Origin of the sequence: Rhizobium azibense (assembly GCF_004342325.1) — a bacterium.
GTDB lineage: Bacteria > Pseudomonadota > Alphaproteobacteria > Rhizobiales > Rhizobiaceae > Rhizobium > Rhizobium etli_B.
Genome location: NZ_SMBJ01000011.1, coordinates 57672 through 173014, shown reverse-complemented (window position 1 = coordinate 173014; position 115343 = coordinate 57672). Strand labels below are relative to the sequence as shown.

95 protein-coding genes and 2 pseudogenes (2 of these 97 cut by a window edge) are annotated in these 115343 nt (G+C 58.6%); 67 read left to right on the top strand and 30 right to left on the bottom strand.

Annotated features, from left to right (window positions below; all coding sequences use genetic code 11):
* The 13 genes and pseudogenes from EV130_RS25660 to EV130_RS25600 all read left to right on the top strand — a co-directional run.
* Positions 1-1208, top strand: the 3' portion of a protein-coding gene (locus tag EV130_RS25660; RefSeq protein WP_132662056.1) for a VirB4 family type IV secretion/conjugal transfer ATPase. It extends 1159 nt beyond the left edge of the window; 1208 of the gene's 2367 nt are visible here — the last part of the coding sequence; the start codon falls outside the window, past its left edge; it ends in the stop codon at positions 1206-1208.
* Positions 1208-1906, top strand: a complete 699-nt coding sequence (gene virB5 / locus EV130_RS25655) for a P-type DNA transfer protein VirB5 (protein ID WP_074062221.1) — start codon at positions 1208-1210, stop codon at positions 1904-1906. The genes EV130_RS25660 and virB5 overlap by 1 nt, the downstream gene beginning before the upstream one ends.
* A 188-nt stretch (positions 1907-2094) precedes the next feature.
* On the top strand, positions 2095-3027 hold the full coding sequence (locus EV130_RS25650; protein WP_132662054.1) for a TrbL/VirB6 family protein: 933 nt from the start codon (positions 2095-2097) through the stop codon (positions 3025-3027).
* 38 nt (positions 3028-3065) lie between these two features.
* Positions 3066-3335 carry a hypothetical protein gene (locus EV130_RS25645; RefSeq protein WP_074062218.1) on the top strand — a complete coding sequence of 90 codons (270 nt, stop codon included), beginning with the start codon at positions 3066-3068 and terminating at the stop codon, positions 3333-3335.
* A gap of 1 nt (position 3336) precedes the next feature.
* Positions 3337-4008, top strand: coding sequence for a VirB8 family type IV secretion system protein (locus EV130_RS25640; protein WP_132662178.1), 672 nt, complete (start codon positions 3337-3339; stop codon positions 4006-4008).
* A complete protein-coding gene (virB9, locus tag EV130_RS25635) occupies positions 4005-4862 on the top strand; it encodes a P-type conjugative transfer protein VirB9 (RefSeq protein ID WP_132662052.1) in 858 nt (285 codons plus the stop codon). The genes EV130_RS25640 and virB9 overlap by 4 nt, the downstream gene beginning before the upstream one ends.
* A 9-nt stretch (positions 4863-4871) precedes the next feature.
* The gene (gene virB10 / locus EV130_RS25630) at positions 4872-6056 is read left to right on the top strand and encodes a type IV secretion system protein VirB10 (protein WP_132662050.1); all 1185 of its coding nucleotides are present in this window, start codon (positions 4872-4874) and stop codon (positions 6054-6056) included.
* Positions 6053-7102 carry a P-type DNA transfer ATPase VirB11 gene (gene virB11 / locus EV130_RS25625; protein WP_132662048.1) on the top strand — a complete coding sequence of 350 codons (1050 nt, stop codon included), beginning with the start codon at positions 6053-6055 and terminating at the stop codon, positions 7100-7102. Before virB10 ends, virB11 begins: the two co-directional genes overlap by 4 nt.
* A gap of 675 nt (positions 7103-7777) precedes the next feature.
* Positions 7778-8639: pseudogene (locus tag EV130_RS25620) on the top strand (ParB/RepB/Spo0J family partition protein); the annotation flags it as partial.
* Between the two features lie 441 nt (positions 8640-9080).
* Complete coding sequence (locus EV130_RS25615; RefSeq protein WP_132662046.1) at positions 9081-10271, top strand: DUF932 domain-containing protein; 1191 nt, start codon at positions 9081-9083, stop codon at positions 10269-10271.
* A 293-nt stretch (positions 10272-10564) separates the two neighbouring features.
* Positions 10565-11023: a (2Fe-2S)-binding protein gene (locus EV130_RS25610; RefSeq protein WP_132553522.1), complete on the top strand. Its 459-nt coding sequence runs from the start codon at positions 10565-10567 to the stop codon at positions 11021-11023.
* Positions 11024-11027: 4 nt separating this feature from the next.
* Positions 11028-13181 (top strand): xanthine dehydrogenase family protein molybdopterin-binding subunit, encoded by a 2154-nt coding sequence (locus EV130_RS25605; RefSeq protein WP_132553520.1) that lies wholly within the window; start codon positions 11028-11030, stop codon positions 13179-13181.
* A gap of 2 nt (positions 13182-13183) precedes the next feature.
* Complete coding sequence (locus EV130_RS25600; protein ID WP_245520111.1) at positions 13184-13822, top strand: Isoquinoline 1-oxidoreductase subunit; 639 nt, start codon at positions 13184-13186, stop codon at positions 13820-13822.
* Positions 13823-13902: 80 nt separating this feature from the next.
* Here the strand turns inward: EV130_RS25600 and EV130_RS25595 are convergent, their stop codons facing one another.
* Positions 13903-15126: a DUF1173 domain-containing protein gene (locus EV130_RS25595; RefSeq protein ID WP_132662044.1), complete on the bottom strand. Its 1224-nt coding sequence runs from the start codon at positions 15124-15126 to the stop codon at positions 13903-13905.
* Positions 15127-15618: 492 nt separating this feature from the next.
* Here EV130_RS25595 and EV130_RS25590 point away from each other — a divergent pair, with 492 nt between their 5' ends.
* From EV130_RS25590 to EV130_RS32715, 7 genes are all read left to right on the top strand, one after another.
* A complete protein-coding gene (locus tag EV130_RS25590) occupies positions 15619-16656 on the top strand; it encodes a DUF7146 domain-containing protein (protein ID WP_132662042.1) in 1038 nt (345 codons plus the stop codon).
* Between the two features lie 315 nt (positions 16657-16971).
* Positions 16972-17913, top strand: a complete 942-nt coding sequence (locus EV130_RS25580; protein WP_132553514.1) for a DUF2493 domain-containing protein — start codon at positions 16972-16974, stop codon at positions 17911-17913.
* A gap of 108 nt (positions 17914-18021) precedes the next feature.
* Positions 18022-18651: a plasmid pRiA4b ORF-3 family protein gene (locus tag EV130_RS25575; RefSeq protein ID WP_132662174.1), complete on the top strand. Its 630-nt coding sequence runs from the start codon at positions 18022-18024 to the stop codon at positions 18649-18651.
* 276 nt (positions 18652-18927) lie between these two features.
* Positions 18928-19137, top strand: coding sequence for a dodecin (locus EV130_RS25570; RefSeq protein ID WP_132553512.1), 210 nt, complete (start codon positions 18928-18930; stop codon positions 19135-19137).
* 559 nt (positions 19138-19696) lie between these two features.
* The gene (locus EV130_RS25565) at positions 19697-20020 is read left to right on the top strand and encodes a DUF736 domain-containing protein (protein ID WP_132553510.1); all 324 of its coding nucleotides are present in this window, start codon (positions 19697-19699) and stop codon (positions 20018-20020) included.
* A gap of 74 nt (positions 20021-20094) precedes the next feature.
* Positions 20095-20391, top strand: coding sequence for a hypothetical protein (locus tag EV130_RS25560; RefSeq protein ID WP_132662040.1), 297 nt, complete (start codon positions 20095-20097; stop codon positions 20389-20391).
* A 345-nt stretch (positions 20392-20736) separates the two neighbouring features.
* Complete coding sequence (locus tag EV130_RS32715) at positions 20737-20910, top strand: hypothetical protein (protein WP_165918574.1); 174 nt, start codon at positions 20737-20739, stop codon at positions 20908-20910.
* Positions 20911-21448: 538 nt separating this feature from the next.
* On the opposite strand, the gene traG is transcribed toward EV130_RS32715, so the two are convergent.
* Genes traG through EV130_RS25540 form a run of 3 tightly spaced genes read right to left on the bottom strand, consistent with a single transcriptional unit; the run spans position 21449 to position 23863 of the window.
* Positions 21449-23368, bottom strand: coding sequence for a Ti-type conjugative transfer system protein TraG (traG, locus tag EV130_RS25550; RefSeq protein WP_132662038.1), 1920 nt, complete (start codon positions 23366-23368; stop codon positions 21449-21451).
* Complete coding sequence (locus tag EV130_RS25545; protein WP_132553504.1) at positions 23359-23586, bottom strand: conjugal transfer protein TraD; 228 nt, start codon at positions 23584-23586, stop codon at positions 23359-23361. The genes traG and EV130_RS25545 overlap by 10 nt, the downstream gene beginning before the upstream one ends.
* A complete protein-coding gene (locus EV130_RS25540; protein ID WP_132662172.1) occupies positions 23576-23863 on the bottom strand; it encodes a TraC family protein in 288 nt (95 codons plus the stop codon). Before EV130_RS25540 ends, EV130_RS25545 begins: the two co-directional genes overlap by 11 nt.
* A gap of 219 nt (positions 23864-24082) precedes the next feature.
* Between EV130_RS25540 and traA the strand changes: the two genes are divergently transcribed.
* Positions 24083-28693, top strand: a complete 4611-nt coding sequence (traA, locus tag EV130_RS25535) for a Ti-type conjugative transfer relaxase TraA (protein ID WP_132662036.1) — start codon at positions 24083-24085, stop codon at positions 28691-28693.
* A 1118-nt stretch (positions 28694-29811) separates the two neighbouring features.
* Here traA and rctB read toward each other — a convergent pair.
* From rctB to EV130_RS25510, 5 genes are all read right to left on the bottom strand, one after another.
* The gene (gene rctB, locus EV130_RS25530) at positions 29812-30213 is read right to left on the bottom strand and encodes an SMa0974 family conjugal transfer regulator (protein ID WP_074062199.1); all 402 of its coding nucleotides are present in this window, start codon (positions 30211-30213) and stop codon (positions 29812-29814) included.
* Positions 30214-30634: 421 nt separating this feature from the next.
* Positions 30635-31087 (bottom strand): helix-turn-helix domain-containing protein, encoded by a 453-nt coding sequence (locus EV130_RS25525; protein WP_132662034.1) that lies wholly within the window; start codon positions 31085-31087, stop codon positions 30635-30637.
* 312 nt (positions 31088-31399) lie between these two features.
* Entirely contained in the window at positions 31400-31585 is a 186-nt protein-coding gene (locus EV130_RS25520) for a hypothetical protein (RefSeq protein ID WP_132662032.1), read from the bottom strand.
* Entirely contained in the window at positions 31572-32276 is a 705-nt protein-coding gene (locus EV130_RS25515) for an acyl-homoserine-lactone synthase (protein ID WP_132662030.1), read from the bottom strand. Before EV130_RS25515 ends, EV130_RS25520 begins: the two co-directional genes overlap by 14 nt.
* A gap of 76 nt (positions 32277-32352) precedes the next feature.
* Entirely contained in the window at positions 32353-33081 is a 729-nt protein-coding gene (locus tag EV130_RS25510; RefSeq protein WP_245520110.1) for a helix-turn-helix transcriptional regulator, read from the bottom strand.
* 45 nt (positions 33082-33126) lie between these two features.
* Between EV130_RS25510 and EV130_RS25505 the strand changes: the two genes are divergently transcribed.
* The gene (locus EV130_RS25505) at positions 33127-34344 is read left to right on the top strand and encodes a C45 family autoproteolytic acyltransferase/hydrolase (RefSeq protein ID WP_165918573.1); all 1218 of its coding nucleotides are present in this window, start codon (positions 33127-33129) and stop codon (positions 34342-34344) included.
* Here EV130_RS25505 and EV130_RS25500 read toward each other — a convergent pair.
* On the bottom strand, positions 34320-35483 hold the full coding sequence (locus EV130_RS25500) for a hypothetical protein (protein ID WP_132662026.1): 1164 nt from the start codon (positions 35481-35483) through the stop codon (positions 34320-34322). The two genes, EV130_RS25505 and EV130_RS25500, sit on opposite strands and share 25 nt — an antisense overlap.
* A 138-nt stretch (positions 35484-35621) precedes the next feature.
* On the opposite strand from EV130_RS25500, the gene alr reads away from it, so the two are divergent.
* The 4 genes from alr to EV130_RS34020 all read left to right on the top strand — a co-directional run bounded on the left by alr (position 35622) and on the right by EV130_RS34020 (position 42198).
* Positions 35622-36716 carry an alanine racemase gene (gene alr, locus EV130_RS25495; RefSeq protein ID WP_132662024.1) on the top strand — a complete coding sequence of 365 codons (1095 nt, stop codon included), beginning with the start codon at positions 35622-35624 and terminating at the stop codon, positions 36714-36716.
* Entirely contained in the window at positions 36713-37621 is a 909-nt protein-coding gene (locus EV130_RS25490) for a DMT family transporter (protein ID WP_132662022.1), read from the top strand. The genes alr and EV130_RS25490 overlap by 4 nt, the downstream gene beginning before the upstream one ends.
* Positions 37608-38483: a TIGR01459 family HAD-type hydrolase gene (locus tag EV130_RS25485; protein WP_165918572.1), complete on the top strand. Its 876-nt coding sequence runs from the start codon at positions 37608-37610 to the stop codon at positions 38481-38483. Before EV130_RS25490 ends, EV130_RS25485 begins: the two co-directional genes overlap by 14 nt.
* 907 nt (positions 38484-39390) lie before the next feature.
* The gene (locus tag EV130_RS34020) at positions 39391-42198 is read left to right on the top strand and encodes a M10 family metallopeptidase (protein ID WP_132662018.1); all 2808 of its coding nucleotides are present in this window, start codon (positions 39391-39393) and stop codon (positions 42196-42198) included.
* Between the two features lie 368 nt (positions 42199-42566).
* Here EV130_RS34020 and EV130_RS25475 read toward each other — a convergent pair whose 3' ends face one another.
* The 3 genes from EV130_RS25475 to EV130_RS25465 all read right to left on the bottom strand — a co-directional run bounded on the left by EV130_RS25475 (position 42567) and on the right by EV130_RS25465 (position 45838).
* Positions 42567-43502, bottom strand: a complete 936-nt coding sequence (locus tag EV130_RS25475) for a HEPN domain-containing protein (protein WP_132662016.1) — start codon at positions 43500-43502, stop codon at positions 42567-42569.
* Between the two features lie 137 nt (positions 43503-43639).
* A complete protein-coding gene (locus EV130_RS25470) occupies positions 43640-44464 on the bottom strand; it encodes an IclR family transcriptional regulator (RefSeq protein ID WP_132662014.1) in 825 nt (274 codons plus the stop codon).
* A gap of 60 nt (positions 44465-44524) precedes the next feature.
* Positions 44525-45838 carry an MmgE/PrpD family protein gene (locus EV130_RS25465; RefSeq protein ID WP_132662167.1) on the bottom strand — a complete coding sequence of 438 codons (1314 nt, stop codon included), beginning with the start codon at positions 45836-45838 and terminating at the stop codon, positions 44525-44527.
* Between the two features lie 177 nt (positions 45839-46015).
* Here EV130_RS25465 and EV130_RS25460 point away from each other — a divergent pair, with 177 nt between their 5' ends.
* The 12 genes from EV130_RS25460 (at position 46016) to EV130_RS25405 (ending at position 56611) form a co-directional block, all read left to right on the top strand.
* Positions 46016-46303, top strand: coding sequence for a (2Fe-2S)-binding protein (locus EV130_RS25460; protein ID WP_132662012.1), 288 nt, complete (start codon positions 46016-46018; stop codon positions 46301-46303).
* A complete protein-coding gene (locus EV130_RS25455) occupies positions 46300-47676 on the top strand; it encodes an NAD(P)/FAD-dependent oxidoreductase (protein WP_132662010.1) in 1377 nt (458 codons plus the stop codon). The genes EV130_RS25460 and EV130_RS25455 overlap by 4 nt, the downstream gene beginning before the upstream one ends.
* On the top strand, positions 47673-48812 hold the full coding sequence (locus tag EV130_RS25450; RefSeq protein WP_132662008.1) for an NAD(P)/FAD-dependent oxidoreductase: 1140 nt from the start codon (positions 47673-47675) through the stop codon (positions 48810-48812). Before EV130_RS25455 ends, EV130_RS25450 begins: the two co-directional genes overlap by 4 nt.
* 34 nt (positions 48813-48846) lie before the next feature.
* Positions 48847-49728: a substrate-binding periplasmic protein gene (locus EV130_RS25445; protein WP_132662006.1), complete on the top strand. Its 882-nt coding sequence runs from the start codon at positions 48847-48849 to the stop codon at positions 49726-49728.
* Positions 49729-49791: 63 nt separating this feature from the next.
* Positions 49792-50565 (top strand): amino acid ABC transporter ATP-binding protein, encoded by a 774-nt coding sequence (locus EV130_RS25440; RefSeq protein WP_132662004.1) that lies wholly within the window; start codon positions 49792-49794, stop codon positions 50563-50565.
* Positions 50565-51212, top strand: coding sequence for an amino acid ABC transporter permease (locus EV130_RS25435; protein ID WP_132662002.1), 648 nt, complete (start codon positions 50565-50567; stop codon positions 51210-51212). The genes EV130_RS25440 and EV130_RS25435 overlap by 1 nt, the downstream gene beginning before the upstream one ends.
* Before the next feature lies 1 nt (position 51213).
* Positions 51214-51933 carry an amino acid ABC transporter permease gene (locus EV130_RS25430; RefSeq protein WP_165918571.1) on the top strand — a complete coding sequence of 240 codons (720 nt, stop codon included), beginning with the start codon at positions 51214-51216 and terminating at the stop codon, positions 51931-51933.
* 53 nt (positions 51934-51986) lie between these two features.
* On the top strand, positions 51987-52982 hold the full coding sequence (locus tag EV130_RS25425; protein WP_132662000.1) for a dihydroxyacetone kinase subunit DhaK: 996 nt from the start codon (positions 51987-51989) through the stop codon (positions 52980-52982).
* Positions 52979-53647, top strand: a complete 669-nt coding sequence (locus EV130_RS25420) for a DAK2 domain-containing protein (RefSeq protein WP_132661998.1) — start codon at positions 52979-52981, stop codon at positions 53645-53647. Before EV130_RS25425 ends, EV130_RS25420 begins: the two co-directional genes overlap by 4 nt.
* A gap of 251 nt (positions 53648-53898) precedes the next feature.
* Complete coding sequence (locus EV130_RS25415) at positions 53899-54669, top strand: ABC transporter permease (RefSeq protein ID WP_132661996.1); 771 nt, start codon at positions 53899-53901, stop codon at positions 54667-54669.
* Positions 54666-55325, top strand: a complete 660-nt coding sequence (locus EV130_RS25410; protein ID WP_074062176.1) for an ABC transporter ATP-binding protein — start codon at positions 54666-54668, stop codon at positions 55323-55325. Before EV130_RS25415 ends, EV130_RS25410 begins: the two co-directional genes overlap by 4 nt.
* Positions 55325-56611 (top strand): KpsE/RkpR family capsule polysaccharide export protein, encoded by a 1287-nt coding sequence (locus tag EV130_RS25405; RefSeq protein ID WP_132661994.1) that lies wholly within the window; start codon positions 55325-55327, stop codon positions 56609-56611. The genes EV130_RS25410 and EV130_RS25405 overlap by 1 nt, the downstream gene beginning before the upstream one ends.
* Positions 56612-56743: 132 nt before the next feature.
* Here EV130_RS25405 and EV130_RS25400 read toward each other — a convergent pair whose 3' ends face one another.
* The 3 genes from EV130_RS25400 to EV130_RS25390 all read right to left on the bottom strand — a co-directional run bounded on the left by EV130_RS25400 (position 56744) and on the right by EV130_RS25390 (position 60384).
* Positions 56744-58636: a capsular polysaccharide export protein, LipB/KpsS family gene (locus EV130_RS25400; protein WP_132661992.1), complete on the bottom strand. Its 1893-nt coding sequence runs from the start codon at positions 58634-58636 to the stop codon at positions 56744-56746.
* A 127-nt stretch (positions 58637-58763) separates the two neighbouring features.
* Positions 58764-59801 carry a phytanoyl-CoA dioxygenase family protein gene (locus EV130_RS25395; RefSeq protein ID WP_132661990.1) on the bottom strand — a complete coding sequence of 346 codons (1038 nt, stop codon included), beginning with the start codon at positions 59799-59801 and terminating at the stop codon, positions 58764-58766.
* Between the two features lie 208 nt (positions 59802-60009).
* The gene (locus tag EV130_RS25390; protein ID WP_132661988.1) at positions 60010-60384 is read right to left on the bottom strand and encodes a hypothetical protein; all 375 of its coding nucleotides are present in this window, start codon (positions 60382-60384) and stop codon (positions 60010-60012) included.
* Here EV130_RS25390 and EV130_RS25385 point away from each other — a divergent pair.
* The 13 genes and pseudogenes from EV130_RS25385 to EV130_RS25325 all read left to right on the top strand — a co-directional run bounded on the left by EV130_RS25385 (position 60383) and on the right by EV130_RS25325 (position 82905).
* Positions 60383-61450, top strand: coding sequence for a capsular polysaccharide export protein, LipB/KpsS family (locus EV130_RS25385; RefSeq protein ID WP_132661986.1), 1068 nt, complete (start codon positions 60383-60385; stop codon positions 61448-61450). The genes EV130_RS25390 and EV130_RS25385 overlap by 2 nt on opposite strands.
* Before the next feature lie 106 nt (positions 61451-61556).
* Positions 61557-61829 carry a hypothetical protein gene (locus EV130_RS25380; protein WP_132661984.1) on the top strand — a complete coding sequence of 91 codons (273 nt, stop codon included), beginning with the start codon at positions 61557-61559 and terminating at the stop codon, positions 61827-61829.
* Positions 61830-62515: 686 nt separating this feature from the next.
* A pseudogene (locus EV130_RS34280) lies at positions 62516-62657 on the top strand (acetyltransferase); the annotation flags it as partial.
* A 311-nt stretch (positions 62658-62968) separates the two neighbouring features.
* Positions 62969-65185, top strand: a complete 2217-nt coding sequence (locus tag EV130_RS25370; protein ID WP_132661982.1) for a glycosyltransferase — start codon at positions 62969-62971, stop codon at positions 65183-65185.
* A 6-nt stretch (positions 65186-65191) separates the two neighbouring features.
* Complete coding sequence (locus tag EV130_RS25365) at positions 65192-65887, top strand: class I SAM-dependent methyltransferase (protein ID WP_132661980.1); 696 nt, start codon at positions 65192-65194, stop codon at positions 65885-65887.
* A 710-nt stretch (positions 65888-66597) separates the two neighbouring features.
* The gene (locus EV130_RS25360; RefSeq protein WP_132661978.1) at positions 66598-67776 is read left to right on the top strand and encodes a polysaccharide biosynthesis/export family protein; all 1179 of its coding nucleotides are present in this window, start codon (positions 66598-66600) and stop codon (positions 67774-67776) included.
* Positions 67777-67999: 223 nt separating this feature from the next.
* The gene (locus EV130_RS25355; RefSeq protein WP_132661976.1) at positions 68000-75442 is read left to right on the top strand and encodes a type I polyketide synthase; all 7443 of its coding nucleotides are present in this window, start codon (positions 68000-68002) and stop codon (positions 75440-75442) included.
* Between the two features lies 1 nt (position 75443).
* Entirely contained in the window at positions 75444-76856 is a 1413-nt protein-coding gene (locus tag EV130_RS25350) for an aminotransferase class I/II-fold pyridoxal phosphate-dependent enzyme (protein ID WP_132661974.1), read from the top strand.
* A 13-nt stretch (positions 76857-76869) separates the two neighbouring features.
* Positions 76870-77733 carry an SDR family NAD(P)-dependent oxidoreductase gene (locus EV130_RS25345; protein WP_074062165.1) on the top strand — a complete coding sequence of 288 codons (864 nt, stop codon included), beginning with the start codon at positions 76870-76872 and terminating at the stop codon, positions 77731-77733.
* Between the two features lie 6 nt (positions 77734-77739).
* Positions 77740-79365 (top strand): LTA synthase family protein, encoded by a 1626-nt coding sequence (locus tag EV130_RS25340; RefSeq protein ID WP_074062164.1) that lies wholly within the window; start codon positions 77740-77742, stop codon positions 79363-79365.
* Positions 79362-80663, top strand: coding sequence for a capsule biosynthesis protein (locus EV130_RS25335; protein WP_132662161.1), 1302 nt, complete (start codon positions 79362-79364; stop codon positions 80661-80663). Before EV130_RS25340 ends, EV130_RS25335 begins: the two co-directional genes overlap by 4 nt.
* Before the next feature lie 58 nt (positions 80664-80721).
* Complete coding sequence (locus tag EV130_RS25330) at positions 80722-81945, top strand: right-handed parallel beta-helix repeat-containing protein (protein WP_245520106.1); 1224 nt, start codon at positions 80722-80724, stop codon at positions 81943-81945.
* A 102-nt stretch (positions 81946-82047) separates the two neighbouring features.
* A complete protein-coding gene (locus EV130_RS25325; RefSeq protein WP_245520105.1) occupies positions 82048-82905 on the top strand; it encodes a glycosyl transferase in 858 nt (285 codons plus the stop codon).
* Positions 82906-82950: 45 nt separating this feature from the next.
* Here EV130_RS25325 and EV130_RS25320 read toward each other — a convergent pair whose 3' ends face one another.
* Positions 82951-83772, bottom strand: coding sequence for a polysaccharide pyruvyl transferase family protein (locus EV130_RS25320; RefSeq protein ID WP_132553848.1), 822 nt, complete (start codon positions 83770-83772; stop codon positions 82951-82953).
* Between the two features lie 582 nt (positions 83773-84354).
* Here EV130_RS25320 and EV130_RS25315 point away from each other — a divergent pair.
* Entirely contained in the window at positions 84355-85350 is a 996-nt protein-coding gene (locus tag EV130_RS25315; protein WP_132661970.1) for a glycosyltransferase, read from the top strand.
* On the opposite strand, the gene EV130_RS25310 is transcribed toward EV130_RS25315, so the two are convergent.
* On the bottom strand, positions 85334-86284 hold the full coding sequence (locus EV130_RS25310) for a stealth family protein (RefSeq protein WP_132661968.1): 951 nt from the start codon (positions 86282-86284) through the stop codon (positions 85334-85336). The genes EV130_RS25315 and EV130_RS25310 overlap by 17 nt on opposite strands.
* An 89-nt stretch (positions 86285-86373) precedes the next feature.
* Here EV130_RS25310 and EV130_RS25305 point away from each other — a divergent pair, with 89 nt between their 5' ends.
* Both EV130_RS25305 and EV130_RS25300 read left to right on the top strand, forming a co-directional pair.
* A complete protein-coding gene (locus EV130_RS25305) occupies positions 86374-87519 on the top strand; it encodes a polysaccharide pyruvyl transferase family protein (RefSeq protein ID WP_132661966.1) in 1146 nt (381 codons plus the stop codon).
* A gap of 65 nt (positions 87520-87584) precedes the next feature.
* Positions 87585-88319: a glycosyltransferase family 29 protein gene (locus EV130_RS25300; RefSeq protein WP_165918570.1), complete on the top strand. Its 735-nt coding sequence runs from the start codon at positions 87585-87587 to the stop codon at positions 88317-88319.
* Positions 88320-88367: 48 nt separating this feature from the next.
* Here the strand turns inward: EV130_RS25300 and EV130_RS25295 are convergent, their stop codons facing one another.
* Entirely contained in the window at positions 88368-88649 is a 282-nt protein-coding gene (locus EV130_RS25295) for a hypothetical protein (protein ID WP_074062157.1), read from the bottom strand.
* Between the two features lie 679 nt (positions 88650-89328).
* Here EV130_RS25295 and EV130_RS25290 point away from each other — a divergent pair.
* Positions 89329-91083 carry an ABC transporter ATP-binding protein gene (locus EV130_RS25290; protein WP_132661962.1) on the top strand — a complete coding sequence of 585 codons (1755 nt, stop codon included), beginning with the start codon at positions 89329-89331 and terminating at the stop codon, positions 91081-91083.
* Positions 91084-91205: 122 nt separating this feature from the next.
* Positions 91206-92201 (top strand): GSCFA domain-containing protein, encoded by a 996-nt coding sequence (locus EV130_RS25285; protein ID WP_132661960.1) that lies wholly within the window; start codon positions 91206-91208, stop codon positions 92199-92201.
* A gap of 228 nt (positions 92202-92429) precedes the next feature.
* Here EV130_RS25285 and EV130_RS25280 read toward each other — a convergent pair whose 3' ends face one another.
* From EV130_RS25280 to EV130_RS25265, 4 genes are all read right to left on the bottom strand, one after another.
* Entirely contained in the window at positions 92430-92912 is a 483-nt protein-coding gene (locus EV130_RS25280) for a DUF302 domain-containing protein (RefSeq protein ID WP_132661958.1), read from the bottom strand.
* Positions 92913-93013: 101 nt separating this feature from the next.
* Complete coding sequence (locus EV130_RS25275; protein WP_132661956.1) at positions 93014-94231, bottom strand: MFS transporter; 1218 nt, start codon at positions 94229-94231, stop codon at positions 93014-93016.
* 81 nt (positions 94232-94312) lie between these two features.
* Positions 94313-94804 carry a cupin domain-containing protein gene (locus EV130_RS25270; RefSeq protein ID WP_132661954.1) on the bottom strand — a complete coding sequence of 164 codons (492 nt, stop codon included), beginning with the start codon at positions 94802-94804 and terminating at the stop codon, positions 94313-94315.
* 182 nt (positions 94805-94986) lie between these two features.
* Positions 94987-95898 (bottom strand): LysR family transcriptional regulator, encoded by a 912-nt coding sequence (locus tag EV130_RS25265; protein ID WP_132661952.1) that lies wholly within the window; start codon positions 95896-95898, stop codon positions 94987-94989.
* 182 nt (positions 95899-96080) lie between these two features.
* On the opposite strand from EV130_RS25265, the gene EV130_RS25260 reads away from it, so the two are divergent.
* The 9 genes from EV130_RS25260 (at position 96081) to EV130_RS25220 (ending at position 104406) form a co-directional block, all read left to right on the top strand.
* Positions 96081-96911, top strand: a complete 831-nt coding sequence (locus EV130_RS25260; protein WP_132661950.1) for a 3-hydroxybutyrate dehydrogenase — start codon at positions 96081-96083, stop codon at positions 96909-96911.
* Positions 96912-96946: 35 nt separating this feature from the next.
* Entirely contained in the window at positions 96947-98026 is a 1080-nt protein-coding gene (locus EV130_RS25255) for a patatin-like phospholipase family protein (RefSeq protein ID WP_074062150.1), read from the top strand.
* Positions 98027-98248: 222 nt separating this feature from the next.
* Complete coding sequence (locus EV130_RS25250; protein WP_074062149.1) at positions 98249-98518, top strand: BufA1 family periplasmic bufferin-type metallophore; 270 nt, start codon at positions 98249-98251, stop codon at positions 98516-98518.
* 41 nt (positions 98519-98559) lie between these two features.
* Positions 98560-99585, top strand: a complete 1026-nt coding sequence (gene bufB / locus EV130_RS25245) for an MNIO family bufferin maturase (RefSeq protein ID WP_132661948.1) — start codon at positions 98560-98562, stop codon at positions 99583-99585.
* A complete protein-coding gene (locus EV130_RS25240) occupies positions 99575-100360 on the top strand; it encodes an HvfC/BufC family peptide modification chaperone (RefSeq protein ID WP_132661946.1) in 786 nt (261 codons plus the stop codon). Before bufB ends, EV130_RS25240 begins: the two co-directional genes overlap by 11 nt.
* Before the next feature lie 12 nt (positions 100361-100372).
* Complete coding sequence (locus EV130_RS25235) at positions 100373-100846, top strand: DoxX family protein (RefSeq protein ID WP_132661944.1); 474 nt, start codon at positions 100373-100375, stop codon at positions 100844-100846.
* Positions 100847-100849: 3 nt separating this feature from the next.
* A complete protein-coding gene (locus EV130_RS25230) occupies positions 100850-102166 on the top strand; it encodes an NAD(P)/FAD-dependent oxidoreductase (RefSeq protein WP_132661941.1) in 1317 nt (438 codons plus the stop codon).
* Positions 102156-104018 (top strand): adenylate/guanylate cyclase domain-containing protein, encoded by a 1863-nt coding sequence (locus EV130_RS25225; RefSeq protein WP_132661939.1) that lies wholly within the window; start codon positions 102156-102158, stop codon positions 104016-104018. The genes EV130_RS25230 and EV130_RS25225 overlap by 11 nt, the downstream gene beginning before the upstream one ends.
* A gap of 13 nt (positions 104019-104031) precedes the next feature.
* Positions 104032-104406, top strand: a complete 375-nt coding sequence (locus EV130_RS25220) for a DUF3307 domain-containing protein (protein ID WP_132661937.1) — start codon at positions 104032-104034, stop codon at positions 104404-104406.
* 256 nt (positions 104407-104662) lie between these two features.
* Here EV130_RS25220 and EV130_RS25215 read toward each other — a convergent pair whose 3' ends face one another.
* From EV130_RS25215 to EV130_RS25190, 6 genes are all read right to left on the bottom strand, one after another.
* Positions 104663-104935, bottom strand: a complete 273-nt coding sequence (locus EV130_RS25215) for a DUF982 domain-containing protein (protein ID WP_074062142.1) — start codon at positions 104933-104935, stop codon at positions 104663-104665.
* Between the two features lie 132 nt (positions 104936-105067).
* Positions 105068-106978: an adenylate/guanylate cyclase domain-containing protein gene (locus EV130_RS25210; RefSeq protein ID WP_132661935.1), complete on the bottom strand. Its 1911-nt coding sequence runs from the start codon at positions 106976-106978 to the stop codon at positions 105068-105070.
* 163 nt (positions 106979-107141) lie between these two features.
* The gene (locus EV130_RS25205) at positions 107142-107915 is read right to left on the bottom strand and encodes a FadR/GntR family transcriptional regulator (protein ID WP_074062140.1); all 774 of its coding nucleotides are present in this window, start codon (positions 107913-107915) and stop codon (positions 107142-107144) included.
* A gap of 10 nt (positions 107916-107925) precedes the next feature.
* Entirely contained in the window at positions 107926-109206 is a 1281-nt protein-coding gene (locus EV130_RS25200) for a TRAP transporter large permease (protein WP_074062139.1), read from the bottom strand.
* A gap of 4 nt (positions 109207-109210) precedes the next feature.
* On the bottom strand, positions 109211-109789 hold the full coding sequence (locus EV130_RS25195; protein ID WP_074062138.1) for a TRAP transporter small permease: 579 nt from the start codon (positions 109787-109789) through the stop codon (positions 109211-109213).
* Positions 109790-109936: 147 nt separating this feature from the next.
* Complete coding sequence (locus EV130_RS25190) at positions 109937-110911, bottom strand: TRAP transporter substrate-binding protein (protein ID WP_132662155.1); 975 nt, start codon at positions 110909-110911, stop codon at positions 109937-109939.
* A 493-nt stretch (positions 110912-111404) separates the two neighbouring features.
* On the opposite strand from EV130_RS25190, the gene EV130_RS25185 reads away from it, so the two are divergent.
* On the top strand, positions 111405-112424 hold the full coding sequence (locus EV130_RS25185; RefSeq protein ID WP_132553826.1) for a Gfo/Idh/MocA family protein: 1020 nt from the start codon (positions 111405-111407) through the stop codon (positions 112422-112424).
* 114 nt (positions 112425-112538) lie between these two features.
* A complete protein-coding gene (locus tag EV130_RS25180; protein WP_074062135.1) occupies positions 112539-112730 on the top strand; it encodes a DUF3008 family protein in 192 nt (63 codons plus the stop codon).
* A 107-nt stretch (positions 112731-112837) separates the two neighbouring features.
* Here EV130_RS25180 and EV130_RS25175 read toward each other — a convergent pair whose 3' ends face one another.
* On the bottom strand, positions 112838-115343 hold the 3' portion of the coding sequence (locus tag EV130_RS25175; protein ID WP_132661933.1) for an AAA family ATPase. 737 nt of this gene lie beyond the right edge of the window; the window shows 2506 of its 3243 coding nt (coding positions 738-3243); its start codon lies beyond the right edge, outside the window; its stop codon occupies positions 112838-112840.

Below are 115343 nucleotides of genomic sequence, written 5' to 3'. Positions count from 1 at the left end.
GGAATTTTGCGGCACTTTCGCCTTTTCATTCCTATCCAACCGGCCAGAAGGACGGAAATCAATGGGGTCCAGCCGTTGCCCTGCTGAAGACCGCGTCCGGTTCGCCTTTCTACTTCAACTTCCACCACCGCGACCTTGGCAATACCTTCATCTGCGGTCCCTCCGGTACCGGCAAGACCGTATTGTTGAACTTCATGCTTTCCCAACTCGAAAAGCACGATCCCCATATGGTCTTTTTCGACAAGGACCGTGGGTCGGACCTTTTCGTTCGGGCGGCCGGTGGCGCTTACCTGCCGGTGAGGAATGGCCTTGCCACCGGCTGCGCGCCGCTGAAGGCGCTCGCGCTGACTGCGGAAAACAAGGTGTTTCTCACACGATGGATCGGCAAGCTCGTCGGGTCGGCGACACGTGAGCTGACGGTCGCCGAGCTCAGCGACATCGCCTTGGCGGTCGACGGCCTTGCGGACTTGCCGGTCGAACGGCGTTCCATCGGCGCCTTGCGGACTTTCCTCAATAACACCGACCCGGAGGGCATCGCCTCGCGGCTGCGGCGGTGGGAAAGGGGAGGGCCGCTTGGCTGGGTATTCGACAACGAGGCCGACGAGATCGGCATCGGCGCCAAATTCATCGGATACGACATGACGGATTTCCTCGACAACGAGGAAATCCGCACGCCGTTGATGACCTATCTCTTCTTCCGCATCGAGCAGCTGATCGACGGGCGGCGCATCATCATCGTGATCGATGAATTCTGGAAGGCCTTGCAGGACGAGGGTTTTCGCGATCTGGCCGAAAACAAGCTCAAGACGATCCGCAAGCAGAACGGGCTCATGCTGTTTGCAACCCAAAGCCCGCGCGATGCCATTGTCTCGCCGATCGCCCACACGATCATCGAGCAGTGCCCGACGCAGATCTTCCTTCCCAATCCGCGCGGCGATCGTGCCGACTACGTCGATGGTTTCAAACTCACCGAACGGGAGTTCGAGCTTGTCGCACGCGAACTGTCGGCAGAAAGCCGCCGCTTCATCGTCAAGCAAGGACATAACAGCGTCGTGGCAGAACTGGACCTCAAGGGCTTCGATGACGAGCTCGACATATTGTCCGGCCGCACGGCCAGCGTGGAACTCGTCGAGGCGATCAGGGCCGAAGTCGGCGACAGGCATGAGGACTGGATGGCGGTATTCCGGCAAAGAAGGAGAGCAGGTTGATGCAAAGGAAGCGGGCAAGGTTTGCTCTTATGGCGGCAGCTGTTTTGCTGCCGGCGGCAACGGCATCCGCACAGGGCATTCCGGTCATCGACCGGATGGCGATCGTAAAGCAGATCGAGAGCATTGCGCAGCTGAAGTCCCAGCTCGACACGCTGAACCAGCAGCTCCAGCAAGCCGAGCAGCTTTATGGATCGTTGAACAAGATCACCAACATGGCAGATGTCGCAAGCATCTTGAACGATCCTTCGGTCCGCAAGGCGCTGCCAGGCGACTTCAATGCCATCGAAGGCCTGTTCAAGGGTTCGGGCAACGGCGCCTTCGGCAGTTCCGCTTCGAAATTCCTGGAGAGCAACTCGACCTATCGCACCGGCGCCGACGACTTCTACGCCCAGGAATTGTCGCGCCTCCAGAAGCAGAATGCAGGGCAGATGAGCCTTGGCCAGCAGATCTATGATGCAGCCACCAAGCGCATCGAGGGCATCGATCAGCTGCGCCAGCAGATTTCCCGCGCCGCCGATGCCAAGGACGTTGCCGATCTTCAGGCACGCCTGCATGCCGAAACGGCCTTTGTTCAAACCGACGTGCTGCGCATGCAGGCTTTGCAGATGGTCCAGCAGGCGCAGGTGCAGGTCGATGATCAGCGAAAGGCGGAAGACTGGCGAAAGCGCATGGACGCAATGGGAGCGGCGCTCAGATGAAACAGGCCCCTGCTCAAGCGATCGCGCCTGCCCAGTCCGTTTGCTGCGGCCAGACCGATGAGGCTTTGCTCGCCGTTTTCGGAGCCAAGTGCCGGAACGGTCCTGTCAGAGATGCTGACACGCACTGCAAGGGAGCGACGGCGGATGCGATGCTGCAGTTTTTTTGCAAGTGGTCCGGGGGCTAAGGGATGTATCAGGTCTTCAGCTTCGTGGACGGGCAATTCAAGTCGCCCCTGGAGACGTTCATCACGTCGGGTACCGCAAACATCGCCGCCTGGGTGAGCGGGCCGCTCACTGCGGCGCTGACGCTCTACGTCGTGCTTTACGGCTATCTTGTGCTGCGCGGTTCCGTCCAGGAGCCCATTCTCGAATTTGCGTTTCGGGCAATAAAGCTTGCAATCATCGTCATGCTGGTAAGCAATGCAAGCGAGTATCAGACCTATGTCACCGGTCTGTTCTTCGAGACGCTGCCCAGGGAGATTTCCGAGGCGCTGAACTCGGGGACCGCGCCCAGCGCCTCCACGTTCGACAGCCTGCTCGACAAGGGCCAGAAGGGCGCCCAGGAAATCTGGGCACGTGCGTCCTGGCCCGTCGACATCGTCACCGGCATCGGCGGGATGATGGTGATTGGCGCGAGCTTCATCGTCGCGGCGATCGGTTACATCGTTTCCCTCTATGCGCGGCTGGCCCTTGCCATCGTGCTTGCGATCGGCCCGATCTTCATAGCACTTGCAATGTTCCGGCCCACTCGCCGCTTCACCGAGTCCTGGATTGCCCAGCTTGCCAATTTCGTCATCCTCCAGGTCCTGGTCGTGGCGATCGGTTCGTTGTTGATCACCTGCGTCGACACGACCTTCACGGCGATCGAAAGCTATTCCGACGTGCTGATGCGCCCGATCGCGCTTTGCGTCATCTGCCTTGCAGCGCTTTACGTCTTCTACCAGCTGCCCGGTATTGCCTCGGCACTCGCGGCAGGCGGAGCAACCTTGACCTACGGCTACGGCGCTGCCCGCGACGCGCACGAAAGCCTGATTGTCAGGGCGACCACGTATTCGGCAAGAGCGGTCGGGCAAGGGGCCCGCCCGGTCTCGCGCCGTCTCGAAGCGGGAACAGTAAAATGACGGAAAGGTCGCTCACGAAACGGGCAGGTAGTTCGGGCATGCTTCGCATCGTTTCATTGTCGCTCTTTGCCGGGGCACTTTTCGCCTGCAGCTCGATGACACACACGCTTCCCAGATGTGACGGCTATTTCCGCCGGCCGCTGAACCGGTCCATGTGGCAAGCGGAAGACGACGGCAAGCTGAAGCAGCCTGCCTCCGGTCAGCAAAGCCATGCCGCCTCCTACGCGCAGCAACCGGTCGCGGCCACGCCAGCCGCCTTTGCGCATTTCGATGTCGAAGGTTCTTACCGTCCGTGCAAGGGCAAATGACATGGTGACGCCGGACAATCTGAAGAGCTATTTCGACAAGGCGCGCCGGTTCGATCAGGACCGCTTGATCCAGGTGGAGCGTTCCGCCCGCATCGCCTGGTTCGTCGCTGGTTCTGCCGGCATCGTGGCCGCCGTCTCCGTCTTCGCCATCGCCGGGCTCACGCCGTTGAAAACGGTCGAGCCCTTTGTGGTCCGCGTCGACAACTCCACCGGCATCGTCGACGTCGTCTCCGCCTTGACGTCGAGCGCCGGCAGCTATGATGAAGCCGTCACCAAGTATTTCGCCGCCAAGTATGTGCGCGCGAGAGAAGGCTATGTCTGGAGCGAGGCCGAGGAGAACTTTCGCATCGCTGCCTTGCTCTCAACGCAGCCGGAGCAGACGCGTTTTGCAACCGTCTACCGGGGAAGCAATCCGCAATCTCCGCAAAACGTCTACGGCCGCAGCGCGACGGCGCGCATCGGCATTGTTTCCATCTCCCTGATCAATACCAACGTCGCCTCCGTGCGCTACATGCGCACGATCACCCGCGCCGAGGACGTGCGCACCACGCACTGGGTAGCGACGCTCACCTTTTCCTATGTCAACGCGCCGATGTCCTCCACCGACCGGCTGGTCAATCCCCTGGGCTTTGCCGTCAGCGAATATCGCGCCGATCCGGAGGCCATCGATTGAAACAGATAGTCCTGATCGCCTCTGCTCTCAGCCTTGGTCTTGCATCGACAGCCGTTAGCCTTGAAATTCCCCGCGGCGCATCGAAGGACAGCCGTATCCGCTTCGTCGAGTATCAGCCCTACGACATTACGCGGATCGTCGGGACGTTGCGTACGTCCGTCCAGATCGAGTTTGCCGCCGACGAGGAAATTGCCCATGTCGCACTTGGCAACAGCGTTGCATGGGAGGTAGCGCCGGCCGGCAATATCCTGTTCCTGAAGCCGCGGGAACATCAGCCGGTAACCAATATCTCGATCGTGACGGCCAGACGCGATGGATCGACCCGCAGCTATCAGATGGAACTGACGGTGCGGGACGGAACGGTGGAAGCCGGTCAGAACACCTATTTTTACGTGAAGTATCGATACCCGGCCGATGAGGCGGAACGCCGCCGTCTGCAGGCGGCCGCCCGCGCCCAGGTTGCCGAAGCCGGTCGGGCGGATCGGGTGCTCGCGCTCCATGAGGCCTATGGGCCGCGAAACTGGCGCTACTCGGCGCAAGGTTCCGTATCGCTTGAACCGCAGGCCGTCTATGACAACGGCAAGCTCACCACCTTCGTCTTTGCCGGCAATCAGGAAATGCCGGCAATCTACATGGAAAACTCCGACGGAACCGAAAGCCTGATTCCCAAGACCGTCGACGGCAATCTGGTGCTGGTTCATGCCATCAGCCGCAAGTTCATTCTGCGCCGCGGAGGTGATGTGCTGTGCGTGTTCAACGGCGCCTATGATCGTGTCGGCATCGACCCCGAGACCCACACCACGTCACCGTCCGTCGAGCGTGTCCTCAAGATGCAACCCGCTGCCGCGCAATAGGAAAGTGCCATGGCCGAGGAAGACACCACACCGATCCCTGGAGAGCGCGCGCAAACGTCGGTCGGGCGGAGCCGGCTCGACAACAGCCCGATCCTGAAACGCGGCGTGGTTGGAGTTGCAATCCTTGCCTTCGTCGTTTTTGCGCTCTGGTCGATGCGCGCTCAGAACAAGCCACCGCAAGGAACCCACCCCGAGCGCGTCGTCATCCGCCAGACGTCGGAGTTCGAGCCTGCCAGGGAACCGGTCCAGCCGGTCGCGATGCCGGCGGAGGTGCAGCTGCCAACGCCTGTGGTGAGCGAGGAGGCGCCGGCCGAGGAGGATAAGCTGCTGGACGCTGCCCGCCGCGCGCCGGTGATCGCTTATGGCGGCGAAAAGGCGCCGGCGACCCACCGGCAGAACAATAGCCCGGATGCTCCTTCGGACGACTTTCCGCTCGACGCCGGTCCCGGCCCAGTCGGTTCGCAGGCAGAAAACGAAGACCAGCGGTTCAACAGGATGCTGACGCCGACGCAATTGCAGGGCTCGCGCGCCGGCACGCTTGGAAATCGCGATTTCATAGTCGCCATGGGAACCTCCATCCCCTGTGTGCTCGAAACAGCGCTTTCCTCGGACCAGCCGGGTTTTGCAAGCTGCCTCGTCAACCGCGACGTTCTGTCGGACAATGGCCGCGTCGTGCTGATGGAGAAGGGCACCCAGATCGTTGGCGAATATCGCGGCAGTCTACGCCGCGGTCAAAAACGGCTCTTTGTTCTGTGGAGCCGTGCCAAGACGCCGAAGGGCGTGATCATTGCGCTCGCGTCGCCTGCGACCGATACTCTCGGGCGGGCAGGCATGGACGGCTATGTCGACACCCACTGGTGGGAGCGCTTCGGCAGCGCGATCCTGCTGTCGATCGTCGGCGATGCGACGTCCTATGCGAGCGGCCGGTTTGAGCAAGGCGATGTCGAGGCCGAAAATACCACGGGCGCCGGCCGGCAGGCTGCGGCGATCGCCGTGGAACAGTCGATCAATATTGCGCCGACGCTTCTGAAACACCAGGGCGACCCGGTCTTGATCTTCGTGGCACGCGACCTCGATTTTTCCGGCGTTTACCGGCTTCGCGTGACCGAGCCTCGCAACAGGATCTATGATCGCGCCGTCCTCGGGGATTTCAGCCCGGCTTCAACTTTCGCCACCAAGTCGGCAGGCCGATGACGGAAGGAGCAGATCGCGGTGTCGTGCGCGAGCTTCTGGCACCAATCTCAGCCTTTCTGCGCGACAGGTCGCTTTACGAGATCATCGTCAACCGGCCAGGTCAGGTGGTGACCGAGGGGTCGGCCGGATGGCAGACCCACGATCTGCCGGATCTGTCCTTCGACAAACTGATGCGTCTCGCACGCGCTGTCGCAAGCTATTCCAATCAATCGATCGACGAGACACGGCCGATCCTGTCGGCCACCTTGCCGGACGATGAGCGAATCCAGATCGTGATCCCACCGGCAACGACGAAGGGTACGGTCAGCGTTACCATCCGAAAGCCGTCGTCCGTTTCGCTAAGCCTCGACGATCTCGATGACGGCGGCCTGTTCGACGATGATCCAAAAGCCGAAAGAGACGGTATCGCGTCGGGCCGCAAACTTCTGGAGTACTACAGGAAGCGGGCTTACAAGGCTTTTCTGCGCGAAGCCGTCAAGGCCAGAAAGAACATCGTCATTTCCGGCGCAACGGGCTCTGGCAAAACGACTTTGTCGAAGGCATTGATCCGTCACATCCCGTCAAGCGAAAGGATCATCTCCATCGAGGACACACCCGAGCTGGTCATTCCGCAACTAAACCACGTTCGACTCTTCTATTCCAAGGGCGGTCAGGGCCTGGCGAAGATCGGCGCCAGGGACCTGCTGGAATCTTGCCTGCGCATGCGACCGGACCGAATCCTGCTGCAGGAACTGCGAGACGGAACGGCATTCTACTACATCCGCAATGTCAATTCGGGGCATCCAGGGTCGATCACGACAGTCCATGCCGACTCCGCGCAACTCGCCTTCGAACAGCTGACATTGCTGGTCAAGGAATCGGAGGGCGGCAGGGACCTCGACAGGCACGATATCCGTGCGCTGTTGATGATCGCTATCGACGTCATCGTCCAGTGCAAACGCATCGACGGGCGGTTTCGGGTGAGCGAGGTCTATTACCGCGACGCGCAAGAGACCACCGTCGGCATGTCCGATGGCAGCAGTGGCGATTTTCGTGAATGCCGGTAAGATTCGCGGGGGATTTGCTGTTTGGCATGGTCTGCGCCCGCCGCGAGCTCGGCTCCCATTTTGGCGGATCATGGGCCACCGGGTCGAGCGACGGCTGGTCGTCCAGTCAGAATCGGCGAGGTTTGAGATCGCAGGCTTCAGAGGGAGAGGAGGAAGGGAGTTCGTGACTGGTTGAGGTGGTGAGAGAGAGAGAGAGAGAGAGAGAGAGAGAGAGAGAGAGAGTGTGTGTGTGTGTGTGTGTGTGTGTGTGTGCCGGTCCGTCATGGAGAAAATTCCGCTATTGAGCAGGCTCGACGACCAGACTCCGATCGCGTGAGACCGCAAGCAAAAGCTATCCTTCAGAGAGCTTTACGCGTGCTGATCATTGGCGAACTCAAGAGAAGCGGGGGAGTGAGCGGACGGACCGACGTGCGCTAGAAAGCGAAATCGCATCCCCTTAAATATCAGCGTGCCGGCCCCATCGCAGGAACGCGATCCGTTCGAGGGGTCCCAGGGGGCTCGACATCCGCGAGCCGGCGGCCACGACTATTGAAGCCGTTGCAGGTGGCGCTTAGAGGGTGAGGGGAGAGGGGGATTCCGTGACGGATTGGCAAAGGTCGGAGAGAGGCTCCGGCCGGTCCGTCGTGGAGAAATGACATGGCTAAAGCCATTCGCGACGGCGACATATCCGCCGAAGACGATTCCCTGGCCGAGAACGTCCAGCGTGCCGATCGCCATCCTCTGGACCAGTTCCAGGCCTTCCGGACGCTCCGCGAACAAGGTCTCGGTGAGGATGAGATCGCCGCCCGCTTCTTCGTCTCCATCGCAACCGTGAAGCAGCGCCTGCGGCTTGCCTCCGTCTCTCCGCGCCTTCTTCATCTATATGCTGCCGGCGAGATGACGCTTGAACAGATCAGCGCGTTGTCGATCACATCCGATCATGTTCGCCAGGAACAGGTCTGGGAGACGGCATCGCGGTCCCGTGCGCAGGAGGCCTATTACATTCGCCGCCTGCTGACCGAAACGGCCATCCGTGCCAGCGACCGCCGGGCCGTCTACGTCGGGCTCGAGGCTTACGAGGCCGCCGGCGGCATCGTGATGCGCGATCTGTTCGAGCAGGACCAAGGTGGTTGGCTCCAGGAGCCGGCACTGCTGGAAAAGCTCGCGGTCGACAAGCTCAAGGCCGACGCCGAAACACTCAAAAGCACCGAGGGATGGAAATGGGTCGAGGCCGCCTTCGATTTTCCATATGGCCATGCCTGCGGGCTTCGCCGCCTCCATGGAAAGCGGGCCGGCATGACGGGCGACGAGCTTGCCCGGTACGACGCCCTCAAGGCCGAATACGACAAGCTCGACGCTGATGCTGCCGATCAGGTCTGCTCCGGGGAGAAGAAAAAGCGGCTCGCAGAGCTTTGCGCAGAGCTCGACCGCCTCAGGGACCGTCCCTTTGTCTTCGATGCCAAGGAGGTTGCCCGCGGTGGTGTCTTCATCTCGCTTAGTGCCGGTGGAGTGTTGAAGATCGATCGTGGCTTCGTCCGGCCAGAGGATGAACCGAGGGCAAAAGCCGAAGCAAGCGGCAACAGCCTCGACGGCGACATAGAGGCCGCGACCAGCGGTGCGGCTTCGACGAACAGCCCTGCACCCGCTGGCGACCACAAGCAAGATGACGGCCCTCCGGCCGCTTCCTGAGCGGCTGGCGCTTGATCTTTCCGCGGCGCGCACCTTCGCCCGGCGCAATGCGCTGCTTGCGGCATCCTCATCCGCAGCTGCAGGGGACGCAATGATGACCGTGGTCCCAAAACCATTTCTTCGCCTTGACCATGCTCGACGACATGGGCGCCCCTGCCGCCACTGTCCGTTCGGTCACCGGTCTCACGAGCAGGCACCGGTCCGCCCGCCGCAAGGCCGCAGGGCCTGATCGTCTTCTGCGCCTTTTATCAACCTCGCCCGGCATCGGCAGAACGCGATGACCGGCCTCATTCGTTCAAGGAGCTTCATCATGAATCTGCCAGCAGCCTCTTCTCGCCCCGTTACCTCCGGCTACGGTGTCGATATCTCACGTGGCGACCGCATCGACCGGGTGTCGTCGGAATGGTTTTTCCGTCCCGACGACGAACGCTATCTCTCGCTCGGTGACCTCTACGAAGCGGTGAAGTCCCGCAGTGAGCGGGCGCAGGCCCGCACCGTCGAAAGCTCTGCAATCCGCCTCGAGGCCACACACGGCAATGCCGAACGTCTCGAACTCATGGTTCCCGGCCAGCGCCAACCGATCGCGCCGACGCACTGGAGCTATGGTCAGCTCTGCAGCCTGGTCGGCGCTCCCGCCAGCTATATGCGCCAGCTTCCCGCCCCGCTTGCCGCGATCAATCTTCAGCATGGTCTGCTCAGCCACCGCGCCGAGCTGGTAAAGACCCTCGAAATGGACGACGGCCGCCTCGAGCTTCGGGCCGTAACGGGTCCCGAATACGGGCGGATCTGGGACCACGAGCTCGTCGCGGCTGTGATGAATATCGCCGGCAATGGAACCGGCGACACGATCTGGAAAGTGCCGGGCGTTCTCGACTGGGCGACGATGACGCACAATCCGTTTGTGGACGTGACCAAGGATACCACCACGCTCTACGCCAGCGACCGCGATGTCTTTCTGTTTCTGGTCGACGATACCCGTCCGATCGAAGCCGGCCGGTTGCCGAATGGCGAACCGGACCTTTATTTCCGCGGCTTCTATGCCTGGAACTCCGAAGTCGGATCGAAGACGCTCGGTATTGCTTCCTTCTATCTTCGCGCGGTCTGCGCCAACAGAAATCTCTGGGGCACGGAAAATTTCCAGGAGATCAATATCCGACACTCCAAGTTTGCCGGTTACCGTTTCGCGCACGAGGCGGCGCCCGCACTGGCAAACTTTACGAATTCCTCCCCCACACCCTTCGTCGCCGGCATTCGTGCCGCCCGCGAGCGGATCGTAGCCAGCACCGATGAAGATCGAAAGACCTTCCTGCGCCGGCGCGGCTTCTCGAAGGGCGAAACCGGCAAGATCATAGAGAAGGTGCTGTCGGAAGAAGGCAGGCCGCCGGAATCGATCTTCGATTTCGTCCAGGGCATCACCGCCCTGGCGCGGCATAAGACCCATCAGGACACCCGCCTCGAATTGGAAGGCAAGGCCGGCAAACTGCTCGAGCAGGCGTCTTGACCATCGGCAGTCTGGCAGGCTCACCGAAAACGTCAGATATCTTACGAAGAGAACTCGTTGCCCGGCGATCTGCCGGGCTTTTTCCGCCCTCGGCCGACATTGGCGCTGGCCCCAATTCGAACTTCCGGCGAGATAAAGGTGCTTTCGGAGAGGCTCCCCGGCAGGAGCGGCCAATGGTCACCGGTTTCTGGCGGGCTGGTATCACAAGATTACAACTTGCGACTATATCCGCTTTCAGCTAATTTAGCGGCCGCTGTATGTTCGTTGAGGGGCGGCTTTCAGCCGACGTTCATATGTCCTACGACCTTTCAGTCAATGGTAAGCATTACGCCGTCGATGTGGATGGCGATATTCCGCTTTTATGGGTGCTGCGCGACACCATAGGTCTCACTGGCACGAAATTCGGCTGCGGCATCGCCATGTGCGGAGCATGCACGGTGCATGTCGATGGTGTGCCCGTCAGGTCGTGTGTGATGCCGGTCGCCGACGCGGCCGCCAAGCCGATCACCACGATCGAGGCGATTGGCGAGACTGACGAAGGCGCCCGGGTACAGAAGGCCTGGCTGGACATCGATGTCGTCCAATGTGGATACTGTCAGTCCGGACAGATCATGTCCGCCACCGCGCTACTTGCTGCCAATCCGTCGCCCACCGACGACGATATCGATGCCGTCATGGCCGGAAATATCTGTCGATGCGGCACCTATCCGCGCATTCGGGCGGCGATCAAACTGGCTGCCAAGGCGAGGTGATGTGATGTCCGTCCACGACAAAGTCAACCTTGCTGTTTCGCGTCGGCATTTTCTGATCGGCGCATCGCTAACCGCAGCGGGCCTTCTCATCGGCCTTCGGCCGTCGCCGTCTTGGGCTGCCACAGAGGCGTTTGAAGCAAACGCCTTCATTCGCATCCCTGCGCAAGGCAAGATCGTTTTTATCATGCCCTCCGTCGAGATGGGCCAAGGCATCTACACCTCGGTGGCGATGCTGCTGGCCGAAGAGCTCGAAGTCGGCCTCGATCAGATCACGGTGGAGCACGCACCTGCGGATCCTCCACGCTACGCAAACCCCTTGCTGGGTGACCAGATCACCGGCGGTTCGCTTGCCATTCGCGGCGTTTACGAGCAGATGCGCAAGGCAGGTGCCACGGCCCGGATCATGCTGGTAAACGCGGCGGCGCGCGGCTGGAACGTCGCAGCCGATACGTGCAAGGCCGAGGCCGGGCATGTCGTTCACCCCGCAAGCGGCCGCCGCTCAGACTACGGCAGCCTGATCGAGGCGGCAGCCTCAGAGGCCGTTCCGCAGGAAGTACCGCTCAAACCCGCGTCCAGCTTCAAGGTGATCGGCCAGTCCATCCGCCGTCTCGACAGTCCCGATAAGGTCAATGGCACGGCAAAGTTCGGTATCGACGCCCGCCCGGAAGGGGTGTCCTATGCGGCGATTGCGATCTGTCCCCACTTCGGCGGAAAACTGCGATCGGTCAAGGATGAACCGGCAATGGCGGTCAAGGGGGTCCGGCAGGTCGTCCGGATCGAGGACGCAGTCGCGGTCGTTGCCGACAATACCGGTGCTGCGCGCAAGGGGCTTGCGGCACTTTCCATCGAATGGGACCAGGGTGCCGATGGTGCTCTGTCGCTGGCAGATCTCGAGAAGCGCGCGGAGGATGCGATCGGGGGCAATGCCTTGCCCCACATAAACGAAGGCGATGTCAAAAGAGCCGAATCCGAACACAAGCCGCTCCTTGAATTCGTCTACCGCCTGCCGATCCTCACGCATTCGGCGATGGAGCCGATGAATTGCACGGTTCACGTCCGCAGCGAAAGCTGCGACGTATGGCTCGGCACCCAGGTGATGGGTCGGGCAAGACAAGCGGTTGCCGACGTCACAGGCCTCCCGTTGGATAAGGTCGTCGTGCACAACCATCTTCTCGGCGGCGGTTTCGGCCGCAGGCTCGATGTCGACGGCGTCATTGTGGCGGCAAAGATCGCAAAGCAGGTGGATGGCCCGGTGAAGGTCACATGGAGCCGCGAGGAAGACATTCGCCACGACTGCTATCGCTATCTGAACTACAGCAAGATCACCGCGACGCTAGGTGCCGATGGCATGCCCGTATCCTGGAGGCATCGCGTCATCGGCCCTTCCGTGATGGCGCGTTGGCTGCCCGCCTTCACGCGCGACGGCGTAGACCTCGACATCATGACTGGTGCGGAGACACCGTATGCGATCCCGAACAAATTTACGGACTTCGTGCGCCACGAGGCTCCAGACGGGATGTTGACGGGCAACTGGCGCGGTGTCGGTGCCACGCGCAACGTGCCCGCAGTCGAAGGCGGCATCGACGAACTGGCTCACGCGGCAGGCATCGACCCCCTCGATTACCGCAGGCGGCTGCTCCAGCATAAGCCGCGCCTTCTGGGTGCGCTTGACCTGGCGGCGCAGAAGGCGGACTGGACGACCACTCTGCCTGAAGGCAAGGGAAGGGGTATCGCCCTCTTGGAGGATTTCGGCAGCTTCGCCGCGATGATCTCCGAGGTAAGCGTTGGCGAAGATGGCAAGCTCAAGACCGATCGCATCATCTGCGCTGTCGACTGTGGCCAGGTCATCAATCCCGACACGGTGGAAGCCCAGGTACTAAGCGGCATCATCTACGGGCTCAGCGCTGCACTCTATGGACGCATTACCGTCCACAACGGTGCCGTGGTCGAGGGCAACTTCGACGATTCTCCGGTTCTGCGAATAAACGAGACGCCGAAAATCGAAGTCCATATCGTGCCGAGTTCCGAGGCGCCGGGCGGCATAGGGGAGGTTGGCACACCCGGTGTCGCGCCCTCGCTCTTCAATGCGATCTTTGCGGCAACCGGCAAGCGGCTGCGGTCGCTGCCGATCGACCAGAACGACTTGCGGAGAGTGTGATCATGGCCAGGCGGCTTTTTGCAATTCCGCTCGCTGCTGTTTTCGCTGCGATCGGCAGCGTTGCCGGCATCGGCCTCCCGGGCCATGCCGAAACTTCCGATGGTGGAGCGCTGAAGACCGTCTCCGATTTCGACGCGATCACGGAGACCGGCGCGCGCTCGAAAGCCATCTTCGAAGAAGCCAGTCGTGTCATGACGCATCCGCGCTGCATTAACTGCCATCCGGCAACGCGCAGCCCGACGCAGGGAGAAGATCTGCATCCGCATGTGCCGTTGATGAATGCCAGCCAAAGCTCGCTGGGTCCGGCCGGGCTCGTCTGCAGCACTTGCCATGGGGCGGAGAACCGTCCGATCTTGGGCAGCCGCATGAAATCCATTCCCGGCAACGCACACTGGTCTTTGGCCCCGGCCAGCATGGCCTGGCAAGGGCTGACGGTGGGTGACATATGCCGGCAGGTAAAAGATGAAAGCCGCAACGGCAATCGTTCGCATGCCGACCTCGTACGGCATATGGGCGAAGACCATCTGGTCGGCTGGGCCTGGCATCCGGGGGCAGGACGCAGCGCCCCTCCAGGCTCTCAGGAGACCTTTGCCGCCCTCGTCGCCGCCTGGGTCGAGACTGGTGCCGAATGTCCAGATTGATGGCACTCTGCTGAAAAGCCGGTGCCTGCCGCCACCCTTGCGGCATTTGCCGACATTACGCCTGGAAATTTTACGGCAGTTCACCGAGGCTTTTCAGTCGCGCTGTCCTGACGAACCGGCAGCGGCGGCATTTCTCCATCGGCAATGCGCCAGATCCACGGCGTCATCTCCGGTCTCGCAGCCAACATCTCGGCAAGCATGCGTTCATACTCCTCATCAGCGCCGGCTGGCACGACACACATCGCCACCGGCACCGGGCTTTGTTCCGGCAGCGTGACGCAAACGACCGGCTGGTCGCGAGACAGGTTGAATCGCAGACTTTTGACACTCTTGCGTCGCAGATCCGCCAGCCGCTCAAGCAACCGCTGTTCATCTACGGTCTCGAAGGGGATCCAATTCTGGTTGACGACCATCAGGTCAATTTCCTCGACCGAGGCAATGCCGGTCTTTGAAATGCCGAAGGTGGCGATAGCAACCAGATGAAACGCTTCGTTCGACCGCCAGATCTCCAGCTCGCTCGCGTAGCGGGTATTTAGGCGTCGCCAAGCTCCATCGTCAATCATGAACGCAAAGGGCATGTGTCGGATAGCGATCTTCCAGCCGTCGCGCGCTGGCGTAAACTCCTTCACCTCTCCGACCAGAAGCATGAGCGTCCTTAGCCCCGAACCCGCCGCTTGCAGGCCGCCGAGAGCGGCTGCCCGCCTGGCGGCGATCCCCTCCCTGTCTTCCGCATGGAATACCTCCGGCACGAAGAGCATGTCGCTCAAAGGCTTGCCGCGCGCCGTCATCTGCTTTGCGGCATTGATGAGGCTTGCGCGGACCCGCCCCCAGCCGCGCCTTCCCGACCACAGTGAGGTCCATTCCGTCAGTTCCCCGACTTCCCAGAGATAATGCAGCACGGCCCGTAGCGAGAGCTTCTTTGTTTCGTTCCGGATCGTATCGGACGGTTCGCCGGATGGGATCGCGGCGGCCCGCGATCCTCGTTTCGACAGCGAAAAGTCTAATGCAAGCGCCGCTGTCCCGGTCGTTTCGTCAAGACGGATTGCATTGCCAACCAGGGGGCCAAGGCCGGAAAGCTCGTAAGGCGGTTCGCATGAGGGGCAGGCGGGGTCGTGATCGCGCCCGGAAAGAGGCATGCGTTTGACGAGGTACTGCCCGTCGAACCTCGCAATATACATCGGGACCGCTGGCTCCCGGCACAGGCAGAGGGGCCGGAGCTTCTGCTCGTAAGCACGAGCAAGCAGTGCCTGCAGCTCGCAAGAGCCCTCATCAAGTGAACGGTCGCCGATCAAGAATTGCCGCACGTCGTTCCGTTTCTCTGCCCGCAAAGGGTGATCGAGCCGAATTGGTTTCGGCAGTTGTAGCACGAAGCGAGCGCATTATACTATCCCAAATAAGGCAGTATATGGGGGCGCGATCTGAAATAGTGGGCGGTCATGGCCCGTCCATGTCGCCAATTTGCCCTGGAAACCGTGCCTCACATTCGATGAGGCGGCGGACGCGGCCGGTCGCGCGTCGGAGGCAGAGACGGGCCGGGTAAGGGTTGGCCTTGCCGGACTTGGAGAGCGCCTGGGTAGGCCGGTCGGTTCCTGCTCTCGAAAGGTTTCCCATGAAGGCGATCTCTTCCCCGGCCGCGGCCGCTCCAGCCCCTGTTCCGTCGCGGTTTTTGAAGATGTTCAGTTGGACGACCCGGCCCTTCACTCTGGTGACGGAGGTCGGATCGGGGATTCACGCGCCTCCGATGCAGCGGCATCGCATGATCGACGTAACGAGACAGTCGTGAGAAAGGCTCGATCATGTCGTCCGCCTCCGAACTGGCCGACCGTCTCGCGCGCATTGCCGAAGCCGTCTGTCGCCATTACCTCTCGGCCGGCCGGCGCGCCGGCAATTACTGGATCGTCGGCGACCTCGCCAACAGCAAGGGCCGCTCGCTCTATGTTCATCTCACCGGCCCGCGGGCCGGCAAATGGACGGACGCGGCCACCGGCCAGCATGGCAACCTGCTCGACCTCATCCGCGAGACATGCGGACTGGTGAATTTCCGCGACGTGGCCGATGAGGCAAGGCATTTTCTGAGCTTGCCCAAGCCCGATCCAGTGGCATCGAAAGAGGATGGACATACCGGTTCTGCCCCGCCCAACCGGCCGGCCGCGGAACGGGCCCGGCGTCTCTTTCACATGTCGCAGCCGTTGGCAGGCACGCTTGCGGATCGCTATCTGCGTCAGCGCGGCATCGTGAATGCATCCGCACAGGCTGCGCTGCGCTTCCATCCGTCCTGCTATTACCGGGATCTGCTGACCGGCAGCAGAGCCAGTCATCCCGCCCTGATTGCTGCTGTCACCGACGCTGCCGGAACGATCACCGGCGTGCATCGCACATGGCTCGACCAGAATGGCGACGGAAAGGCCAGGGTCAAAGATCCCCGCCGCGCGCTTGGTATCCTCCTTGGCAATGCCGTTCGCTTCGGTTTTCCGGTCCATGGACCTGTGCCGGTGCTTGCGGCAGGCGAGGGGCTCGAATCCACTCTGTCATTGTTCCAGGTGATGCCCGCCATGCCGATGGCAGCGGCGCTCACCGTCACTCACCTTGCCGCCTTCGTGCCGCCACCAGGCTGCCAACGCCTCTATATAGCGGCCGACGCCGATGCAGCCGGCCGGCGCGGGATCGAAGGACTGAGCCGCCGGCTTCAGGCTCTCGGGATCCTGCCGCTCGTCATTGCTTCAGAGCTCGGCGACTTCAACGAGGATCTGCGGCGGCTCGGGCCGGATCGGCTGACGGAAGCCCTGCGCCAGCAGCTCGCGCCGCCTGATGCGATGACCTTTCTGGGCGCCTGATTGGCGGGCCGCGGCAGGCGAGCAATTCACGTGTCAGCTCGGCCGCCCCGCAAGTCTCTCCCGGGCGGGCGCGCCCGCGGGCCTGCCGTGAGCCGACCCTTGCCACGCGGAGCCGGGCCTCCAGCGGGTCAGTCAGGTTTCTTCCCCGCGCTGGCGAGGCCAGCGCTCCTCGCGGGACAGGAAACCTTCCTTCCGCCGCCCGGCGCTCACGCTTTGCCGCGGCGTGAGACACGCCGCGGTTCCGGCCAGTCTCCCGCGTGGACGGGATCGCCGTCAGGCCGCGAGAGGCGCGGCCGCAACCCGATGGAGACCACAATGGACCTTACCCCCGAACTCGACGACGGCTTCGAGCCCGTTCACGCATCCTCGCCCACCGATCGCTTCATCTACGAAATGCAGATCTATGGCCATCGCCCTTTTGAGGACGAGCCCGATCCGCGGCCGCTTCCCGAAGAGCCGGTCGTCCAGTCGGCCCTGACCGCGATTTTCGACGCCATGTCCGAGATGCTCGGCGACACGCGGCTCGAACCCGATCTCGAAAGCCTGCTCTGGTCGACAGTCAATCTCTTCCATCGCGCCGGCGAGCGCATCGAGCGCGAACTCGACCGCAACGAGGAGGCGCAGCGAACCGGCCAGCGCGAGCAGGACGGAAGTGAGGTGAAAAGCGTCGCGCTCGAACGTCTCATATCCGAAGGCGTCACGCTGCTTGAACGCCGCAACGCCTTCGAGTTCATGCGCGACTTTGCAGCAGACCTCTTCGAGGCCAGGACCGGCTCGTCCTGGCGGCCGCGCACCGGCTCCAGGGTCAGCCATGCCAACATGACCGCGGCATTGATCGACTCCAGAGACTTCCTCTCCGCCCGCCGCCGGGCCCAAACCGAGGTGCTGATCCCCGTCGGCACAAAGATCGCATTTTCCGGCGGAATGGACTACAACGATCACGAACTGATCTGGGCAAAGCTCGATCAGGTCCACGCCAAGCACCCGGACATGGTCCTGCTCCACGGCGGCTCGCCGAAAGGCGCCGAGCGCATTGCCGCCTGCTGGGCGCAGGCCCGCAAGATAACGCAGATCACCTTCAAGCCGAACTGGACGAAGCACGCCAAGGCCGCACCGTTCCGCCGCAACGACGACATGCTCTCGGTGATGCCGGCCGGCGTCATCATTTTTCCCGGCTCCGGTATCACCAAAAATCTCGCCGACAAGGCCCGCCGACTCGGAATTTCCGTGTGGCAGGCTGCAGGAGACGGTGCCTGACAGATTGTATCAAGGAGCCATGCGGGATCACGCATGGCTTTTTGCCGGACAGGGTGGGTGGGTGTCGTCGACTTGACCCTTTTCGATTCATGCTGTTCACATTGCGCCATGTTTGAACCCATCAACGCAGTACAGGTTCACATCTCACTGGATGAGATCGAGCCGGAGGTCTGGCGCCGGTTGGTCCTGCCGTCGCGGTGGAATCTTGAGCAGTTGCATCTCGTTATTCAGGCGGCATTCAACTGGTGGAACTATCACCTGCACGAGTTCCAGATCGGAGGCTTGCGCTACGGCGATGTGGAGTTGCTGATGGAGGATGCTATTGAAGATGATCCCCGCGTCTTTGATTTTCGCGCGGTTCGCCTTCGCGACTTCGAGCAGAAAGCCGTCTTCAATTACCTGTACGACTTTGGGGATTCCTGGCTCCATTCGGTCGTCATCGAGGAATTCATGGTCCTTGACGTCACTCCCAGGCACGCGACCTGCATCGATGGAGCGCGCGCCAGGCCGCCCGAAGATGTCGGTGGTGTGCACGGATATGAACGCTTCCTGGAAACCATGTCGGACAAGACAGACCCCGAACACGCTGAAATGAAACGGTGGTGTGGCGGACATTTCGATCCGGAGTGGTTCGATCTCGCCGTGGTGGACAAGGATGTGCGCAATGCGCTGCGCCCGAACGTGAAGCGTCGGCTGCATCAGCCAAAGCCGAAGCGTAACGGAGCGACGTCGGCATGAAAAATTGCGACGGCGAAGCTGCGGCCGCCGATTTCGGCCGGGTCAACGGCACTGTCATCATCGCCACTCCCTTTTTGCCGCCCGGCTTGCCGCAATCAGTGGTTCGAGATCGAGCGCCGATTGGGCACCGGACAATCGGATCGACTGACCTTCCCGTCCCCCGTCAAAAGCATTCGTATCCCCGTTTGACAACAGGCGCCCGTTCCAGGATCGTCTGTGCTCGAGGGCACGCTTAGAAGCCGTGTTGGAGGCATTTCGGTTCGAAAGGAAGATGACATGAACGACCACGTTTACAAGAAGGTCGAACTGATCGGCAGTTCGAAAACGTCTGTCACGGAGGCGATCGAAACGGCAATTTCTCGGGCCTCAAAGACGATGAGAAACCTCGAATGGTTCGAAGTCGATCAAATTCGCGGTCACATCGAGGACGGCGTGGTGGGCCACTACCAGGTGGTCATGAAGGTCGGGTTTCGCATCGACGGCTGATGCGCCGACGGCAGCCGGTTTCAGATCGAAGCAATAAAGGAGCCTGAGGGATACGAGTGGCCCGTGGGCGATGAAGCCTGCGCGCCCTGCTATCGAGGTCCAGCGAGCCCTTTGGCAGAGACCGGGACCGGCTCGGGGTCAGGGTGAGCCTCTCGAAATACCGCCGAACAGGCCGGCATCGAGCGTCTACGTCCCCATGGTCGGGCGGCGAGGCGGCGGGCGGGCGATACCGCCCGTGAGGCACTGACGCCTGGCGTGGGACAGGCCGGGCTCGCCTGTAGCCGAAAACGGACGAGGAGGCGTTGATGCGGACGGCGCCATGCATTGCAGGCGCAGGCGGTCTGCCACCGAGACGCATCGGATGAGCCACGGACGACGTCTCCCCGTCGGCTGCTGAGGACCATTCCCGTTTTATATGCCGCCTTTCTAAGGGACCGGCCACGATCAGCGTCAACCCGCAAGGGGTTCCCCTGCGCTGGCGCTCCGGTGACGCCTGCGGCTCGGCCCCTTCTTCGGGCGCCATCGGGAATGGTCCCGAGCAACCGAAGGAGACAATACCATGGCCACCACGATCGCAACCCTGACGCAGAAGACCGACGGCACCCTCGAAGGCGTCTTCGCCACCATCCGGGTCAACGCCCCGATCGCCATCGTCCCCAACGCCAACAAGGCGAGCGAGGAAGCCCCGGACTACCGCGTCATCCACCGCAAGACCGGCTTTGAAATCGGCGCCGCGTGGGCCCGCATCGCCCGCCAGACCGGCGAAGAATACCTCTCCGTCAAGCTGGAGGCACCGGAAATCGGCGTGATCTTCGGCAATCTCGCACCCGCCCCCGGCGGCGAACCGAACCGCAAGGTCATCCTCTGGAACAACCCGGCCTGATCCGGAAGGCCGGCCCCGGCAACGGGGCCGGCCCCACCCGCAACCCCACCCCCATCCGATCAGAGGAGCTCCCGATGAGCCGCTACACGATCACCGTCACGAAGATCTCCTCCCGCCATAGTGATCCCGATGCCGTCATCGGCTACGACCGGCCATTGCAGACCTTCTTCCTGCAGGCGTTTCCGGACGAATTTGGCGATGACCTCGCACTCTGGCTTGGAACCGAATTCCGCGCCTTTGAGACCCTTTGCGCGCTGCGAGCAGCGGCGCTTTCGAAAGGTTATGATTTCATGCCGATCTCTTCGGGCACGCTTTGGCAGTTGCTCGACGATTTTACTCGCGAAGCCCTTCGATCTCCCCCGGACGGATGACGCACATCCAAGTCGCCTTCAAGGAGCCGCACTCGGCACTGACGGGATTTATGATGCCGACATGCCATGCCGGAAGCCCGGGAAAACTGCGGGTTTCCACCCTTCTGGCGCGACATGACCCGACGCTCGGCATCATGAATAAACCGTGGAGACCAGAATTCTGTCACTTCAGATGGCCGATTGTACCATGCCGGCCCAGACCGCCTCGAGGACGAGTGGTACCCCCGAAATGCTGCGCATTTCGGCTCCCCCACTCGCCGGCTCCGCCGGTCGCCTGCGGCGATCCTCGACCCGATCCGCTCGGGCATCGCGCCCGTCTCTCGTCTTCAAACAGAGGAGAGACACATGCTTACCAGCTACGACGAAATCCACCAGCTGCGCGCCGAGCTTGCCGCCTGCAACCTCACGCCCAGCGAACGCGCCGCAGCCCAGGCGGAGCTCGACAAGCTTCTCGCCGAGCAGGCCGTGCTCGACCGTCAGTTCGATGCCGCAGTTTCCGAGAAGGAGCCACCCTCATGAGGATGCCTTCCAGACGGTCAGGCGTGTCGTTCGCGACGGCCAGACCAAGAGCGGGAGTTGGGTCATGAAAGGTTCACCAACGATCCCAATTTTGCTCCTTATATCGACGACATCTACGCCTATTTGCAGGCCCGCGCCGATGGCGCTCTCGGTCGCGGGCGGCCCAAAAAAGTGGAGCCGTAGAACCCGTCGACGAGTCAAGGAAAGCCGCTTCCGGGCGCGATCTCTCGCGCTCTTTTGGGGTCCGAGTGAATGGTTCGGCCAGCGCCAGTCCCTGGTGTCCTGCATTTCGTGCCGCGATCTGGCGTCTGGTTCAGGCGGCGCACCCCAAGACGACCTCGGGGTCAGCGGGAGTCTCGAGCATCCCTTCAAAAGGTATAAGGCATGGATGAACCAACGGGGCAGACCGCATCGAGAGGGTTTCCTGACCTCTTCCGCTTCAGGTGCCGGCTCAATGGCGGGAGCACTTCGATCCGTGCAGTCGGAAGCATAATGCACAGCAAGCAGGACCTTGGCCAACTGACGATATTCTTGCCGGTCAGAGGCTGGTTTTGACGAAACGGTTGGCTTTGGCCTGCTCGTTCATGTCCTTGCGCCGAAAATAGATCGCTCGCCCGCAACGGAGCGGACTTTGGCCTTGGACGATAACGATCTGTTCGTCCTTTCGCATCGACTGGGTGATCTCGTGTGGCATGATCAGCGGTCTTCTTTGAAAATTCACACTTTCCGATTGGCGCGATCCCATGGCAGAACTGCTCCAGCCGATATTGCGCGACCGGCCCTTTACCTCGACGGTCATTTCCCCGCATTGAGCCGAGACGCTGCGGGCCGTGTCGAGTGCCTTGACTGCGGCGTAGGAGGCAAACGCGCAGCCGTCGATCCATGAGACCGCCCCGTCCTTGCCGAAATGCCGCTCCAACTGTCCGACGGACTGGTACATCAGCATCAGAGTGATCCCGTATTTGCGGCCGCGGTCGCGCGCTTCTTCCAGCACCCGCATGTAGCCGAGCAGGTCGACCTCATCGAGCATGAACAATGTGCGGCGGTCGAATGCGCCATCGGCCTGCACCATGGCCTTGATCAATGAGCCGATGATCACCCTTCCGATGCCAGGATACGAGCGCAGGATAGCGGCCGGGATGTTTAGGAACACATCCTTTTTGCCAGAGACGATGTCGCCGGATCTGAATGCGTTGCCACAGACGAGACCGGCGTAATTTTCGAGCGACAGCCATTGCGTGTCCTTCGATGCGGTCGAGTAGACGCCGGAAAACGTCTGCTCCGTCATGTTCGTGAAGACACCCAGCGTCTCGCGGATAAAGGCCGACCCAGAGTTCTCCTGAACGTCGCGCAGCATGGCGAGGACCGACGGCTCGGGCTCGGAAACGATCTGACGCAAACTACGCAGCGTTCGCCTGCCGGCATATTCTGGCGAGAGCATCACATGGGCAAGCAGTCCGGTCAGCAGATTGTGCGCCTGGTTCTGGAAGTAGGCGCCACTTGACGATTCGAAACGTGCGCTTTCCGACAACAGCATATGCGCCATTCCGACGATGTCTTCTTCCTTGCGGGCCGACGATTCAATGCCGTCGAGGACGTCGAAGCCGGTTCGCGGATCGGCAGGGTCGAGCACCATCACGTCACGGCCGATGACACGCCTGCGGTACTCGACCACCATCGGTGCAACTTCTGTCGACGGGTCGAGGCAGATGAGCGGACCGGAATATCGAAGTGCCGTCGGCACGACATTGCTGGTTGTCTTGAATCCGCCGGAGCCGGCGAAGAACAGCATATGCGTGGAGTCGAAATCCTGCTTGTAGGTCAACAGCGGCGCCCTGCCGCCCTTTCCCCACGTCGAACGATCGTTCGGGTCGAAGGGAAGCTTGTGCACGAGCTCGCGGTCGACGCGATAACGCTCGCCGACGACGATTTCGCCGTCCGGCGGGAAAAGCCTTGCGGCCGCAGGCATCGAGAGCCAGTCGGCGTCACCGAAGATTCCACCTTTGACGCGCCTGACTGGATCGGCAACCACGACGGAGATGCGCGCTGACACGGCAACGATCAGAAAGCCAGAAATAAATCCAGTCACGACGAAAGCGTCGAGATAAGAAAGCGCCTCATCCCAGGCGACAAGGCCGCGCTCGACCAGGGGAGCAAGACGTCCATATTCGCGCAAGGCGTAGAAGCCGGCAACGGCGAGAAAGCCGAGAAGGCTTGAGATCGCGATCGGACGGCGTCGATGCAATGGCAAGGGCCAGACAGTCAGGAGCCCTGCGAGCGGTCCGAGCAGAAATGGCGGCAGCGGTGCTGACCGCAGGAACCAGTATTGCATTCTTCCTGGCATGCCGACTGCCAATGCGTGCCATCGCCACCCAGTCACGTAGACAGCAAAGGCGGTGATGGCGACGGGGACGAGCACAAGCATAAGGCTTGGATGCAATCGATGCTTCAATGCCATTCCGTCCTCTCCTGACCAGCATCCAGAAAAGCGGCCCTGAACGCCTCTTCGCCAAGGTCGCGCAGCCGCTGATGTTCTAAAGAGCCCGGAACGATCCGGGCCAGTTCAAGCAGGCCGCCGAACAGGAACGCCCGGTCGGCTTTCGATAGCCCGGCCCTGACGACGATGCCGCCGATCAGAAATTTCTCGCGCGCCTCGCGCTTGCGCTCAGCCGTCATGTGAAACCGCCGCCGGCGTTCCAGTTCCGCTATCCGCTGGTCGAGGCGCTTGAGAAGCCGCGCCACCAGCCGTCCTTTTCTCCTCTTTGCGAAATCGCGCCGCAATCTCGGCGATGATCTGATCGAGTGCTTCGTCGGGTAACTCCATTTCAGCCAGACCCGCCTTTGTGGCGGCGCGAGCAAAGCGCTCGGCGGATTTGACTATCAAAAGTCTTCTGCGTTCCTTAAGCTTCTCGATCTGCGCATCGAGCTCGGAAATTGATGATTTGGCTGACATTCTTGATGATCCATTGTGTCGTGTTGATGTGACACTCTGATTATACACTCTGGAACAAGTCAGTTAAACAGGCTATCTTGCGCCGGCCTCAGAATCTCGTGCGGAATTCCGGCCGCTGGCCTTCTTCGGAAAAGCGGTATCAGCCCAGCCGGCCCGATCGGTTTGAGGGCGCAATATACGTCGCTCGCGCGACGTGGCTGGACAGGTCTGGAGACGGTCGTGGCGATCATGTTCGTCAGAGCGCAAGTGATCAGCAGGGGAGCGGGACGGAGCGTCGTCTCGGCTGCGGCTTATCGCCATCGCACGAGAATGACGGACGAGCAGGTTGGCACATCCTTCAGCTATCGCGGCGGTTCGTCCGAACTGGTGCATGAGGAGCTGGTCCTGCCGGATGAAACGCCGGCGTGGCTGCGCAAGGCGATTGACGGACGCTCGATCGCCGGTGCCAGCGAGGTGCTCTGGAACGCCGTAGATGCCTTCGAGAAGCGGGCCGACGCGCAGCTTGCCCGCGAACTGATCATTGCCTTGCCTGAGGAACTGACGCGAACCGAGAACATCACACTGGTGCGCGAATTCGTCCGCGACAACCTCACCTTAAGAGGAATGGTCGCCGACTGGGTCTATCACGACAAAGACGGCAATCCTCACATCCACCTGATGACAACGCTGAGACGTCTGACGGAAGAGGGGTTCGGGCCGAAGAAGGTGGCGGTAACTGGAGCAGATGGTAAGCCGCTGCGCGTCGTAACGCCGGACCGTCCGAAGGGCAGGATCGTCTATCGAATCTGGGCCGGCGATACGGAAACGCTGAAGGCGTGGAAGATTGCCTGGGCCCACACGGCCAATCGGCATCTGGCACTTGCCGGACATGAGATCCGGCTCGACGGCCGCTCCTATCCCGAGCAAGGCCTGGACGGAATCGCGCAGAAACATCTCGGTCCGGAAAAAGCGGCATTGGCTCGCAAGGGCAGACAGATGTTCTTCGCGCCGGCGGAGCTTGCCCGCCGGCAGGAGATGGCGGATCGACTGCTTGCAGATCCCGAACTCCTCTTGAAGCAGCTTGCCAATGAGCGCTCGACCTTTGATGAGCGTGATATCGCCCGGACGCTCCACCGCTATGTCGACGATCCGGTTGACTTTGCCAATATCCGTGCGCGGCTGATGGCTTCGAACGATCTCGTGATGCTGAAGCCGCAAGCGTTCGATCCGCAGACCGGAAAAGCTGCAGAGCCCGCAATCTTAACCACGCGCGACATCCTGCGCACCGAATATGACATGGCTCAGTCTGTGCGAGTTCTCGCGAAGCGCCGCGGGTATGCCGTCGCCGATCGGCGGATTACCGCGGCGATCGGAATCGTCGAAACGCGTGATCCGCAAAGGCGTTTCCGGCTCGATGCGGAGCAGGTGGACGCCGTCAGGCATGTCACAGGAAACAGTGCCATTGCTGCGGTCATGGGGCTTGCCGGCGCCGGCAAGTCCACACTTCTGGATGCGGCGCGCATCGCTTGGGAAAGCGAAGGTCGCCGAGTGATCGGCGCAGCACTTGCCGGAAAGGCCGCCGAAGGCCTGGAGGACAGTTCGAAAATCAAGTCGCGGACGCTTGCATCCTGGGAGCTCGCCTGGACCGATGGCCGCGACAGGCTTGGGCGCGGCGACGTGCTTGTGATCGACGAAGCCGGCATGGTGTCGTCGAAGCAAATGGCGCGCGTCCTGAAGTTTGCCGAAGAGGCAGGCGCGAAGGCCGTCCTGATCGGCGACGCCATGCAGCTTCAGCCGATCCAGGCGGGCGCTGCGTTCCGGGCGATTACGGAGCGGATCGGCTTTGCGGAGCTTTCGGGCGTGCGCCGGCAAAGCGAGCAATGGGCGCGCGAGGCTTCCCGGCTGTTTGCGCGCGGCGACGTCGAACAGGGTCTCGACGCCTATGTGGAGCGAGGTCATATCATCGAAGCGGATACGCGAGAGGACGCCATCGGACGCATCGTTTCCGACTGGACCGGTGCCCGTCGCGAACTCCTTCAGAGATCGGCCGATGAAGGAAGCCCGGGTTTGCGCGGCGACGAACTACTCGTTCTCGCTCACACGAACGCGGATGTGAAGCGTTTGAACGAGGCACTGAGGACGGTGATGATGGCCGAGGACGCGCTTCGTGACAGTCGCGCCTTCCAGACCGAACAAGGGGCGCGTGAATTTGCCATTGGCGACCGTATCATCTTCCTCAAGAACGGCCGTTTTCTCGAGCCGCACGCTGCGAATATCGACGTCCAGTATGTCAAGAACGGAATGCTGGGCACGGTTGTTTCGACGACCGATAAACGAGGTCGGACATTACTTTCAGTGCGCCTCGACAATGGCCGTGATGTCACCTTCAGTGAGGACAGCTACCGCAATGTCGATCACGGATATGCCACGACGATCCACAAATCTCAGGGTGCCACCGTCGACCGGACGTTCGTTCTCGCGACCGGCATGATGGATCACCATCTGACCTATGTTTCGATGACCCGCCATCGCAACCGTGCCGATCTATACGCGGCCAAGGAAGACTTTGCGGTACAACCTGAATGGGGCACTCACCGCCGTTTCGATCATTCAGCCGGCGTCACTGGCGAACTTGTCGGTGTCGGAGAGGCACATTTCCGCGCAGGAGCGGACGTCGATCCGAGCCCATATGCTGACGTCAAAACCGATGACGCGGTTACGCACAGGCTCTGGGGCGTAAGCCTGCCGAAGGCACTCCGGGAGGGTGGGCTCCACCTCGGGGACATGGTCACTCTGCGCAAGGACGGTGTTGAGAAGGTCAAAGTTCAGGTTCCTGTCATCGATGAGGAAACCGGACAGAAGCGGTTCGAGGAAAGGGTGGTGCATCGCAATGTCTGGGCGGCCACACAGGTCGAAGCCGCCGAAGCCCGCCGGAAGCGCATCGAGCAGGAGAGCCATCGGCCCGAACTGTTCAAGCAGCTTGTCGAGCGGTTGTCGCGTTCCGGCGCCAAGACCACGACGCTCGATTTCGACGATGAGGCTGGCTACCAGGCCTATGCAGGTGATTTCGCGCGGCGTCGCGGGATTGACCATCTCGCCGAAATCGCTGCCGGGATGGAAGAGAATGTCGCCCGGCAGCTGACGCGACTTGGCAGAAACAGGAAGGAACTGGCGATGGTATGGGAGCGGGCAAACGTTGCTCTAGGTTTTGCGATGGAGCGCGAGCGCCTCATCGCTCATGATGACCGGTCCCCGGCTGCATCCGTTGCGCAGACCAGTGTCGAGGACATGCGGTATCTTCTGGCTCCTGTGACGTCTTTTTCAAGCGGCGTGGAAGAGGATGCGCGTTTGGCGCAACTGGCTTCACCGGGCTGTCAGGCGCGCGAAGCAATCCTTCGCGCGCAGCTCGCAAAGATCTTTGTTGATCCGGACAAGGCGCTTGCCGTGCTCAACGAGATGGCTTCGCACACTGACGCGCCGCCCCAACGGCTTGCCGACGACATTACACGCGCGCCGGCCAGGCTCGGACGTTTACGCGGCTCGGACCTCCTGATCGATAGGCGGGCGGCGCGTCATGAGCGCAATGCCGCAATTGCCGCTCTTGCTGAATTGAAGCCGCTGATGCGCGCCCATGCTGCGGCCTTTCGCAAGAACGCCGAACGCTTTGCAGCGCGTGAGCGGACGCGCCGCGCGCAAATGTCTTTGTCGATTCCGGCGCTGTCGCGAGCTGCTCGTGCCCGCCTCGACGAAATCGAAGCCGTCCGGCAACGGGGTGGGGAGGAGGCTTACAAGACGGCGTTCTTGTTCGCCGCCGCGGATCGTTCCGTCGTGCAGGAAATCAAGGCGGTCAGCGCGGCGCTGACGGTTCGCTTCGGCGGGAGCGCCTTTACCGATAGGGCCAATGAGCATGTCGAGGCCAGCGCCATGGAGCGCATGCCGAAGGACTTGATACCGGAAAGGCGCGAGGAGCTGGTGAATGTCTTCAAGGCTGTGAAGCGGTTTGCCGAAGCGCAGCATCAGGCCGAACGCGAGGATCGCACGCGGATTGTCGCTGCCGCGGCCTTTGATCCGGAAAGGCAGAATTCGCCGCCGCTGCTTGCCGGGGTAACCGAATTCAAGGCGCCGGTCGAGGAAGAGGCCAAAGCACGCGCCATGTCGACACCGCATTACCAGAAGCGCCGCGCAGCCCTTGCGGAAGCGGCGGTCAACATCTGGCGTGATCCGGCCGCAGTGGTGGCGACAATCGAGGCCTTGGTCACAAGGGGTATTGTGGCAGATCGCATCGCTGCAGCCGTCGCCAGCGATCCCAGAGCCTACGGAGCGCTGCGCGGTTCGGACCGCCTGATCGACCGGCTGCTTGCTTCCGGGCAAGAGCGCAGGGATGCGCTGCAAGCCCTCCCAGAGGTTGGCAGTCGCCTGACGGCCCTTGCTTCTGCCTATTCGAGTGCATTCGGTGCGGCTCTCCGCACGCTTGCTGAGGAGCGGCGACGCATGGGGATAGCCATTCCGGGGCTGAGCAGGGGTGCTCGCGATGATCTCGTGCGCCTCACCTTAGCGGCCAAGAAGAACCCGGGGGCGCTTGCCGGAATGATCGGCGCGCTCGATCCGAAGGTCCGCGACGAGTTCGCTGCGACAAGCAAGGCTCTCGACGCCCGCTTCGGGCCCGGTGCAATCGGGCGTGATGAGAAGGGGGTCGTCAACATGGTGCCCTCTGCCGAACGGAAGGCGTTTGATGCGATCCGGGCATCGCTCAAGGTCTTGCAGCGGGCTGTTCGGCTCGAGAGCAGTCAGAAGATCCTGACCGAACGCCAGGCGCGGGCAACCAGTCGTTGGCTCGGTCTCGATCAATAGGGCGGCACGAAATTTACGGCCCACAAGCCAATGGTGCCATCGCCCTCATGGGCACAAGCGCTTGTGGCGGCGAAGCGCATTAGGCTTCGTCGCTATGATCCGCCGCAGTGGCGCCCGACCGCGCGGCAAGTTCAGACTTACTGTTGCGGCGTGCCTGCAGGCGGCGTGACGGGAGCAGGCGCGGCATTGTTGTCTGTCGGGGCTGACGGCGTTGCTGGAGCCGGCGCGGTTTCGGAATTGCTCGTCGAAGCAGTGGTCTCTGGATCGGTGTCGGGCAAGCTAGACCACTGGGTGAGAGCGAAAGCGCCAATCGCAATCAACCCTGCTGCTGCAATCCATGCCACCCAATTCGTACGGCGAAAATCAACCGGTCCGGTTCGAAACCTACGACCAAGCTTTGGTTTTTCAGGATCATACGTCATTTGGCATCTCCTTGTGGGAGGAAGAATGTCGTGACGCGTTATTGGTTCCAGGGGCCCTTCTCAGGGGATTGTCGCCGCGATGGGCAGCGTCCGGATCTATAGATTGGGGTCCTTCATCGACCATCGTCTTGAACTTCCGCAATCTCGAATCTGGAATAACTTTAAAGATTGGGCAGCCGTCACGCCTTCTCGGGATAAACGAGGCTGCAGTCGTCATTGGCAGGCTCCAAATAGATTTCGAAATCGTAGAGGCGGATTGATCCGCTCCGAGTGTTCGATCCTCAGACCGCATAAGCGGAATTTTCTTGAGTTTCACGCGCCGACATCAACTCAAAAAAAGACCGCCCCGGTCAACGAGGCGGTCAACGCGGATGTCATATCCGCCGACCACGGTGAAACAGAGGGAGACACCGAAGCCGAAAAATCGCCTCCCTGGGGTTGGGGGGGGTGTTTGAGGCGACGAAAGCGAACCTATCATTCGACTAATACCTCGCGAAATTATACAGAGGTTGTCCCAGACCTAGACGCAGGTATGCGGCGCCTAGGGTGCACGGGGTTGACGTTGGGCTGGCGACCTAAAAGAGTTCGTCCGCGCGTGCGCTGAATATGGGGGCTTTGCTTGCCCTCGCGCACGCGTGTCGGGCCAGTGTCTTATGCGCAGCCGGATGCCATCGATCACCCCAGGCACGTATGGCTTCACGACGTGCATCTGGCACCGTCGTCGCGGGGCGTTGCAAACAGCCCCTCGATCACCGCAAAGGGCTTGCCGACACTTAAATACCAAGAGATCTCCAGCTGCGCGTCCGACCTTGCGCGAAAGAGGCCACTCTCAAGCAGTAGCTGAAGAGCGTGGCGGACGACGAGATTGCTCGCACCGACCCATAACAGGAGGCCCCCCTCGATGCCCCGAACAATTGCCTTGCCTTCATCGAAGATGAGCGTCCGTTCCGTCCCGTCGCCATTGACCATCCGAGCGAGATTCGAGATCGGCAAGGAAATCTGCTCAACGAGGTAGCACGGGTTCGACGCAAAGACATGAGTTTCGGCGGCATGCCCAAAGGTTTCAGATTTCCATGTTGATCGATCGTCAGTTGCCATGACAATGTTACCTCCTTAGTTTGTCGGGAAGTCATATCCTGCGCAACCGCCGGCGACATTGTTGCGTCCTTTGCCCCTACAGTTGATGACGAGTGCGGAATCCTGCATTGGCAAGCCGGGTTTGCAGAGGCGCATGAGGGAAGCTTCGGCCGCGCTTTCAAGTCCAGTTCGGCGCCGTGTTGACCTCAACATGTCGCGGCAGTGCGCGAGAAAGTTTGTGAGCGGGGCCGGAGCACAAATATGGTAGGAACTCCCGCTTGGCACCCGTGGTTTCGACGGGCCAAAAAGCCATCGTTGACGCAGCGTTTGGAATGGCGGAGGAACGCCGGAGATGGGCGCCACCAGACTCTCTGTAGCTGACGGCTGCGATAAAATGGGGCCCATCGCTACACGTTCGGTGGGCCCTAGTTATAAGGGCGATTCAGTCGTTCGCGCTGCTGAACGTGGCCAGGAGAGAAATGAACTTCGGGCGCATCTTCTTCGGTATCGCCATGAACGTATCCACTAGCCGTTGACCCTCGTCAGTCGCTATGAATTCCTCACGTATTTCGGCCTTGCGACTCAATGCTGCACTGCTGCCGCAACCGGGCTTCGAAAGCGTCTCGAAGAAATAGGCCATCGGTACGTCAAGGACCGCGGCAATCTCATAGAGAACGGAAGAGCTGACGCGGTTAGCGCCTCGCTCGTATTTTTGAATTTGCTGGAAAGAAACGCCGACGCCGGCACCGAGCGCGGCCTGAGAAATTCGCAATTGCTGGCGTCGTACGCGAATGCGTTTTCCGACCTCTTGATCGACGGGGTGAAGTGAGACCGGGTTGCTGGCTATTTTCTCAACCGGAAATGCCGGCCCCTCAAGGGGGTAATTCTTTGCCATATATGAGCTCCCACAGCCAGAAGTCCTGGCGGATCTAGCAGTCGGGGAGTTGGAAAGCCGTTTTGAATCAGCCCCTGTGGACTTTAGCCCGAAGGCCTTTTGCATACTCCACAGGCTCCCCGACCTGAAAGGTCACGAAGTAGTCGCTCAAAAAGCGTGTTATCAATCAAAAGGGGTTTCCACGCCCCAAGACGAACAGCGTCGTCTCCGTTTCAGTTTAACAACGAAACCCACGATTGCAAAGAACTTTAAGATCAGATCTTAAAACGGCTGGTTCATCCGAGGTTGCTGCCGCCTGCAACTGTTTGACCGTTAGCGCTGGTCCTTGCCATTTCCGTCGTCTGTTTCGAGAACTATCATTCCCAGCAGATATCGTATGAACTCCAGGTCTTCATTCGGTGGATAACGGCGATAGACTTCCTCCACGATCCTTAAAAGGTTCTGGGTCTTGTCGTGCACCATTGCCTTGATGAAGCGCTCGGCGCTAGCTGCATCCATCAGTGATTTCCTGCGCCGCGCCACGAATTGAGTCTTTCCAGTTCGGCTGATGATGGAGATGTCGTTCGCGGACGCGATGCAGCCCCCTTTGAAGATTGGGTGGGAGCAAAGACTGCGTTATGCCATAAGCCAAGCGGTGACGTTGAAGCACCGTTGCTGATGGGTAAACTGCGGCTGCAACGATCGTCTCGCCATTGTAGAGCGCTGGCTTGCAAAGATACTGGACAGGGTAGCCTCTACCCTTCATCATCTCGACAAGCTTGGGATGCGCCTCGATGATCACAGCCTCGGCGCCAACGTGTACGAGGTACTCCAGAACGCCGGTCATCAACACGTCCACGGCCGCGACGTTATCAATCCGCGGAGCCACCTTTTCGGCTGCACATCGTCCCCATTCGAAGACGCGTGGGCCACAGGGGTACGGTCTACCTTGCAAGAGCTCAGGATAAATCTCAGAAAGTAGGTGCGGCAAGTTTGTGGGGAGCAGCCGCGAATAGCCGATGATGTCGTGGCCGTGGGTTAGAACCAGATGAACGGTGTGGGACGTGTCAAAGGCATCCCGCTCGCATTCATCGGCGCGGCGCACTGCCTCCCAGCCTAGCTCGTCCACAAAGCGGCGATGGCGATAACGCCAAATGGGCTCCATGAGCGCTTGGTCATTGGCCTGCTTGCCACGGATAATTTGGAGCATAAAGTTCACCTCAGGTCGCACGCCGTAAGTTTACAACCTTCGGTTCTTCAAAACTATTCGCAAATTGTCGTAGTTTTTATCGCTGAAGGCCCTGCCGGAAGGCTTCGGCGATTAATTGAGCACGATTTTTGGCCTGCAATTTCAGCTGGAGATTTCGCAGGTGCTTTTGTACCGTCCTTTGCGAGCGGCCGGTGATCCAGCCAATTTCCAAATCCGTCTTACCCGCTGCGCACCAGGCAAGGCATTCGCTCTCGCTGCGCGTCACGGACACAGATTTGCGGACTCTGTTTTTGATGCCTTTGAATTCGAGAAGCCGCGCATAGGCGCTCGAGGCAACAATTTGCAAGAGGTTGTTCTCTTCGGCGGAAATATCTAAGCGTGGGCCCACGAGTGAGAAAACACCATCCAGCCCTACATTGGAGTGGAGGGGAATGGTAAGACCATCCGCCAACCCGAAGCGGGCCGCCTCCTTCATGATCTGCCGCGCTTTCGGCGTGAGCCCCTGGTCATCGATGGCCTTCGACCAAATGATCGGCTTGTCGTTTCGTTTGACCAGATCGACGACCGGATCGCGGTGGATAAAGTTCTTGCGAATGTACTTCTCGAACCATGCCTCAGGCCAGCCATTGAGCAAAAAGCAACCCTCCAACCGTTCATGGCGAAGAGGTAATGCTGCCATCACGAAGCACTCGAAACCGAGTTGCGTCACCACTTTGCCGACGAGATCCGTCAATTCGTTGCACGCCTGCGCTGCGTCGCATGCCTTGAGAAAATCAAACATGAGGTTGGCTAAAATCCTGTTCACCCCAGATCACTCCGTTGAGCAGAAAATTTCCTCTGAAATATGACTGTGTCGCAATCGGCTTGGACAGCAACGCTGCCGCCGGAATGCCGCGTTGATATGTGTACCGTGTGCTTAACTTTCGCACCACTCAAAATTGCGTATTATGGACGCATGGCAGATATATCTCATAATATGGGGGTAATTTGCTCTGTTATTCGGGTTTTCATGTCGCGACGCCTTCCTATCGTAGTTTTGTATGGCTCTCCATTCGAGCGCGGTCGTCAGCATGGCTCTCTCTTCTCCTCTCCGATCAGAGTGGCCGTCAACTCGCTCCGGGAAAAAGTGGGACAGGCGGGGTGGAGCGCTGCGGAAAAAGTCGCCGGAGCGTCGTGGACATATCTTCAAAGCCACCAGCCGCAGATTGTTGCAGAAATTGAGGGGATTGCGGCCGGTGCTGGATTTTCTCCGCTCGAGATCTATTGCCTGAACGGTTTCGAGTTTTTTGATGAACCGGCGGCGAAGGGCTGCACGAGCGTGGCGGTCTCGACATCTGCAGGCGCGGTTGTCGGCCAGAACTGGGACGCGCCGGTCGGTACCGAGGAGCAGCTTGTTCTCATCTCGTATTGTGAGCGCGGTCTTCAATGCACAATGGTCACGTCGCCGGGTACGCTTGGCTGGGTCGGCTTCAACAGCTGTGGCTTTGCTTTCGTCACCAATGACTTGATGATGGACCGCTCGGCAACCGGCATCCCGAGCCTGGTTGCCAGGCGCCTGATCATCAGGCAGAGACGGGTAGGTGATGCCATCGCTGTCTTGCGATCGATCGATCACATGGGCGGCCGCTGCTATTTGTTCGGGGACGAGACGGGCTCTGTCGGAGGTGTCGAGATCTCTCCCAAGGCAGGCGTGGTTTCTCTTGAGGGACCGGCTATCGTCCATACCAATCATCCTTTGACAGCTCCCGTCTTGCCGCACGAGAACGTGGACGTCGCGGCTGCAGTCTATCCATCGAGCCAGGCCCGCCTGCTTGCCCTCAACCGCCTGCGGCCCTTGCTTGACGGTAAAGCAGGCGTTCAGCGGGCGTTGAGCGACACCTCCGGTGCGCCGGACGCGATATGCAAGTCTTTCTCCGTCAGCGAACCAACACAGACTGCGTTTTCCTTCGTGTTCGATTGTCGCTCGATGGAGGCTGCACTCTCTATCGGGCGCCCCGCCGCGAATGCCTACCACGATTATGCCGCGGGGAATCCGATCAGGCGTCATGCGGATGTCAGGTCTGCCTGACCGGAACGTCGGGCATATTCAGCGAAACGCGTGGCAAGCTCATGTGCCCGATCCTCGCATTCGTCCGGTCTGAATGCGTTGCAGTTATAGCCGAGGGTTTCGCGCATTATTCCGGCAGACTCTTCCACTATGTGCACCGTCCCGTCGACATCAACCGCCTCGATGCCATCGAAACGCTGGCATCGACGGTTGATGTCGATGGCATCGTCGAGCGTTAGTCCGTTCGGCAACTCGACCAAGAATCCGTTCTTGGAAACCCGCACCGGATAGCCTCCGACAAGCCCGAGGGGGCCAGGGCCGTGAACGACGTCCCCCTTTCGTCGCGCGACCGCATGCAGCATGGCAGTCGCCGAGGACGCCGTCACGGACTGCCCGGCCAGACCCTTGATGCGGCGGAAGCGGCCCGCGACATGGCTGAAGAGTGTTTCATGATCAAGATCGTCGGGCGAGACTTCCATTCCATCGGCGTAAACGGTCAAATGATATGGAGCACCCGCGGCCGTTCCCGTGCTCGGCATGCGGTAACTCAGGTAGTGATGGGCAAAGAAACGCACGTCGATCGACGCCGGATCGCGCCCCAGAAGATAGGCTGCAGCAAGGCGAACACCAGGAACGGCGTTGGCGATGTTTCCGATGCCGACGGCAGGCGCCAGGCCTTCGGCGGCGAGGGCCGCATTGACGACATCGGGATAGGACGCGTTGACGACGATAGCGTTACTTTCTGCTAGCCGGACAGCTTTCATCAGCCGGCGGATAAGCACCATGTGCATCGGCGTCCACACGCCGCCACGTGCTCTATCTACGCGCTCATAGGCTTCCTTCGGCAGCTTGGTGATCACCCACCATGAATGGAGAGTGGTCGCGTTGAATATGATGTCCGGCCTCAGCTTCCCGATTTCTGCGGCGGTTGCTTCGACATTCATGAGATCCATTGGCACGACGACTACATTCGAGGTATGCCCAAGATTCATGGCCGTGTAGAGAGCGAGATTCACGCGCAGCAGAGCGTTATCGGGCCGTCGTGCGCCCACCATGATCTCATAATGCGCGCTGCTTTGCGTGAGAAGATCCAACACATCGCCTCCTAGCACGCCGCTGCCGACGATCAATATTCTTACCGGTCGCGTTACTTTTTCCATTGCCAATCCTCCCACCTATCATTGCTCTCATTGCGATTAATCGTGATCGAGTATCCTCTATGGTAGAAATATGCTTGTCTTTCCTAAAAATTGCAATACAAAATTAAAGCTCGTAATAATTGTAAGTGATGACGCGAGATGTCCTCTTCAGAGCCGGAGTTGGAAATTGACCTGTGTGCCATTGGGTGGAACTTCCGGGTTTTGACCGCTCTGACTGCGGCGACCGTGTCGGCTGTGGTCAAGAGCGATGCCTATGGCCTCGGGCTGGAAGCAGTTGCCGGCGGCCTAGCTGTCGCAGGCTGCCGATCCTATTTCGTGGCCGATCTGAGTGAGGCCGAGAAGCTGCGACGCATCTTGCCACGTGCAGCGATCTACGTATTGGCGCCGGACTATGCGGCAGATCCGACCCCTTATCATGAGCGACGGCTGGTGCCCGTGTGCAACTCACTGGAGGATGCGACCTGTGCCGCTCTGTCTGCCGAAAGGGCTTCTTATGCGGTCAATCTGGAAACCGGATTTCACAGGTTCGGCTTGACCTTCGACGACGTCCGCAGACTGGCTCAAACACAGACGCATTTCCCGACTGTCGCGCTAAGCCATCTTGCTTGTGCCGAGACGCGCGAAGCGGCGACAAACGCGCTGCAATGGAACCGCTTCGTTTCGATGTGCGAAATCTTGCGGCCACGAGGAAGAAGCCTTGGCGCGTCGGCGGCGATCTGGCTCGGCCGGCGCTTTCACTTTGATATCATTCGCGCCGGATCGGCGCTTTATGGCCTGAAAATGCCCACGGTCGATCCGAGCCCAATTCGTCCGGTCGTCAGGCTCCGGGCTCCACTCGTGGCGGTTCAAACCGCCTGCGCGCGTGAAGCCGTCGGCTATGGCGCAACATTTACGACGTCGCGCGTCACGCGTATCGGCACTTTGGCACTCGGCTATTCGCATGGCTTTCCCTTCGCTGCGGCGAACCGGATTTCCGTCAACATCGGTCCGCATCAAGCGCCACTCATCGGTCGTGTGGCAATGGAATATGTGACGGTCGACCTAACTGACGTCCCTGAAAGCCTTTGCCGGCCGGGTATCGGTGTCGAAGTTATCGGTCCGCACCTGCTGATCGACGATTTGGCGCGTGCTGCGCAAACAAATCCCCAGGAGATTCTGCTGCGTTTAGGCGCCGGTTGCCGGCGCCGCTACGCCAATTCACCTGTCGGGGCAGTTGAGGACCAGGACCGATGATGACGAGCCAGAGGAGGGCGGCTTTCAGCATTTTCGGGGCGACCCTATTGTGGAGCACCGCCGGTCTGTTCATGCATATGCTTGCCACGCAGACTTGGACGATCCTCTTTTGGCGCAGCCTCTTCGGCGCCATCTTCGTGGCCGGCTTCACACTCCTGAGAGGCGAGCGCGTCCTGATTTACGAAACGATTTCAATCGACCGCCTGGGACTGGTCGCCTCAGTTCTGTCGGCAGCAGCGATGATGGCTTTCATTTCCGCCCTCCGACACACCTCCGTTGCAAATGTTGCGTTGATCTTTGCAACACTTCCACTTGTCATCGCACTAATGTCTCGGCTGCTGATCGACGAACCACTTTCGGCGCGTTCAGCGGCGGCTTGCGTCGGTGTATTTACGGGCGCGGTCGTGATCTTTTGGGGCTCGGCCTCTGCGTCCGAGGCGGGCCTGATTGGCGACATGCTTGCTGTTGTAATGACGGTTACGATGGCACTGATGGCGGTCGCCCTTCGCCTTTACCAAGGCCGCTCCGTCGTCGGCGTAGTCATACTTTCCAACCTCATGACAACGGTCTTTGCCGCATTGATGGCGACATCCCTGACGGTGTCTCTTCGGGAGTTGGCGATCCTTGCATGTTTCGGCCTGTTTCAAATGGGGGTTGGCCTGATCCTCTTCAGCGTTGGGGCTCGAAGCCTACCAAGCACTCAGGTCGCATTGATCACGACGTTGGAAGCGCCACTTTCGCCGTTATGGGTATGGCTGTTCTTTGACGATCGCCCGAAAATCGCAACTGTCCTGGGCGGCGCTCTGGTCCTTTGCACAACCACGTCATACCTTCTTGCCGAGTGGCGGCGACCATCAGGCTCAGGCAAACAACATGAGGACGCAAAGCGCGATGGCATTCGCTAGGCCAACTCTTCTCACGGGTATTTCCGAACTTTCGGAAGCGTACGACGGTTTCATTATCGATTTGTTCGGCGTGGTCCACAATGGCGAAACTGCTTTTGCCGGAGCAATCGACTGCCTTGCTCATCTGATTGCGAGCGGCAAACGCGTCGTTCTCTTGTCGAACTCGCCGCGCCGCAAACAGGAGGTATCAGACCATCTCCTCGGGATGGGGATTTCCGACGCGTTCTATGACGGGTTAATCACGTCCGGTGAATTGGTCTTCGAAGCCCTATCTGGAACTGAAAGCGGCGGGTGCCTGCAGTTGGGAAGGCGTTTTTATCATATGGGTCCAAAAGTGCTGTCGAAATTAATGGCGGGAACAGGCAAACGTGCCGTCCCGGCAGTGAAGGACGCCGACTTCGTACTGGTCACCGGAACGCTCGAGGAGCAAACCCTTGCCGAAAGGGAGGCGCTGCTGCATGCCTGCCATGATCGAGGACTGCCAATGATCTGCGCCAATCCTGATTTGCAGGTGCTGATCGGCGACCGGCGCCTGGAATGCGCTGGCGCGATTGCCGCACGCTACGAGGCAATCGGCGGAAAGGCATGTTATTTCGGAAAGCCGCATCGGCAGGCTTATGCAAAGGCACTCGGCGTTCTGGCTATGCCCACGCCTTCCGTAGTGTGCATAGGGGACGGATTGAACACCGATGTCCTCGGCGCAAACCGCTCGGGATTTGATGCCGTGCTCGTAATGGGCGGAATTCACCAGTCGGAATTGCGACCCTATCAGGAGGGGCACATCGATTGGAAACGGGTCGATGATCTGATTGTTATGTACCAGGCGTATCCTCGCTTCATGACAAATTCGCTTTCCTGGTGAACTCGCGGCGAGCCGGGCTGCTCGGCGATCTTGAGGCGTTGGGAACGAAGCGCCGAGGCAAAATGATGCGTGGGATGGTCAAGCCAGGCAGATTGCCGGCTTCCGTTGCGCTGATCTTGATGCAGGGATGCGAATGGCATGTGATCACCGCGTTGGCCGGATCGGCCAGGTCATTCGAGGCGTCGGGATAGGCTTGGTGCCAAAGCCGAGGCCCTACTCCACCCGGGATCCGGTCGGGCTCGGTTGGCGCCGTCCTAAGCAAGTGCGCACGTGCCGTCGGCGACCATGTCGTGACCCGGGTGAGGCGCGTCCGGTCGGCGGATAGCAACGACGATTGACCCTGTAACCGGTTCCGCTCAGTGTTTCCTAGCGCCACAACGTCTCTCAATCTGAGGATATGGCGAACGGAATGGCACTCCTACAATTGATGATCGCGTAATTGGAGCATTGCTAATGTCTCTGCGTGGTCATCGATTACGGCATATAGCCTAAAACAAATGCTTAGCGAGCGGAAACTGCCAGTCGATTTTCTAATGCCGCCTCCTCATTAGCGACATGTCCGCCTGAGTAGCTCGAAGTTGATCAGCGACAGATTGACTGCGAGTTAGCGCCAACCCGGGCTAAAGGCAAGAACGAAACACGTTCATCCGGTCGTGCCGATCGGGGCCTGCTAAAAGCATTCCTGCTGCCAACGTCCTGGTCTGGAAGAGTGAAGTGGTGTTGGTTGAACAGGAAAATCCTGTTTCTCGTGGAAACAAGCCTCATTAGCAGCATAGCTTCGATGACGGCGCTTCACGTAACGTGGGCACTTAATGAGGTGTGGTTTGCTAATGGCGATTTTTTGCTATTGCGAGCAGAAAATCGAACCGACATAACGCACGGTGGATGATTAAAAGGGCGGGATTCGATGACGGGCGTTGTCACTTCGACAAAGAGCGTAAGCTTGACGGGAGACCAGAGAATTGACGGGCTTATCAGCGGCTATGCGTGGGATGGAACGATAACCTATGCGTTTCCCACCAGCTCGACATCGTACTCGTATGATGGTGAGAAAGACTACGGTTTCTCTTCAATTTCCTCGCAGCAGAGATCATTTGCTCTGTTTCTTATGGAACAATCCTCTGGAAACACGGCGAATGACGGTTTCTCAGTAGAGGGATTTACTAACGCCAATTTTGTGATCGGGCACGTGGACACCGCGTCGCTGCGATTCGCACAGTCGTCCCACCCCAGTCTCCCGACTGCAGGAGCCTATTATCCAAGCACAGATAGCTGGGGCGGCGATGTCTGGTTCGGGACGGAATATGCAGGCACAGAAAGTGATTATCGGCTGCCGGAGTTCGGCAACTATGCGGGACATACGTTGGCGCACGAATTGGGTCACGCTCTCGGGCTGAAACATAGTCATGAACCGGATATCAACCCGACGATTGTGCCCAGCGCCTACGATTCTATCGAATATACGATCATGACTTACCGCACGTATATCGGAGACGACGCAAGTGGCTACAAGTACGAGCAGAATGGCGCGCCACAAACCTTCATGATGCTTGACATCGCCGCCTTACAAGAAATGTATGGTGCGGATTATACAACTAATGGTGGCAATACGGTTTATAAGTGGAAGCCGAGTGAAGGCGTCACCTATGTCAACGGGATCGCGGCCATCACGCCCGATGACAACAGGATCCTCGCAACAATCTGGGATGGCGGCGGTGTCGACACCTATGATCTGAGCGCCTATACCACGCGCATTAAAATTGACCTGCGACCAGGCGGCTACTCGGTCTTTTCTCAGAACCAGCTGGCCGATCTGAACGGTGGCCCGAATAACGGCTATGCTCGCGGTAACATTTTCAACGCGCTTCTTTATCACAACAACCTTGCGTCGTTGATCGAGAATGTTCAGGCAGGCTCCGGCAACGATACGATTGTCGGCAACGAGATGAGCAATAGCCTTTGGGGCAATGCCGGAAATGATTCTCTTGACGGCGGTGCAGGAAACGACGTGTTGTTCGGCGGGACCGGTGGCGATCGATTAGTTGGCGGTACAGGTGCGGACACCGCCTCATACGAGACTGCCCGTGCTGCCGTGGTAGTAAACCTGGCAAACAGCGCGGGGAACACCGGAGATGCTGCCGGAGACAGCTATTCCTCCATTGAAAGCCTGACCGGTTCGACTTTCGCTGATACGCTGTACGGCAACGCAGTCGCCAACCGTTTGAAGGGTAGTGCAGGCAACGACCTGTTGATCGGCGGCGCTGGCGCCGACCAGCTCGTTGGAGGAAGCGGCGTTGACACCGCTTCCTACTCTACCGTGACTGTAGGAGTTAAGGTCAGTTTAGTGAACAGTTCGGTGAACACCGGAGATGCTGCCGGGGACACCTATTCCGAAATTGAAAACCTGGCCGGCTCGACTTTCTCCGACACACTGTACGGCAATGCAGGCACCAACCGTTTGGACGGCGGTGCAGGCAATGATTTGTTGATCGGTGGCGCCGGCGCCGACCAACTCGTTGGGGGAAGCGGATCCGATACAGCCTCCTACAGTACTGCTACGGTCGGAGTGAAGGCCAGCCTGGCAAATAGCGCAATCAACACGGGGGATGCTGCCGGCGATACCTATTCTCAGATTGAAACTCTGGCTGGTTCGACTTTCGCTGACATGCTGTACGGCAATGCAAGCTCCAACCGACTGGACGGCAGCGCGGGCAATGACCTGTTGGTCGGTGGCGCCGGCGCCGACCGGGTCTTTGGCGGCGGCGGCGTCGACACTGCTTCCTACTCTACAGCGACTGTAGGAGTTAGGATCAGTTTGTTGAACAGCACGGTGAACACCGGGGATGCTGCCGGAGACAGCTATTCCTCCATTGAAAACCTGACCGGTTCGACTTTCGCCGACACCTTGTACGGTAATGCAAGCGACAACCGACTAGACGGCAGTGCAGGCAACGACCTGTTGATCGGTGGCGCTGGCGCCGACCAGCTCGTTGGAGGAAGCGGCGTTGACACCGCTTCCTACTCTACCGTGACTGTAGGAGTTAAGGTCAGTTTAGTGAACAGTTCGGTGAACACCGGAGATGCTGCCGGGGACACCTATTCCGAAATTGAAAACCTGGCCGGCTCGACTTTCTCCGACACACTGTACGGCAATGCAGGCACCAACCGTTTGGACGGCGGTGCAGGCAATGATTTGTTGATCGGTGGCGCCGGCGCCGACCAACTCGTTGGGGGAAGCGGATCCGATACAGCCTCCTACAGTACTGCTACGGTCGGAGTGAAGGCCAGCCTGGCAAATAGCGCAATCAACACGGGGGATGCTGCCGGCGATACCTATTCTCAGATTGAAACCCTGAGCGGCTCGCTGTTTAACGACTTTCTCCATGGCGATGCCTTGGCAAACCGTATCAACGGCAGTTCCGGCGACGATCAGATCAATGGCGGCGGCGGAAATGACATGTTGCGCGGCGGGACCGGTGACGATGTGTTCGTCTTCCTCGCGAATTTCGGCAAGGACGTCGTTGAAGACTTCGTTGCAGCGTCGGACGACCTTATAAGTTTCGCGGCAGATATCTTCGATGACTTTGCCTCCATGCTTTCTTCGGCTAGCCAGGTCGGAGATGACACCATAATTACCTACGATATCAATAACATCGTCACGTTGAAGGACGTCACCCTAAGCGGTCTCACCAGCGAACACTTTTTCTTTATGTGAATACAAACACGACAAGTTGGTGAGGGCGTAGCTTCGCCCGCACCAATACATCCATTCAGAGCTCCCAAAAGTGTCCGGTTTAGAGAAAGGTAACGTCGTGTATCCACTAAGAAATCGGCGACGCGTGGATGAGGGTCGTCTATGGCCATCCTCTCAACCGTCGCTGTCGTGACCTTTGAGTTCGCCACGACATCCAGGTTGTAGAAACTTCCGCCGACTACGTCCTGTCGCTGCTGCGAATGGGTTATAGACAGCATTTCCACCCGCCTAAGTTGCGACCGAGGCGGCCGTAAATGAAGGATAGCTGAAGAGCTATCAATGATGCTCTGGCGCAAGTGTTAGCGACATCGCCAGCAGGCGCGAAAACCTCACGCGCCGAGCCGGCCCTTGCAGATTTCCTCCACTAGCGCCTGCAAGTCTTTCACGTGTGTGACGAGCCATTGCAGTTCATCATTGCTAATCGTGAATTTTGAGGAGTATCGCGCCTCGACATAGGCTCGCGACAAAAGCTCAAAGCAGCGGCGGGCAAAGCGGGTATCGCGCGGCCAAGCGGAAACCAGCCGCGCATCGGTGCTTTCGGCCTGCGAGCGGAGCACCTTGATGCGGTGCGACTTTGGGCTGTAAAGCGTCAGGACGAGAAGGGCGCAGTGATATGCTGTCTCCGCGGCCTGATGGAGATTAAAAGCCGCATGGCGCGGGACGCGATCTTGAATACTTGTTTCCGCGAGTTTTAGTGAATGTTGCGATAATGGAAACCACTGATCGAAATATCGCTGCGCCTCAGCTTTCGCCTCCTCTGGTGTCAGCGCCTTCGGCTGGGTGAGCGGATGACCGGGCTCCTCGTAGAGCACGATGCCGTCCTTGGCGATGTCGGTGAAGAACGGCCGGCCGCGTGCCAACTGATCGTTGACGTCTGAAAGGCAGTGCACGATCGGAATCACCGGCGTTTCGATCCGGTGGCTGATCTGCTCTTGCAGCAGCCGTTCCTCCAGCGCCTCCCACAGCTCGTGCTCCTCGGCAAAGCTCTTGGTGTTGACGACGATCAGAAGGTCATAGTCGGAGCGGTAGCCGCTTGCGCGATCCTCGACCCAGTCGCCGCGGGCATAGGAGCCGTAAAGGATGACCTTGAGGACTTTGCCGGCGGCCTTCTTGCCGGACAGCTTGGTGGCGCGAAACTGCTCGACCTCGAAAAACAGGATTTGCAGAATACGGGCGAGCTCCCGGCGCTTCTTGTCGGGCAGATGGTCGAGATGGTCTGTCAGGGTCACTGCCGCGTCGAAGCCTTCGGTGGGAATCGTATCCATCGTAGCGGCTCATCGGTTGTTGCGCATCTAAACTCTTTACGCGCAATAATAACAAGATGCAACCGATAGCAATTGCTCAGCCGGCCAAATTATTAGTATTGCAATGCGCTGGCGCCGCTGAGGTGTCGTTCGGGCCTTCACCTCCCCTCCAATGGCGCTTCGACGCCTCCGAAGTGCGGTTCATCAAGTGGATTTAAATAGGCTTCAATCTCACGGACTTCTCGCTTTAGCATATCGACGAGCTGAGGGAGCCGCTCTGGAGCTAATCGGGCGCTCGTCAAATTGACAGCAAGAGCGGCAATTGCATCGCGCTTAGGGGGACGTATGGGAACGGCAATTGCGGAGATGCCCGCCACAAGCTCCCCTTCGTCGACCGCATAACCTTGCTTCCGAATTGCTGCCAGCGCTTCCCGCACTCTAGCCACGCTTAGATGGCTATAATGATCATAAAGCGGTGCATTGGTCGTGATGATGATGTCGGCTTCCGCTCGAGGCAGGAAGGCCAGGATGGCCTGGCTCGCTGGACCAACACCCATTGGGATCTGGCCACCGATGTGACCCGTCAGGCTGTCGATGACATAGGTTCCCTGCTGGCGATCGACACAGACAGTATTGAAGCCTGCCCGCGCCATGAGAAAAACCGAATCCCCTGTGGCTGCGGACAGGCGCATTAGCGCCGGGCGCGCTACTTTACGCAGGCCTGTCCCGTCGGCTGCTGTCGCTCCTAGCGCAAAAAGCGCGAGACCGAGGCGGTAACGGCGTGTTTTCCGTTCCCGTTCAATCAGGCCGTGCCGTTCCAAGGCACTGACAATGCGATGCGCAGTTGACTGCTTCAGTCCCATCGCTTCAGCTATGACAGCCATGTTTGCCCCGGTTTGGCCAGCACCGCCGAGGAACTTCAAGATCGCGACGCCCCTGTCGAGCAATTGAGTACCCGTTGCCGCGACCTCTTCCTTTGTCATGCTACCTCGCCCGATGCAGTCTTCCCGACTCCTATAGCAAAAGGCGGCCCATGAGCAAAACTACAACGAGAACTCGAGAGCTGCGAAAAGTTCTCTAGGGTCGGCGCCGACGCCTAGGGCGGCTATGGCATGTTTGATGGTCTGCATTTGCCCGAGGCACCCAGGCAGCTGACGGCTCAGATGATCGAATTTTGCTTCCAGATCTGCCTGCAAAATTGGGTTCGTCGGCTCGCCGAGCGGCGTAATCACCTCCCTGGTATAATGGCCGGCGCTTGTCGTCAGCGTCACGCGCGATGGCGTCGACCGGGGAAAAGATCGCCGGTAGTCTTCGGCCGCGGCCAACTGGACATTTCGCGAAAGCGCCAACACTCGGTCATCGACCAGGTGGCGGTCCTCAAGTGGCAACAGCGACACGGGGCCGTGAACCAATGCGAGCGCCACGCAGAACGGAATGCTATACTGTGCCGCTTCGTTCGTCGCTGGTTCGTACTGGTTCGGAAGCGTCAAGGCGCGTTCGAACGTCTCGACGGTTATCGCCTTGATATTTTCCGGCGCCACTAAATGCGCCTGCTTGATTTCAAGTGCAGCATCGATCGCTGCATGCGCCCAGCGGCAGCAGCTATATCGTTTGAAATAGATTTGGCCTACAGCCCAGTCCCGTCCGAGCCGCTCGATAAGCCTTGAGCGATCATATTGTGCCGGCTCGTCAAGGATGTCCAACGGTCCGCGATGGCCATGAGCGGCCAACACGACGGCTTTCAATGCGTTGGCAGTGGCCCACGGAATGCCCTCTTTGACGGTGTGACCGAAACGAGTCCAGCCGGTTGCGGATTGGCTGGTCGATGTCTGTCCGGCGATTGCCATGGCATGAGCGATCAACGACACAGGAAGGCCTTGAAGCCAGGCAGCGGCTGCCGCGACGCCATAACCGCACCACAAGCCGCTATCGGTCGTGCGGAGACCACTGATAGCGCGAGACGCAGCCACCCTGATGGCAACTTCGTAGCCGAGAGCAATGGCAGTGAATAGGCGTTCAGCATCACAATCAACGGTCTCCCCAACGGTAAGCACAGCTGGAATGATGGCAGCACCCGGATGTCCTGCTGCTCCTCTATGCCCATCGTCCAGGTCAAGTGCGGCGGCATAGGTGGAGTTCACGAAGGCCGCCCCCGTTGCCGTGACACGTTGTTTAGAAAACCACAGACCCGCTGGTCCTTCTCCCCATAAATCTCGGGCTGAATCACGAGACGCCAATCCGGCCGGCGTTGAAGCTCCGGCTGCGGCGACTCCTAGCAGGTCCAGCAGCGCGTTTTCCGCAGCGTGGAATGCAGCGGGTGCTGTGGTGGTGGCGTGGCAGAACTCCGCCAACTCCATGATTGCCGTTTTCAAGGAACACTCCTTTTGGATACTACCTAAGGGCGTGCCGAACTTTGAGGCTCGGCACGATTGATTTTGTCATTATACGGTAACTGCTATTGTTGACATCCACAATATGGGAAAATAGATCTAAGGCACAGTAGATATGACGGACCACTTGAAAAGGCTCCGCAAATGTTTGAAAGAGTGACACACGTTATACGCGAAAGATTCATCGTCCACGTTGACGGCCACCCCGTCGAAGCTTGCGAGGGCGATACGGTCCTCTCGGTACTGCTTTCGGAGATAGGCTTCGTTCGGCAATTTGAACTCAAATCCGAGAAGCGTGCGGGTTTTTGCCTGATGGGTGCCTGCCAGGACTGTTGGCTCTGGCACCTCTCCGGCGAGCGGGTTCGTGCCTGCACCGAACGCGTCTCGCCGGGCATGCGTCTCTCGACATCTCAGCCGGGGAGTGTGCGATGAGGCTAGATCGCCCAATGGTGATAATTGGAGCTGGCCCAGCCGGGATCAGCGCGGCGAAAACGCTTGCCGCGGCCGGCGAGCGGCCTGTCGTAATCGATGAAAATGCCTACCCAGGAGGACAAATCTTTCGCCGTCCGCCCGCAGCGCTCGCCCGGAATGAAACGCAGCTTTACGGCTTCGACGCGTCCCGTGCCCGCCGCCTGAAATCGACATTCGAGGCCATTGCGCCATCGATCGAATACCGAGCAGAGACGCTTGTTTGGTCTGTCGAGGACAGAAGACTTCATCTCTCGACTGCTGGAATCGTGAAGTGCATGCCGTTTAGTCGAATTCTTCTCGCCGCCGGTGCCATGGACAGGGTCATCCCAATCAACGGCTGGACAGCGCCGGGCGTCTTCAGTCTCGGTGCAGCGCAGATCGCGTTGAAGGCCCAGGCCACCTTTATTGGTAAACGCGTCGTCTTCATTGGGACGGGCCCGCTGCTTTACCTCGTAGCCTACCAATATGCGAAGGCCGGTGCAGATGTCGCAGCCGTTCTGGACTCGAGCGAACCTTTTTCCAAGATCACCCCGCTTCCAGCGTTGCTCGCAGATATCTCGAACTTTTCCAGAGGGCTATTTTATGTCTCCCAGCTGCTTCTCAGGGGCGTCAAGATCCAAACAGCGATCGCGCCGATCGAAATCGTTGCCGGCGACCGCGGCGTGACCAGCATACGCTATGAGCAAAGTGGTCAACAGGGGCAGTCGGATTGCGACGCTGTCGCGATCGGATACGGCTTAAGATCCGAAACGCAGCTTGCTGATCTGCTTGGACTGTCGTTTCAATTCGATCGTCGCCAACGGCAATGGTTGCCGGTCACAGACGGCGCGGGACGAACATCAGTTCCGCACGTCTACATTGCTGGCGACGGGGCCTCTGTTCGGGGCAGCGAAGTTGCCGAATGGGAGGGCGAACTTGCAGCTTTAAGCCTCCTCGAGGACATGGGTCGTGGCAGTCAAAAACGTGCGTCAGTCTTGCGCAGGAGGATCGACTCGTTATCCCCGTTCAGGCGTGCGCTCGACGATCATGTTTTTCCCTTCCCGCACCATTTCGCCGAAGCAATCCGTGATGAAACCATCGTTTGCCGTTGTGAGGGGATCACCGCCGGGCAAATCCGCGAAACCGTTGCCACAACGGGTGAGGCGGACATCAACCGCATCAAGGCGTTCAGCCGCTTGGGGATGGGGCGCTGTCAGGGCCGCGTCTGCGGCGCGGCCGCCTGTGAATTGATCGCCGCGACGGCACGCACAGACATCTCTGCCACCGGACGCCTGCGCGGTCAGGCGCCATTAAAGCCAATTCCGCTCTCAATCCTTGCAGGAGATCGGCGATGACGAGATTTGATGTCGCGATCGTCGGCGGCGGCCTTGCCGGCTGCTCAGCCGCCCTGCATGCCCGGCTGAAGGGTGCATCCGTGATACTTCTGGAACGCGGACGATGCGGCGGTCAGGCAAGCGGCGTAAATTATGGCGGTGTCCGGCAACAGGGCCGCCATCCGGCGGAGCTGCCCCTTGCCTGCCGAAGCCGGCAGATCTGGGGACGGTTGGCCGAGCTCGTCGGGACCGACTGTGAGTTCACCGCCACCGGGCACCTGAAACTCGCACGCAATGACGCAGACATGCAAAGCCTTCTCGCCTATCGCGACATTGCGCGGGACTACGGCATCGATCTCGAAATCCTGAGCGCCGCAGACCTACAGTGCCGCTATCCTTATCTCGGCGACGGCTATTGCGGAGCCTCGCTCTGTGCTGCGGACGGTCAGGCAAATCCAAGGCTTGCGGCGCCCGCATTTGCGCGCAAAGCCCAGGAGTTGGGCGTCACCGTCCGCGAGCATTGTGAGCTGGAGCACGCTGAGAAAGTTGCCGATGGATTCCAGCTTACGATCAAGGGCGAAACCGAGCAACTCACAGCGTGCCGCTTGATCAATACGGCTGGCGCTTGGGGCGCAAGGGTCGCGCGCTGGTTCGGCGACGAAGTCGATGAGCAGGTCATGGCGCCGAACATGTGCGTGACGGAACCGGTCGCGCCGCTGATCGGGCCGAACCTCGGGATCTGTGGCGGATCCATCTACCTCCGCCAGACCAAGAACGGCAGCGTTGTATTCGGCGCCGGCCTCGGTGTCGCAGACGCCGATCGTCTTTGGGCTCGTCCACTCGCAGACGTCAGCATGGAAGCTGCGCGCGGCGCAATCGCGATGGTGCCGCAGCTTGCCAACGTCCTCGTGGTCCGCACCTGGACAGGCATCGAGGGCAGAATGCCGGATGGGCTGCCTGTTCTCGGGGAAAGCCGCAAAGCTCAAGGGTTGTTCCATGCCTTTGGCTTTTCCGGCCACGGCTTCCAGCTCGGTCCTGCCGTCGGCGCAGTGCTTTCTGAACTTTGCCTCGATGGCTCCTCCACAACACCAATCGACGGGCTGTCACTGGGTCGCTTCGGTTTAGCCGGGGCACTGGTTTCCGCACCGTCGACGTAACCAAAACAGCGAACAAGAAAGAAAGGGAACATCAATGAACGTTAAAAGAAAGCTTTTGCCCACCATCGTGGCGATCACACTTGCAGCTGCTGTGCCTGCCGTAGCAGGCCCTGACCTCTCGGCCTACAGATTGACTGAGCCCGGCATGCTTTCGGTGGCCATCACAGGCGATATGCCCGGGCTTGTCGCGCGCGACGGCAAACTTGTCGGCTACGATGGCGAGATTCTGCAGATCGCCGCCGATCGGCTGGGCCTTGCCATAATTCCTGTCCCCATGGAATGGTCGGGTGCGATCGCCGCGGTTCAGACAGGCCGCGTCGACCTGATCGGCGGAAACGTTGCCTGGACGGAGCAGCGTGCCGCAACGCTCTCCTTGACTGACCCGACCGGATACTTCCAGAACGGCATCACGAGCAAGGCCGGAGCAGGCTGGCATAGTCTTGAGAACTTGGAAAACAAGAAAGTCGGTTCGATCACCGGATTTTCTTTTCTGCCGGAACTGCGCCGCATAACCGGTCTTCAGCTGTCACTTTACGATAGCTCCGACGCCGCCATCAGGGACATTCTTGCCGGGCGAATCGATGCGCTGGTCGGCGATCCGCCGGTGATCGACTACGCCATTGCGATGAATCCCGGATGGGACCTGACGAACAAGCCGTTCACCGATAACAATCCCGATTTTCCGCTGCTGACCGGCATCGGCAGGCAATACGTCTTCGGTCTCAGCCAGGACAACAAGGCACTTGCCGATGCCTTGAGCGGCGAGATCCGCAAGCTTTGGGAAAGCTGCGAGGTTCGGATCATCGGCAAACGATACGGCAACATCAATAATGCCAACTACACCCCGTCTCCGCAGAATTTCAGGGTAGGCGTCGACCGTCCGGAAGGCTGGACGCCGCCGAGATGTTCCAAATGAAATCCGCTCCTTTAAGCGCCGGTGAGCGCCCAGCGTCTCATCGCAACTCCTGAGGTCGTAGTCATGCAAAGCCCTGCTCTGCTTTCAGTCGCCAATCTCAAGAAATCCTTCGGCAGCTTCCCCGTTCTCAAGGGCGTGTCCTTCGAACTGTCACGGGGAGAATGTATTGCGATCATTGGTCCGAGTGGTTCAGGAAAATCCACCTGCCTTCGCGCGATCAACTATCTGGAGCCACCTTCAAGCGGGGAAATCCGGCTTGAAGGCAGACTGATCGGCAAACATGAAGACGGTCGGCGCATGAGCGATGCAGAGCTTGCTCCGCAAAGAGCCGACATGGGCATGGTATTTCAAAGCTTCAATCTTTGGCCGCATCTCGACGTTCGGTCGAACATCACGCTGCAGCCCCGGAAGGTCCGGAAAATGCCCACCAAACAGGCGGTAGAGCTTTGCGACACTGTGCTCGCAAAAGTCCACCTCAGCGAGAAGGCATCACAAATGCCTCATCGCCTATCAGGGGGTCAGCAGCAGCGCGTGGCGATTGCCCGCTCGCTTGCTCAGGAGCCGAAGCTTTTGCTCTTCGATGAGCCGACGTCGGCTCTCGATCCCGAACTGGTTGGCGAAGTCTTGACGGTTATCAAAGAGCTTGCGCGCGACGGCTTATCGATGGTGCTAGTGACCCACGAGATCGCCTTCGCCCGTGAAGTCGCAGATCGGATCTTGTTCATGGATGGCGGTGTCATCATCGAGGAGGGACCAGCGCGGCAGGTTCTCGACCAGCCACAGCACCCGCGGCTGAAGCAGTTTCTCTCGGCATTGGGCCTTGGGGAGGTCACCTGATGGATGATGATCTACTTGTCCGCATCGTCGCGGCACTGGGTTCTGGCGTCATTGTGACTTTGGAAGTGACGGCCGGGGCTCTTGTTCTTGCCGTCGGTCTGGGACTGGCGCTAGCGGCAATCCGGTACCTCTGGCACCGGTGGGCAATCGACTTTGCCATCAGCGCGTACGTCGAGCTCTTGAGAAATATCCCGAGCCTGACGTTTCTTTTCCTGCTCTATTTCGGTCTTGCTGCCATCGGGATGCGTTTGCCGGCGCTGACGGCCGCGATCGTCGGCTTAGGGCTGATCGGCGCTGCGGTAGTCGTCGATATATTTCGGGCTGGTTTTCAGGCGGTTCCTCAGGGTCAACGCGAAGCAGCTGCGGCGATTGGACTGAGGCCGATTCAGGCCTTCCGCCTCGTCATATTGCCACAAGGGTTACGCATCGCTTTAGCCCCGCTCGGCAACTACGCGGTCGCGCTGGTCAAGGACACATCTCTCGTTGCGGCAATCGCGGCACCCGAAGTGATGTTCAACGCCCGGCAACTCGTCAATGAGACGTTCCAGACGACGCTGGTCTATGGCTGTGCAGCTCTTCTTTACCTTGTGATCACTTACAGCCTTGGACAGGCAGTCCGCTGGGTCGAACAGAGGACAGCGTACTGAGATGATTTCGTTTGTCAGAACCATTTTGGAGAATATCCCCGATTGGGGGCCGCGCCTACTGGATGCTGTTTGGGTCACTTGTACTCTGACGATATGCGGCTTCCTGTTGGCGTTCCCGGTTGGAATTGCCGTCGAGTTTGTCCGCACGCGACGCTCGCCGATCCTTCGCCTGACTGCTGACGCCTATGTGTCGGTAATGCGCGGAGTACCGATCCTCGTTATTCTGTACCTTTTGTACTTCGCGCTACCGGAAGCGGGCATTGCGCTTCCATCGCTGCTGGCCGGTATTCTCGGCCTCGCGCTCGTCTACAGCGCCTATCTCGCAGAAGTGTTTCGCGCTGGCTTCGCCGCGGTCCCCTCTGGTCAGAGAGAGGCGGCGATGGCATCCGGTCTTGGGCCCTGGCAGACGTTTCGGCTCATTCTGCTACCGCAGGTGATCCGCAAGGTACTTCCGCCGCTGCTCATCAACCTGGTTTCCCTGCTCAAGGACAGTTCCATCTGTGCGCTGATCGCCGTGCCCGAACTTACGCTTACTTCGCGGGCGATCATGTCGGAGAGCTTTCTCCCTTTGCATGTCTTTGTCGTGACCGCGTGTGGTTACTTCATGATCGCATGGCCAGCATCTTTAGCCGTCCGCAGCCTGGAACGTTGGCTTTGCAGGCGCGCGGAAGGCTCGGAGACCGCACAATCAAGCCAAGACCTGTTCGCCACGCCCGCCTGAAAACTCGCGAAAATCAATAATCGCCTCTGCGCCGTCAATTACGGAGACTACAAATGAAGAAGTTCATCAACGCCCCGGAAAGTTACGTCGACGACATGTTGACCGGTCTCGTCATGGCTCACCCGGACATCGTGAGGAAGGGGAAGCAGGGGCGCACCCTTGCCCGCTGCGGTGGCGTCCCAAAAGGGCGTGTGGGGATCGCAACGGGCGGCGGTGCCGGGCACCTGCCATTGTTTGCCGGATACCTCGGCGAGGGCTTCGCCGACAGCTGTGCCGTCGGCAACGTCTTTGAAGGACCGAACCTGCAATCCTGTGTCGACGCGATCAACCTGGCCGACGGTGGCAGCGGGGTTTTACTCCTCTACGGTAACTATGGCGGCGACAGAATGAACTTCGACATGGCGAGCAAGCTTGCCGCGATAAATGACATCGAGACCGTGCTTGCGACGGACGATATAGCAAGTGCCAGCCGGGAGGAAATGTCGCAGCGACGGGGCGTTGCCGGCATCGTGTTCGCCTATAAAGCGGCGGGCGCCGCCGCAAGAACCGGTGCGAGCTTGAAGGACGTTGCAGATATTGCACGGCGGACAGTGGCTCGCACACGGACGATCGGTCTTGGAATGAAGAGTTGCCGCTTGCCGGGTGCGACCGATGAAATTTCCGAGCTTCGCGATGATGAGGTTGAGCTCGGCCTTGGAATTCACGGAGAGCCTGGTCTGTGGCGCAGGCCCATGGCGTCCGCCGATGCGCTTGTCGACGAGATGATTGGTCGGCTTCTCGAGGAGGGGCCTGACGATATGGAACACCGGCGTCTGGCAGTAATGGTTAATGGTCTAGGAGCAACGCCTCTGGAGGAGCTGTACATCGCCTTTCGACGGGCGGGAAATGTGCTTACGGAGCGGGGACTTGACGTTGTCATGCCGCTGGTCGGTGCATTTGCAACCTCCATGGAGATGGCCGGTCTGTCGGTTACCCTATGCTTCTTGGATGACGAGCTTGAGAAACTGCTGTCGGCTCAGGCGAATTGCCCGTTCTGGAGTGTGCAATGACTTACTTTATATCGGATGATCTGTCGCTTCTCCTTCAACGCGCTGCCGACTCAATGACGATCCTGGAAGCGCCGCTCAATGCTGCGGATCGGGAACTGGGCGATGGCGACACCGGGACCATGTTGACACGGCTGCTGCGGGCTCTTGCAGGTGTCGATATCCGAGGCATAAGCTTAAGTGAGGCCTTGAACACGCTTGCCTTCACCGCCAGCGCAAGCACCGGATCAAGCCTTGGCACACTCATCAGTGCGGCTCTCTTTGCTACGGCTCAACGGACGAAATCGTTAACCGATCCACTACCAGCGTCAGACACCGCAACTCTGTTAAGGTCAGCTCGGGATGCTATGCTTGAACTTGGAGGATCTCGTCTAAATGACAAGACAATCATTGATTCAGTTGATGCAGTAGCACATTCGATCGACGGCTTAGACAATTGGTCGGAGATTACAGTCGCTGCGGTCGAAGCGGCCGAGGCCGTCATCTTGCAGTTCAGAGGCCGTCCTTGTCGGGTGGGTCGAGCGCGCATATGGCCGGAAAAAAGCCGAAATCTCGATGACCCCGGTATGGTTGCATTCGCGGCACTTCTGAAAGCAATAGCGCTGGCCGACCGTCATGGTCAAAGGAACTCGATGCCTAAAAACTGCCTTTCCGAAGAATTTCGCTAATTGCCGCGGGGGATGGCGATACCTTGCCGCAGGCAGCAGGCGAGGGCTACGAAGCTTATTCTTAAGGGCGGGTGCGCTCTCGGATTTGGACGTGGGGAGAAACGATCTTTGCGGTGATGGGCTCCTGACCTTGTTGTGAGACGCTCGATCTGATTAAATGATGAAGGAATCTGCTCCGAGGGGCTAACTCTCACCACAAACAATGATATTAATGCCTGACTGGTGAAGCGGCCTGTTTCGGGGACCTCTGATTGTATTACTTGACGACACATATTCGCGTTGTTGCCGCATTGCTCATCCGCGAAATGTCGACCCGCTTTGGCAACAAGCCTGGGGGATACATATGGGCGATCCTCGATCCCGCAGCCCATATCGCTTTCATGTCCGTGATCTTTATGGGAATCGCAAAATTGCCCGCTCTGGGGACAAGCTTTCCGTTGTTTTTCGCGACCGGCTATATCGCATTCCAGTTTTACTCCGCGATGTGCGGTTTTTTGAACGGCGCCATCAAATCTAATCGGACCCTGCTCAGCTATCCAAATGTCGCCCCGATCGATACGATTGTTGCGCGTTATGTCCTTCAGGCTGCTACGACGGTCTTCGTCGCCATCTGTGTTCTCGGGGCGATCATTGTGACAATGCATCAACCTCCCGAGCTCTATTGGCCGGCGATCTTGGAAGCGGCCTTTGCAGCGACGTTGTTGGGCCTTGGTGTCGGTATATTCAACACCGTAATGTTCTTGCGTTATCCATTCTACGAACAGGTCTTCAATATCGTCAATCGACCGATGTTCCTGATCTCTGGCGTTTTTTTTCTGCCCGACGCGCTTCCGGGCCCTATGCGTGAGGTCGTGCTTTTCAATCCCTTGGTTCATGTGGTCATGCTGTTCCGCCAAGGATTCTACCCCCAATACCGGGCGGCGGACCTCGACATGTTCTATCTTTATACGTTTGTCTTTACGGTGATATTCGGCGGACTTTTTGTTTTCACCAACTCCGCAGCGGTGGCGAGAGGCCGATGATAAGACTTGAACGCGCGACCAAATATGTAAAGACCAAGGGAGTAACGAAGCCGATCATCGAGAACGCCTCTCTTGTTATCAAGCGTGGTAAGAGTGTCGGCCTGCTCGGACGAAACGGCGCGGGGAAATCGACGCTCTTGCAATTGATCGCGGGATCGCTGCGGCTTGATCGTGGGCGCATAGTAAGACAAGGCAAAATTTCCTGGCCCCTCGGTTTTCAAGGCAGCTTTCAACCGAGCATGTCCGGAGAGCAGAATGTTCGCTTTGTCGCGCGGATATACGGTGTCGATACCGAAGAGCTGGTCAATTACGTCACCGATTTCGCCGAGCTGGGCCCATTCTTCCACGCACCTGTTGGTACTTATTCCTCCGGCATGAAGGCGCGTCTCGCCTTCGGTGTCAGCATGGGCGTCAACTTTGATTATTATCTGGTTGATGAGATCACTGCGGTCGGGGATGCGAACTTCAAAAAAAAATGCCATGATGTCTTCCAACACCGGTTGCAAGATTCAGACGTTATCATGGTTTCCCACAGCACGAGCACCATCCGCGAGTACTGCGATTGCGGAGTGGTTCTCGAAAATGGCAAACTCACGTATTTTGATGATGTGGAAGATGCTATCCGGGTTCATGAGCGAAACATGAAGGGCAACTGATGACGACTGCCAAGCCGCCTGGTCCAGAACAGAAGACAGAAGATCTCCAGGCTCCTGTGAAGAAGCCTAATATCACTGTGCTCGACAACCTTAGAAAGGTCGATGTGCGCCCCGAAAGGCGCGAGGCACAGCCGGCGAAGAAGAAAAAACTGCTCGGGTCATTGAAAGTCGGGGGCCTGAAACTGCGGCATCTAATCATTGCCGGCAGCTTCGCGTTGATAGTTGCCCTACCAACTGCACTTGCATCAATCTATATGTTTTTCATTGCAGCCGATCAGTATCATAGCTCGGCCGCCTTTGCTGTCCGGAGCATCGACGGCAAGGCGAGCAGTGATATCCTCGGCATGTTCACGCAAAGTACCGGGGGCAGCACGACGGGGGCGGACTCTTATATGCTGCTCGACTATGTCGAAAGCGAGCGGATGATCGAGGCCGTCGAAAAGGCCGTCGATCTCGATGCCGCCTTTGCGCGCCACGGTGCCGACTTTTATTTCAGCATGGCGGCCGGCCTGCCGATTGAGGAGCGGCTCGAATACTGGAAAAAAATGGTACATGTCGATTTCGACCACACCTCGTCCATTCTGAACCTGACGGTCAAGGCATTCGATCCACAAAGCTCCCAAAAAATCGCATCCGTTATCATCGGTGAGAGTGAGAGGCTGATCAACGACCTTTCGCTCAAGGCAAGAAATGGTGTTCTTAAAGCATCCCAGGACGAAGTAGCGCTGGCGGAAGGCCGCCTGTCTGCTGCGCGGAACGCCCTGCGCAATTTCCGGGATGTCTCTCAGGAGGCCGATCCGGTAGAAGCGGCGAAGCTGGCTGGCCAACTGGTTGCTTCGCTCGAACAGCAGCTTACCCAGCTTCATACCGATTTGATGACCGCTCGTACGCGAATGGCAGCGGATTCACCACGGATGCGTGTGCTCACTACGCAGATCGACAGTCTTGAAAAGCAGTTGGCGCAGGAAAAACAGCGTTTCGGCAGCGGGTCGGCTGGTGGAGCTGGAGGTAGCGATGTTGCGAGCCGGATTCTGCAATACGAGGAACTCGAAACCGAGCGGGAATTTGCCGAGAAGGCCTATACCGGCGCTCTTGCCAGCTTGGAAAAGGCACGAATAGATGCCAACAATCAGCAGCGTTATTTAGCGACATTCATCCAGCCAACTCTGTCTGAAGAGGCACAATATCCAAGCCGGCTGATGATGTCTGCCCTGGTCTTTCTTGGATGCCTTTTTGCTTGGGGCGTGTCGGTAATGGGCTATTATAATATTCGAGATCGAAATTAATCGGCCGTTACTGGCGGTTTGATCGCGGTGCGCCTCGGCGGGCGGCTGTTTCGCAGTGCCGGCCTCATTCAGCACCTCGAGGAATCCAATGGGTATTGAAAGACTGTGGAAAAGCCGCCTTGGGAAGCTTTGTCACGACATCTTTGCGGCTACGTTTCCATTCTCCCGGAAGTCCAAGAAATGTTGTTTGACGCGGGCGCAAATAACCGATTTGGCGTTTTCCGTATCTCCCAAATCGACAGCATATTCGTTGCGCAGCAAATACCAGAAGCGTCGAAGGTCCTCGGCTGATGAAGCAGTTCGTCCAGGCTGGAACTGTTTCTCGAAGTCACCCCGCTGCTCGCAAACGATGCATGCGGCCATGTAGTCGGACCGGCCGAAGACATATACCGGCTTTTCGTGCAGGAGCGCTTCGGCGCCTACGCCGGAGTTAATTACGCATACGGCAGCCGATTGGGCGATGATGGAATGGATGCTGCCGGTGGCCACTACGATCCGACTAGCGTCTTTGTTTTCCCGGATGTATTTTCCAATTGCTGTCGAACCACAAAGTGGATGTCGTTTGACGACAACGGAGTAGCCGATCCTTTCGCACGCCGTGACAACTTCCTCCATCATTTCGATGGGGGTGCAATAGGCCAGGTCTTGCACGGAATCGCCCATCATTTGGAGAGCGACGAAAACAAAGCGAGCGGGCAGATTCTCGCTAGCTTGAAGCGGACCTTGAGCGTATTTCGACACGTTGCGGGAAATGGTTCGCGCTTGATCCTGTTGGAAGAACCTGCCGGCGGCCGTGGCATCCACCTCGTGAAGAGGCAGTTCGGCCAGGCTTCTTCTCGAGAACTCCGACCATCCGGAGTAACCTCCGGCATCAAAGCTGAAGCGTGACGGGCGGTCCGTTTCCTTGAAATGAAGACCATTTCGATGCTTTGACACCGTGTGATATGAGAAAAAGGGTACAGGCAGGTCTTCAACGCCATGCAGCCTAATCTGTCCCTTCACTCCATAGTCCAGACCCATCGTGCTGAGACAGTCTGCAATGGTTTGCAAAACAAATCTGATATCGGCCCGAAAACCGGGATAGTCGATCTTGTTGGATCGCAACGCGGCCGACGGAATGACGATAACTGCATCGCGCGTCTCAGTCATAGCCGGGCCAAGCCCAACTCGCGCGAGAATATCCTGATGCGCGAGTTCGATGAGCTGGGACATCGGCGAAAGTGCATCTAGGCTGAGGCGGCGTTCCAACCGGACTGCGGCTTTTTCCATTCCGTTGGTACGAAGCGCGTCAATAACCTGCTTTGCTCCTGCCAGATCCAGGAGCCACATCGATGCGTCGACCGCCTGTTGAGCGAACCTCGAAAGAAACTTTGGGTCATTGAGAATTGCCTCGCGATCGCGAACCACTCGCTCGATTACAGACCTGAGGATGTCATTGCGGCCCGCACTATCGGCGGCGGCCGCAACCGAAGCTGCGAACTGGAAGAGAGGTTTATCGGGATCGTGCGAGAGCCGCGTCACACCGTCTAGGGCGAACTCCTCGTGTCTACGTTCCTCCAGCAACAAGCTTCTCTTGAATTCGGCGACCTGAATTCGCACAGGGAATGACTCTGCAATATAATCCAAGGCCGAGAGAGCTGCTTCATACTCTCCATTCCCGCGCAGAAGCGCCGCTTCAATAACCGGCAAGAGGTTGCGATCGAACCGGGGCGTCTTCACCAACTCGTCGGCGTATAGAGGATCAACGTGCCCGAAAACCTCGTAGAGGAATAACCGCATTGAATCCGCACCCGGTGTTTCCCGTTTGCTTAGATCAACGAGGATTTTGGCTGCCTTTTCGAAGTTCTTCTGCTGACAGGCAATGTACATCCGACCGTCACAGATACGACGGCGGTGTGCCGGCATCGGCAGAAAACGCACGATGAATGCAAGGGCGGCAAAGGTTGCGCTCAGGATTCTGAGGAACCTCTTCCGTTCGATCAAATCTTGAACGCGTTCCGCCAATCGATCGATCAGGTAATTCATTGCATCTTGATCTAACTTCCCCGGTCCCGAGACGACGGTCGCATGGTGGTCGGCTCGTAAAACGCGAATATTTTACGGTTTGGCAGTAACCCGTTGTCGTTTTTTCTGCAACAGAACTCGTCCGCCATCACCGAGGATCGAGCGGCCCCGCCGTGCCGATATCTTTCCAGATCTGCCGCCTTAATCCCAAGCGGACGAGGCAATCCTCGATAAACCAGCCGATAACCTCCTTTCGGCCCTTCACGAAAGGCAAGAATGCTGCGTCAAGGCCGACGAAGGGAAGGAACGGATTGGGTCGCTGCGATGCATAGATTTCGACGCGCACGGAAGGCCGGACCGACTTCCCCCTGGCGTGGAATCCAAACGTATCTCCGACCACCAGCGTATTGGCGGGAACGGCGAACTTGGTAGGTTCAGGCAAACGCAAAAGGTGCAGCTGGTTCTCTGGAATCCGGAACGAACCGTTGTCGCCGCGGATGGACGCCAGAATGCTCTTTCTCTTGTGCCAGGCGAGCCGCCGCTTGGTAAGTTTGTGAGAGCCGGCAACATATGTGAAGGGGCCTTCGTCCTCCGGAACATCATAGAGGAAAAACCAGGCCTTCACCGTCGAGTGGAACGTATCCATGTGAAGATCAGTTTGCGGATCTTTTCCTTTGCCCTCTTCGGTTTCCGTCCCAAAGATGGTTTGTATGCTGATGACTGGCTCTGCCTTAAAGCCTCCTACATAACGGAGAGGGTCGCTCCACGCGTTGCTATCTACCAAGGCGCGAATAGCCGGATAGTTTCTCAAAACCTCAGGAGTGAGGGACGTCCGGCGCGTGACCGCTTTTCCTTGCGTCATTTCGCGAGCTGGCGCCCGAAGAGCCTCGACTTCGGAACGCAGCTGCGCAAACATTTCTGGCGCTAGGAAATTGCGTCGTTCGATATAGCCGTTCTCCGCGAAGAAGATGCGCTCATTCTGAGGAATAAGATGCTGCAGGCGACGGCGTCGCGACTCTACAATTTTCGCGGCTGTTTTGACCCGCCAGATGTGGAGGCCCTTCCGATTGAGCTTTTCGCTTCCAAGCAGCGGATTCTCAATGAAGCGCTTTTCGCCGGTGATGATCTGAAGCGCATAGACAGGAAGCATTAGCACCTTTAGTGGCGACCATTTCTGCTTCGGCATTGTCCCCTCCTTCCGCTTTCCCAGTTGCGCGATAAATGCCGCGGATTCGCCGCGAGAGCAAGAACTGATCGGTTCCATCCCCATTTGTCGAAAAGTGCTTCGTGGGGTAGGTTAGTCTATGCTGGGACATAGGAGCCACGAGTGAGGGGAATTTTCGAAGCGGCCCTTTTTTTCGTATTGCTTACTGCCTGTAACTCCACACACAACGTCAGGCGACCTTCAACGTCGGATTACGCTCTGATGTCGAATGCGCGACTCTGCAGCCATGTACTTGATGCTGACCCCACCGTCGGACTCGCAAGGTCGTCTCGTAACTTGGCATGTTGATACGGTGGTAGCCGATTCTTGCCATCACGGCTTTGGTGCGGTACGCGCTTGCGGGCTTTGCAAGACGCACCGTCCTACAGTAAGCATTCGGCACAATAGAAATCGGAACCGGGCGATTGGTTAAAACATCGACGATCTTGGCTGAAGCCGCAAAAACACCGTTTAGGATCATTGGTGGAATTGCCAGGCGGCCGCTTCCAAAGCGGAGCAAACCGCCGCTGTTTCTGTTTGGATTCGCTGCCTGGAAGACGTTCATGTATGACTGGTTTCCAGATAAGGAGATCATTTTTGCGCCCACGCGCCTCTGGCCGATCGAATTCGATGTCAATTGGAAATGGCGCATCCTGAGCGACCGGCGAGCCGAGGTTATGTCATGGCAGTACAAGGGGCTGCCGCAGTTGAAGAGCTTCTGCGCGCGCAAAAGGATTCCTTTTCATTATGTCGAGGACGGTTTCATACGATCGGTATCGCTAGGAGCATTGGAAACGCCGCCGATGTCCCTAGCATTCGACCGGCAGGATATGTACTTCAATGCCAATGGCCCGACGGATCTCGAAACAATATTGTCGGTCTATGATTTTGATGGTGATGGTGACCTGCAGCTGAGAGCAAAAGCGCTAATCGAAAGGCTTTTAAGCACGGGGTTGAGCAAATACAACTCAGGCGCCAATGTTTCGGTCGAAGAGCTTTACGGCCCCAAAACTGGGAAACGAGTTCTCGTGATCGGACAAGTAGAACGCGATGCATCCATCGCCTATGGATCACGGGAAAAGTACAACAACAATGATCTGGTCCGGCTCGCATATCGGGAAAATCCTGGGGCGCAGATCATCTACAAGCCTCATCCGGAGGTTCTTCAGGGAACGGCAGAGCCCATGTCGGATCCAAACCTAGTCCGCGGCATATGCACAGTCTTAGAAGAAAATATAAGCCTCGCCGAGAGCTTCCGAACGATTGATCATGTTTATACGATCACCTCTCTTTCAGGTTTTGAAGCGCTCTTGCGAGGGCTCAAGGTCACGACTTTGGGATGCCCGTTTTATTCTGGATGGGGATTGACCGACGATCGCCAGCTCACGGATAGAAGAAAGCGGAAACTGACGGTCGAGCAACTTTTTGCCGGTGCTTACATTCTCTATCCAAAGTATTTTGATCCGATCTCCAAGGAATATATCGAAGTTGAGCGAGCGATAGAACTACTAGCCGAAATGAGGGCGGCCCATGTCTCTCGGAATACGGAAGCCTCCGAGGTTTCGTTGGTAGATTCACGAGCGTCATGGCAGGGTAATTCGCGCTCGGCTATCGCGCAAAGATTCCGCTAACGAGATACGGCCATCAAGGACGAGAATCTTCGTCCTTCCATTTCTTTCGGTGAAGCCGCTTCACCGGCTGCGCGTCCTGTGGGAAAACTAAAAGGAGAGGCATGCGATGCTTGATCATGGATTTGCGCCGCACATCTCCATGGCCGAGATTGTCAAAACGTTGGGCCCCGGCGGTATCGCAAAGCTCATCCACTTTGAGAATGAGGCAGAGGCCGAGATTTACAAAGGCTTCCACCAATGGAACATCACTAGTCTTGTTCAGAGACCGTGGAGTTTGGCGAATTTGAAACATACGCGAAGGTTAGACAGCGCACCATTCGACCGTGGCGGGCGTTTCGGAGTCATGAATATAATCACCGCCACGGTACGAAAGCTGTAATTTCTCGCATCGCATGTTGGCCGGGGCAAAGAAAGGGACGCCATTTTGGCCAACCAGCCTGTGTTCCCGGTCGCTTAGAGCCTCGTTGGCCCTCCGGAGCCGTGGAGCAGAAGGAGAAGGGATCCGATGTTCGCGGTCTCGACGCCTCCCGGACGCGTTGCGGCGCTTCTAATGACGCTCAAGATGAGATCTCAGGTACTGAAAAACAAAAGCCCGCCGCATTGAGCGAGTGGTTTGGCAATTGAAATTTAGTGTCGCAATAGGCATGGTGATCCGGTAGTTTTTGACCGAGACCATGAATGACTGAAGCAGGTAAAGAGACTGTCCGCCTTGTGGGGGACGTTAAGCTTAGGTTTGGATGCTCTAAGATTGTCGTAGAAGAACCCGTCGAAATTAGAGCTGGATCATATGACATCCGGCGGGTCGGCGCTTACACGTTCCTCGGTGGCGAAAACTCGGTGATTCGACATGTGGAGAGCATTGGTCGCTTCTGCATGATTGGCCCGGGGGCACAATTCGGCATACCCCAGCATCCAGGCGACCATCTCTCCGCACATATCATTTTCGAATTTAACGCCATTAACACCTTTCCTTCCGAACAGGTCAGACGCTATTGGGATCGGAACGAATCCTTGGCGGCTGCGGCCCAGGCGAAATGGATCGCCTCCAAAAATTTACACAGAATTTCGATCGGAAACGACGTCTGGATAGGGCGTGGCGTAACCATTATGCGAGGCTGCAGAATTGGCGACGGCGCGATCATCGCTGCTTCCTCGGTCGTCACGAAAGACGTAGAGCCGTACTCCATTGTTGGCGGCGTTCCAGCGAAGGTCTTGCGGTGGCGATTCGACGAACTGCAACGTTTTGACCTGCAACGACTAGAATGGTGGAAATATGATCTCAGTGTTATGGACGGCGTCGATGTGGCCGACATAGCCGCCGGGATAGCCAAGATAAAAGCAAACATCCAAGCTGGGGTGAGACCCTATTCTCCTAAGTTGTCGGCGCTTCGAGGCGCTACTCCGAGAGTCACCGACTTTTTAGAACACGCTGCCGTATTGGAAAGTTGAGTTTTTGACTTCCCTCAGACGCGGCCTGCCTCTAAGAGGCTTGAGTTTGCATATACGCCGGGGATAGAGATGTATTCACCACTGCACGAAGTGTCGATAGAACGTGTGCGAGCCACAGGAATTCATGAGCCGAGTTCAGATCGGGTGAACCTGGTATTCGCGTCAGACCGAAATTACCTGCCGTACACAGCCGTGACGCTGGCTTCAATCCTGAAAAACTACAAAGGTTCCAAGGCTATCCACGTCTACCTCCTGGTGGATCAAAAGCTTGACGATCAGCACGTTGCCAAGTTCAACGCACTTAAAGAAATCCATGGTTTCGACTTCCACGAGATCGATGTCGATGCATCGCAGTTTGCAAACATCCGCACGTCGGCCGGCATATCTATCGCTACCTATTACCGGCTCCTGATGCACAAGCTACTGCCAAAGGACGTGCATAAAGTCCTTTACCTCGATAGCGACCTGATCATTCTCGATTCGATCGACAGTCTCTTTGACGAAAAGTTCGACGGGGCCGTTTTTGCTGGCGTGGAAGACAGCATCTCAACAACTTATAATAAGCGTTTTGGCATCCCTGCCAGCGGTCGGCATATCAATGCCGGCGTGATGCTGGTGAATATCGATGCAATGCGGCGCATCCGCTTCGATGGCCTTGTCGAAAGGTATCTTGAGGCGAACCGTTATCGTCTCACCCTAGGCGATCAGCAGATCATCGCCGAGCTGTTCTTCGATGCGATCCGCTATGTGCCAGTGAAGTGGAACGTTCACGGTTCTATGTTCGCGCCGAATTGGATCGATAGCTTCGTTGGCTCCCAGAACGCGATGGATGCAACAGAAGCCGCTAAGGCAATATCTTCTCCGTCGTTGATACATTATACTCTCGCTCGCAAGCCATGGATGTCGCTCGAGCATCCGGAGTCAGACAAGTGGTTCAAATATCTTGCACTGACGCCTTATGCGGCGGAGATAAGCAAACCACAACCGTATGGAGGGGGGGCTAAGAAGCCAGGGACGAAGAATCCTGAGCCTATGAGCCCGCTACGGCATTTCTTCACGAAATACATCCCGGGGACGGCAATCAGCATCGCGCGACTGCGTCGAACCAGGCTTGATGTCAACAAACTCAACAAGCGCGTCACCGCGATCGAGAATGTAGGTCGCGCAAGCCCTGGAACAGCGCCGGGGTCCGCGGTCGAGCTCAAGTCGATCCTGGTCGAACGTGCCCGCAACCTACCGAACACATTTAGCGCTGGAGAAGCAATTGGTAGCTTAGCGCCAAACAGCCAGATCCTGTCCAACGTCAACAAGAGCGACATGGACGGCGGATACGCCGAAAACATCAAGACCGCCACGAAGACTGCCAAATTCTCGTTCTTCAAGGATCGGGCGCCCGACGCCGTTTTCCTGCTCTCGCAGCGCATCAACCAAACGATGTTCTGGGATTGCATCAGATCGGCCTATCTCTACGATAGGCCTCTCTATTTTGTCGAAGTTGCCCTGTTTGGCGCGTTCTCCTCATATTTCGACGCGGACGCCACGCTAAACGAGCGTAGAGCGCTTGGCTTCATGATTGACGATATGGGCTACTACTTCGATGCTCGGCAGCCGTCTCGCATAGAGCGGACGCTGAACGATCCTTCCTTCGTTCTTACTGAGGCCGAGACAAGTCGCGCCAGAGCGGCCATTTCTCGCATTTGCGCCGAGCGCATCACAAAATATAACCGATACATCGACAGCGCGCCGTATCACCTTGAGCGAGGCGCTGTCCTGATAATCGACCAAAAGAAGGGCGATGCCTCTATCGAGTTCTCCGGCGCGACCGATCAGACGTTCGCAGATATGCTCGATGCTGCCATCCGAGATAATCCCGGCAAGCCGGTGTACTTCAAGCGACATCCTGACAGTATTTACCGCAATATGAACTCATACCGTGACCGAACACGTTCTGCAGTCACCGTCCTTCCGGATGATGTTTCGATCGGCGCCATTATCGATCAATGCGAGGCTGTCTACACCGTTTCGTCTCAGGTCGGCTTTGAAGCTTTGATGCGCAACAAGCGTGTCGTTACTTTTGGCATCCCGTTCTTCTCGGGCTGGGGGCTTACCGACGACCGAATGCCGATCAGTCGCCGAACCATGCGCCGTTCTATTGAAGAAATCTTCTATGTCTCATGTATAAAGCAATCTATATATGTCGACGCCAGCTCGGGAGCGCTGGTCGAGATCGAGAAGATAATCGATATTATACTGCAAATGCGAGCCGATAGAGCCGCTAGAAGCTGAGGGGGCATGGAAAACACGACTCAAGGAGCCGCTTATGCAGCGGCTCTTATCACATCTGAGACACGACACGCTAAGCTTTTGCATGCTTCCGGCGTCAGGGTAGAAAAGCCAGAAACCTACATCGACGCTTCGATCGTGCGAAGACCACGGTTAAGCGTGGACCTCAGCGCCGAATACTACCAGCACCTCCACGATGACGACAGAGCGTACCAGGAGAACAACTGGCTTATCTCGGAAGAAGCTCAAATCCTCAAGCTTTCCAAAGGGCGCTCCATCGCCGAAATCGGCTGTGGCAACGGACAGTTCACAAAATTGGTCGCGGACAGAATCAGAAAGGTCTTCGCCTTCGATTGGGCGCGGTCCCCATCTCTGACAGATCTTCCGGAAAACGTCAGGTTCATCCAAGGTGATATTCGGAAAACCGATATCCCGGATGTTGATGTTCTGTGCTCCGCCGACGTATTGGAGCATTTCCCACCGGATGATCTTCCGCCGCTCATAGCGAAATTTTCGGCTGCCGCAAAGGCACAGCACCACATCATCGCATGCTATGACGACGGGCATAGTCATCTCACCGTGATGCCGCCTTCCGGATGGCTTGCCCTTTTCTGGCGCTTCTCATCCTCATCTGTCATTTGCAATGTCGAGTGTCGCCGAAACAATCCAAAGCAGATCATATGCACGATTGCCACAAAGTCGTGAAGTACCCCACGCGCACCAGTGCCAAGGTCGATTGACACCGATCTGAACCCTTGAAAACTGCTCGTTATGAGGTTCCCCTTGCTCTCCGGGCTCAAAGGAGCGGAAGAGAAGGTATCGCAGTTTCGGCCAGATGGCGGTCATTCTGAAGCCCAACAAGACCCCCCGAAGCGCAAGCGTCGCGGCAGACTTCTGGGCGATGGACTTCGTTCACGACCAGCTTGCCACTGTGCCACTGGCAACAAACTGCGGGTGTTGACGATGGTCGATATCTTCTTGCACTGCGTGTCGTTTTTGATCCCCGCTACCGCAGCCGCGGAGAAGATGGGGTGCGGACGCTGGAACGGGTATATTCTGCCAGATCGGCGGCCCAAGGTCCCTCTTCACGAAATCTAGCGGATAAATCTCCCGCAGCGTTGTTTCAGCAATCCCGCGAGGAAGCTAGACACATGCATCGATTCACGCCGTGGTCCGTTTAAGCGCCTTTAACTCAAATTGTAGATAGTTCGCTGGGGCTGCTTGCGGGAGCGTGGCTGAGCCCTTACTGCACTATGGCATTGATAACGCAGCTGTGATTTTTTTAGGGATCGGTTCGCCAATTGGCTTGTTGTGAGACGTCCAGTGTGCTTTGCAGGTGCCAATTAGAATCTTTTGCAAATAGGTCGGCTGTGACATCGAGGATCAATGTTCTCGCCGATATCGAGGGAAATCAATTGGTTCGATCGAGTATTGTGTTGATCTGCCTTGCCTTGGCGGGCTGCCAGGGGCTGCCTGCGCAGGGACCTCTTGCCGATACAATAAACAAGGATGCCGGACGTTCCGCCGTAGAAGTCGGCCGCCGCAATGCCGCCGTTTTTGATATCGTCGACGTTGACAGCCGTTCTGCCACTCTTGTTTCCAACTATGTGGCGACTGCTCTCAATCGCCGTTTCGGTATTGGCGGTGGCGTGGGTCGCGTGGTGATTGGCGTCGGCGATCACCTGAAGGTTACGATTTTCGAAGCAGGCAGCGACGGGCTCTTCTCGACGACGGAATCGAAGCAGACGAACCTCGATATCGTAGTTCAGCCGGATGGTATGGCCGCAATTCCCTATGCAGGATCGGTCCAGTTTGAGGGCAAGACGCTCGAGGAAGCTCGTAAGGCTATTCTTGCGTCGCTGGCGAACAAAGCCGTCGAGCCGGACGTCATCGTGACGAGTGTCAGCACCGCATCTCGAAATGTCACGGTGTCCGGTGAGGTCGGCAAGCCGTCCCAGGTGCCACTGAGCCTCGTAAGTGAGAAGATCACCGAAGTGCTCGCCAAGGCAGGCGGCTCGCAGGCACAGCCCTACGAAGCCTATGTTACGCTCGTCCGGGGCAAGAAAACCGGCACGGCGCTCCTGAAGTCGATCATCGAAAATCCATCGGAAGACATTTACGTCCAGCCCGGCGACCGGATTTTCGTGTCGAAAGACCCGCGGACGTTTACAATCCTCGGCTCCGCCAATCTTAACGCTCGTATCAATTTCGGCGCAAACGATCTCAATTTGCTAGAGGCGGTCGCACTTGGTCGAGGCGGCAATGATCTGGCGACGGACGCAAAAGGATATTTCCTGTTCCGCTATGAGGAGCCTGATGTCGTCATGAGCCTGCTTGGCACCAAGCGGTTCCATGAGCTGCTGAACAAGGGACTTGCCCCAGACAGCGTGGGCCGGTATCCGATCGTTTACCGTTTCGACATGAGTCATCCGGATAGTCTGATCGTCGGACAGACCTTCCCGGTCAAGAATCGCGACGTCATTTACATCTCGCGCCATCCTGTCGTCGATATTCGTATGTTCCTGGGTATTGTGGGCCAACCGGTCGGTATTGCCGCGCAGAGCGCTGGAATCTACAACAACATGAACGATTAGTTCGTTTTTCTGATCGTTGCTGTGCTTCTGGGAGGAGTTTCATCAAAAAATGATGGGGCTCCTTCCTTTGTTTACAGTCGGTTACAGTTGTTATTGAAAGTTATGGGAATACAACCCCAGATACGATTTTTTCGAATGACAAGCCGCAGCTTTTATGATGTGAGCATTAGCTGGCATTGATATCCACCTTTGCCGCCCACCGCCATCACGACACCGGGTGAACATGACGATTGAGATTATTGGGCGCGCAAGCGTCGCTCCTGGCGCTTCTTCAGTGAATGAACTGCGGCAAATTCTCGAGGACGGGAAGTGCACCGTCAGCGAAATCCCGGCGGAGCGCTGGCAGCTCGCCCGCTATTGGCACCCGCATCAAGGCATCCAGGGCAAGACCTACACGTTTGCCGCCGGCGTTCTTACGGACGTCTATCATTTCGATCCGGCTGTTTTCGGTCTCTCCCAGCGCGAAGCGATGCAGATGGATCCGCAGCAGCGGATACTGCTTAACCTTGTCTGGCGTGCGCTTGAGGACGCCAATCTTCCTGCGGCTTCCCTGAGTGGCGAGCAGGTGGGCGTCTATGTCGGTGCATCCAGCCTCGATAACGGCAACCTGGCCGTCGAGGATCCGGCGACCGGCAGCCCTTATTTCATGACGGGCAACACGCTTTCGATCGTTTCGAACCGCATCTCGCATATCTTCGGGCTACGCGGTCCAAGCATGACGATTGACACGGCCTGTTCGTCGTCCCTGGTGGCACTCGACCAGGCCGTGCGCGCGCTCGATCGAGGAGACATCGATACGGCAATCGTGGGCGGGATAAATCTTTTGGCGCATCCGCTTTCCTTCGTCGGATTTGCGCAGGCACGTATGCTGTCGCCTGAAGGCCTGTGCCGCGCCTACGACACGAACGGCCATGGCTATGTGCGCGCCGAAGGGGGCGTCGTGCTTGTGCTTCGCCGCACGGACAAGGCCCTGCGCGAGAGGGACCGCAGCTACGCCCGCCTTCATGCAACCGGCGTCAATTCTTCAGGGCGTACCAACGGCATTTCCCTGCCGTCGCGGGAGGCGCAGGCTGCCCTCCTCAAGTCGGTTTACGAAGGCGCCAATATCGATGTGAACCGCGTCGCCTTCATAGAAGGCCATGGTACCGGCACCCGCGTCGGCGATCCCGCTGAAGTCTGGGCCATCGGCAGCGTCATCGGCAAGAACCGCCGGGCGCCAGTTCCGATTGGCTCCATCAAATCGAATATCGGTCATACCGAACCAGCCTCCGGCCTCTTCGGTCTTCTGAAGGCAGTCATTGCGCTTGAAAACAATTTCCTGCCGGCAACGCTTCATATCGAGCGGACCAACGAAGACATCGATTTCGAGGATCTGAACGTTCGCGTCAACACCTCTCCGATCGAGCTGATGCCTGCGAAAACCCCGCGCTTTGCAGGCGTAAACTCATTCGGCTTTGGCGGCACGAACGCCCATGTCGTGATCAGCGATCCGGATCCTGTCGCACCGCCTGAGCCGCAAGCAAAGGGTGATCGCGTCATCTTCATGGCAAGCGCCCATAGCGCCTCGGCGCTTGAGGGTCTGCTTGATGACTATAAGCAGCGTCTGGAGCAGGCCGAAACGAGAGAGGCGCGCCAGCTTGTCGCTTCCGCGGTGGCGAACCGTGAGGCAATGCGACACCGTTTTGCTGTCAAAGCGAAAGACAGCGACGGAGTGCTGGCGGCAATCAGTGCTCATCTGGCAGGTGAGCCGACGGCTGGCGAGCATGGCGAGGTTCCTGGTCAAGGCGTGCGGGTTGCATTTGTCTTTGCCGGAAACGGCTCGCAATGGCCGGGCATGGGCGTGGACGCCTATCGCGAAAACGCCCATTTCCGCCAGTGCTTCCAGTCCTTCAGCGCTCTCTTTGAATATTATCTCGGCGAAAAGCTGACCGATCTGCTTTTTTCCAAAGACCTGCCGGAGCGGCTCGCGGACACCAAGATCGCTCAGCCGATGTTGTTTGCGGTTCAGGCGGCGTTGACCGACTGTCTCTCGGCGCAGGGCCTGAGACCCGATGCGGTTTTTGGTCACTCAGTCGGCGAAATTGCCGCTGCCTACGCAGCCAAGGTGCTGACGGCCGCGGAAGCTGTGGCGATCGTCGCCAAGCGTTCGCAGCATCAGGACCTGCTCGCCGGCGAAGGCAAGATGGCAGCAGTCGTCATGAGCGCGGATGCCGCGCTTGCCTTCGCAAAGGCGAACGGCTTCGACAATATCTGCATCGCAGCCATCAACGCGCCGAATTCAGTGACGATTTCTGGCCCATCAGACGAGGTTCAAGCCTTCCGCGACGCCGCCCGCAAGGCGCAGATCGTCGCGCACGTGCTCGATATTAATTATCCGTTCCACCATCCGATCATCGATCGGGCAAAGGATGCATTCTTCGACGATCTGCCGGATCTCGAGCCAGATGCCGGCACCGGCACATTCATTTCCACCGTCACGGGCCGCCATGCGGATGGCCAGACGCTGGACACGGCTTATTGGTGGCGCAACGTGCGCGACCCGGTGCTGTTCAAGGACGCTTGTGAAGCCGCGATGGAGATGGGGTGCAACCTTTTCATCGAAATCTCGCCGCGCCCGATTCTTTCGAACTATGTGATGGACATCGCAAAGAGCATTTCTCATCAAGCGGCCGTAATCCCGACGCTCGCGCGTGAAAGCGGGACCGGCCGCGACCCGGTCGCCCAGTCATTCGCGCGTGCTGTGGCTCATGGCGTATCGCCGCTTCGCTCGCGCAACGCCGCCGGTCGCAATGCCTTCATTCAACTTCCGCCGTTGCCGTTCGAGAATGTTGAGTTGCGTCCACAGCCGACGAGCGACGAGATCGACATCTTCGGCCGCGATCAGCGTGTGCCTTATACGCTGCTCGGCTGGCGAACCGATCCGAACGCATCGAGCTGGAAGAACCATGTCGACGCCAACCTGCTGCCTGACCTTGCAGAGCATGTCGTGGATTCAAAGGCGATCATGCCTGGCAGCGGCTTCATCGAGATTGCCGTAACAGCTGCGCAGCAATATTACGATACGGACGAGATCGAACTCGGAAATCTGGAGATCGTGCGGCCGCTGGAACTGCGGCAGGATCGTATCGCCGAACTTTCGACGGTCCTTTCTCCCGAAACCGGCAACATCGAAATCCGCTCGCGCGAACGGTTGAGCAACGACGACTGGACCGTTCATGCCGTAGCCCGGGTGCGCAAGACAATCGATGCCGTGGCCGATGAGCGCGCAGCCCCCGTTGTTGGCGAAGTCAAATCGGTTTTGACGGCCGAAAAGACATATGAGACAGCTGAGCGGTTCGGTCTGCAATATGGTCCGCATTTCAGGCTGTTGTCGAAGGCCGTCGCTTTCGGCCACGGTCTGATAGAGGTCGATCTCAAGACGGCACAAAAGGCTGCTCACCCTTACCTGACCTACAATCTGAATCCGATGTCGGTCGATGCAGCGTTTCACGGTCTGGTGGCTCTTTTCGATCAGTTGTCCGGCGATCAGGCAGGCGCGCCCTATATCCCTGTGCGTTTCGGCTCCGTGCGCGTCAGGCGTTCGGAACGGCCAGTCGTCAAGGCGACGATCGGGATCGAGAGGTTCAGCCAGAATTCGATCAAGGTGCGTTTCCGGATGTTCGACGATGCCGGCACGCAGGTTGCGGCATTCGACGATTGCCGCTTCCGCCGGACGTATCTTAGGCGTCACCACACGTTGGATTCCGTCGCCTTTCACTATGAGAGCGTCCCGTCCGCGCTTTTTGCCGCGACATCCGACATTCATGCGCTTCCGGTCCTTGCCGGTGCCTCGGACGTTGCGCTGAATAACGCAACCCTTCTGCTTGACGCTGCCGTCTATCGCGCATGCCATGAGATCGCGATTGCGCTTGCGGCAAAGGATGGCTCGGTTCCGATTGGCAGCCTTCCCGGCGATGCCGCGTTCCGATCTTTCCTCACCAGCTGCCTCTTCAGCCTTGAAGACGCGGGCATTGCCTCTTGCGATGATGGAAAATGGACCGTTGCGACCGAATTCACGCTGCCGCCGGTCGAGGAGGTTCTGCGGGAACTCTATGGCGAAGATGCCGGCCGCATCGCGGAAGCCGTCCTCATCAACGATGCGCATCGCGATGCTCTCGAGAAGATCGCGGCCCTCAAACACGGCGCCGACGTTCCTTCTTCGAAGTCGGTCAGCGAAGCGACGCTGGAGCATGTTCTCGTCCATTCGCCGTTGAGCTTGCAACGACTTTCCGTCGTAGGCGGCATGGTCGATGGTGTGCTCAAAGCGAAAAAAGGCGGTGTCCGTCGGATTCTGGAAGTTGGGTCGATCTCGGCCGCCTTTAGCCGCAAGCTTGCCCTGGCGGCAGCCGAACACGGCGCTTTGCTCGTCATTGCCGAACCGCGTGAAAATATCCGGCGGGCGCTTGAACTCGCATTCGAAGACAGTGCATATGTCGTTGTCGCCGACCCCGATAAGCTCGGCGATGATGCCGCGGCCGATCTGGTTGTCGCTGCGGGCGATCAGAGCCAGCAGTATCTTTCCAGCGACGAGGCGCTCCAGTCGGCCGTGCGCAAGGCAGCGGCTCACGGTGCGGCGCTCGTCCTTGCCGACCGAGCGCCTTCCGCTTTCAACGACTTCGTATTCGGCCTGTCGGACGGTTGGTTTGCAGGCAGTCAGTCTCCGGAGTTTCCGATCGGAAAGCTGGGCACCGCCCGGCAGATTGAGGATCTCGCACATTCGCTTGGATTTGCGCACGCAAGTGTCGAGGAAGCCGAGTATCCGGAAGGCAGGCTCCTTTCGCTGATCGCTCAGCCGAAGGTGGTGACAGAAAAGTCGTTGGCCGCCGAGGCTGGCAATGGCCCGCTACTTGTGATCGGCGAAGGCTCGAGCCACACCTTGGACTTCTGGCGGATGGCAACAATATCCGTTTCGGCGAACGAGCCGAAGCCGGCTTATGCTGAAGCGTTCTCCAAATTTGCGGGCCAGCCGGTGCGTGCAGTCTATTATGCCGAGCGCGCATCGAACGAAGATCCATCCAAGCTGTCACAGGATCGGCTCGCCACATTTACGGCTTTTGCAGAAGCGCTGGCCGCCTACATGCAATCCGGCGAGCCTGCCGCAAACAGCCGGCCGCAGCTTCTTCTGATCGCGCCCGGCGGATCGCCGCTTTCCGGTGATGGGACCGACGGTGCAAACTCCGGCCTTTGGGCCTTTGCCCGTGTCCTGCAGAATGAATATGAATTCCTGGACGTTCACATGCTCGATGCGGAACCCGGCGATCAACGCGTTTCAGGCATCGTGAATACGATCTTCGCATCACAAGGGGCAAACCGCGAATGGCTGCTCGATGTGGAAACCGGCGAGGTCCGTGAACTGCGCGCTGTTACCGGGCCTTCAGCGTCCTCGGCCCGGATGACCGGCGGGTATGCCGCTGCCACGATCCGCCAGCATTCGGCCGGACGCCTCGACAGTGTTGCCTGGGAAGCGTGTGAAGTACCGTCTGCTGCCGACGGTGAGATCGTCGTTGCCGTCGAAGCAACGGGTCTCAACTTCCGCGATGTCATGTGGGCGATGGGCCTGCTCCCCGAGGAAGCACTGGAGGACGGCTTTGCTGGCGCCACGATCGGCATGGAGTTTGCCGGACGGGTTGTCGAAACGGGCGTGGGCGTCAGCGATCTTAGGCCCGGCGACAAGGTGATGGGCATCGGCCCAGCCGCCTTCTCGACGCATGTGAGAGTTCGCCGGGATGGTGTCACCAGGCTACCCGAACGGATGGATACGGTCGCTGCGGCAACCGTGCCGGTTGCGTTCCTCACGGCCTATTACGCCATGGTCGAGCTCGGTCGCATTCAGCCCGGCGAGACGATCCTGATCCATGGTGCCGCAGGCGGTGTCGGCCTGGCCGCCTTGCAGATCGCAAAACTGAAGGGCGCGACGGTCATTGCCACCGCCGGAACGCTTGAGAAGCGCCGTTTCCTGGAAACGCTTGGCGCCGATCATGTCTTCGATTCGCGCTCCCTCGACTTCGTGACCGATATCCGCCGGATTACCGATGGCGCCGGTGTCGATCTGGTTCTCAACTCGCTCTTCTCCGAAGCCATGGAGCGCAGCCTGGAGCTCGTGAAGCCGTTCGGGCGCTTCCTGGAACTTGGAAAGCGCGACTATTATTCCGACCGGAAGATCGGGCTGAGACCGTTCCGCCGCAATATCAGCTATTTCGGCATCGATGCCGATCAGCTTCTCGTCAATGTGCCGGAACTCACGAAGCGGATCTTTACCGAAATCGGAGAGTTGTTCTCCGCTGGAAAACTCGTGCCCATTCCATATCGCGCTTTCGGTTATGACGAGATCAGCAGCGCATTCCGTCTCATGCAGAATGCTGGTCACATCGGCAAGATCGTCGTCCGTCCCCCGGTGATCGGCAGGGACAAGGTCCTTCCGGTACCTGGCAAGGCGCTTCACTTCAGTTCTGACGGCATATTCCTTGTGGCAGGAGGAATCGGCGGCTTCGGTCTTGCAACCGCAAACTGGCTGGTTTCGAAAGGCGCCCGCAAGATCGCGCTCTGTTCACGGAAGGGTGTTGCCGACGACGAGACCCGCAAGTCGATCGCCGAATGGACAAAGAGGGGTGTAACGGCAAGTGTGCATGCTTGCGACATCACCGAGGAGAGGGCGGTCGCCGACCTGCTTGGCGAACTGCGCACCAAGGCGCCGCTGAAGGGCATCGTCCATGCAGCCATGGTGCTTGACGATGCCCTGCTTTCGAACCTCACGGCAGAACGCAACCGGCCCGTCGTCGACGTAAAGGTCAAGGGCGCGGAAATCCTCCACCGGTTGACGGCAGATGACGACCTCGACCTCTTCCTGCTGTTCTCGTCTGCGACGACGATGCTCGGCAATCCAGGTCAGGCGAATTATGTCGCAGCCAACGGCTACCTCGAAGGTCTGGCGCGCCAGCGTCGCGCAGCCGGACTTGCCGGTCTGGCGGTCGGCTTCGGCGCGATTGCAGACAAGGGCTACCTGGCGCGTAACGCGGAGGTGAACGAGGTGCTTTCGAAGCGCATCGGCAAGTCGGCCTTGAAAGCGAGCGATGCGCTCGAGCAGGTCGAGCGCTACATGCTTGCCGACCAGGGCCGTATCGAGGGTGCGACCGTCATGATCGCCGAGGTTGACTGGAGCGCGGCGCGCCTTCTGCCAATTGCCGGAAAGTCGCTTTTCGAGACGATCATGCGCCAGGCAGGAAGCAGCCAGGCGGTCAATGACAACGAAACCATTGACCTCGAGGCGATGATCGCCGGCAAGTCTGCAGATGAAGCCCAGGCCCTCCTCCATAAGCTGGTGGCTGCCGAAATCGCAGCGATCCTGCGCATCACCGAAGATGGAATCACACCGGAAAAGGTGCTCAAGGACATCGGGCTTGACAGCCTGATGGCGATGGAACTCGGCATGAGCTTTCAGCAGAAGACCGGTTTCGACATACCACTGAGCGGTATCAGCGATGGCACGACGATTGGCGATGTTGTGGCTCGTCTTCGGGAGCGCGTGGCCAGCCGTAGCAGTGGAAACGAGGGGGTAGGCGACGCCGAGCAGGTTGTCAGCCAACTGATCCAGAGTCATTCTGGCACCGTTCAGAAAGCGGCAATGTGAAATGACCAATTCAGAAGGCAAGGCGCAGGACCGGAAAACGGGACTGCTCGATCAGATGCGGCACGCCAACGAGTCGTCCGGCAGAAACCGGACAGCCCGGATGAACCGCCACCCTCAGCCGCCGGTTCGCCAGGTGACACGATTCGACGAATTGCCGGAATACCAGCGGGTGATGACCCAGAAGATCGGGGCGCAGATGGCCGGCATCGGCAACCCCTTCTACCGGTCTCATGACAAGGCGGCAGGTGCAACGACTGTCATGTCCGGCCGGGAATTCGCAAACTTTGCCTCTTATGACTACCTCGCAACCAATACGGACCCGCTCGTCAACCAGCGGGCAAAAGAGGCGATAGATCGCTTTGGCATTTCTGCGTCGGCAAGCCGGCTGGTTGCCGGAGAGCGGCCCGTGCATGTCGAACTCGAACATGCACTTGCCAAGGTCTACGGGGTCGACGCTGCCGTCTGCTTCGTCAGCGGCTACCTGACCAATGTCGCTGCGATCAGCTGTCTGATGGGCCCGCAAGACCTCGTGATCCATGACGAATTCATTCATAACAGTGCGCTTGCCGGCATCAAGCAATCGGGCGCGACACGACGTCTCTTCAAGCATAATGATGTCGAGAACCTCGAATCCGTTCTGAAGACACTGTCCTCCGACTTCCGCCGTATCCTGGTAATTGTCGAAGGCGTCTATTCAATGGATGGCGATATCGCCGACCTGCCGGCCCTGGTCGAGCTAAGGTCGCGTTACGGCTTCTGGCTGATGGTCGATGAGGCACACGCTCTCGGGGTCCTTGGAGAAACCGGTCGCGGCAGCTTCGAACATTGCGGTATCGATCCACATGACGTCGACATCTGGATGGGAACGCTTTCCAAGACCACATCGAGCTGCGGCGGCTATATAGCCGGAAGCCAGGCCCTGGCGGACGTCTTGAAGGCCGAAGCCGGTGGCTTCGTCTATAGTGTCGGCCTGGCGCCGGTACTGGCGGCTGCGGCATTGACCGGCCTTGAAATATTGGCAAAAGAGCCGGACCGTACTGCCCGCCTGCGGCGCAACGGCGCGCTCTTTCTCAGGCTTGCGAAGGCCGCCGGTCTCGATACCGGCCTTGCGACCGGTTATTCCGTCGTTCCGGTGATCGTCGGCGATTCCGTTCGGGCCGTGCAGCTTTCCAATGATCTTCTCGAAGAGGGCATAAACGCGCTTCCGATCATCCATCCGGCAGTTCCCGAGGGCATGGCGCGGCTGCGTTTCTTCATCACCTGCAATCACACGGATGAGCAGATTGCCCACGCTGTCACTGTGACAGCGAAGCGGCTCAAAGATTTACAGGACCGCAATTTCGGCCTAGGTTCGATCGACTTCGAAAAGGTCATGAAACTCCTGCCGATGAACCAGATGGCGGGCAAGCCTTAGGCAGGACGATGCAATGCATGTCATCGTAACCGGCGGTTCAAGCGGCATCGGATTAGCAGTCGCAAAGGCTTACGCCGCCAGAGGCGAGCGTGTTTCGCTGATCGCACGCGATGCCGAACGCCTGGATCAGGCGCTTCGAGAGGTCAAGGCTGCATCGAAAGGCGGAAGCGCTTTTGCCTTTTCGGCTGACGTTTCCAAACATGAGGACCTGGCATTTGCGGTCAAAGCCTGTGAAACGGCAAACGGCCACTGCGATGTGCTGATCGCCTCTGCCGGCATCGTCGAACCGGCCGCCTTCGACGCTCTTCCAGCAGCGGCCTTCGACCAGCAAATAACCACAAATCTCCTGGGCACGGCGAATGCCGCCCGTGCCGTCTATCACAGCATGAAGGCGAGGGGGCAGGGGACCATCATGGTGGTCTCGTCGGGTGCCGCATTGATTGGCCTTCACGGTTATGCGGCCTATTGCGCCTCCAAATCCGCCCTCAAGGGCTTTGCCGAAGCCGTTCAGGCGGAAGCTGTCGGAACGGGAATTCGCGTCTCCATCTGCTTTCCGCCGGACACGCTGACACCCCAGTATCAGCGCGAAATGACGATGCGGCCATGGCAGGCCGAGGTTCTCATGGGCAAGGTGAAGCCGTGGACGGCCGAAGCAATTGCGCAGCGAATTATCGCCGGTATCGACCGCAACCGCTCGAAGATCCACTTTACGCCATCTCTCATGGCGCTTGCCTATCTGGGACCGTTCATCAAGCCGCTGCTTTCGCGCTGGTACCGTTATCGATTGAAGCGTGGCGTAAGGGAAACGCATGCAAGGTCATCGACTGTGCATTTGAAGACAGGGATATCATCGGGCATTGACACGCCCAAGCTTTAATCGGATTTGGCATTTATTGCCGGTAATAGAAAATCGATGGTTTCGTTGCGCTTACATGATGTCCCCTTTCTACTGGTTGCCTCCTGCTTCGTCCTGACGTGCCTCTTCGTCTACGCAACGGACTGGTTCGCGATGCCGTCTGTCGTCTATCGCCAGAACAAGATCGAGCGAACACCCGCGCGCTATGCGCTCGATCTTGCCGCGCGCCTTCCGGTTATCGCTCTGGTCTTTGCGGGGTTCTTTTCGGTGACGTGGCGGCCGATCTACGCCATGCAGGCGACGATGAGCTTCTTTGTGATTTTCACCGGGATTTCACGCGCCAAATTCAAGTTCATCAGAGAGCCGTTGATTTTCTCCGATATCGCGCTCGTCGTCGATGTCTTCAAATACAAGGAGATTTTCTATGCGACCTCGCTCAACGTCTTCTTCTGGATATTCTCGTTCCTGTACGTTTTCGGCGTGACCGGGCTCTATTTCTACTTCGAGCCGCACATCTTGCCTGACAGCGCACGGCTGTTCTCGGTGCTGGTCGGACTTGCCGTTGCCTTCGGCCCGTGGCTGGCGCTTTTCTATGGTCCCGTGAACGGGCCGGTTTCGCGGGCCACTCAGCAGCTCGTTGGACCGATCGATATCAAGAAGAATACGGTCCGCTTCGGCACGTTCACGTCTGTCGTCCTGCATTTTATCATATGGCTTGGCCGCCGCCGCGAGAAGATCGTGCACGAGCTGTCGGTCATGCTGAAGTCGGCGCTGCACGATCTTTGGGATCCGGACGGCGACGAAGAGCCGCCGCTCATCGTCGTCTGGCAGTCGGAATCCTTCATCGACCTTCGTCATTTCGAGGTCAAAGACCTGAAGCTTCCCAATCTTGATCGGCTGCGCAAGCGGGCGGCGCAGTGGGGCCGCATGACCAGCGTGTTCGAAGGCGGTTATACGCTTCGCACAGAATTTGCAGTCTTGAGCGGACTTCAGCCGGACGACGTGCATATCGATGCGAGCTACCCCTATCTGAGCGCAAGCCAATATGCGGATGTCGTTTGGCCGAATAAGCTGAAGGATGCCGGCTGGAAGACGCAGTTCATTCACCCCTATGACCGTACCTTCTTCCTGCGTCATAAGGCAATGCCGCAGCTCGGCTTCGATCACATGATGATGCTCGACGAATTCGATCACAATCCGGAGCGCGACGGCCCTTATGTGAGCGATCAGATGCTGACGAAAAGCGTTATCCGCGAGATCGAAAAGGATCCGGACATCAAGAATTTCCTGTTCGTCGCCTCAATGGCCAACCATGGCCCCTGGGAGGCCGGTCGCGTCGGTGACCTCACGGATTCTGTGGAGATCTATTCCGAGCTCCTTCGTCGCGCCGATCACGCCCTTGGAAACCTGGCCCATCATCTCGATACGCTGGACCGGCCAGTCTGGTTGCTCTTCTACGGCGATCATGCGCCGCTCTTGAAGGCTTTCGCCGATCCGTTTCCGGACCCTCGTACCGATTACGTGATCGTGCCGCTCGGTCGCGCTCGCTCGCATTCGCAGCGTCCTGTTCCTCCGCGGGAAGAAGCGCCATGGAACCTGCTTGGAACGCTGCTGCGCTATGCCGGCCTCAGCAAAGAGTTGCCGGCGCAATGATCGTGCCGGTGGTCCGCTCAGAGGAGAAGGCGAAACGCGTCTTCCTGTTTCTCCAGGGGCCATCGTCCATCCTCTATTGCCGGATCGCGGACCGTCTTGAGGCAGCAGGCTGCGCGTGCCTCCGCGTCAACCTCAACAGCGGGGATTGGCTGTTCTGGCGCAGGCGAGGTGCCTTGAACTATCGGGGTCCTTTCGCCGCTTGGTCGGGCTATGTCCGTCATCTCATCGCCGACCGCAAGATCACCGACCTTATCGTCCACGGCGAGGAAAGACCCTATCACCGTGCTGCCATCGCCGAAGCCCGCATGATGGGCGTTTCGATCTACGCAATCGAGATGGGGCATCTTAGGCCCGATTGGGTGACGATCGAGCGCGAAGGCCTTTCGTCCAACTCACGCTTTCCCGCTGATCCGGATCATATACTTGCGGCTGCGGAAGGCCTGCCGGAACCCGATTGGAACAGGCGCTACAGTCACACCTTCCTCTCCGAAGCGATCGCCGATCTCCTGTATTACCTGCCGACCGTGTTCTTCTCACTCTTTTATCCTCATTACCGGCGGCACGGGCTGTTTCATCCGCTCGCCGAATATGCCGGCTGGCTGAGAAGGCTCGCAACAGGCCGCAAGAGGGCCCGCGAGGCGAATTTGAGAATTGGCCAGCTGTCTTCCGATAATGCTGCGTTCTTTGTCTATCCCCTGCAGATTGAAACCGACTATCAGCTGCGCGCCCATTCGCCGTTCCACAGCCAGCGGGATGCGATCCGCTATATTCTGCGTTCATTTGCCGAGCACGCACCGCAAGAAGCGAAGCTGCTCGTCAAAGTCCATCCGCTCGATAACGGGCTTATCGACTGGGACGACTATGTGAACGCCACGGCCCTGTCGCTCGGCCTGTCCGGACGCGTGCAGGTTATCGACGGCGGTGATCTCTCGACGCTGATCGCTGCAAGCCGGGGCGTGGTCACAGTCAATTCGACAGCTGCGCTTTCCGCATTGCAGGCAGGAAAGCCCGTTAAGACGCTCGGAGTGACGATTTATGATATCGAAGGGCTGACGGATCCAGGTTCCATCGATCGTTTCTGGCAGGATCCACAACCGCCATCGGCAAAGCTTCTTGGCGCGTTCATGCGATTGCTCGCTGCCTCCGTGCAGGTTCGCGGCAACTTCTATTCGAAAGAGGGAGCGAAGGCAGCAGCCGAAAGCATTGCCTCGAGGTTACTGGCGCGAAATGTCAACGAGCCGGGCGCCTACGTAGAGCCGCCGATCCGCAAACATCCTGTGAAAATAGACGTTCCTTGACGAACATCTGGTAAGAAGTCGGGTGAAGATTCGCGTGACGTGGGGCAACGGAGATAGAATGATACTCGACAAGACGAAAGCTGTCATAATGTCAACGGGCCTCGCCTTGCTGGTCGGCTGCCAGGGCGGAGCGCCCTATATTGACAGCTCATTTTTGCAGCCCGATCTTGGATATCAGAGGCCGCATCCTCAGCGACCGCCGGACCCCTCCGTGCCGTCGCCTGATGACGAAAACACCGGGCCACTAACTCCGGTCGAGGAGCCTCCCACCGACACCTCGCCACCAAGCGAAGACGCTGGGCAAAGCACACCGTGCGGACAGGAGACGATCTCCAAAATAAGGGCCCCTGGTTCAGAGCCGGTTTCCTTGCGGTGCAATATCCAGCTGTCTTCGCGCGACGTCGTGACCCGTCAGTTGATCTTCGAAGGAAGTTCCGCTTCAAACGCAGTACTTGATTGTGGCGGGGGGCTGATCGACGTCAGTTCCGGTAGTTCACGGATGCAGAAGACAGGGATCGTCGTTCGCTCGACGCGGATTGCGTCGGGGCAGTGGGATGCTCCGCGCAATGTCACCATTCGTAACTGCCGGATCAGAGGATTTGTCAGGATTTACGGTCTCGGAGAAAATGCGAACGGAGAAGTCATGAAGGCTTCTTCGCTCAAGCCTGATCACACCACTTATTCCCAGGCCGCGGCGCCGGCCAACGTGAGATTTGAGAAAGTTCGGATCGAAGCACCCGGTGGCATACCGTTCTATGTGGGGCCGGGCGTAACAGGAGCGGCTTTGATATCGTCTCAAATATCAGGTCGCAGCACCGCCGTTGCCGTATATCTTGACGCCGAGTCAGCCCGCAACACGATCTCGGGAAACGTCTTCAGCATCAAAACGGACAAGCGTGAGTTGATAGCTATCGATGGTTCTGCAAGAAATACGATTTCCCGTAATACGTTCGAAAACTCCGACAATGGCGGAATATTCGTCTATCGCAATTGCGGAGAAGGCGGCGTTATTCGCCACCAGAAACCGGAATTCAATCAAATAACGCAAAACACGTTTCGTTATTCTTCTGGCCGAAAGCAACCGGCAGTTTGGCTGGGATCCCGTAACGGCGGCAAGGACTATTGCTTTACCGATCCGGCCTATCCATTTGGCAGCAGCGCAAGCAATGCAGACTTTGCTGACAACAACAATGTCGAAGGAAACAGGATCGTCGGTGGTGGTCGCGATCTGATCGTTAGCAGGGGCGGCAACAATGTCGTTCGAGACAACACGTCACAATAGGCGGCATCTGACAATGGAAACAATGGCTACGTGCTATTTTGTGTCTGCTGGCATGCGCGAGATCTTTGCAAACGGCTTGGAGCATTGGGATTTAAAAAAGGAATGGCGGAGGAAATGGCTGTGAGCGAGGCGCTACCTGCGGCAGGCACGAAACAGGTGATCTGCATAAACTGGGGTACGAAGTTCGGCCCTCCCTATATCAATCGCCTTTATGCCATGGTTGCGAGAAATATAACTCCGCCGTTTACGTTCACATGTTTCACGGATAAGCGCGATGGCATTCGGCCTGAGGTTCTTTGCGAGGACTTACCACCATTAGACGTCGCGAAAATGCCAGAGAAATCCCCAGGGATCTGGAACAAGGCTAGGCTTTGGGGAGAAACTTTAGGGTCCCTCCGCGGCCCAGTCTTGTTTCTCGATCTGGACCTTGTGATTGTTGCGTCGCTCGATCCGTTTTTTGAGGTTGGCAGGCCCGATGACGTCGTCATGGCGCGCAATCAGACCACGCCGTTTGAAAAGCTGGGTCAGACATCGCTGTTTCGATTTCCGGTGGGCAAGCTCGCGCCGCTGCAAGAGAAATTTAAGGCGGCACCACAGGTGATTGCCGATGAGTACCGGTTTGAGCAGCGCTTCGTAACCAAAAACGTTCCGGATGGTCCGAAGTTCTTCCCGCGCGAGTGGGTTCTGCACTTTCGTCAAGATTGCCGGCGTTCTTGGCCGCTCAATTACTTCCTTGCACCGCGGCTCCCCCACAGCGCGAAAGTCGTCATCTTCCCCCGCGGTCTTCGCCCAGAGCAGGCGATAAGCGGGAAATACCACGAGCGCGGCGCCGACAATCTGGTCGGACATCTTATGGCAAGCTTCAACAAGAGCAAACGGCAGAAGCGGGACACGTTCTTCGCGCATCTTCGGCATTTTATCCGTCCGACGCGCTGGGTAGCGGATCACTGGAGGGAGTAAGCGTGTTAAGCGCGATTTCATTGCGGGGCTGGCGACAGCGCTAGACTAGGCCAGGGCTGCAGCGATCCTGCTTCGCAAGTCCTGACGGATTTGCGCTTTGATGCCATCAATATTCAATGCTGGCGGTATCTCAGCAACCCTACTTGCAAACGGGTGATTGATAGGATGCCACTTTGAACGCCGCTGAAGTCCGATCTCTTCAACTATTGCAGTGCGATTCGTCTTGGGACCGATGAAGACGGTTGGAATGCCCATAGCGACACAGGGCATTGCGCAGTGAATGCGCTTGGTGACTATCAGCGCCGCTCTACGGCCGTAAGTTTCGATAATCTCGCGTGCAAACCTGAGACGTACATCCGTCGGTGTCTCTGGCACCCGATGGCTGACGGTTTTCAGTTTGAACCCGTGATTATTACGAAAGTTCGGCGTTAAGTCGCTGAGATCTGCCTCAACAAGGTAAATCGAATCAGGCTTTCGCTCGGCAGGCGCATCGAACGTCAATGTGGCACAAAGCGAAAGGTACGCTTCAACTCCTAAACTCCGGATGAATTCTACCGTGCCGCTATCGCGGCATCCGATGGGCTCATGCTTTTTTAAGTAGGCTGCATGCCGGGCAATAGTCGGCTTGGCTCGCTTCTGTACGTGGAAGCCAAAGAAGATGGGTTTAATCGCTTCGCTCGGTGGCCAGTTATCGAGTTCTTCTAGAAACCAGCCATTTGTGACCAGGATGGCTTGGGGGCCATCGTATGTGTTGAGGTGATCTCGGTCGATGAAGGCGTCAACGCGCGGCAAATGCTGCATCACAGCCACCGTCTGAACGTCGTCGCCAATGTTATTGCTGAGCCAGTTCAGCGCCAAAATATTCATTGAATCTCTCTAAGTTTTGCCTCCAGATAATACGCAGTCCCTCAGATTGCAATCCGTTCTCTTGCCGGTTCGATAGGACCGCCGCAGCGACACTCATCTCTAAATGGCACGTGGCTGTCGGCCAACGATACCGCTGTTAAAAGGTGGCTGTTGGCACGAATTACATCGTGTGCCCTGGTGGCGATCACGCGGCAACGGTTGCCTGTCGAGATTTCTTAACCTGCAGCGTTCAGCGATCCCGAAGCGTCGAACGGAATGGTACCTGGGGAATGCCTGCTCGATTTAAACGCTGCTCTATGTTATGGGGCAGCACGTTAACTGGAACTGCCGATGCCTCGATACCCTTCATCAAGCCGATTGTTCGCCAGATGGATTGAGCCCCCTCCTATCGGCGTCGTCGAAGCCTCGAACTTTAGACAAGGGGATACTTTTTCGGTCGATGTCTGTATCGTGACGAATTGCGCCTTCGTCGGTGGAAACGCCTCAACCACTGTCACTGAGCTCGAGGCGTTTTCCGCCGCTGGACTGACCACGATCATAGTACATTGCCCAGTCAAACGGTCGCTTTGGAAACGCAATTGGGTGGCTGAACGCTTCCTTCCCTTCATGGACGAAATCGTTCCCGCGCATAACGTCAAACACATCAAGTGCCAAACCCTTATCGCCCGTGGCCCTCGCATGGTTATGACGCCGGTTTTCCGCAATCTGATGAAGAGGATCGATGCCGAACGGGCTTTGTATGTCGTGAACAATTCCGCGTGGAGCGAGAATGGGAAACCGCTGTTCAACTGGCAGGCGCTGAATCGTCGCGCCGCAAGGATTGGAGTTCCGCATTCGAGTGTCTATCCAATCAGCCCGATTATCCGCGAAGAAGCCAGGAAGGCCCTTTCGAAATCTGCTTGCCCGGACTTATTGGCGCCGATCGATTGGCCACCGGCTTTCAAAATTGAGGATTTCTCCTTTGCGCCGCGGAGGCACCTGACTGCCCCCGTCGTCATCGGACGCCATGGCCGGGACCACGACGGAAAATGGCTCGAAGATGCGGAGGAACTTCGGGCTGCCTACCCTTGCCGCAGTGATATTGTCGTAAAAATCATGGGCGGAGCAGAAACGGTTAGAAAACGGTTAGGCGCTTTGCCCTCCAACTGGGAGGTCGAGCCGTTCGGAACGATGGGCGTTGCAGACTACCTTTCGCAACTTGATGTGTTTGTAAACTTCCCGGCACGAACCAGAGACGAAGCTTTTGGGCGAACGATAATCGAGGCCGTACTTTCGGGACTTCCTGTAATCCTTCCTCCTGCATTCGAACCCACGTTCGGTGATCTGGCGCTTTATTGCGAGCCACATCAGGTGGCAGGGCTCATCGAAAGACTCGCGAGCGATGATGAGGGCCGCATCCACTATATTAACGCATGCCGACGGGAAGCGGCAGAACGCTTTGGCTCCCACACGCTTTTGAAGCGGTTGAAAAGTCCCGACATCGAGGGATCCTACTCGCCCACGCTCGATGGCGACTCACAGGATTTTCGTAGGAGGATGATGCGCGAGCTCATCCCCGAGACTAGCGTGACAGGCTGAACCACTCTTCTAAGCCCGAGAAGACAACGCGACTGTCCTCTTCGGTCATTGCGTCGAGGCTCTGCACACAGATACACGCAAGCTCACCGCGGACCAGAGCGCGCATCGTAGCAGCGATTTTAGCCGACGCCCGTTTATTTCGAGGAGGCTTGATAAAGCCAAAGTCGGCAGGCTCCTCCACGAAGGAGCTATCCAGTTCCAGATTGTTTGCAAGGCCGATTGGGGAAAATTGCGCGGGACTGCGAAAACGATAACCAGCCTGAGCCCGCAGCGCTGTAACGTCTTGCTCCAGGAAAGCGGCCATCGTCGATCTTCGCATGGCGTGAGGGTGATGTCCCGCAAGGAGATAATCATCGGTTCGCCCTGCCAAGCGCGCAGCCATTTGCTGGGCCTCCTTGAAGCCTGCTCGCTTCGGACCACGACGAAAAAGGGCCTTAAACCACGTGGTTGAGTTGTTGGGAAAACGCCTTAGCTGGCCCCTTAGCACAGGCCTGCCGTCTCGAAAAAAGTAGTCAGCTGTTAAGCTGCGTCCAATGAAAATGTCATCATTGAGATAGATAAACTGTTCGGCGAGATCCGGAATGCGATAGAGCATCGTCTCAACTGAGCGTGAGCTGAAAACCGGGAGCAAATCGTCATGCTCTCCGTAAATTGAACGGTGACTGACAATTTCGATTCGACTTGCCCAGTCGGGGTTCGCAGCTACAAGGCTTTCCAGAGCGTCAGGTTTTTGGTCGTCAGTGACGACAAATACGCGTCGTATAAAAGGACAGAAGCGCAAGATTGACCACACGCAGTATTTAATCTCGCCGCGATGCGCAAAGCGTGTCGAGGCGGTAGCCATAGAATGTATTGCTTTTGGTTGAAAAACCGCCCTTTTTGCAACATGGGCAGGATCATCCCCATCGACCCAAGTAACAACTGCGTCAATCAAAACAAAACTCCGCTCCCGACGAATCTTGACAGCGCCTCTCGGCACATGCAACGCCACGCAAAACTGAACGAAACCGAAGAAAGCACAGCATGAAAGCTCCCGTCGCGATCGTTTTCGCCAACCTTAAAGGTAATTTAGGCGACTTCGCAATATTGCATGCGATGCTCGTCGATCTGGAACGAAAGCGTTCAGGGCACCCTGTCCATGTCTATTCCCAAGGATTTGTATCCGTAGATCGCGCCAGACTCGCGGCCTTTAGGAAAGTTGCCCCGCCGTTTGAACTTGCAGGAACGACGTTCACCGACAATCATCGTTTCCAGCGGCTAAGGGTCAAAATAGCGAGATTATTTCGCTTGCGGCAGCGTTACCAAGCTTCGAGGATCAGATCCTTGGCGAGAAACGCGACTTCCGACGCGGAAACTTTTTCGCGATATGAAGGAGTCTATATTGCCGGCGGAGCGCAGTGGACGGGCGAGAACTCGGGAGTATCCATGTTCGCCACGCTAAGAGCTATGGCTGCACACACCGATCGAATCTTTTCCTATCCCGTCTCGGTCTCTTCATCGCTTTGGAAGGTGAACACCCGGAGCGGTTTAGCTGCCGACTTTTCGCACATTCAAGCCCCGCTCATCGCACGCGACAGCACATCCGAAGCTATGCTCAAGGAGCTTGGTCTCGATGCTGTGCTCGGTGCCGACTGTGTCTTTTCGCTAGCTGAGATTGGAAAGAGAGTAGAGGCCGCATCTCGTGGTAAACCGTTACGGGTGCTGCTCGTAGTAACGAGTCAGGAGGCAGTTGCAATCAGCGGGGCGCTTCAACGTCTGCGCTCGCACGGGATTTCGATTGCACTCCTGACAACGTGCGAAAGCGAGGACTTTGCGGTTCAAAAGCCGAGCGCCGAGGCCCACGGAGCACAGTTTCTTGCTCCTCTAACCTGGCAGGATACCGTAGCCGAAATGAAGGCTAGTGACGTCGTCATTACGAACCGGCTTCACGGGCTCATCCTCGCTTCATTTGCGGGTGTACCCGTATTGCCTTTGACTGACCGGTCGAAAGTTCTGGCAGTGGTCAATGATGCAGCATTGCCGCTGAAAATATCGAACCTCGCGTATCTGAATGTCGAGATCGTAAAGGAGGCCGTCGAGCGACGCGCAGAAATTGTCAGCAAGATTGCCGATTATCGAGATCGAGCACAGTCAAAGCTGCGCAGCCCTATTTTGGATGAATGGGCGTGACCAGAGAAGCATTCGTGAGACTACTCAGGCAAACTGGCCGCACCTTGGATATAATCCAACGGTGGATGAGATTTAAAATTACCGCTTCTCCGCTTAACCCGTGGCGAATACAGTCACTGAATGCGTCGGCCTTCGCTGGAAAAAAGGTCATAATTATTGGCCCCGCACAGACGGTTGTCGAGGATCTCGAGAACGTGGTTGTTGACGGTTATGATGTGATCGTCCGACTGAACAACGGCATAGCACTTGCTCGAAAAAACCCGTCCATTCTAGGCTCGCGGACCGATGTGCTTTTTCATAATCTCGTAGAGCACGGTGAGAGAAGCGCGGGCGCAATTCCGGCATCTTTACTGCGAGAGCACGGCGTTCGCTTCTTAGTGTTTCCTCACTGGGGCTTCAAAGGCAGTAAATCTCGCTTGTACAAGAAGCGCGAGGAACTCCAGGACTTTCAAGGCCCCGCATTGATGGTGCCTTCAACTCGCTTTTGCGAGAATGTGCGGCGCGAGCTGGGCGGATTTCAACCGACGGTCGGCGCCAGTGCAATTTTGTTTTTTCTAAGCGCACAGTGCAAAGAAGTCGCCATCCACGGCTTCACGTTCTTTCAGACGCCTTATCTTGTCGGCTACAACGACGCGGTCGCGACAGCCGATGAGGCACGCGCGTGGGCGGCGGCGTCATACGTGCATGATCCGGTCCGGGAAAAGAAGGTGATTGGACGCTATATTTCTGCTGCCGAGCAGCGAGGAGTGCGGGTTGCGCTCGGGGCCAACGTACGGCGGTTTCTGTCGGACGTCCGGTGAAAAGCATCCGATTCCGCTAGCGGTATCGATTGAAGCGGCGACGACGGCTCAGCGCATCAGGACGACGCGACCTTCACGGACCAGAGAGTAGGTGTAATCTCGTTCCGCAGCCCAGTCATGCGGGCCGCGGTTGTCCTTCCGGCGATAGTAGCTCACGCTCTCCTTGAAATCGAAGCCGAACATCCAGATTTCGGCCTCCGTCAATTCGGTTAGCATGTGAAGGGCTCTTGAGCCCATCGAGGGAGACGCACCTAGCCGAGCCGTCAAATCGTCCAGCAATGCGATAGGATAGAAGGCCTGCTGTGGGTCTTCGCACAGTTCGCGTTCCATCGCGCTCATCCAGACGGAGAAGACACCGTCAAAATAGCGCCTCTTAAGTCGCACACGCCAGGATGCGCGACCCATGTTGTAAAGGAAGCTTGATCTTGTGCTGAAACAATGGATGTCGATCCTCCGACCCTGGGCCGCTGGCCGGATTGGCACTCCGGAATTTATTCTGACGACGCATCCATCGTCGATTTGCTGACCGAAGCGAGTGGTGAGCAGTGACGCTGCATTGCCGACCAGCGAGACCCTCCTTCCAGCGATGACACTACGGAGATTGAAGCAGAACTGATCTAAGTCCTGATCTGTCATGGAACCGTCTCTCGCATAGTGATTGTCTTTCAGGAGATCAGATCAGGATCCTGCGGCGTTTTTCGTGCCTGGCGATCTTGCGAGGCGGCAAACGCTAGCAGGCTGCCAGCAAGCGAACGGCCACGTGATCTCGTGACAGCAGCGTGACGTCAATCTGCTGCCCGACCCCATTCTAAAGTTAATGGCAGTCGCGTTCTGCCGCAGCGTTTACATGAATCTGATGGCTGTGCAAAGATGATCAGCCGAACGCCTCCTGGCAGTCGCGCCGTTTTATCAGGCGCGATGAATACTCGACTTTCCGGTCATTGGCCAGTAAGACGCCAGCTCGACCCCACCGCTTGGCTGAGCCGGCGGGAAATTCATACGAGCGCTCATGTCTCTAGCAAAACCGAACGTCCGCACTCTTGAGATATTGAAGCGGGTGGTTTCCGAAAATTTCCGGGACCATATCCCTGGCTATAGCTTCGCAATTGCCTGCCTCGCTGCGGTCGCGCTTTCTACTGCCTATACGGCCTACGCAATGAAAGGCATTGTCGACGAGGCCTTTGTCAGTAAAGACGCAAGGCTCGTATGGCTGATCTGTTTCTCGCTCTTTGCCGCATTCGTCATCCGAGGATTTGCAAGTTACGGTCAGGCTGTTGCGCTTTCGAGGGTCAGCAACAGTATCGTGGCCCGCTACCAGAAGCGGCTTGCGGCTCATCTGATGACGCTTCCGCTTGAATTTTTCGACGAACGACGGTCGGGGCAGGTCGCTGCGTTACTGAGCCAGAATATCTCCGGCATACGCGACGTTCTCAATCTGACGGTAACGTCGACGGCGCGGGACATGCTCTCCTTCGTCTCGCTGCTCGCAGTGATGGTCTATCAGGATCCGCTGCTAAGCATCGTCGTTTTGCTGATGGCACCGGCTCTGCTCTTTGGGCTCAGATTTTTTTCGCGTCGTCTCAAAGAGGTTGCGTTAAAAGGTATCCGCCTTAACGGCATTTTCTTCGGAACCATGCAGGAGACAATCCAGGGCATTTCCGTGGTTAAGGCCTTTACGATGGAGCGCGCGCTGGAGGCGCGGGTCGAAGACGTCATCGTTGCGGTCGAAAATCGATCCAATCAGCTTGCTCGCCTATCTGAACGCAACGCACCCGTGACCGAGAGCTTTGCCGGCCTCATGCTTGCGGGCATACTTGCCTATGCCGCCTATCGCTCGATCTACTTCAATGTACCGCCGGGTGCCTTTTTCTCTTTCGTCACGGCGCTGTTGCTGCTCTACGATCCGCTGCGCCGTCTTGCGAAGTTGCAAGTGCAGATGGAGCGGGCTGCCGTCCACGCACGGATGATCTACGAACTGCTGGACATGGAGCCACGCCAGCGCGACCTGCCGGATGCCAAGCCGCTGAGGCCGACCGAGGCACGGATCGAGTTCCGCGACGTCTCCTTTGCTTATGGCACCGAGACCGTCCTGAACGGCGTTAGCTTCGTTGCCGAAGGCGGTAAGACCACCGCGCTTGTCGGCCCTTCCGGCGCCGGAAAATCGACGATCATGAATCTGATCCCGCGCTTCTATGATCCGAAGGGCGGCGAGATCTTGATCGACGGGCAGGACATCGCCCATGTCACCAAACAGTCGCTGCGTGAGCAGCTCGCCTATGTATCGCAGCAACCCTACCTCTTCGAAGGTTCGATCCGCAACAATATCCGATATGGCCGGCCGGATGCGACGGACGCCGAGGTGGAAGAGGCCGCCCGGCTTGCCTACGCCCACGAATTCATCCTGGCGCAGCCCAACGGCTACGATACCCCCGTCGGCGAAAACGGCGTGACGCTGTCGGGCGGCCAGCGACAGCGACTATCGATTGCCCGCGCGCTAGTGCGCAACGCTCCGATCCTCTTGCTCGATGAGGCAACCTCCGCCCTCGACACCGAATCCGAAGCTGCCGTCCAGAAAGCTCTCGACCAAGCAATGACCGGCCGCACCGTCGTCGTCATCGCCCACCGGCTTTCCACTGTCGTGCGTGCCGATAAGATCGTCGTCATGCAGCAGGGCCGTGTCGTCGAAGAGGGCGATCACGAGGCGCTTGCGAAGCTTGACGACGGTCTTTACGCTCGGCTTAGCCAGTTGGGGTTCAACGCGTAAAATCGTTGTGGGGAAGAACTCGTGCCGAATCTGGCGGCTACTGACAGTCGGTTTCTTCCGTCGGGTGTAGCCCTCGCCTAGGGACCGGTGTATCTACCAGTGGAATATCGGGATTCAACATTATGTCCGCAGCTGCAGAGAAAACAATCATTTACCGCGTGAAGCGCGCGCTGGGCCTCGTGAAGAAAGAAGAGAGCGCGAACCATATTTTCTATGAGACGGGAAAACGGACGCGGCGCGCTCATGCCACCTGGTATCGCGGTGAAACGACCAATTTCTATCCCGACAAGCAGGCGATCAAGAATCTGAGTTCTGTTGACGAGTATGTTGGAAAGGGATGGTTACCAACCGCCCCCCTGATTAGCAAAGAACATTATATCACAGCATTTGGTAGCTGCTTTGCCAGTGAGGTTACAAAATTCCTCTACAATGAAGGCTATCAGGTATTCGGCCGCGACATGAACCTCAATTCTTACGTCGTGAGAAGTGGGGAAGGTATCGTGAACTCGGCGGCTATCCGCCAACAGTTCGAATGGGCATTTGAAGGAAAGGCCCCTAAAATCGAGCTTTGGCATGACAAGGCGGGTGTACCTGGCGATTATTCCGACGACGTCAGAGATTCGACGAAACAAATCTTTGAGAAATCCGACGTTTTCATACTGACCCTGGGGCTTTCAGAAGTCTGGTACGACAAGCCCACCGGCGAAATATTCTGGCGTGCTATTCCAAAGCGCGACTTCGATCCCCAGCGGCACGGATTCAGGGTGATGAGTGCGGCCGAAAACCTTGATAACCTCAGGCGTATCTATGAGTTGATAAGGGCTCATCGTCCTGACGCGACCATCATCGTGACGTTGTCGCCTGTCCCGCTTGCCGCCACTTTTCGCCCGGTTTCATGCATAACCGCCAACTCGGTGTCTAAAGCCTCATTGCGAGTCGCCATAGACGAGCTTATGCGAGAGCCTAAAGCGGCCCAGGATGAGAGGTTCTTTTATTTTCCGTCTTACGAAATAATCACGTCTTTTCTCCCTGATCCAATGAAAGACGATTTTCGTCATCCGACAGATCAGTCGGTCGACTTCATCATGCGCACTTTCCAGCGGCATTTCCTAATTTAGCGAGAGGTGCCGCGTCCCCTTGATCGCCGTCATGAGAGGGAGCTCGCGCTCCACCCAGAACGCGACCCTCAGGGCGTGAACGCATGGAGGCAGTTCTATGGAGGGCCATGTCACGGAATGACCCGCGCGCGAGATATGTGCTGATTGAAGCGGCGTCCCCTCAAGGCGGCTTCGACATCACCGTAGGTGGAAATACCTGGGCGGGTGTCCCGCCCAAGTATTGGTTCTTCATTTGCGGACTGATGAAACGACGGATTCAATCACCTCGGTCGCCATATGGAACTCCTTCTTGCGGTTTTTGATCCCATGACGTTGGGCAACCCAGTCGAAATCGTTGTAGGCGACATTCACCGAACCGTCCTGCGCCTCATAAATGAGAACACGCACCGGCCAGTCCAGACCGGAAGTCGGGTTGGCGGTGATGAAGGTGGTGCCCAAGGCAGGATTCCCGAAGAGGATCAGGCGGGACGGCCGGACCTTGTTGCCGGCAGCGTTGCCGAGCTCGGCCTGGTCGATGTCGTCGAACAGCATGATGCCTTTCGCCGAGACATCGGCCTTGATCTTCTTGACCGTTTCGCTGAGCGAATATCGGCTTTTGAGCGTGACGACACCTTCGCGCTTTCCCGCCTGCGCAACGCTGCTCCATGTCACGCCGAGTGCGGCCGACAGCAGTAAGGTGAATGCGAATAATAGACTGATGAACCTGAACATTTCCTCATCCTTTGGTGACGTTAGTGGGATACGCTTGTCATTGTCGCAGGCGATCCTCGGCATGGATAATGCCGTTCGATGTGGGTTTCGATGATTGGAGATTATCGCCGGGACGGACCGGACATTGAGCCGATGGGAAAGGCGATCACGATCGCCGCAAACATCGCTGCGACGAGCACGCCGACAGAAGCTCGCCAGCCCAGATGATCAAAAACCTGACCAAGCACGAGACTGCCCGCGAGACCGCCCGTGTAGTAGGATGCGAGATAGATTCCGCTGGCCCCTGCCTTGTCCGTGATCGCTCGCCGTCCGACCAGTCCGGTGGCGATCGCCTGGGCGAGAAACGTGCCGATCGCCACCAGCGCCAGTCCGGATAACACCAACGGCAATCTGGCACTCAGGAGTGCGGCGAGGCCAAAGACCGCAAGTCCGAGCGTCGAGATGATCCCGAGCTTTGCCCCGATGCGGCCGGCGAGCTTTCCTGCCATCGGTGTCGTCAGCATAGAGGGCAGGAAGACCAGGTAGACGAGGCCAAGCGTCATCGGCGTCAAGCCGAGGGCCACAAGCTGGAAATTCACGTAGGTGAAGGTGCCGATGAAGGTGAACAGGATAAGGAAGCCGATCGCGAAGGTGCGGCGGAGTTCTCCGTCGGCGAAATGATAGGCCCAACGGCGCATGTTGAACGAGCCGTCCTCGCTGGTTTGCATCATTTTCGAGGTTTTCTTGAGCGTCGACCAGACGAGCAGCGCACCGGCGAGATTGAGGGCCGCGAAGGTGAGGAAGTTGATTTCAAGCCCTCCGAGGCCGGCGAGGGCTGCGGATACGATGCGGCCGAAAAAATTGCTTGCGACATTGCCGGTGACATAGGCGGCCAGCGCGCCGCTCGCCTGGGCAGGCGAGAAGTGCTCGGAGAGATAGGCCATGGTCAGTGTAAAAGCGGTTGACATGCACAGGCCCTGAACGACACGAAGTGCCGCAAAAATTGAGAGATCGTCGGTGAACGCCAGCGCCGTCGTCGGAATTGACAGAAGCGCGAGGCTGATCCAGATGCCATTGCGCCGATCGAACCCGCGGCCGAAGAAGGCGACGCCGAGCCCCGCTACGGCCATGCCGAACGTGCTGGCGTTGACGGCGAATCCAATGGCAGCGCGGCTGACCTCGAATTTCGCGACGAGCGCGGGCACGATCGCCTGGGCGGCAAAGAGATCGACCAGTGTCAGAAAGGCGATCAGCGCGATGACGGCGAAGCGCGCGCTATCGGCAGCAGCAGAGCCGAAGCTCGTGCGTGGCGGATTAAGGCCATTCTCTATGCCCGTCATGGCGATCGCTCCAGCGGTTGGGTGAATCGGTGCGGCATCTCCGGCCTGACGGAGATGCCTGTCAGCGAGCCTGGGGAAAGCTCACATGGATTCGTTTTTGTGCTCTTCGGATGTCAGGATGTCGGCGGAGTAAAGAACAGCCGGCTCGCTGCCATTGTTCTTCCACCAATGCGACAGCGCACCAAATTCGGCCGTCACGTCGCCCGCTTTGTGTTCGACCGGCACCTTGCAGGTGCTGCGGTATTCGGTGATCGATCCGGAAACGATCACGATGTTTGCCGGGCGCGTCTCATGCGAATGCCACGGTACGACACCGCCTGGCTGTACGATAAGTTTGCGCATGCGCAGCGCGCTGTTTTTCCAGGCATCGCCCTTGGAGGCGAGGTCGATTGAGGAGATGACCTCATCGGTGACGTCCTTCGGCATCATTTCGCCGGGCGGCATGCCCTCGGTTGCGACCTGGTCGGCCGGGCATTCTCCGGCGTAGGCATGTCCGCCTGGTATTATAGTGAAGGATGTTAGGGCAAGGACTGTGGCAAGCGTCACGCGTTTGGCGTTGAGTTCGAATTTCATCAGAGTTCTCCTTGTTAGGCCCGGATGAAGCGTTCTGGCCGGGCATGACGAGGAGGATGGAGGAGTCGATGGTCAATGAGAAATGCCGCCTCATTCTGAATTCCATAGCCTGAGGCTATGGTGAAAATGAAGACGCGCGGAAAACGCCCGCATCGGCTGAATGCCGGGCGTAGGTCATTGTTTCAGTTCAAATATTCATTCTGGCGGGTTAGCGGAGTCGTCGCCCAGCCATATGATTTGACAGCGCCGACGAAGGTCGAAACAGCGGGAGAGAAGCGGCGGCCGGCAACGGTAACCAGACAGACTTCGCGCGTAACCTCGGGCTCCGCGACGGGTCGGACCTGCAGGCCCGGCACGACAGCACTATATTCCGGAATAAAGCAGATGCCGAGCCCGCCGGCGACGAGATTCTGGATCCAGTCCTCTCGTTCGCTGGAATAGGAAACAATGGTGCTCACCCCCTGGGCGTCACAGAGATCCGTTAAATAATCCCAATACTCACAGTTGACGCGGCGCAGATATATCTCGCCATCAATTGCCGAGATCGGAATAGCGTCGTATTGGCTGAGGCGGTGACCGGCCGGAAAGGCTAGCATGAACCGTTCCCGGAAGAGCGGCGTCACATCGAAGCGTTCCGGAAAGTTGTCGGCGCTCGACATGATTGCGACGTCCAGTTCTCCTTGCTCCAGCAGCTCTGACAACCTGGCCGGAATGCCCTCAACGAGTTGGAGCTGTATGCCCTTGTGCCCCAAATTGAAATCAGTGAGCAGGCCGGTGAAGCGGCGCGGTCCGATCGTACACATGATGCCGACTTTTAGGTGGGCGTCATTGAGGCAGAGAAACTTCGATGCTTCCGACTTGACGCCAAAGAGCTCGTCCTGCACCTGCTGAAAGCGTGGACGCAGGAGATTGCCGAGATCGGTTATATGCGTGAGGTTGCGCTCGCGCCGGAAAAGAAGTCCACCTATCTCGTCCTCAAGCTGCTGGATCGCACGGCTCAAGGCGGGTTGCGTAACATTGCACTTGTGCGCCGCACGCGTGAAATTGCGCGTTTCGCAAACGGCCAGAAAATACCGGATGTGATGGATATCCATATCCGCTCCCCCGAACGATCCATTTAAATGCCAGTGCATCTATTCTGGTCCCGCATTCCATCTTCATCCAATGCCATGGATTTATCAATTCTATTAGAGAGCGGCATTTCTCTTATGGCAACGGGGGCGCCATTCTTATCGGGTAGCCACGGATGGTGGCGCCGCAAGAGATGGAGAATGCGATGCTCAACGTGCTTGATACCGAAACCGAGGCCCTGGCCGGCCGCAAGATGCTCGAAGGCCGCACGGCTATCGTGACGGGCTCGACCAGCGGCATTGGCCTTGGCATTGCCCATGCGCTTGCCAGGGCGGGCGCCTCCGTCATGCTCAATGGTTTCGGCAATCCAGTGGAGATCGAGACCCTGCGTGCAGAGATGGCCGAGAGCAATGATGTCGACGTCGCTTATGACAGCGCCGATATGTCAAAGCGCGATTCAATCCTGATGATGGTGGAACGCGCAAAGGCCCGGTTCGGCCAGGTTGACATCGTCGTCAACAATGCCGGCATCCAGCATGTCTCGCCGGTCGGCACTTTTCCGCCGGAGAGGTGGGACGCGATCATGGCGATCAACCTTTCGGCGGCCTTCCATCTCGTCCAGGCGACGTTTGACGGCATGTGCGAGCGTGGATATGGCCGCGTTATTAATGTTGCTTCCGCCCACGGCCTGATCGCCTCGCCCTTTAAATCCGCCTATGTAGCCGCCAAGCACGGCATCGTGGGTTTCACCAAGGCCGTTGCTCTTGAAGGTGCCGAGTTCGGCGTGACATCGAATGCGATATGCCCGGGCTATGTCTGGACGCCTCTCGTCGAGCAGCAGATCGATGACCAGGCGAAGTCACACAACATCGCCCGCGATGCCGTGATCAGGGATGTCTTCTTAAAGAACCAGCCGACCAAGCGGTTCGCAACCGTTGAGGAAATCGGCGCGCTCAGCGTCTTCCTTTGCTGCGATCTCGCGAATTCCATCACCGGCACGGCCGTTCCGGTCGACGGCGGCTGGACGGCGCATTGACAATGCCAAATCGGGGCAAATCGGGAGGGACTTCCATGAACAAGCATGCAGACGTCAGGAAAACGACCGCCGACAGTACGGCTGCCGCCTCCCACGAACGCGGGCCGCGGATGATCAATCTGGCGCTCCAGGGCGGCGGTGCGCACGGCGCCTTTACCTGGGGGGTTCTCGACCGCCTGCTCGATGAGCCCAACCTTTCCTTCGAAGGCATCGTCGCGACCAGCGCCGGTGCGATGAATGCAACGGTTCTTGCTTATGGCCTCGCCGAGGGCGGACGGAGTGGCGCACAGACGGCGCTCGCCAGTTTCTGGCGGCGTGTCAGCCATGCGGCCGCATCCGGACCGCTGCAACCGACGATCTTCGACAAGATCACCGGCTCGCGGGCGCTCGAATTTTCACCCGCCTTCATGATGTTCGACATGGTGACGCGGCTGATGTCGCCCTACCAGTTCAATCCCTTCAATTTCAACCCGCTGCGGCAGGTTCTCGAACAGTCGATCGACATGGACGCGATCAGGATGGCGCGCTGCCCGGTCAAGCTCAGTATCTGCGCGACCAATGTGCGGACCGGCAAGGTCAAGGTGTTCGGCAATGACGAGCTCTCGATCGAAGCGGTCATGGCGTCGGCGTGCCTGCCCTTCCTGTTCCAGGCAGTCGAGATCGACGGGGAGTTCTACTGGGACGGCGGTTACATGGGCAACCCCGCGATCTTCCCGTTGATCTACGGCTGCGACACGCCCGATGTTCTGATCGTCCACATCAACCCAATCGAGCGAACCGCGGTGCCGCGCACGGCTCCCGAAATCCTCAACCGCATCAACGAGATCAGCTTCAATTCGTCGTTGCTGAGGGAAATGCGAGCGGTGGCTTTCGTCACCGACCTGATCGACGCCTCGCCGGAAAGGTCCGGCAATCTGAAGCGGATCTTCGTGCACGGCATCGCTGACGACGAGACGATGAAGAGCCTCTCCGTGTCGAGTAAACTCAATGCCGACTGGGGTGCGTTGGTCGACCTCCGCGACCGGGGCCGAGAATGCGCCGACATGTGGCTGCTCGCCAATTACCAGGATATTGGCAAACGATCGACCGTCGATATCCGCGAACGATACCTTTGATTTTTCGACTGGTTCCCGCTTCGGCAACTCCCTCCCGGCATGCCGCCTCGCCCCTTCCCACCGGAAGGGGCTTTTTTTGCCTGCTCGAGGCACTGCAGGCGCATAGCGCCAGTCATCGAAACCATGCCGCAACAGCATTTCAAACGTCACCATCGATGCGGGAAAGTAACTCCAGTCAAGCCGGTAGGCGGTTTGATCGAACCTCAACCAGGAGACCCTTCAATGAACACCACTCGTATCCTCATCGGCTCCGCCCTTGCCGCCATGACCTCCATGGCGACCTCAAACGCCTTCGCTGGCCCCGCCGCACAGCCCGAATTCTCGTTCGAGAAGTGCTACGGCGTCGTCAAGGCCAGCCTCAACGATTGCCAGACGGCTACCCATTCCTGCGCCGGCACCTCGACCGCCGATAACCAGGGCGATGCCTGGATCTACGTGCCTGCCGGCACCTGCGCCAAGATTTCCGGCGGAGCGATCGAACCCAAGACCTGAGGCCTTTTAAGCTTCATTCAGCCAATATGAAGGAGTGACCAATGTCCAAGATATTTCCCAGTCTTCCAGTACCGGATGCAGCGGGCATTGGTCTGCGCTCCCGGCACATTTCTGAAATGATCTCCCGCCGCCCTGCGGCGGGATGGCTGGAAATCCATGCCGAAAACTACATGGGCGATTCAGCCGCCGTCGATGCGCTGGAGAAGTTGCGCGAGACCTATCCGCTGTCGGTGCACGGCGTCGGTCTTTCGCTGGGCAGCGCTTCGGGCCTTGATCGAGACCATCTGGAGCGGTTGCGCAGAGTGTGCATTCGGTTTCAGCCTGGGTTGGTTTCCGAGCATCTGGCCTGGAGCGTTGGCGACGGCGCCTATCTCAACGGTCTGTTGCCGCTGCGTTACGACGAACATGCGCTCGAAATCGTCGCCGCCAATGTCGACCAGCTGCAGAACACGCTGCAGCGCCGGGTTTTCATCGAAAACCTGTCCGCCTACATCGCCTTCGCCAACTCCACCATGACCGAGGCGCAGTTTCTGGCCGAGCTTGTCAAGCGGACCGGCTGCGGCCTGCTCCTCGACGTCAACAACGTCTATGTCTCGGCCTGCAATCTCAATTTCGAGGCAAAGGCCTTCATCGACGAACTGCCCGCTGAAGCAATCGGCGAGATCCATCTCGCCGGCCACGCCGTGAACGAGGTCGACGGCGACGTGGTTCTCATCGATGACCACGGTTCGCGCGTACCGCCCGCGGTCTGGTCGCTCTATGCCTACGTGCTCAGACGTATCGGCCAGCGTCCGACTTTGATCGAGTGGGATAGCGAAGTGCCTGAACTCGACGTGCTGCTCGGCGAGGCCATGTGGGCCGACATGATGGCGGCAACGATCAGCTTCGAGAAGCGCGCTACACCACAAATTGCCCACAAGCCAGATCGGCGGTTCGAGCGGCTCGCACTGCCCTCGACCAGCAACCTGGCGCACGGCGCCATGCCGGCCATCGCGGCATTGACCACGATCACGCCCTCGGTCTTCGCAAGCAACTCGGTCACGAAGAGGGCGCGCCATGCTGTCTGACCTCGCGCTCCAAGATGCCGTCGCAGCGAAGATACTCAGCCGTCCCGGGCCGGACCTTCGTTCTTCTTTCGAGATTGGCAACCGCTTCGACCCGATGCGCCGCTTCAACATCTATCGCAACAATACCTTCGCATCGCTGACGGCCACGCTCGTGTCGGTGTTTCCGGTGACCGTCAGCCTGATCGGTGAACGCTATTTCCGCCACGTCGCGGCAAGCTTCATACGCGTCGGTCCTCCGTCCGAGGCGCGGCTGGTACGCTACGGAAGCGACTTTGCCGATTTTCTCGCCCGGCTCGACGACCTCAAGTCCTTGCCTTTCATCGCCGACACCGCGCGGCTCGAATGGCGGATCGCCGAAGCGCTCGATGCAGCCGTCCTGACACCCGCGACCATGGCTGAACTCCAGCGCGGCGGAAGTGGCACGATCCCAGACCTTGTCCTCCAGCCGTCGCTGCGGCTGCTCTTCTGCCGCTGGCCGGCGCTCGACATCTGGTCGGCGCACCAGGCGGATGGCGACCTGGAACTGCTCCGCGACATCAAGCGTCAACCTCAGCGCATTGCGCTCTGGCGCGACCGCGACAGCGTCCGTTTCCTGCGTGTGAACGGTGCCCACTACACTTTCCTGCGCGCGCTCAAGAACAGGCGCGGGTTGGAACCAGCGGTGATGAAGGCCGCAAACCGCATGTCGGACTTCGACCTCGTTGCCTCGCTTGGTGGCCTCTTCGCCGAGGGACTAGTCACCCACGTCCGGCACCTGCCAGCAAACCTCAACTGAAGGATTGGATCGATGACCATGATGACACCCGTATCCATGCATAAACGAGCCGGCCTAGCCGGTCTTTATTCTCACGCGCTCTGCATCGCCTCGTCCGTGCCGATCTCAGTGGTCCAGCTCGTCGCCCGGGCCGCCGTGGCGAACGTCTTCTGGCAATCGTCGCAGAGCAAGCTCGTCTCTTGGCCGGTCACGGTCCAGCTCTTCGCCTTCGAGTATCGGCTTCCCGTGCTCGATCCGGGTGTTGCCGCAGTGCTTGCCACCGCAGCGGAACTCTCTGGTGCAGTCCTGCTGTTCCTCGGTCTCTTCTCGCGGTTCGCCGCAGTGATGCTGCTCGCCGTCGTGGCAACGATCCAGGTTTTCGTCTATCCCGGCCATTGGGGCGAACACCTGACCTGGGCGGCTCTGCTGCTTTTCATCATCGCCCGCGGCGCGGGCATGATCTCGCTTGACCATTTCGCCGGCCGCTTCTTTTCGCGGGAGCGCTAAGCCATGCGGATCGAAGCCGAGAGCGCGATAACAGGCGGTGCGCCGAATATGATCCGCCCGTTCGCCGGGAATGGCCGCCCCCGCGTGGTCATCCTCGGCGCCGGCTTCGGCGGGCTTGCCGCAGCCATGGGGCTCAAGGGTGCCGACGTCCATATCACGGTCATCGACCGCCGCAACTATCACCTCTTCCAGCCGCTGCTCTACCAGGTGGCGACGGCGGGTCTTTCCCCGGCACAGGTCGCCATGCCGATCCGCCGCATCCTGTCGCGCCAGAGGAATGTGACCGTGCTCATGCAGCGTGTGGAGCGCATCGACAAGGCGATGCAGCTCGTCGAAACCGCTGACCGCGCCATACCCTACGACTACCTGATCGTTGCCACTGGTGCCCGCCATGCCTATTTCGGCCACGAGGAATGGGCCGAAAGCGCACCAGGTCTGAAAACGATCGGAGACGCAACCGAGATCCGCGCCCGCATTCTTTCCGCCTTCGAACGCGCCGAGGTCACCCAGGACGAGAAGCGCCGCGAGGTGCTGCTGACCTTCGTGGTGATCGGCGGCGGGCCGACCGGCGTCGAAATGGCCGGCGCCATCGCGGAGCTCGCCCGTAAGGTGGTGGTTCGCGATTTCCGTCACATCGATGCCGCTTCGGCGCGCGTTGTGCTGGTCGAAGCCGGCAACCGCATCCTGCCCGCCATGCCGGCCTGTCTTTCGGCAATGGCGCAGCGCCAGCTCGAGGGCCTTGGCGTCGAAGTGCTGTCGACCAACGCCGTCACCCACTGCGACGCCGAGGGCGTCATGCTCGCCGATGGGCGGCAGATCCGTTCCAGTTGTGTACTTTGGGCTGCCGGTATCATGGCATCCAAGGCTGCCAAATGGCTCGGCGCCGAGGCCGATCGAGCCGGTCGTGCGATGGTGGACGAGCGACTGAACATCCCAAGCCATGACAACATCTTCGTTATCGGCGATACCGCTGCGGTAAAGAACGAGGACGGCTGCCCTGTTCCGAGCATCGCTCCTGCCGCCAAGCAAATGGGAAAGCATGTCGCACGCGCCATCCGCGCACTCATGGCTGGCGATCCCGTCGAGCCGTTCCGCTACCGGCACCGTGGCAATCTCGCCACGATCGGCCGCAAGGCTGCGGTGGCCGATTTTGGGCGGTTCAGGCTCTCCGGCTATTCTGCCTGGCTGGTCTGGAACCTCGCCCATCTCTGGTTCCTGGTCGGTTTCCGCAATCGCCTACTCGTCTTCATAGATTGGGGCCTGGCCTATCTGAGCTACGAGCGGAGCGCTCGCCTCATCACCGACCGCCATGAGCGCTGATTTCTTGCCACGTGTGAAGATGGGCCGCGCAGTCACCGCGCTGCTGCTGCTCGCCGTTCTCTCGACGGCAGGACTGGTCCATCTCATATGGCAACGCACCGCGAGCGCCAATGTCGACAATGTCGTGGCGGCCCTCGATGCTCAGAGCGCAGGCGCCGTCCGCAACGAACTGGCCTCACAGCTGGCACAGGTGTCCAGCACGGCGGAGGTCATTCGTTCGATCTTCTTTCAAGGCGCCATCAAGCCCGACGATGAGGTCAAGCGCGAGTTCCTTTTCCTCTCGCTGCTGCGCGAGCAATCCGCGATCGCCTGGATCGGATTCGGTTTCCCCGACGGGCGCTTCTTCGGTTCGCATTCAGCGCCTGACAGCCGAATCGAGATGATCGAAATCGCCAAGGCCGCCCCCGGCGAACTCCGTCAATTGCGCCTGGACCGTTACAGGCCAATCGCCGGCGACATCATCTTTGAGGAGCGTCTCAAGACCAAGAGCGCCTATGTGACCGAGGGCTCTCGCTGGTATCGCAAAGGCAAGGACAGTACGGAGCCGGTCTGGACCGTGGTCGACATCCTGCCGAGTGGATTCGAGCCTTCGATCGTCCTTTCAAAGCGTGTCGAGGCCTTCGGGCGGCTCGAAGGCGTGATCATGGTCGCGGTCAGCCTGCGCCAATTGTCGCTCACGCTGCAGGACCTCAACATCCCCTCCGAGAGCAAAGTCTACGTGCTCGCAAAGGACGACATCGTTCTCGCTACGTCTGAACCGTCGGATGGCGTCATGGCCGCCCATCTCGCTGATTTTCCGAAGGCCGATGCACTTTCCTCTGCTGTCGCGTCGGCACGCCGCGCCAATTCCCGAAGCGTCTTCCGCACGCTCCAGCAGACTGACGCGCTCGGCCCCATCTTCGTTTCGTCGAGCGCGCTGCCGTTCGAGGACTGGCGGTTGTTGACTGCCATTCCGCGCTCCACCTTCGCCGGCGACATCGATGAGAACACCAAGCGCGTTCTCGTCATTATCGCAGGCATTGCGCTGCTGGCTGCGGTCACGGCCATTGTCTTCGCCCGACTGCTCTTTGCTCGACCGCTCGCCCGGCTTGCCCAACAACTGCACGCAGTCGAACGCTTTGAACACAATGCCGTCAGCCACACGCCCACCCTGCTGGCTGAACTCAATGATTTCTCGGCGGCACTGAAGAGGATGTCTTCGGGGCTATCGGCCTTCGCCCGCTTCATGCCGCTCGATGTCGTCAAGCCGCTGGTCGATGGGGGCATAGAGCCCAAGCCCGGCGGCAAGGTCACCGACATCACCGTCCTCTTCGCCGATCTGCCCGGATTCACGGAGATGACGGAAGAACTCGGTGCCGGCGTCGAGCCTCATCTCACCCGTTTTCTGACGCTTTCCATCGCCGCCATCCACGCAGAAGGCGGAACCGTCGACAAGTTCATCGGCGACGCTGTTATGGCAATCTGGAACGCGCCGAATCGTGAGCCCGATCACGCGCTCCGCGCCTGCCGCGCCGCCAAGGCTATCCGAGACGCGATGCATGCGATGCCTCCACTGGCACCTCAGCACGACAGGGTGCGGGTCAGGATCGGCATCAACAGCGGCACCGCGCTGGTCGGCAACATCGGCTCGGTAGAGCGGCTAAGCTACACCGCGATCGGAGATGTCGTAAACCTCGCGAGCCGCCTCGTCGGAGTAGCTAAGGAGAACGGCATAGAGATTGTCCTGAGTGGCGAGACGTTTGCGCGGACGCGCGGCAGGTTCGCGGCGCGTCCGCTCGGCGAGACTACCGTGCGCGGCAAGTCGCAATCGGTGCCGTTTTTTACGATCGATGGAACGGGTCCCGAGGCGTGAGGGAGAACGCAACATGGACAATATATTTCCCTTTATCAGTCTGCTGATCTGGCTGCAGGTCAAGCATTTCGTGGCCGACTATCTGTTGCAGCCGCCTTGGATGCTCGAGGGCAAGGGTCACATTAGAAATCCCGGGGGTTACGTGCATGCTGCCATTCATGCCGTCGGTAGCTTCCCCGCTTTGGTTTTCTTTGGGCTGGACATGGGGATCATTTTCGGTTTGGGAGCAAGCGAATTCGCAATTCATTATGCAATCGACCACGCGAAAGCCATTCATTCCCGTCAGCACTCTGGTGGCATCATGACTCGTGCATTCTGGGCTGCGCACGGAGCAGATCAGCTATTGCATCACCTGACCTACGCTGGAATTCTGGCAGCGGTGGCATGACTCATATCCAACCGGCTTTCGCAATCGGTGTCGGGACGGTGCGGATGTCTTCTTACTCGGCGCATAAGCCAAGATCCAGGGATCAATAACGGACTGAGAGTTCTACCGTTCGTCCTGCTCGTTCTGCGAGACCGGGCGGATATGAACACTGAATCATGAAGTTTGTCGAGCCTTGGGAACTCACAACAAGCGTTTCCCGGGAGAATGCGATATGACGACGAAGCATTCTAGCCAGCCGCTTAAAATGGCGCGGAAATCAGACCCTCACTCTGATGACGTCAGGAATTTCAACAGGGATCAGTGCCTCATGAGCGGCATCGATGAAGGCTTGCCTTGCTTGCTCTTTTGACGCTCTTCCCTCGGCTACGCCGATGCACACTTCCATGGCATCGAAAAATGCCTTGCCATCAGAGACTGGCCAATACCGCAGAAGCATATCGAGAGCTTCGCGGGTATTTGTAATCGTGTAGAGTTGCCCGCTTTTCTTGCAGACGATCATTACCGGCTGAACCCACTGCGCACTGTCCATGGCTCATCCCACAACCTATCGGCAAGTACACTCGCTGGAATCGATCGCAGGCGCAAGGGGATTGAAAGGCTTGATTGATTTCTGATCGATCCGGAAGCCACAGGGAGAACGCGGGGAAATCGCCTGCCGCGCTCAGGCATTCTCTCGTTCGATTAGTCCTGAACGCGCGGCGGTTTCCGGAGCCTTTGCACGGGCAAGTTCCTGCAGGAAGCGATCCATCAGGGGAGAATCTCCAAATCGCCGATAGTCGCGTTCGGAGGCCAGCGAAAACTCGGGTTTGGCTCGCACCAATCGCGCCATCGCAACCTGGGCTTCCGCCACGTCACCGCGACCTGCCAACAATGCGGTTCGGATCAGCAGGCAATCCGCATCCTGCGGCGCACGGATCAGGCATTCTCCAATGACGCTGTCCGCCTCGTCCAGGCGACCAGCGGCATAAAGTGCCTGACCGTGGACGTAGGTATAGTATTCCGGCGCCATCGGATGCAGGCGCCGTGCGCGCTCGGCATTGCTGACTGCCTCGCGATAATTGCCGAAACGGACCTGCGCCTTTGCCAAGGCCATCAGGCTGTCAGGATCGTTGGGGTTGAATTCCACGGCGCGACGCGCGGCCTGGATTGCGCCGGAATAATCGCCGCTGACCGCAAGACCGAAGCTCAACACCTGGTAACCAATGGCAAGTGTGGGGTCGAGACGGATCGCCTGTCGCGCCTCGCTCAGGCCCGTTTCCACGTCGGCCATCGTGGCTCGCCCGCTTACGCCCTGCGTCATGTCGATGATGTAGGTCATGCCGAGATGGGCTCGCGCCAAGGCATATCCCGGATCCAGCTCCAACGCGCGATGATAGAGTGCGCGCGCCGCAAGAAGCGCTTCGCTGTCTTTCGAACCATGTTTGTAACGATCCCGCGCCTTAAGGACGAGGTCATAGGCCTGCAGGTTTTCCGTCGGCCGCCTTGAGGCGTCGGCAACTTCGGATTCGCGAACATATGAGACGAGGTGCGAAACAATTTCGGTCGTGAGTTCCGTCTGGACCGCAAACACGTCCTCGACGCGGCGATCATAGCTTCTCGACCACAGATGAGCGCCGCTTCGCGTATCAATCAGCTGCGCGACGACGCGAAGCTGATCACCCACGCGCCGCGCGCTGCCCTCCACGATATAGCCAGCATCCAACTTTTGGCCGACTTCGCGGATATCGGCCGCCTCTCCACGCAATGCGAATGTCGAATTGCGAGCGATCACCTGAAGTTCGGGATTGCGTGCCAGTTCCGTGATGATGTCTTCCGTCAATCCATCGGCGAAATAGTTTTGTCCCGTATCGCCACTCATATTGTCGAAGGGAAGGACGGCAACAGAGGGACGCCGATCCATATCTCCGACGCCGGTGAGCCAAGTAACCCTGTCGGCGATCGTTTCCGTCATCGTCTTCAATCCAGGAACCTGGCTTGCTGCAATGACAAGCAGGAGGACGCTCAGGAAAATCGCAAAGGCCACCGCACCACGCGACCGGTGCAGGGCACGCGTGAGCCGTCTCAATCCGTGAGCGCCAGCGCCGTCTAACCTGACGGCATATACCTCAAGTTGCTCTGGAATGTTCTTAGCTTGCCGTAACCCGATTCTGTGGAAAAGGTCACCACGACCCCGGTCGGCGCTCCGCACGACCGCAGCGCTCACAAATATGCTGCCAGGCTCGGCCATGGCTTCAAGCCGAGACGCGACGTTGACGCCATCACCGAACATGTCGCCATCATGCTCGATGACATCTCCGAGATTTATGCCGAGACGCAGATTGAAAGGTCTTTCCGCAAAGCCGAGCTGAATACCGATCGCCGCATCAAGGGCCTCGTTCACGCTTGGAAATGCGGCAAGGAACCCGTCGCCGGCGCTCTTGAAGATCCGGCCACCATGGTGCTCGACCGACGGTTTGATTACGTCGTCGAAAACTGAACGCAGTTCTGCATAGGTCGCCGCCTCATCCTCGGCCATCAGGCGGCTATATCCGGCGATGTCGCCGGCTATGATCGCAGCAAGCTTCCGTTCCACGCTCAGTCCTCGTCACTCCGGCTCAAGACTACAACATGGTCGCTATGTCAGCCATTCACAGTTGAGTGCGCACAAGGCTTCAGCCCTCTCCATACGGCCGCCAGCTCTTGAAGCTGCTTGGGTGCTGTGCTTGGCCCTCTCAACACCGGCTATCTTCGGCGCATCAGCCCTTGCGTTTGGCCGTTCCTGAAATCCATTTTGCCTGCTGGCCGCTTATGAGCGCGCGATAGCGCTCCTGGCTGGCGGTCAGGTGGGCGCGCATGGAGGCGCGGGCGGCTTCCGGATCGCTTGCCGAGATCGCCTTCAGGATTGCCAGATGCTCGCGCTGCAGACCTTCCTGATAGTTGCGCGATAGCGTGCTGTCGGTACCCCAGGGCGAGGCGACATCGCAGGGGATCGCCCGCATGCCGAGCGCATCGAGAACCTCTACGTAATAGGAGTTGTTCGTGGCAGCCGCGATGGCGCGGTGGAAAAAGAAGTCGCTTTTGCCCGTTGCCTCGCCACGCTCAAGCAGCCGGTCGAATTCGAAGAAAGCTTCCTGGATCTGTGCCTCCTGGGCGGCGTTGCGCCGGAGCGCAGCAAGCCCGGCACTTTCGATCTCCAGCCCCATGCGCACCTCGATTACGTTAAGCGCATGCGAGATCTTGTTGCCGACGTCAAGCGTGATCGATCCGAAGGCAAGCGTCGGGTGGTCCTTGACGAAGACGCCGGCGCCTTGCCGCGCCTCGACGAGCCCATCGGCGGCAAGGGTCGCAATCGCCTCGCGCACAACGGTGCGGCTGACGCCGAAGAGCTCGCCCATCCGGCTCTCCGTCGGCAGCTTCTGGCCGGGTGCGTATTCCCCGGACAAGACCTGCGCGCGGATGGCCGAAACCACGCTTTCGGAGAGTTTCGGCCTTCGCTCGATCCTCAAATCAAGGGCTGTATCGGCCGCCATGTCCGCTCTCCTATTTGAACGCAGCCGGCAGCCACAGCGAAATAGCCGGGATGTAGGTGACCAGTCCGAGCACCACGAGGCCTGCGCCATAGAACGGCCAGATCGAGCGCATGGCCTCCCAGACGGAAATCTTGCCGACCGCACAGGCCACGAATTGCACCGCGCCGACTGGGGGCGTATTCAGCCCGATGCCGAAATTCAGGATCATGATCACGCCGAAATGCACCGGATCGACGCCGTAGGCCTGCGCCACCGGCAAAAAGATCGGCGTGCAGATGATGATCGTCGGTCCCATGTCCATGAAGGTGCCGAGCACAAGCATCAAAACATTGAGCAGGAGCAGTACCGTCAATGGATCGTCGGCTACGGCCTTCATCCAGGCCACGAGCGAGGCGGGGACCTTGAGGAAGGCCATCAGCCAGGAGAAGGCGGCAGCGGTGCCGATGATCAACAGCACCATTGCCGTCGTGCGCACGGCGCCTTGCGTGGCGTGGACGAAGTCTTTCCAGCTCATCTGCCGGTAGACGAAGAGGGTTATCAGCAGCGCGTAGAGCACAGCGATGCACGAGCTTTCCGTCGCCGTGAAGATGCCGGACCTCACCCCGCCGAAGATGATTGCGATCAGCAGAAGCCCGGGCAAGGCGACAGCGAGCAGATGTGCAACCATGACAAAGCCGGGGAACGGCTCCGTCGGATAGCCGCGCGAGCGCGCGACGATGTAGGCCGTCACCATGAGGGCAACTGCGAGCAGGATGCCGGGTAGTATGCCGGCCGTGAACAGGTCGGCGATGGAAATCTTGCCGCCGGCAGAGATCGAATAGATGATCATGTTGTGGGAGGGCGGCAGAAGCAGTGCGATCAGCGCTGCCATCGAGGTGACGTTGACGGCATAGTCCGCGCCATAGCCGCGCTGCTTCATCTGCGGGATCATCAGGCCACCGACGGCTGCGGCCTCCGCCACCGCCGAACCGGAAATGCCGCCGAACAGCGTCGCAGTGACGATATTGACCTGGCCGAGGCCGCCGCGCACGTGGCCGACGAGGGAAGCGGCAAAGGCGACGATGCGGCTCGCGATGCCACCGCGCACCATCAGATCGCCGGCGTAGATAAAGAAGGGGATGGCGAGCAGCGAAAACACGCTCATGCCGGAATTGAGCCGCTGAAAGACGACCAGTGGCGGCAGGCCCATATAGACCACCGTCGCAAAACTGGCGACGCCGAGGCAGAAGGCAATCGGCGTGCCTATCAGCATCAAAGTGGTGAAGACACCGAACAGGATCCAGAGTTCCATCGCACTACACTTTCAATTTGACGTTCGGGTCAGCGTTGATGTTTTCGATCTCGACGGCGATCTCTGCCGGCAAGACCTCATCCAGTGCCTCGTCGATCGGTTCGCCGGCGAGGCGGAGCACGATGCGCTCCAGCGAGAAGATCACGGCAAGCACACCCCCGCCGGCAAGCGGCAGGTAGTCGAACGCGCCGGAAATACCCAGCGAGGGCAAGGTGGTGTTCCAGGTGAGCTTCATAAGCGCACCGCCGTACCAGATCATGCCGGCGCCGAAGGCGAGAATGACCACGTCCGAAATCATGCGCAGGACGCGCTTGCCTGATTTCGGCAATACGTAGAGCAGCACGTCGAAACCCAGATGGTTGTTTTCCCGGATGCCCACGGCAGCGCCGAGGAAGATGAACCAACTCATCAGCATGACGGAGCCCGGCTCCGTCCAACTCGGCGAATCGTTCAGCACGTAGCGGCAAAATACCTGCCAGGCGACGAAGGCCGTCATCAGCACCAGGCCGGCGCCGGCGAGCCACAGGGCAGCGTTGCTGAGGCGCGTCAGCAAATTGACAGCGGGTGTCAGGCTATTCGACATAAAGGACCTCGTCGAATTGGGCGTTCACTCTCCCTTGTCGGGAGGACGATGAAGACATGCGCGAGACGGCAGATGAACCGGGGTGGAGTAAGTACCCACCCCGGTTGCTCACGTCGGCTTCCCGCACAAAAGGAAGGCACGATGCGGCTACTGCACCGCCTTCACATCCTCGACCATCTTCTTCAGCACGTCGTCTTTGACGTGCTTCGCGTAAACCGGGGCCATGGCGTCGATGAAGCCCTGCTTTTCCGGCGTGGTGATCTTTGCACCGAGCTTTTCGACATTGGCGCGAGATTCAGCGACCTTGGCCGACCACAGTTCGCGCTGCTTGGCGACGCTGTCCTTCGCCGCCTGCTTGAAGATCTCCTGATCCTCAGGCGTCAGTTTGTCGAACGCAGCCTTGTTCATGACGAACACCTCCGGCAGGATGGTGTGCTCGTCGAGCGAGTAGTTCTTCGCTACTTCGGCGTGCTTGGCGGTGTCGTAGCTCGGGAAGTTGTTTTCCGCGCCGTCGATGACGCCCGTTTCGATCGCCGAGTAGACCTCACCATAGGGCATCGGCGTGGCGTTGGCGCCCAGCGCCGCCACCATGTCGACGAAGATGTCGGACTGGATAACGCGGAACTTCAGACCCTTCATGTCGGCGACCGTGCTGATCGGCTTCGTCTTGTTATAGAACGACCGCGCGCCGGCGTCATAATACGCCAGAACGACGAGGCCGACCGGTTCGAACGCCTTCTTAATCTGGTCGCCAATCGCGCCGTCCATGACCTTGTGCATGTGCTCTTCCGAACGGAACACGTAGGGCAGCGCCGGCACGATGGTTTCCTTCACCGTCCCGTTGAACGGCGCCATCGAGATGCGGTTCAGCTCGATCACGCCCGAACGCACCTGCTCGATGGTGTCCTTCTCCTCGCCGAGCTGGGCGGAATGATACACTTCGATCGCATAGCGGCCCTGCGTGCGCTCCTTGACCAGCTCGCCGAAATACTTGACGCCCTCGACGGTCGGATAGCCGTCCGGATGAGTATCGGACGATTTCAGCACTGTTTGAGCGCTGGCCGCGCTCATGAATGAGGCGGCAACCATAAGGCCCGCCGCCAGTTTAACAAAGTTTTTCATGCTCTCCTCCCGTTTTGCATGACGATTAATTTTCAGAGACCGTACGCTTTTTTGCGTGCCGACAAAAAAGGCCAGCAAGCTTTGGCCCTCCTCCGGACGCTGGTGGTCCGGCACGATCGAGAAAACTGCGCGGGAATGGAAGAGGTCGATTGAGACATGACGATATCGCGTCCCATTGGGATCACGATGGCGCACGCTCCACCCTCACCAAAGAGGCTCGTGCGCTCGTCTCGATTTGGATCGGTGAACCCCCTCATTCTTGCCGCTCCTCCAACCGGCCCTCTATGGCTAGAACCAGCAAGGTGTAATGTCAACATACAAAAGCTACGTACTTGTATGATGAATTTCCGCGTTGCTTCGCCGGTTTCTCATCGCCAGGGCGGGGATCGAAACTGGCAGAAGACGATGGACACGCGTTTGCTCGAGACATTGACAATGAGGTCGTTGCGGGCATTCCTTTATGCATGCACACAAGGGCTGCGGGGAGACTGAGATGGCAAAATTGCGCGTCGGTTTGATCGGTCTCGGCATGGCAGCAGCGCCGCATGCCAAAGGACTGCTCGATCTCAAGGACAGGGTGGAAGTCGCTGCCGCCTTCAGTCCGACGCCTGCCAGTCGGCAAGCATTTTCGGAAACTTACGGTTTTGCGACTTGCGAGGACGCCGAGGCAATATTCTGCGACCCGTCGATAGCCGCGGTCATGATCCTGACGCCGCCCAATACGCACCTTGAGCTGGTGCGGCGGGCAGCCGAAGCAAACAAGCATGTGCTTCTCGAAAAGCCGCTGGAGATCACACAGGAGCGGGCGAGGGCGCTGGTCGAGGTGACGGAGCATGCCGGCATAAAGCTTGGCATCGTGCTTCAGCACCGCTTTCGTGCGGTCAGTGTTGCACTTGCCGCACTGATCCATGAAGGCCGTCTCGGCGAGATCGTCAGTGCTTCGGCGCGTCTCCACAACTGGCGGCCTCAAAGCTATTATGACCAGCCGGGGCGCGGCACGCGGGCTCGCGATGGCGGCGGCGTGCTTCTCACCCAGGCCATCCACACACTTGACCTTCTTGTTTCAATCGCCGGCCTTCCAGACGAGGTCAGAGCCTATACGGCAACCAGCAAGGTGCACCGCATGGAGACGGAGGATCTGGCGATGGCGGCCATTCGCTTTACAAGCGGAGCAATAGGCACGGTCAGCGCCACCACCTGTGCCTACCCCGGTTATCCGGACGAGATCGACGTCATCGGCACGCGCGGCATGGCCCGCCTTGACGGGCGACATCTTGCCGCGTCCTTTCACGATGGAACCGAAATCTCAATCGAAGACGAAGCAGCAGGCGGTGCCGGCGCCGATCCCATGGCCTTCCCGCACGACCATCATCGCTCCGTGCTTGCCGATTTTCTCGATGCCGTTGAGGATAACCGCGAGCCGTGCGTCAACGGGCGCGAGGCACTGAAGGTTCACCGCCTCATCGACGCCATTCTCGCCGCAGCTCAAAGCGGCAAGCCAAAACGTCCGTAAAACGTTTCCGCGAGCGTCCAAGCCGGCGTCAGCAAGCTGCTCCTCCGGTGCACTTGGCACTGGCTCAGGAACTATCCTTTTCGGCACGAGTTGAGCGTGGAAAGGAGAACCGACATGCCAGCAAAATCCAAAGCACAGCAGAAGGCGGCTGGAGCAGCCCTCTCCGCAAAGCGAGGCGAAACACCGAAAAGCGAACTCAAGGGGGCTTCCAAGCAGATGGTCGAATCCATGAGCGAGAAACAGCTCGAGGAGTTTGCCGCGACCAAGACCAAAGGAAAGCCAGAACATGCCTCCCGGAAGGGGTAGGATAACTGCGTCAAAGACGACCTCGGTCAAAACGCAATCGGTAAGGGCTTGAACGCGCGGCGCTTCGCGCGGAACGGCGAATGATGGCTGCAAACGCAAGCTGGAGATTACATGCGCGCCGTTTTATTCTGCCCTTCGAACCATCCGGTAATGGCGTCGAGGCGCCGTTTCACTCTCGTTTTGCGGCCGGTTGAGCGATAAAGTTCAGCAAGGCTTTGCGTCGCCTTCAATTCCCAGGTCTTTGCGCCCTGCTTTTGGGCAAAGGCTGCCGACTTGCGAAACGCGCGCTCGGCAGCGTGGGCATCGCCTTTAAGGTAGAGGCCGGCCACGCCGCCAAGTCGAAGCAGTTCCGCAGTAAAATAATGTTCACCGGTCTTCCTGGTCAGTGCCAGCGCCTCGTCGACCACGCCGGCGGCGCCTTCGAATTCGCCGAGCGCGAGGTTTGCTTCTGCCAGAAGGCCGAGATAGCAGGGCTTGTCTATCTGCTGCTCCCCGAGGTTGTCGCAGGTGGCGCGCATCTGCTGCAGGCCCCGGCCGTCGTGATGGGCATGAACCATCGCCCAGCCCTGAAAGAACGATGCAAGGTTCGCCCATAGCTGAAAGCCGTTCGCCTTGGCCAGCGGGCCCAACTCGTCCACCATTGCCTGCAAGGCGGCCACGTCCTTGCGCAGGGCCATCAGAACACAGCCGTTTCCAAGCCAGGCAGCCAATCGGTAAGCGGATTGGTGGCGGGCATCCTCCTCGGCCTCGCGATAAAGCATGATTGCTCGCTCGTGATGTCCAAGCAGATGCAGTGCCCATGACAGGTAGATCATCGTCATGTTCGGAAAATCGCTGCCGACCTCATCTGCTTTCGAGCGGTAAGCGAGAGCCTCCTCCAGATATCGCCGGGCCTCTTCGAGCCTGCCCTGCGAAAAGAGGCACATGCCCTTGAATTGCATGCCGAGGACGAGGGCTTTCAAATTCTGTTTCTGGCGCCCCATATCGAGCAGCTGGTCGCTTGCCCATTCCGCATCGGCGAATCTCGCCGAATTCAAGGCGGTACCAAAGAGCCCGTCGAGCGCGCGGATAGCCGCTTCCGGATCGCCGAGACTTTCGCTCAAGGACATGACATTGCGATAGGCCGCGCTCCCTTCGGGCGTGACATGGCCGAACGTGGCATAAAGCACATCGCCGCGCTCGAGCTCGAGCTTGAGGCATTTTTGGTCCCGTTCGGGCGATGGCGGCAATTTTTGGAGGCACTCCAGGCCGTTTGCGAACATATTGGCGGCCTCGACCTTCGCCCAGGTGGCGCCCGTCTTGAGGCCGGCGGTGAGCCAGCAATCGGCTGCCCGTTGGTAGAGTCCGGCCGCAGCGAGATGTTGCGCAAGGACTTCGGGGTGCTCGGCGGCCTGTCTTGGATAGAGCTTTTCAATCCCTTCGGCGACAAGATGATGCAATTGTCGGCGGCGATCGCGCAGGAGGGTAGCCTGGGCTGCCTCTTGCAGAAGTGCATGGGTAAAACTGTAGCTCGGCCAGTTGATCGCCGGTTGCGGCGCGATCAGACCGGCCTGGATCAGGCGATCCAGGATCGAAACCAGAGCCTCTTCGGACAGCCCTGAAAGATGCGCAAGCAGCCCGATGTTGAACACTCTGCCGATGACAGCGGCCATTTGCGCAATCATCTTTCCGGTCCCCAGCTTGTCGAGGCGCGAGAGCAGGAAAGACTGCAATGTTACCGGTATGTCCGCTGCAGCATCCGGTCCTTCCTTCAATATGGAGGCAGCATGGCCGTCGGCGACCGCGCGGCACAGTTCCTCGACGTAGAGCGGCACTCCTTCGGCCCTGGCGAGAACGAAATCGCTGGCGTCATCGGTCATGGCGCTGCCGGCTGCCAGCACGCGGCAAAGCGCCTGGGCTTCGAAGCGGGTCAGCCGCTTCAGCCGGAGCCCAAGCAGGGACGGATTTTTCGCGGGCGCCTGCAGCATTGCCTCGCGCGAGGTAACGACGATCAGCATGGGCGAAAACCGCACTTCATCGATCAGCGCCTTCAGCACGTCGCCTGAGGAGGGGTCGATCCACTGTTCGTCCTCGATCGTCAGCCAAAGCGGATCTGTCTGCGACATGCCCTGCAGCCATTCGACGAAAAAGCGGCGCACGATCGTCTGCTGCTCTTTCGATGTCATGTCCGGCAATGAATAAACCGTATGCTCGATTGCAAGCAGTCGCGAAAACACCGGCAGCGTTTGGGAAAGAAGAATATCGCAGGAGGAAAGGGTCGCTTCCAACAGTTCCGCGTTCGCCTTTGCCGGCGCGGCATCGTTGATCCCCGCATGACGCTTCAAGAGATCCAGAAACGGATACAAGGCACTGTTGGAATAGGCAGGCGCACATTGAAGCGTCAAGGCTTTGAAGTGCGCAGCGCGTGAGCGCGCCTCGAAAATCAGCCGCGACTTGCCGATGCCCGCTTCACCCGAGACCAGGATCGCCCGTCCGCTCTTTTCAGCCGCAATACCTTCTGCAAGCTCACGCAACCGGTCGAGTTCTGCCCGCCTGCCGACAAGCTTCGTCAGGTGGGTCCTTTTTGCGAACCGGTTTTCCAGCGTTCGCGCCTTGTCGATGCGCCAGATTCGC

Bases quoted from the DNA above. Each gene is read 5' to 3' on its own strand.
- virB5 (WP_074062221.1), top strand. From the start codon at position 1,208: ATGCAAAGGAAGCGGGCAAGGTTTGCTCTTATGGCGGCAGCTGTTTTG.
- EV130_RS25650 (WP_132662054.1), top strand. From the start codon at position 2,095: ATGTATCAGGTCTTCAGCTTCGTGGACGGGCAATTCAAGTCGCCCCTG.
- EV130_RS25645 (WP_074062218.1), top strand. From the start codon at position 3,066: ATGCTTCGCATCGTTTCATTGTCGCTCTTTGCCGGGGCACTTTTCGCC.
- EV130_RS25640 (WP_132662178.1), top strand. From the start codon at position 3,337: ATGGTGACGCCGGACAATCTGAAGAGCTATTTCGACAAGGCGCGCCGG.
- virB10 (WP_132662050.1), top strand. From the start codon at position 4,872: ATGGCCGAGGAAGACACCACACCGATCCCTGGAGAGCGCGCGCAAACG.
- virB11 (WP_132662048.1), top strand. From the start codon at position 6,053: ATGACGGAAGGAGCAGATCGCGGTGTCGTGCGCGAGCTTCTGGCACCA.
- EV130_RS25615 (WP_132662046.1), top strand. From the start codon at position 9,081: ATGAATCTGCCAGCAGCCTCTTCTCGCCCCGTTACCTCCGGCTACGGT.
- EV130_RS25610 (WP_132553522.1), top strand. From the start codon at position 10,565: ATGTCCTACGACCTTTCAGTCAATGGTAAGCATTACGCCGTCGATGTG.
- EV130_RS25605 (WP_132553520.1), top strand. From the start codon at position 11,028: ATGTCCGTCCACGACAAAGTCAACCTTGCTGTTTCGCGTCGGCATTTT.
- EV130_RS25600 (WP_245520111.1), top strand. From the start codon at position 13,184: ATGGCCAGGCGGCTTTTTGCAATTCCGCTCGCTGCTGTTTTCGCTGCG.
- EV130_RS25590 (WP_132662042.1), top strand. From the start codon at position 15,619: ATGTCGTCCGCCTCCGAACTGGCCGACCGTCTCGCGCGCATTGCCGAA.
- EV130_RS25580 (WP_132553514.1), top strand. From the start codon at position 16,972: ATGGACCTTACCCCCGAACTCGACGACGGCTTCGAGCCCGTTCACGCA.
- EV130_RS25575 (WP_132662174.1), top strand. From the start codon at position 18,022: ATGTTTGAACCCATCAACGCAGTACAGGTTCACATCTCACTGGATGAG.
- EV130_RS25570 (WP_132553512.1), top strand. From the start codon at position 18,928: ATGAACGACCACGTTTACAAGAAGGTCGAACTGATCGGCAGTTCGAAA.
- EV130_RS25565 (WP_132553510.1), top strand. From the start codon at position 19,697: ATGGCCACCACGATCGCAACCCTGACGCAGAAGACCGACGGCACCCTC.
- EV130_RS25560 (WP_132662040.1), top strand. From the start codon at position 20,095: ATGAGCCGCTACACGATCACCGTCACGAAGATCTCCTCCCGCCATAGT.
- EV130_RS32715 (WP_165918574.1), top strand. From the start codon at position 20,737: ATGCTTACCAGCTACGACGAAATCCACCAGCTGCGCGCCGAGCTTGCC.
- traG (WP_132662038.1), bottom strand. From the start codon at position 23,368: ATGGCATTGAAGCATCGATTGCATCCAAGCCTTATGCTTGTGCTCGTC.
- EV130_RS25545 (WP_132553504.1), bottom strand. From the start codon at position 23,586: ATGACGGCTGAGCGCAAGCGCGAGGCGCGCGAGAAATTTCTGATCGGC.
- EV130_RS25540 (WP_132662172.1), bottom strand. From the start codon at position 23,863: ATGTCAGCCAAATCATCAATTTCCGAGCTCGATGCGCAGATCGAGAAG.
- rctB (WP_074062199.1), bottom strand. From the start codon at position 30,213: ATGGCAACTGACGATCGATCAACATGGAAATCTGAAACCTTTGGGCAT.
- EV130_RS25525 (WP_132662034.1), bottom strand. From the start codon at position 31,087: ATGGCAAAGAATTACCCCCTTGAGGGGCCGGCATTTCCGGTTGAGAAA.
- EV130_RS25520 (WP_132662032.1), bottom strand. From the start codon at position 31,585: ATGGATGCAGCTAGCGCCGAGCGCTTCATCAAGGCAATGGTGCACGAC.
- EV130_RS25515 (WP_132662030.1), bottom strand. From the start codon at position 32,276: ATGCTCCAAATTATCCGTGGCAAGCAGGCCAATGACCAAGCGCTCATG.
- EV130_RS25500 (WP_132662026.1), bottom strand. From the start codon at position 35,483: ATGGAAAAAGTAACGCGACCGGTAAGAATATTGATCGTCGGCAGCGGC.
- alr (WP_132662024.1), top strand. From the start codon at position 35,622: ATGTCCTCTTCAGAGCCGGAGTTGGAAATTGACCTGTGTGCCATTGGG.
- EV130_RS25490 (WP_132662022.1), top strand. From the start codon at position 36,713: ATGATGACGAGCCAGAGGAGGGCGGCTTTCAGCATTTTCGGGGCGACC.
- EV130_RS25485 (WP_165918572.1), top strand. From the start codon at position 37,608: ATGGCATTCGCTAGGCCAACTCTTCTCACGGGTATTTCCGAACTTTCG.
- EV130_RS34020 (WP_132662018.1), top strand. From the start codon at position 39,391: ATGACGGGCGTTGTCACTTCGACAAAGAGCGTAAGCTTGACGGGAGAC.
- EV130_RS25475 (WP_132662016.1), bottom strand. From the start codon at position 43,502: ATGGATACGATTCCCACCGAAGGCTTCGACGCGGCAGTGACCCTGACA.
- EV130_RS25470 (WP_132662014.1), bottom strand. From the start codon at position 44,464: ATGACAAAGGAAGAGGTCGCGGCAACGGGTACTCAATTGCTCGACAGG.
- EV130_RS25465 (WP_132662167.1), bottom strand. From the start codon at position 45,838: ATGGAGTTGGCGGAGTTCTGCCACGCCACCACCACAGCACCCGCTGCA.
- EV130_RS25460 (WP_132662012.1), top strand. From the start codon at position 46,016: ATGTTTGAAAGAGTGACACACGTTATACGCGAAAGATTCATCGTCCAC.
- EV130_RS25455 (WP_132662010.1), top strand. From the start codon at position 46,300: ATGAGGCTAGATCGCCCAATGGTGATAATTGGAGCTGGCCCAGCCGGG.
- EV130_RS25450 (WP_132662008.1), top strand. From the start codon at position 47,673: ATGACGAGATTTGATGTCGCGATCGTCGGCGGCGGCCTTGCCGGCTGC.
- EV130_RS25445 (WP_132662006.1), top strand. From the start codon at position 48,847: ATGAACGTTAAAAGAAAGCTTTTGCCCACCATCGTGGCGATCACACTT.
- EV130_RS25440 (WP_132662004.1), top strand. From the start codon at position 49,792: ATGCAAAGCCCTGCTCTGCTTTCAGTCGCCAATCTCAAGAAATCCTTC.
- EV130_RS25435 (WP_132662002.1), top strand. From the start codon at position 50,565: ATGGATGATGATCTACTTGTCCGCATCGTCGCGGCACTGGGTTCTGGC.
- EV130_RS25430 (WP_165918571.1), top strand. From the start codon at position 51,214: ATGATTTCGTTTGTCAGAACCATTTTGGAGAATATCCCCGATTGGGGG.
- EV130_RS25425 (WP_132662000.1), top strand. From the start codon at position 51,987: ATGAAGAAGTTCATCAACGCCCCGGAAAGTTACGTCGACGACATGTTG.
- EV130_RS25420 (WP_132661998.1), top strand. From the start codon at position 52,979: ATGACTTACTTTATATCGGATGATCTGTCGCTTCTCCTTCAACGCGCT.
- EV130_RS25410 (WP_074062176.1), top strand. From the start codon at position 54,666: ATGATAAGACTTGAACGCGCGACCAAATATGTAAAGACCAAGGGAGTA.
- EV130_RS25405 (WP_132661994.1), top strand. From the start codon at position 55,325: ATGACGACTGCCAAGCCGCCTGGTCCAGAACAGAAGACAGAAGATCTC.
- EV130_RS25400 (WP_132661992.1), bottom strand. From the start codon at position 58,636: ATGAATTACCTGATCGATCGATTGGCGGAACGCGTTCAAGATTTGATC.
- EV130_RS25395 (WP_132661990.1), bottom strand. From the start codon at position 59,801: ATGCCGAAGCAGAAATGGTCGCCACTAAAGGTGCTAATGCTTCCTGTC.
- EV130_RS25385 (WP_132661986.1), top strand. From the start codon at position 60,383: ATGTATGACTGGTTTCCAGATAAGGAGATCATTTTTGCGCCCACGCGC.
- EV130_RS25390 (WP_132661988.1), bottom strand. From the start codon at position 60,384: ATGAACGTCTTCCAGGCAGCGAATCCAAACAGAAACAGCGGCGGTTTG.
- EV130_RS25380 (WP_132661984.1), top strand. From the start codon at position 61,557: ATGCTTGATCATGGATTTGCGCCGCACATCTCCATGGCCGAGATTGTC.
- EV130_RS25370 (WP_132661982.1), top strand. From the start codon at position 62,969: ATGTATTCACCACTGCACGAAGTGTCGATAGAACGTGTGCGAGCCACA.
- EV130_RS25365 (WP_132661980.1), top strand. From the start codon at position 65,192: ATGGAAAACACGACTCAAGGAGCCGCTTATGCAGCGGCTCTTATCACA.
- EV130_RS25355 (WP_132661976.1), top strand. From the start codon at position 68,000: ATGACGATTGAGATTATTGGGCGCGCAAGCGTCGCTCCTGGCGCTTCT.
- EV130_RS25350 (WP_132661974.1), top strand. From the start codon at position 75,444: ATGACCAATTCAGAAGGCAAGGCGCAGGACCGGAAAACGGGACTGCTC.
- EV130_RS25345 (WP_074062165.1), top strand. From the start codon at position 76,870: ATGCATGTCATCGTAACCGGCGGTTCAAGCGGCATCGGATTAGCAGTC.
- EV130_RS25335 (WP_132662161.1), top strand. From the start codon at position 79,362: ATGATCGTGCCGGTGGTCCGCTCAGAGGAGAAGGCGAAACGCGTCTTC.
- EV130_RS25330 (WP_245520106.1), top strand. From the start codon at position 80,722: ATGATACTCGACAAGACGAAAGCTGTCATAATGTCAACGGGCCTCGCC.
- EV130_RS25325 (WP_245520105.1), top strand. From the start codon at position 82,048: ATGGCGGAGGAAATGGCTGTGAGCGAGGCGCTACCTGCGGCAGGCACG.
- EV130_RS25320 (WP_132553848.1), bottom strand. From the start codon at position 83,772: ATGAATATTTTGGCGCTGAACTGGCTCAGCAATAACATTGGCGACGAC.
- EV130_RS25305 (WP_132661966.1), top strand. From the start codon at position 86,374: ATGAAAGCTCCCGTCGCGATCGTTTTCGCCAACCTTAAAGGTAATTTA.
- EV130_RS25300 (WP_165918570.1), top strand. From the start codon at position 87,585: ATGAGATTTAAAATTACCGCTTCTCCGCTTAACCCGTGGCGAATACAG.
- EV130_RS25295 (WP_074062157.1), bottom strand. From the start codon at position 88,649: ATGGAACGCGAACTGTGCGAAGACCCACAGCAGGCCTTCTATCCTATC.
- EV130_RS25290 (WP_132661962.1), top strand. From the start codon at position 89,329: ATGTCTCTAGCAAAACCGAACGTCCGCACTCTTGAGATATTGAAGCGG.
- EV130_RS25285 (WP_132661960.1), top strand. From the start codon at position 91,206: ATGTCCGCAGCTGCAGAGAAAACAATCATTTACCGCGTGAAGCGCGCG.
- EV130_RS25280 (WP_132661958.1), bottom strand. From the start codon at position 92,912: ATGTTCAGGTTCATCAGTCTATTATTCGCATTCACCTTACTGCTGTCG.
- EV130_RS25275 (WP_132661956.1), bottom strand. From the start codon at position 94,231: ATGACGGGCATAGAGAATGGCCTTAATCCGCCACGCACGAGCTTCGGC.
- EV130_RS25270 (WP_132661954.1), bottom strand. From the start codon at position 94,804: ATGAAATTCGAACTCAACGCCAAACGCGTGACGCTTGCCACAGTCCTT.
- EV130_RS25265 (WP_132661952.1), bottom strand. From the start codon at position 95,898: ATGGATATCCATCACATCCGGTATTTTCTGGCCGTTTGCGAAACGCGC.
- EV130_RS25260 (WP_132661950.1), top strand. From the start codon at position 96,081: ATGCTCAACGTGCTTGATACCGAAACCGAGGCCCTGGCCGGCCGCAAG.
- EV130_RS25255 (WP_074062150.1), top strand. From the start codon at position 96,947: ATGAACAAGCATGCAGACGTCAGGAAAACGACCGCCGACAGTACGGCT.
- EV130_RS25250 (WP_074062149.1), top strand. From the start codon at position 98,249: ATGAACACCACTCGTATCCTCATCGGCTCCGCCCTTGCCGCCATGACC.
- bufB (WP_132661948.1), top strand. From the start codon at position 98,560: ATGTCCAAGATATTTCCCAGTCTTCCAGTACCGGATGCAGCGGGCATT.
- EV130_RS25240 (WP_132661946.1), top strand. From the start codon at position 99,575: ATGCTGTCTGACCTCGCGCTCCAAGATGCCGTCGCAGCGAAGATACTC.
- EV130_RS25235 (WP_132661944.1), top strand. From the start codon at position 100,373: ATGACCATGATGACACCCGTATCCATGCATAAACGAGCCGGCCTAGCC.
- EV130_RS25230 (WP_132661941.1), top strand. From the start codon at position 100,850: ATGCGGATCGAAGCCGAGAGCGCGATAACAGGCGGTGCGCCGAATATG.
- EV130_RS25225 (WP_132661939.1), top strand. From the start codon at position 102,156: ATGAGCGCTGATTTCTTGCCACGTGTGAAGATGGGCCGCGCAGTCACC.
- EV130_RS25220 (WP_132661937.1), top strand. From the start codon at position 104,032: ATGGACAATATATTTCCCTTTATCAGTCTGCTGATCTGGCTGCAGGTC.
- EV130_RS25215 (WP_074062142.1), bottom strand. From the start codon at position 104,935: ATGGACAGTGCGCAGTGGGTTCAGCCGGTAATGATCGTCTGCAAGAAA.
- EV130_RS25205 (WP_074062140.1), bottom strand. From the start codon at position 107,915: ATGGCGGCCGATACAGCCCTTGATTTGAGGATCGAGCGAAGGCCGAAA.
- EV130_RS25200 (WP_074062139.1), bottom strand. From the start codon at position 109,206: ATGGAACTCTGGATCCTGTTCGGTGTCTTCACCACTTTGATGCTGATA.
- EV130_RS25195 (WP_074062138.1), bottom strand. From the start codon at position 109,789: ATGTCGAATAGCCTGACACCCGCTGTCAATTTGCTGACGCGCCTCAGC.
- EV130_RS25190 (WP_132662155.1), bottom strand. From the start codon at position 110,911: ATGAAAAACTTTGTTAAACTGGCGGCGGGCCTTATGGTTGCCGCCTCA.
- EV130_RS25185 (WP_132553826.1), top strand. From the start codon at position 111,405: ATGGCAAAATTGCGCGTCGGTTTGATCGGTCTCGGCATGGCAGCAGCG.
- EV130_RS25180 (WP_074062135.1), top strand. From the start codon at position 112,539: ATGCCAGCAAAATCCAAAGCACAGCAGAAGGCGGCTGGAGCAGCCCTC.